This window comes from Rahnella rivi (assembly GCF_019049655.1).
Lineage (GTDB): Bacteria > Pseudomonadota > Gammaproteobacteria > Enterobacterales > Enterobacteriaceae > Rahnella > Rahnella rivi.
Window position 1 is genome coordinate 1 of record NZ_JAFMOX010000058.1, and the last position, 115,343, is coordinate 115,343.

A 115,343-nucleotide genomic window follows, 5' to 3' on the forward strand; every position below is an offset into this window, starting at 1 on the left:
CACCCAGAGAGCAAGCTCTCCTGTGCTACCGCTCGACTTGCATGTGTTAGGCCTGCCGCCAGCGTTCAATCTGAGCCATGATCAAACTCTTCAATTAAAAGTTCGATTTGCTTAAACAAGTTAAGCGGTGCTCAAAAATTAACTTTCGTAATAATTCAACTAAATGAATTACTGCTTGGTCACTCTTTAAGACTTGATATTTTTTTGCCACCGAGGTGGCTGATATCGTCTTGTGAGTGCCCACACAGATTGTCTGATAAATTGTTAAAGAGCAGTGAGTTACGCGCTTTCGCTTGCTAACTCGAGGTGGCGTATATTACGCTTTCCTCATTCAGTGTCAACCGTTTATTTCATCCGGTCATCACTGTTTTTAATCTTTCCGACCCGGTTACTTCGTGATGTTGTTCACGTTGTTCCCTGTCGATGGAGCGGCATTATAGGGAGTTCGATTTGAATGGCAAGCGAATAAATACAGTTTTATTTCGTTTGCCGTTTTTTTATCCAAAGACCCTTATTTCTGCGCTTTTGCTATAAAGGAAGGCAATGCAGCAAGGCTTTCCAATACAGCGTCTGCTGCACTTTCACTTTCTGGTGTAACGGGCTTGCCGGTACGAACCAAAATCTTAGTGCCCACGCCTGCAGCAGCGGCTGCCTGCATATCCTCAAGCTTGTCTCCAATCATATAAGAAGAAGCCATATCGATATTCAGCTCTTCCCGGGCAGTTAAGAACATCCCAGGTAATGGCTTACGGCAGTCGCAAACCTGCGTAAACTCTTTAACGGAACCTTCCGGGTGATGCGGGCAGAAATAGATCCCATCAAGGTCGACACCGCGGTCGGCCAGTGACCAGTCCATCCACTCCGTCAGTGTCATAAACTGTTCTTCAGTGAACTTGCCGCGTGCAATACCCGATTGATTAGTGACGAGTACGAGCAAGAAGCCCATTTCCTTAAGTTTAAGACACGCATCGATGACACCGTCGATAAACTGGAAGTCATCGATTTCATGAACATAGCCGTGATCGACATTCAACGTGCCATCACGGTCGAGAAAGATTGCTGAAACAGGTTGTGCCACGAATTTGCTCCTGATGGCTGATTAACGGCGCCAGTATCGCATGTTTTACGGGTCAGTGAGAATGTTAACCTGGTTGACTTAGACGTCTAGACGCCTTAGCATCCACGACATGCTACGGGCTTATCCCCGCAGAGTTAATTTCACCACGTCACGTCAAAAAGACAGAATAAAAAATAATATGATTAAACTTTCAAACATCACCAAGGTTTTCCAGCAGGGTTCGCGCCAAATCGTCGCGCTCTCTGACGTGAGTCTTCACGTCCCTGCAGGACAAATATACGGCGTGATCGGCTCATCTGGCGCCGGTAAAAGCACATTAATCCGCTGCGTCAATTTGCTGGAGCGTCCGACCGAAGGCAAGGTACTGGTCGATGGTCAGGATCTGATGTCCTTCTCAGAGAAAGCACTGACCCGTGCGCGCCGCCAGATTGGCATGATTTTTCAGCACTTTAATCTGTTGTCGTCACGTACCGTTTTTGGCAATGTTGCACTGCCACTGGAACTGGACAATTTGTCTTCAGCGGACATCAAAAAGCGCGTCTCTGAGCTGCTGAGTCTGGTGGGTCTGGAAGATAAGCATGACGCCTACCCGGCCAATCTTTCCGGTGGGCAAAAACAACGTGTCGCCATTGCCCGTGCGCTGGCCAGCAATCCCAAAGTGTTACTGTGTGATGAGGCAACAAGTGCACTGGACCCGGCGACGACCCGCGCCATCCTGGAACTGCTGAAAGACATTAACCGCCGTCTGGGTTTAACCATCCTGCTGATTACCCATGAGATGGATGTCGTGAAACGCATTTGCGACCAGGTTGCAGTGATAAGCGATGGCAAACTGATCGAGCAGGACAAGGTGAGCGAGATGTTCTCCCACCCTAAAACTCCGCTGGCTCAACAATTCATTCAATCAACGCTCCATCTGGATATCCCGGAAGATTACGCGGTACGCATGGTGCCGGAACCTGAAGCTGATCGTGTACCGCTGTTACGGCTGGAATTTACCGGCCAGTCGGTCGACGCACCGCTGCTTTCAGAAGCAGTTCGTCGCTTTGACATTAACAATAATATTATCAGTGCTCAGATGGATTATGCCGGCGGTGTGAAGTTCGGGATTATGCTGACAGAAATGCACGGTTCAGAAGAAAACACTCAGGCGGCGATTCAGTTCCTGCATGAGAATCAGGTGAAAGTAGAGGTACTCGGTTATGTCTGAGGCAATGATGTGGTTAATGGGGCGGGGTATCTGGGAAACGGTCATCATGACACTCACCTCCGGCTTCTTTGGGTTTGTACTCGGGCTACCATTTGGCGTGCTGCTGTATGTCACCCGTCCGGGACAAATAGCTGAGAATAAGAACGTCTATCGCGTGATGTCTGCGCTGGTTAACATTTTCCGTTCTATTCCTTTTATTATCTTGCTGGTCTGGATGATTCCGTTCACTCGTATGATTGTCGGCACCTCGATCGGTTTACAGGCTGCCATTGTTCCGCTGACTGTGGGCGCAGCTCCCTTTATTGCCCGTATGGTTGAGAACGCATTACTGGAAATCCCAAGCGGTCTGGTTGAAGCCTCCCGCGCGATGGGTGCCACGCCAATGCAAATCATCCGTAAAATTCTGTTGCCGGAAGCCTTGCCGGGTCTGGTTAACGCGGCCACTATTACTCTGATCACCCTGGTTGGTTATTCTGCGATGGGCGGTGCTGTGGGTGCCGGTGGTCTGGGACAAATTGGTTATCAGTACGGTTATATCGGTTATGACGCCACTGTCATGAATACGGTATTGGTTCTGTTAGTGGTTTTGGTGTATTTAATTCAATTCTGTGGCGACCGCATCGTAAAAGCAGTCACGCATAAATAACGAAAAAACAGCTGTAAAACATAACCCTGTGTATATTTTTATCCGCTTATTGAGGAAAGGAAATGTCTAATAAATTCAAATCCATTGCCGTTGTTGGCGCGCTTCTGGGATCGCTGGCTTTGGTTGGCTGCGGGCCAAAAGAGCAGGATCCAAACCACATCAAAGTGGGCGTGATTGTCGGTTCTGAGCAGCAGGTTGCTGAAGTGGCACAAAAAGTTGCTAAAGAAAAATACGGTCTGGATGTTGAACTGGTGACATTCAACGATTACGTCCTGCCGAACGAAGCCCTGAGCAAAGGCGATATCGACGTTAATGCCTTCCAGCACAAACCTTACCTTGATCAGCAGATCAAAGACCGCGGCTACAAACTGGTTCCCGTCGGTAACAGCTTTGTCTATCCAATCGCGGGCTATTCCAAAAAAATCAAATCTGTTGATGAACTGAAAGAAGGCGATCAGGTTGCCCTGCCAAATGATCCGACCAACCTTGGCCGTTCATTACTGCTGCTGCAAAAACAAGGTCTGATTAAACTGAAAGACGGCGTTGGCCTGCTGCCGACCGTTCTTGATGTGACTGAGAACCCTAAAAACCTGAAACTGGTTGAACTGGAAGCACCACAGCTGCCACGTTCACTGGATGATGCAAAAATCGCACTGGCCGTTATCAACACGACTTACGCCAGCCAGATTGGTCTGACACCAGAAAAAGACGGTATCTTCGTAGAAGACAAAAACTCACCGTACGTAAACCTGATCGTTGCGCGTGAAGATAACAAAGACGCTGAAAACGTGAAGAAATTCGTTCAGGCTTACCAGTCTGATGAAGTGAACGCTGCGGCGAACAAAATCTTCAACGGCGGCGCTGTCAAAGGCTGGTAAAAACCGGCAGTGATGAATGCCATATTTATCTGCCATTCATCATGTAAAGACTCTTTTCAGAAATAAGTACAAGGCGGGCATATGCCCGCCTTGTTATTTCCTCAATACCTTGCTTCAATAACGCCACATTCATTCCTGTAAACATATTAAAAAGCAGAGGATTTACCATGCGTGCTTTACCTCTCTGTTTGTCGGCACTTTTGCTGGCGGGTTGTTCCCTGACTCAACACACACAGCCAACACCCATTGCACCTGTTGTTAAAGAAGAGCCAAAACCCGTCAAACCAAAACCGGCTCCAGTTCGTCCGGCCCCTGTGAAACTGTATAAAGATGCAGAAGCACTGGTCGGCACACCGTTCCGTGATTTAGGCGAAGTCTCTGGAGAATCTTGCCAGGCGGACCAGAATGATTCGCCTCCGAGCCTGGCCACAGCACGTAAAAGAATGCTGACCCGCGCTTCGTACATGAAGGCAAATGCCGTGTTGTTACATCAGTGCCAAATTCTCGGTGGCGTTCCAGGCTGCTTCCAGCAAGCGATTTGTCAGGGCTCTGCGTTGAACGTCACCTTTAAATGACCTCATTTTCTTTTGAGCAAATAGGGACAATTCATTCGCCCTACAAAGAGAAATTTGCAGTCCCACGCCAGCCTGGTTTGATCCAGGATGGCGGCGGTGAGTTACACCTTCACGCGCCGTATAACCAGCCTGAAGCGGTTCGCGGGCTGGAAGAGTTCAGCCATCTTTGGGTGATGTTTGTGTTTCATCAGACAATGGATGGCGGCTGGCGTCCGACGGTCCGCCCGCCTCGCCTTGGTGGCAATACGCGCACCGGCGTATTTGCGACACGTTCTACCTTTCGTCCGAATCCGCTGGGAATGTCGCTCGTTGAGCTCAAAGGGATCCACTGCCAGGGGCAACATGTCATTTTGCAACTTGGCAGTCTGGATTTGGTGGATGGCACCCCTGTTGTCGATATCAAGCCCTACCTGCCCTTTGCAGAAAGCCATCCTGAAGCCCGTGCGGGATTTGCTCAGCACGCGCCGCAAGCGGATATGCCGGTGGAATTTTCACCGCAGGCTGAAAAGCAGCTGGCAGATAATGTGCGTAAGTATCCCCATCTGCGCCGTTTCATCACTCAGGTTTTGGGCCAGGATCCTCGCCCGGCCTACCGCAAGGGTGAAGCAGCTGAACGGGATTACGCCGTTCGCCTGCTCGAGTTTAATGTCCGCTGGCGGGTTGTGGGCCCGGTGAATCAGGTATTGTCTCTCGGCAACGACTAAATTTCCTCTGCGTCTCTTTTGACAACAGCAACTCGCTGGTAAACTAAACCACTTTTTTACGTTTTGGCTGCCTGTGGCAGCCTGATTGCAATTTGCAGTGCTAACGGAATCAACACATCATGCGTACTACTCAATATCTGCTCTCTACTCTGAAAGAGACGCCAGCCGACGCGGAAGTCATCAGCCATCAGCTGATGCTGCGTGCGGGGATGATCCGCAAACTGGCTTCCGGCCTGTATACCTGGCTGCCAACCGGCCTGCGTGTTCTGCGTAAAGTTGAAAACATCGTGCGCGAAGAAATGAATAACGCGAACGCCATCGAGGTATCGATGCCGGTGGTGCAGCCCGCCGATTTGTGGCAGGAGAGCGGACGTTGGGAACAATACGGCCCGGAATTATTGCGCTTTGTTGACCGTGGCGATCGTCCTTTTGTACTGGGTCCAACCCACGAAGAAGTTATTACCGATCTGATCCGCAATGAAATCAGCTCATACAAACAGTTGCCGCTGAACTTCTTCCAGATCCAGACCAAATTCCGTGACGAAGTTCGTCCGCGCTTTGGCGTGATGCGCTCGCGTGAATTCCTGATGAAAGATGCCTACTCATTCCATACAACGCAGGAATCTCTGCAGGAAACGTATGATGCGATGTACGCAGCCTACAGCAAGATCTTCAACCGTATGGGTCTGGATTTCCGCGCTGTTCTGGCAGATACCGGTTCTATCGGCGGCAGCGCATCTCATGAGTTCCAGGTACTGGCGCAAAGCGGCGAAGATGACGTGGTGTTCTCTGACTCCTCTGATTTTGCAGCCAATATTGAGTTCGCGGAAGCGCTGGCACCCGCTACAGCACGCCAGGCGGCCACGGAAGAAATGCGTATTGTTGAAACGCCAAATGCCAAAACCATCGCTGAACTGACAGAACAGTTCCAGGTTCCGGTTGAGAAAACCGTGAAAACCCTGATGGTTCACGCAACAGCTGAGAGCGGGCACAAACTGATTGCCTTGCTGATCCGCGGCGATCACGAACTGAACGAAATCAAAGCCGAAAAACTGCCACACGTTGCCACACCGCTGACTTTCGCTACCGAAGCTGAAATTCGCGAAATCGTTTCTGCCGGACCGGGTTCACTCGGCCCGGTTAACCTGCCAATGCCTGTGGTCGCAGACCGCACCGTTGCTGCGATGAGTGATTTCAGCGCAGGCGCAAACATCGATGGTAAACATTACTTCGGCATTAACTGGGATCGCGATACCGCGCTGCCAGAAGTGGCTGATCTGCGTAATGTGGTTGCAGGCGATCCAAGCCCGGATGGTCAGGGTACGCTGGTGATTAAACGCGGTATTGAAGTCGGCCATATTTTCCAGCTGGGCACCAAGTATTCAGAAGCGATGAATGCGACCGTTCAGGGCGAAGATGGACGTAATCAGGTGATGACCATGGGATGTTACGGTATCGGTGTGACCCGTGTGGTGGCAGCGGCTATCGAACAGAACCACGACGATCGCGGTATCATCTGGCCAGATGCCATTGCGCCGTTCCAGGTTGCTATCCTGCCAATGAACATGCACAAATCTTTCCGTGTGAAAGATGCGGCAGAAGCGTTATACGCAGAGCTGCGCTCACACGGCATTGATGTGATCCTTGACGATCGTAAAGAGCGTCCGGGCGTCATGTTTGCTGATATGGAACTGATCGGTGTTCCGCATCAGGTGGTGATTGGCGATCGTAATCTGGATGCTGAAGAGCTGGAATACAAAAACCGTCGCACTGGCGAAAAACAAATGATCAAGCAAAGCGACATCGTTGCCTCTCTGCTGAGCCAAATCCCGCGTTAAGGATCTGACGCAGATCGTTCATGCATAAAAATGCCCGCATTGTGCGGGCATTTTCTTTTGCGGAGCAGACTCAAAGGTTGATGCTTAAGGGCAGGCCCTGGTCACATCAAACTTTACGTTTTTATCCGCCACGACCGCCTTGTGCATCTGCCCCTCTTCCATCGACGGCTCCGTCATGAAATGCCCGTCCATCGACACAAACACCAGCTGATTGGGTGACTGCCGTGCGGCAAGATACCCTTCTTCCAGCGATTTGTTGGCTGACATCGGGAACACTTTTCCGGTCGCACAGTCTTTGAAGGAAGCCGCGTCAGCACTGTACTGCATCATGCCAGTCAGCGTCATTGGCGTCTTCGGTAAACTCTGCTGAGTCGGTTTCAGCGTGTAATTGAGCGAAGAAACAATCGGCGCGCCACTCGTATCGAGCATTTCGAGATTTTCATCTTTCGGATGGAAATAGCGTTTTTCACCCTTCGCATCGGTCAGAACCAGTTTATCCGCGGTTCTCGCCCAGTTGCCGTAGCTGGCAAACGTTTGATTGCCGTCTTTGGTGTCCTGATAAACTTCCTGCAAAATGTAAGTACCATCTTGTTGCAGGAACAATGAAGTCTCCAGCCCGCCGCAATCAGCGCAAGGCAGAACACCACTGTAACTTTGCTGCATTGCCTGCAACGGTTTTTCCTGATTATAGGCGGCGGTATGGCAGCCGAACAGTGATAACGCCCCGAGCGCAAGCACCGCTGTAATAATGATTTTTTTCACAGTTACTCCCCTACTGCTTTTTCTTCTTAGTACCGCGATAAAGATTGTCCTGCGGCACGATGTCGGGCTAAAGAACTTTGCCCCGTAATGCTTTGGTCGCCCCTTTGCGCACTTTACTCTCTACCCGACGAATTTTAGACCCGCGGGTCGGCTTGGTTGCACGACGCGGTTTTTCGACCACCATCGCCTGTGCAATCAGGGAACTCAGCCGGGCCACTGCCGCTTCACGGTTTTGTTCCTGGCTCCGGTATTCCTGCGCCTTAATAACAACCCAACCATCAGCCGTCACCGAGTGATGATTAAACGCCAGCAGCCGCTCTTTGTAGTAGTCTGGCAAACTTGATGCCTTAATATCAAAGCGTAAATGTATTGCCGTTGACGTTTTATTGACGTTCTGACCACCGTTACCCTGAGCCCGGATCGCGGTTAATTCTATTTCACTGTCTGGAATTTCCAGTTTACCCGAAAGGATGAACACGCTGATTACCTTGCTTCTTTTACGACAGACTCTTTCCATTCCGAAAAATGAATTTCTAAATTACTCTGAGCATCGGAAAGCCAAATAGTTCCGTCCTGTAAAGTCGCCTGTAAATCCATGGTTCTGCTGCCGAAAGCCGTGAGCTGAGTCAGCATTTCATCGTCAATATAACGGATGCGAAGATTCTCAAAACCTCTGACTTTCCCTTCAATTTGTGACCACCAGACCCTCGCAGCCCGCTCACCATAAGCGTAAAGCACCACTTCACGCGACTGGTTGCACGCCCTTTTCAGACGCTTCTCATCCGGTAAACCTAATTCAACCCACAACTCGATTCCGTTGTGATCATTTTTACGCCAGATTTCTGGTTCATCTTCGGCGCTTAATCCGCGCGTAAAGGTCAGCCGCTCATCGGCATGGTAAATCCACGCGAGCAAACGCAGCATCATACGTTGTTCTGTTTCTGAGGGATGCTGGGCCAGTGTCAGGTTGGCGTCGTGAAAGAAATTGCGATCCATATCAGCGATATTGATCACTGCTTTATAAATAGTTGCTTTTAACGCCATGGGAAACCTCTTGATGATAGACGCACAGTGTACTTGAAAGCGTCACGTCGCGACCAGTTTAACCCCGCAGGTCATCCTGAATAACCGTTTCAGCGCAAACGATAAACCTTTATAGGTTGGCTAATAACTGAGACTCTCCTGTGCTATAGTCGATAAATACTGAGAGCTTATCTTTCTGCGCTTTCCTCAGAGGGATACGCTTTTAAGGGAGAACCTATGCAGCAATACTGTGAGTTGGTACGCCGTAAATATTCAGAGATCGCCAGTGGCGATCTGGGATATGTGCCCGATGCGTTGGGCTGTGTATTGAAAGCATTGGACGAAGTGGCAGCAAACGCTGACCTTCCGTCCTCCGTTAGGGACCAGGCGGCCTATGCCGCCGCTAACTTATTGGTGAGCGATTATGTCAATGAATGATGAGTACCAACCCATCAATTGCGATGACTACGATAATCTCGAGCTCGCCTGCCAGAGTCACCTGGTGTTGACACTGAAGCTGCGCAGCGGAGAAGTCGTTGAGGCGAAGGCCAATGACCTGTTGATGCGTAAGAAAGTTGAATATCTGGTGGCCGAGGTGAACGGCGAGCAGCGCGATCTGCGTCTGGATTATATCGAGAGCTTTAGCCATCCGGAAATTGGCACCGTGGTGGTCAGCGCAGAATAGCGCAACTTTCCACCAGCCAAACTAACGGGCAATCTCAGGATTGCCCGTTTGCATTTCTGATACCCGACTATTTCAGCGGCGTCAGGCTTGCATAGTAAGCTGCCAAATCATTGATGTCCTGCTCCGAAAGTGATGCCGTAAAAGCCTGCATCACCCCCGCTTGCCCGCCGCTGCGTTCGCCTTTCTTATAAGCATGTAACGACAGGGCCAGATAATCCGCATTTTGCCCGGCCAGATTCGGGTAGACAGAATTAGCCGCTTTGCCTTTTGCGCCGTGGCAAGCCGCACAACTTGCCGATTTAGCCTGCCCATCAGCACTGTTTCCCAGCGCGCTATTTTCATTCGCGGCTACAGAAAAACTCACCAGCACCAGCGCCAAAACGCCCGCAACTACACGCATCACCACTCCCACGGGCAGAATTTCCGCCTAACTTGTTGATCTTAAATTTTATTTGGCAGCGGACCAGACGATCCGCCACTGCGCATCATGATTTTCGGCGACCGCCTGACGGGTGATAAACCAGCCCGGTGCGGCGATCAACTGCTCATTATAATAAATGAGAGGAATACGCTCGCGCTGCCAGGGCGGTACGCCTAACTCTGACCACAATTTTTTCGCCTGACGCGCACGGTCACGCCCGACTTTTTCTATATTGCCCTGCGCCTGAAATCTCACCGAGACATTCTCTCCTGCCCGCGGCTGGCGACAATTGAACGTTTCACCCGCCCCGGCAACATTGAGATCGACCGCTAAAAAACCCAGACCGTCCGGCAGGGTTAATGTCTGCGTCGTGTCCCAGTTGAGTATAAGCTCTTTCAGCGGCTGGAATTCGGGCAATAAATAGAGGCGCTGGCGGAAACGGCGAACCGTCGAGATGCCCAACCTTAACTGCGCCTGCGCATCTTCTCGGCTCAGCGCCACTTCATCCCATACTCTTTTCAGCTGTTCCCGGGAAGGCATTTTCGCGCCCTGTCCGGCCAGCCAGCGGCGCAATAAAGCAGAACGTCTGGCCTCAGAAAAGCCGAGCATTCCCTCAACGCAAAGGCTGCCCTGCGCATCTGTTAACGCACTAAGGGACTCACTTAACAGTTCATCGAGCAAGGATTCCTGTTCGGCACACAGTGCCGCGCTGCGTGCGGTGGCCTGTGCAAAGTGCGGCCATCGGTGGTACAGCAACGGAAGGACATCGAGACGCAGGAAGTTACGGTCAAAACGCGCATCCTGATTACTGTCATCCTCGATCCAGCTCAGCTGATTCTGCCGGGCATAATCTTCAAGTTGCTCACGGCTGAGTTCCAGCAGAGGCCTTAACAGCCGGTGCTGAGATGCCATGCTGTCTGCACTCATCGCCGATAAACCGGCGGGGCCGCTGCCGCGCTTTAGCGCCAGCATCAAGGTTTCGCATTGGTCGTTCAGATGCTGCGCCGTGAGCAGAACTTCATCTTCCATCAGATTGTCTGCAAATGCCTGATAACGCGCCGTTCTCGCTGCAGCTTCAATACCGCCATCCTGTGCATTCACCTTCACGTAAATGACTGAAAACGCGATGTGATGCCGGGCGCAAAGCGTCTGGCAATGGGCCACCCAACTGTCGGCCAGCGGGCTTAAGCCATGATGAATATGCAACGCGCGCAGTTGAAGATCCGGCAGGTTTTCGCGCAGCTCTGCCAGTGCGGCCAGGAGCACTGTGGAATCAAGCCCGCCACTGAACGCGACACAAAGCTTTCGCGCACTGCCAATTTTATCCCGCAGATGCTCAGGCAGGGAAAACCTCGCCAGACGTGAATTCATAACGTTACCGGGATTCGTACAGTTCTAACGGCAAGCCGTCGGGGTCGGCGAAAAAGGTAAACTGCTTGCCTGTGTAAGGGTCAATACGTACCGGTTCACAGTTCACGCCAGCCTGAGTCAATGCAGCGATGGCCTTCGCGATATCATCAACGCTGAACGCCAGATGGCGCAACCCGCAGGCTTCCGGGTGGCTCGGACGCGCCGGCGGATGAGGAAAGCTAAACAGTTCGATGGTGTACTGGCCGTTAAGTGCCAGATCGGCTTTCCACGAGTCACGCTCTTCCCGATAAAACTCTTCCACCAGCGTGAAGCCCAGAATGTCGCAATAGAAGCTTTTGCTGGTCTGATAATCGGAACCGATGATCGCGATATGATGAATTTGTCGAAGGTTAAGCATGGATGATGTCCTGTAGATTCCTGGTGTGCACGTTACTCAGCGTATCCGGAGACGTCAATAAAAAGCCCTCATAATGAGGGCTGTCATTACTGCGCGTCGGGGAGCTTCAGCACTTTCACCAGATAGCGACCGTCTTCGGTGAGACGTGCGCCATGAATATCGGTTTCAAAGCCAGGGTAACGTTCCCCTATCGAGCAAAGCATGATCAGGAAATCGAGCACCGCGCGGCTTTCTTCCGTAATCATCTCACCGGGCATCACCACAGGCACTCCAGGCGGATAAGGCAGGATCATGTTAGCCGAGACTTTGCCGATCAGTTCGTCGAGGTCGCATTCCTCCACATGTCCGCGCACCTGATTTTGGAACATTTCATACGGCGTCATTTTCATTTCTGGCAGCGTTTCAAATGCGTCCAGCATCAGGCGCGGCAGATCATGTCGGAGGATAAGCTTGTGGATCCCCTGCGCGAGATCCTGGATCCGCATATGTCGGTAGAAATCCGGATCTTCCGCGTACAGATCGGGGAGCATATTTTTAACGCGCAGATTAAGATCATAACTGCGTTTGAAATCGGTCAGACCACGCATCACGCTCATGGATTTGGTCTTATCGATGCCAATGCTGAACAGGAAAAGTAAATTGTACGGACCGGTTTTTTCGACCACCACGCCGCGCTCATCAAGGAACTTAGCCACCAGCGCCGCCGGGATCCCTTCCTGTTCCAGTTTGCCCATTTCATCCATGCCGGGCGTTAGGATCGTGACCTTGATCGGATCCAGATACATATGATCGGTATCTGCGTTCGCAAAGCCATGCCAGTTATTATCTGGATTGAGCGGCCAGCATTCAGCTTCATCAATATGTTCCGGCTGCCAGATATCGAAGAACCAGCCATCAGTTTCCTCGCGCAGTCGTTGGATCTCTTTGCGAAAATGTAACGCACGCTCAACCGAGCGGTTGATCAGGCGGCGTCCGGGATTTCCGCGCAGCATCGCCGCTGCGGTTTCTGCGGAGGCAACGATACCGTAGTTCGGTGATGTGGTGGTGTGCATCATGTAGGCTTCATTAAAGGTACTTTCGTTGTAATCGCCTTTAATGTGGATCATTGACGCCTGAGAGAACGCGGCCAGTAACTTGTGCGTAGACTGAGTCTCATAGATGACTTTTCCGGGAATTCGCTCACCACTCATCCCGCTTTTCCCTGCGTAAATCGGATGGAAATTGGTATAAGGCACCCAGGCGGAATCAAAATGAATCGACGGCACATCCAGCGTATTTTTGATGTAATCTGTGTTGTACAGCAGCCCATCATAGGTGGAGTTGGTAATGACCGCATGTACCGGCCAGGTCGCATTGTCCGTGAGGGCGATTTTCTCTTCGATACTTTCCCGGGTGAATTCACGCTTGGGAATGCCGCCGAGAATGCCGTAGGCATTACGGTGAGGACGCAAATAGATCGGCACGACATTGGTCATCATCATCAGATGTGCCAGCGATTTATGGCAGTTTCGGTCAATCAGCACCGTGCTGCCCGCTGGCGCGGCGTACATGCCGACAATTTTATTGGCCGTCGAAGTGCCGTTGGTCACGATGTAACTTTGTTCGGAACCAAACGTGCGTGCGATATATTCTTCGGCCTCCAGATGCGGGCCGGTATGATCGAGCAACGATCCCAGTTCGGTCACCGAAATGGATACGTCTGCTTTCAGCGTTTTGGCACCAAAGAAATCATAAAACAGTGTCCCGACCGGGCTTTTCAGAAACGCCGTGCCCGCCATGTGTCCCGGCGTACAAAAGGTGTACTTCCCTTCTTCCACGTATTTAAACAGCGCTTTGGTCAGCGGTGGCGTGATCGTATCGATATATTCGTCCGTGTACTGGCGGATCCTTTTGGCAATATCCTCTGCGGCGGTCAGCGCGTACTCGAAGAAATACAGAACCATCCGCATCTCGTTCACATCAACATCCAGCGTTGAGTGAGTATTGATGAAAGCGTACAAGGGCAGGTATTCGTTCAGTTCATTAATTTCTGTACACAACTCTTCGCTGTGCTCGTCCCAGTCAAAAATCGCCCCGCAAATGCGGGCATTATTTTCGATGAGTTTCAGTAAGTCAGCGCGATCCCGCGGATAAATAACCTGGAACCCGAGAAGCGTCAGGGCGCTATCCAGTTCGCGGATTGGCTCTTCTTTATAGTAAGCCCCTTCCGGGCGCATGACAGCGATGATATTCATCTGACAAATCCTTCTTTTATTGGTATCTCATATATTTATAGAAACACGGTTAGCGCCAGGTGTGTACCCTTTCGCGACTATTTCTGACAGACGGAAGGAAAATTCAGAATCCCGGAACGATGTGGGAGGAATTTGCGGCAATAAAAAAGGCCATGCAGTTGCATGGCCTTTTCATAAGCGGTTGCTGGATCAGCAGTAGCCGTAAGTCATCAGACGCTGATAACGACGGTTACGCAATTCTTCAGTGCTCAGCACATCCAAATCACTCAGGTCAGCTTCCAGCTGGGCGCGCAGTGAGGCCGCCATCGCTTCAACGTTACGATGAGCACCGCCCAGAGGTTCAGGGATCACCGAGTCGATAAGCTTCAGTTCTTTCAAACGTGGTGCAACGATACCCATCGCTTCTGCTGCCAGAGGTGCTTTGTCCGCACTCTTCCACAGAATTGAGGCACAACCTTCCGGTGAGATCACCGAATAGGTGCTGTATTGCAGCATGTTAACTTTATCACCCACGCCGATTGCCAGTGCGCCACCGGAACCACCTTCACCAATAACGGTACAGATGACCGGCACATTCAGACGTGACATCTCACGCAGGTTACGGGCGATCGCTTCAGACTGGCCGCGCTCTTCAGCACCCACGCCTGGGTATGCGCCCGGGGTGTCGATGAAGGTAATGATAGGCAGTTTGAAACGTTCTGCCATTTCCATCAGGCGTAACGCTTTGCGATATCCTTCCGGAGCAGGCATACCGAAGTTACGACGGACTTTCTCTTTTGTTTCACGGCCTTTCTGATGACCTATGATCATCACAGCACGTTCACCCAAACGAGCAATCCCGCCAACGATAGCTTTATCGTCAGCAAATGCACGATCACCAGCCAGTTCATCAAAATCAGTGAAGATATGTTTGATGTAATCCAGCGTATAAGGGCGACGAGGATGGCGTGCCAGTTGGGCAATCTGCCAGGCACCCAGATCAGAGAAAATCTTACGGGTCAGTTCAACGCTTTTCTCGCGCAAGCGTGCAACTTCTTCGTCCAGATTAATATCCAATTTTTCGTCTTGACGGCTGACTGCAGTCAGCGAGTCAATTTTCGCTTCGAGTTCCGCAATCGGCTGTTCAAAATCAAGAAAATTCAGACTCATAGCATTCCTATTTTAGTCAAATTCCAGTTCCACCTGCTCACTACCGACCAGGCCTCGCAAATCCAGCAACAGTTTGTCCGTTGGCGTAACACGCCATGACGCCCCGAATCGAAGCCGGGCTCTTGCGTTTTCTCGTTGGTAATACAGATGCACTGGTATCGTCCCCGATCGATGAGGTTCCAACGATTGGCGGAGACGGTTCAAAAGCTGGTCATCAATTTGCCTGTCAGTCAGCGAGATAGCAAGACCGCGAGCATATTTTTCCCGTGCTTCACTGATGTCCATAATATCGCGGGCCATCATTTTAAGCCCGCCGCTGAAGTCATCAAAGCTGACCTGTCCTGTGGCGATAAGGATACGGTCTTTTTCCAACAAATGCTGGAATTTTTCCAACGCTTCGGTGAACAACATGACTTCCAGACGACCAGAACGGTCGTCTAACGTACAGATCCCAATGCGATTACCGCGTTTGGTGACCATTACCCGTGCAGCGAGAACCAGTCCCACTGCAACCGTCATTTTACCCCGATCCGTCGGGTGCATATCTTTCAAACGCTGGCCGCCGCCATAACGTTCGATTTCTTTCAGATACTGAGTGATCGGATGGCCAGTCAGGTACAACCCCAGCGTTTCGCGTTCACCGTCCAGTACCGTTTGTTCCGGCCAGCGCATGACGTTGGCGTAGGATTTCTCCACCTGTTCCGGCGCTTCCGCCAGAACGCCGAACATATCTACCTGACCGATAGCTTCAGCTTTGGCGTGCTGATCGGCAGCTTTCAGGGCATCCGGCAAAGAGCTCATCAATGCGGCACGGTGCGGACCTAAACGGTCAAACGCACCGGACATGATCAGCTTTTCGAGAATACGTTTGTTGAGTTTTTTCACATCCGCGCGGGCGCACAGATCAAACAGCTCTTTGAAATAACCGCCCTCGTTACGCGCCTCAATGATGGCTTCAATCGGGCCTTCACCTACGCCTTTGATCGCGCCGATGCCGTAAACGATTTCACCTTCTTCATTCACGTGGAAGTGATACTGACCGCTGTTGATATCCGGCGGCAGAATTTTCAGCCCCATACGCCAGCATTCATCCACCAGGCCAACCACTTTCTCGGTGTTATCCATATCGGCAGTCATCACCGCTGCCATAAATTCAGCAGGATAATGCGCTTTCAGCCACAGCGTTTGGTAAGACACCAGCGCATAAGCGGCGGAGTGGGACTTGTTGAACCCATAACCGGCGAATTTCTCTACCAGATCGAAGATTTTAATCGCCAGTTCGCCATCGATACCGCGCGCTTTGGCACCATCTTCAAAACCGCCGCGCTGTTTTGCCATCTCGACCGGGTTTTTCTTACCCATCGCACGACGCAACATGTCCGCACCGCCCAGCGAATAGCCCGCCAGAACCTGCGCAATCTGCATGACCTGTTCCTGATACAAGATGATGCCGTACGTCGGCTCCAGTACCGGTTTCAGAGATTCGTGCTGCCATTGGATATCCGGATAGGACAACTCTTCGCGACCGTGTTTACGGTCAATAAAGTTATCTACCATGCCGGACTGCAACGGCCCCGGGCGGAACAATGCCACCAGCGCGATCATATCTTCGAAGCTGTCGGGCTTCAGGCGTTTGATCAAATCTTTCATGCCGCGGGATTCAAGCTGGAAAACCGCTGTGGTTTCCGAGCGCTGCAGCATGTCGAAACTTTTCTTGTCATCCAGCGGGATCGCGGCGATATCCAGCGGCGGTTCGCCCGCTTTTGCACGACGGGCGTTAATCATGCCCAGCGCCCAGTCGATGATAGTGAGCGTACGCAATCCGAGGAAGTCGAACTTCACCAGACCTGCATATTCCACGTCGTTTTTGTCGAACTGCGTCACCGGGTGATTACCTTCAGCATCGCAATATAACGGCGCAAAATCGGTAATCTTGGTCGGCGCTATCACGACACCGCCGGCGTGTTTACCGGCGTTACGGGTGACACCTTCAAGCTGACGTGCCATGTCGATCAGAGACTTAACTTCTTCATCCGCTTCGTAAATTTCCGGCAATTGCGGTTCTGCGGCAAAGGCTTTTTCCAGCGTCATGCCGGGATCAGGCGGGACCAGTTTGGAAATACGATCAACAAATCCGTAAGGGTGGCCCAGTACGCGGCCTACGTCGCGAATAACGGCTTTGGCAGCCATGGTACCGAAAGTGATAATCTGAGAAACCGCTTCGCGGCCATACATTTCAGCCACATGGTCGATGACCTGATCACGCTTTTCCATGCAAAAATCGACGTCAAAGTCGGGCATGGAAACACGTTCAGGGTTAAGAAAACGTTCGAAAAGCAGATCGAATTCAAGCGGATCCAGATCGGTAATTTTGAGCGCATAGGCCACCAGTGAACCTGCACCGGAACCACGGCCAGGGCCTACCGGTACGTCGTTATCCTTGGACCACTGGATGAACTCCATTACGATCAGGAAGTAACCGGGAAAGCCCATCTGGTTGATAACTTTGAGCTCGATATCCAGACGTTCATCATATTCAGGGCGTCGTTGCGCGCGCACGTCGGGATCCGGAAACAGAAACTCAAGACGTTCTTCCAGCCCGATTTTAGATCTATCGACCAGAAAATCTTCAGTCGTCATCTCTCCGGTCGGAAACTGCGGCAGGAAGTATTCGCCAAGACGAATGGTGACGTTACAACGTTTGGCAATCTCAACGCTGTTTTGCAGAGCTTCCGGGATATCTTCAAACAACTCGCACATTTCATCTTCACTGCGCATGTATTGCTGAGCAGTGTAATTGCGCGGACGCTTGGGATCGTCGAGCGTAAAACCGTCGTGAATAGCCACGCGGATCTCATGGGCGTCAAAATCCGATGCCACCATGAAACGTACGTCGTTCGTTGCCACCACCGGTAAACCGCGTTCGGTTGCCAGCGCGACGGCAGCGTGCAGATAGTTTTCTTCTTCAGCCCGGCCGGTACGGATCAGTTCGAGGTAGTAGCGGTCGGGAAAATATTGCTGATAAAAATCCAGACACAGCTCGACTTGTAAATCGTTACCTCGCATCAGGAATTTACCGACATCCCCCATTTTCGCGCCGGAAATCAGGATCAACCCCTCATTCAGCTCTGCCAGCCACTCGCGATCAACAATCGGCCCCGCCGCGCCATAGCCACGCTGATAGGCGCGGGAAATCAGCAGCGTGAGGTTCTGATATCCCTGATTGTTCATTGCCAGAACGGTCAGCTGCGCCAGTTCGTCGCCAAGGATCTCGCTTTGAATGTTCAGATCGGCACCGATGATCGGTTTCACGCCAGCACCGTGCGCGGCACCGTAGAATTTGACCAGGCCGCACAGGTTGGTGAAGTCAGTGATCCCCAGAGCAGGCATACCGAGTGACGCTGCGCATTTCACCAGCGGACCCACTTTCGCGAGGCCATCCACCATGGAATAGTCGCTATGTACACGCAGATGAATAAAACGAGGTTCGGCCATATCCAGAGTCCAGAAATGAGTGAGTGTAGAGTGTGTATTTCCCGCTAAGGCACGAAAGGAACAAGATGACGCGTTACGCCAATCCGAGTGCGCGCTTCACCGGGGCGAAGCTGCGACGGTGATGCGCAGTCGCACCAAGCCGGGCAAGGCTTTCGAGATGCACCGGCGTCGGATAGCCTTTGTGTTTCGCAAAACCATATTCAGGGAACTGAAGATCCAGTTCAACCATTTCGCGATCGCGGGTGACCTTAGCCAGGATGGATGCGGCACTGATTTCGGCCACTTTGCTGTCCCCTTTCACCACGGCCTGAGAGGCCATCGGAAGAAACGGACAGCGGTTGCCATCAATCAATACCATGTCGGGCGTGATAGCCAACCCGGCAACGGCTCTTTGCATCGCCAGCATGGTGGCGTGCAGAATATTGATTTCATCGATTTCATGCGGTTCAGCGCGGCCAAGACTCCAGGCAAGCGCCTTTTCTTTAATTTCGATATACAGCGCTTCGCGTCGTTTTTCACTGAGTTTTTTTGAATCAGCCAGGCCCTTGATGGGGTTAGCCGGATCGAGAATAACCGCTGCAGTCACCACGGCGCCCACTAACGGGCCACGCCCGACTTCATCCACACCGGCGATACAGACGGCCTGCGGATAGATAAAGATGTCACTCATCGGCGTGCCAGCTCCATCACAGCCTGAGCAGCCTGCTCATCGGCATTCCGGCGAATGCTTTCATGCAATTCCAGGAAGGTACTCTGCAATTCGTGACTTTTCTCACCACCGGCCAGCAACGGCAATAACGCAGCGGAAAGTTTGTCCGGAACGCATTCGGTTTGCAGCAACTCGGTGACGATTTCCCGTCTTGCAAGCAAGTTTGGCAAGGAAACGTACGGCGTTTTTACCAGGCGTTCAGCGAGCCAGAAGGTGAAAGGCTTCATGCGATAGCCGACAACCATCGGGCATTTCGCCAGCATACATTCCAGCGCAGCCGTTCCTGAAGCCAGCAATGCTGCATCGCTGGCAATCATGGCCTCGCGACCTTTGCCGTCCAGCAAATGCGCGGGAAGGTCTGGCGCAATCTCCGCTTTGATACGTTCAAACTGCTCGCGACGTTTTGCATTCACCAGCGGCACAACAATGTGGAGATCCGGGTAAGTCTGTCGCAATTGCAGCGCTGTTTTCAGGAAATCAGCACTGAGCATTTCAACTTCCGCATGACGACTTCCTGGCAGTAACGCCAGACAATGCACATCATCAGGGATCCCCAAAGACAGGCGCGCAGCCTGTTTGTCAGGATGCAGCGGCATGGCATCAGCCATCGTGTGACCGATGAAACGGCAGGGAACGTTGAATTTGTCATAAAACGCTTTTTCGAAAGGCAGAAACGCCAGGACTAAATCGGTGGCTTTTCCTATTTTGAAAACGCGTTTTTGTCGCCAGGCCCAGACAGACGGGCTGACATAATGGATCGTGCGGATACCGCGTTGTTTCAGACGCCCTTCAAGCGTGATGTTAAAATCAGGTGCATCAATGCCCACGAAGACATCCGGCTTAAGTTCGCTGAAACGTTGGGTCAAATCTTTGCGGATTTTCAACAGGCGTGGCAGACGCTCTAACACTTCCACCACGCCCATTACCGCCAGTTCTTCCATTTCGTACCAGGCTTCACACCCTTCCGCCTGCATCAGCGGACCTGCGACGCCGACAAAGCGGGCATCCGGATGGTGCTTTTTCAGGGCTCGAATCAGCCCGGCGCCAAGAATGTCACCGGACGTTTCACCGGCCACCAGGCCAATTGTAAGAACAGGCTTTTGCATTGTTTTCCGTAGGGCAGATCAGCGGATTATGCCGCGCGTTGAGCGGCTGAAGAAATCACTGAAAGGTTTGGCTTTCGGGAATTCAGCCGCAATCGCAGCGATTTCCGGCTGAGCTTCTTCCAGAGTTTTGCCACTGCGATACAGTAATTTATAGGCATTACGAATAGCGTGCAGGTCTGCTTTCTCAAAACCACGTCGCTTAAGCCCTTCGATATTAATACCAAAAGGTGTCGCGTGGTTACCCTGCGCAATCACGAACGGAGGCACATCCTGGGCTACGCCAGAGCATCCGCCAACCATGACGTGCGCACCGATGATGCAGAATTGATGCACTGCGGTCATACCGCCAATGATAGCGAAATCGTCGATCTCTACGTGACCGCCAAGCGTCGCATTATTCGCCAGAATACAGCGATTACCAATGACGCAATCGTGGGCAATATGCGCATTCACCATCAACAGGTTATCGCTACCCACTTTTGTCAGACTACCGCCCTGAACGGTTCCACGATGAATGGTCACGCTCTCACGAATATTGTTGCGATCGCCGACCTCAACGCGTGTTGGTTCACCTGCATATTTCAGATCCTGGTTAATTTCACCAATGGAAACGAACTGGAAAATGCGGTTATCGCGACCAATTTTGGTCACGCCATTAAGAACTACGTGTGATTTAAGCTCAGTACCTTCGCCGATCTCCACCTGGGAACCGACATAACAGAAAGGACCGATATGAACACCAGCACCGATAACGGCACCTTCTTCAACAATAGCGCTTGGATGTATAAAGGCGGTTTTGTCTATCATGTATTAAGACTCCCGGCGACGGGCGCACATCATTGATGCCTCGCAAGCAATCTCACCATCTACTTTCGCGACACCTTTAAAACGAGCAACACCACGACGCTCTTTAATGAATTCAACTTCCAGAATCATCTGGTCACCCGGCAACACCGGACGTTTGAAGCGTGCATCATCAATTGCTGCAAAATAATACAGTTCGCCCGGTTCCAGTTTTCCAACGCTTTTAAACGCAAGAATACCGGTAGCCTGTGCCATGGCTTCCAGAATCAGTACACCTGGAAAAATCGGCTTGCCTGGGAAATGCCCCTGGAAAAACGGTTCATTAAAGGAAACGTTTTTCACTGCGCGCAAAAATTTCCCTTTTTCAAAATCCAACACGCGGTCAACCAACAAGAACGGGTAACGGTGTGGCAGTAAATCCAGTATCTCTTCAATACGCAGAGTATGAGTGTCAGTAGTCAAAATACTCTTCCTGTCTATAAAAACTGATGGCATCAAAAACACGGCCTGCCAGACCCCAAAAAAAGGTCATCAGGCAGGCCGCAAATAGGAACGAATGCCGCAGGTTCACTCACTGAGTGAACACAAAGCAGCACCGTAAATGGTAATTAGTCTTTTTCGATTTTACGCTCGACAGCTTTCAAGCGCTTATTCATCTCGTCAATATTCATTACCAGTGCAGCCGTCTTACGCCAAACTTTATTCGGTTGTAACGGAATACCGGAGGAGTATACCCCAGGTTCAGTGATTGGTCGCATTACCATTCCCATTCCTGTCACAACGGCCTGGTCACAAATCTCCATGTGACCATTGATAACACTGGCTCCGCCAATCTGGCAGTAACGACCAATTTTCAGACTACCGGCCATAATCACACCGCCGGCCACGGCCGTATTGTCTCCAATCACGACGTTGTGTGCAATCTGGCATTGGTTATCAATGATGACACCGTTGCTGATAATCGTGTCATCAAGCGCACCGCGGTCGATGGTGGTACAGGCACCAATCTCAACACGATCGCCGATAATCACGGTGCCAAGTTGTGGGATCTTAATCCAGTTGCCGCGTTCATTCGCGTAACCAAAACCGTCCGCACCGATGACAGTGCCAGACTGAATCAGGCACTGCTCACCAATTTCAACGCGGTGATAAATAGAAACATTGGCCCAGATCCGGGTTCCTGCGCCTATTTTAGCTTCTTTACCGATAAAGCAGCCCGCGCCGACGATAACGTTATCGCCCAACACTACGCCAGATTCGATGACTGCATTTGCGCCAACCGAGACATTCTTACCCAAAGAAGCACTGTCAGAAATTACCGCGCTCGCAGCAATATCCTGTGCCGGTGCCGGGGTGGTATCCAGCAGTTGCGCCATACGCGCATAGGTCAGGTAAGGGTTTTTAACCACTAATGCCGCTGTAGGGCAAAATGGCAGATCCGCTTCCGTCAACACTACGGCACCTGCTTTGCAGGAGGCCAACTGTTCACGGTAGCGGCTGTTTGATAAAAACGTGATTTGCTCAGAGTGTGCGGAATGCATTGAAGCAACGCCGGTGATGGCAATTTCGCCATCACCGTGCAATTGTGCATCCAACTGCTGTGCGAGATCAGCCAGTCGAATTGAAGACATGTTTATTTAACCTGTTTCAGCACATCAGCAGTAATATCTTTGTCATTGCTTGCATACGCGATTGCGTTTGCATCGATAACAACATCATAACCTTCTTTGCTTGCAACAGATTTCACAGCATCCTGGATACGGCTCAGGATTTTGTTACGCTCTTCGCCCTGACGACGACGGTTGTCTTGCTCGAACTGCTGCGCTTTAGCGGAGAACGCTTCACGCTGAGCCATTACGTCTTTTTCAAGTTTAGAACGATCGCTGGCTTTCATGGTCGAGCCATCGCGTTGCAGACGTTGCATTTTAGTTTGCAGATCACGTTCCTGAGATTGCAAATCAGTTGCACGGCTTTTGAACTCGTTTTCGAGTTGTTTGGCCACAGCTTCACGTGCTGGCATCTGTTGGAAAATGCTAGCGACGTTAACGATAGCAATTTTGTCAGCAGCCTGAACGCTAGCTGAAGAAGCCATAACTAAACCGAGGCCTGCGGCATATAACCACTTTTTCACTATAAACTCCTTCCATCACCCGTTTGTGCCATCTGGCACAGTAAATTACACAAAACACCTGACGCAATAACAATACACGGGCCGAAACCCGTGTATCAAATTCAGCATCAGGTCATTGCGATTCTGCTGAATAAGCGCTTTTCAGACAGAGAGTTACCAGGTTTTGCCGATATTAAACTGGAACTGCTCTGCTTTGTCGCCTTCGTATTTCTTAACAGGTTGTGCGTATGAGAAGACCAATGGCCCCAGAGGAGACATCCACTGCAACGCAAGACCGGAAGAAACACGAATATTGCCTGGTTTACTGTAATCAGGAACACCGGCAGCCATAGTCTGCGGCGTGTTTTCCCAACCTGTATCCCAGACAGTACCGCTATCCACGAACAGAGAAGTACGCAATGAGTTAGCGTATTTTTCGCTAACAAACGGAGTTGGAACAATCAGTTCGGCACTCAGTACTGCCATTGCATTACCACCCACCGCATCGTCCGAATTATCAATCGGACAACCGCTGTACGAGGTATTAGCTGTAGTACATTTGTAATAGGCTGCTTTTGGACCAATGGTGTTCGACTGGAAACCACGAACGCTGCTTGAACCACCGGCATAGAAGTTGTCGTAGAACGGCACTTCTTTACCACCAAGACCATCCGCATAACCTGCGCGAGCACGGCCCATCAGCACCCAATCACGATCTTGATTCAGCGGCATGTAGCTGGTTGAATCGAAAGTGATTTTATAATATTCGTTATCGGAACCTGGAACGGTAACTTTGCCGTTCAGGCTGGCTTTAGTCCCTGAAGTCGGGAAGTAGCCACGGTCGAGGTTGTTATAACCCCAGCCAAGGTTCACGAAGAAGTCATCAGCACTGAAATCGGCATCAGCATTATCGCTGGTGGTGACCGCAGGTTTCAGGCCCACAGAGTTCAGATAACGGAACATGGCGATCTGTGGTTCCATATTGGACAGATCGTTGTGTACGTAATCCAGACCCAGACGCAATGAGTTGTTCTCATTGATTGGGAAACCAAGGTTACCGCCAATACCATAACTTCTGTTGGTATAGTCAGACAGATCCGCGTTATCCGCTTTAAAGTCGTTATAGAAGATACGACCACCCAGACTCACACCATCGACGGTGAAGTAAGGGTCAGTGATCGTGAATTCTGCGTAAGTCTGATAATCATTTTTGGTACCGCTGATGCCTACGGAGTTACCCGTACCCAGCCAGTTGTCCTGCTGGACACCAACCTGGAAGCTGACACCACTTTCTGTACCGTAGCCCACACCAAAGTTGAAAGTACCGGTGTTACGTTCTTTCACTTTATAGACCACATCAACCTGATCCGGAGTACCCGGTACACGTTGCGTATCCACATCCACGGTTTCGAAGTAACCCAGACGGTTCAGACGTTCTTTACCTTTGTCGACCAGATCGTTGCCTAACCAGGCACCTTCCATCTGACGCATTTCACGGCGCAGTACGCTGTCTTTACTGGTGTCATTGCCTTCAAAACGGATATGACGCACATAGAAACGGTTACCTGCATCAACGTTGATATGCAGTTTAACGGTCTTATCGGCATCATTGATTTCTGGCTGTGTATTCACCCGTGGGTAGGCATAGCCGTAACGACCCAACATCTGCTTGATGTCGTTTTCCATCTTGGTGACTTTAGCGCCGTTATACAGCTCGCCTTTATCAATTTTAGTCAGGCTTTGCACTTCTGCTGAGTGACCGGCCATGCTGCCAGTCACTTCAACGCCAGAAAGTTTATATTGCTCGCCTTCTGTAATGTTCAGCGTGATGTAAATGCCTTTCTTGTCCGGCGTCAGGCTGACCTGAGTCGAATCAATGTTGAAACGGGCATAGCCGCGATCCAGATAGAAGCTGCGCAGGGTTTCAAGGTCACCCGCCAGTTTCTGTTTCTGATATTTACGATCGCCTACCACGTTCCACCATGGCACTTCATCGCGAAGCTGGAAGTGTGAAATCAGTTCATCAGTACTGAAGGCATGGTTACCTACGATGTTGATCTGCTGAATTTTGGCAGAAACACCTTCGGTGAAGACCAGTTTCAGATCGACACGGTTACGGGGCAAAGGGGTAACAACCGCTTTTACCGACGCACTGTATTTACCGACGCTGTAATAGAAGTCTTCCAGACCTTTCTCGATGCTGCTGATTGTTGTACGGTCAAGCGCTTCGCCAACACGGACGCCAGAGGCCTCCAGGTTTTGTTTCAGCATGTCATCTTTGACCGATTTGTTACCGGAGAAAGTGATGCTGGCAATAGTTGGACGTTCTTTAACCTGAACAATCAGAGAATCGCCATCGCGCAGGACGCGAACGTCCTCAAAGTTGCCAGTGGCAAACAATGCACGAATGGTATTACTGATGTCATCGTCAGTAACCGTATCACCGACGCGAACCGGCATATTGAGTAACGCCGCACCGACGGCAACTCGCTGCAGGCCTTCGAAATGAATATCTTTCACTACGAAACCGTCTGCACCGTATACGGTGGCGCTGCCAAACAGCAGCGACGCTATGAGCAACTTTTTGATCGCCATCGTTGTTATGCGTTCTTCCTAACCTAATCTCCAGCCTTAAAGACGGGAGAAATCATTGAAAAGTGCAAGCCCCATAACCAGGAACAGCAATACTGCACCGACCTGATAGCTGAAGTTTTGAACTCGCTCGGAAACTGGACCACCTTTTAGTTTTTCTATTGCCAGAAAAACCAAGTGTCCACCATCTAATATCGGTAATGGGAACAGGTTTACGATACCGAGATTGACGCTGATAAGCGCCAAAAACGTCAGGTACGACACTAAACCATACTCCGCTGACATCCCTGCGCCCTGTGCTATGGAGATTGGGCCGCTCAGATTGTTCAGCTTTACATCACCGGTAAACAACTTGCCCAGCATGTTTACCGTCAGCTTCATCAGTTGCCAGGTTTTTGCACCGGCCTCATAAAAAGCGACAAACGGACCATATTGGCGAACTGTTTTGTACTCTTCAGGTAACGGTATGACTTTGGGAACCACCCCAGCAAAACCTTGTACGATACCTTTACCTACTGTCCGACTTTCCGGTGTCAGGGTTAACTCAAGAGTCTCACCATTACGCTCAATGTTCAGCGCCATAGGCTTGCCCGGATTATCGCGCACCTGCAACGTAAAATTACGCCAGCCCGACAAAACCTGACCGTCAACTTTAACGATCCGATCGCCCGCTTGCAAACCTGCTTTTTGAGCAGCAGAACCCGCTTGTACTTCAGCTAAAACGGGCTCCACCTGTGGACCACGCGGAATGATACCCAACGCAACCACAGGATCTTGCGTTTCAGGATCAAATGTCCATTCACGCAAATCGACGACTTTTTCAATTACCGTTGATGAACCTAACTCGGCGACCCCGAGCGTCATTTGGCTACTGCCAATTTCACCCATCAACGACAAACGAATTGAATCCCAATCAGGCGTTTCGATACCGCCAATAGACTTTAGTTCCATACCGGGCAAAACTTTGGCTTGCGCAGCAATAGATTGCGGCGTGATTTCAGCCACAACCGGGCGTACCGAGGGAACGCCAATAACGAAGATGACCCAGTAGGCGAAAACAGCAAAAATAAAGTTGGCAATCGGGCCCGCGCTAATAATAGCAGCACGCTGCCACACCGTCTTGCTGTTGAAAGTAAGATGCTTAAGCTCAGGTGGAACCGTCTCAAGACGCTCATCGAGCATTTTGACGTATCCACCGAGGGGGATGATAGCAAGCACATATTCGGTTCCACGGCGATCGGTGCGGCGCCACAGTGCGCGACCAAAACCGACAGAGAAGCGCTCAACACGCACCCCGCAGCGACGAGCAACCCAGAAATGGCCGAACTCGTGCACGGTGATAAGCACCCCCAATGCAACGATAAAGGCGGCCAGGCTCCAGAGTATGTTCATCATATGTCCAACTATTCCTTAGAAAACTTCACCGTCTCAGCGACGGATTAATACACTAACAGCATCAGACAGGCAAATACAGGAACGGCAGCAGTCAGGCTGTCGATGCGATCCAATATTCCACCGTGCCCGGGAATCATATGACCACTGTCTTTGATTCCAGCTTCGCGTTTGAACATGCTCTCCGTCAGATCGCCGAGTACAGAAGCCAGCGCAGCGACTACGGAACAAATGAGTAATACAGACGGCTGAACACTCAACGGTGCATAACGACCAAACAACCAGGCAATCAGAGCACACGTCAGCAGCCCGCCGAAGAAACCTTCCCAGGTTTTTCCGGGAGAGACTTTAGGCGCCAGTTTGTGTTTACCGAACAACTTCCCAAACAGGTAAGCCCCGGAATCTGCGCCCCAGACGAGTAGCATCACATACAACAGCCACCAGGCGCCAGTGTGCGGATTCTCTGCATAGCCATACTGGCGCAGCGCAACCATGCCCCAGAAGAACGGCACAATCGTCAGAACACCGAACAAAACACGCAGCACGCGTGAATTACGCCAGAATGCGGCGGACGCAGGATAGCCCACGACTAACACCAGAGCGACACACCACCAGGCAAGCGCAGCCCATAACGATCCACTCACCTGCGGCAACTGCACGCTGTGATGATAGGCCGGAATGCTCAGTAGCATGACTGCCAGCAGAAAACCACACAGGATAGCCAGCCAGATCCGCTGATTACGTGTTCCCAGACCCGCTAATTGCCCCCACTCCCACGCCGCCAACATGCACACGACCAGCGTGACAATGGCAAAACCTACCGGTGGTAACAAAAAGAGTGCTGCAATAACAATCGGTATTAAAATCAGAGCTGTGATAATGCGATACTTCAGCAAATGTTCTCCCTAGGACGCATTGGCGCCGATAGGTGTAGTCCCTCCAAAGCGGCGCTCGCGTTGTGCAAAAGCATTTAGCGCATCTTCAAAGGTATTTTCATCAAAATCAGGCCAGAGGACATCCGTAAAGTAAAACTCCGCATAGGCAATTTGCCACAGCAAGAAGTTACTGATTCGATGTTCCCCACCGGTTCTGATCACCAAATCGACTGGTGCCAGTTCGCTCATACAGACGGCTGAATCCAGCATGTCTTCTGTTATTTGCTCTGCCCGCAGCGCACCAGCTTCAACCTGACCGGCCAGTGCCTTAACGCCCTGAATAATATCCCATCGTCCGCCATAATTCGCAGCGATGTTTAGCGTAAGACCGTCGTTATTTTGTGTAAGTGTTTCTGAACGACGAATGCGTTCCTGCAGACGAGCACTAAAGCGACTGACATCGCCAATAATCCGCAACCTGACATTGTGTTTATGCAGGCTTTTAACTTCACTGTCGAGTGCACGAACAAACAGTTCCATTAACGCGGCGACTTCCTGAGCCGGGCGATTCCAGTTTTCACTACTAAAGGCATAAAGCGTAAGAGCATCTAAATGATGGTTGGCAGCAAAACTCACGGCTTTACGCACTGATTTTACGCCCGCTTTATGACCAAAGACCCTCATTTTACCCTGACGTTTTGCCCAACGACCGTTGCCGTCCATAATAATGGCAACATGGCGCGGCTGAGCGCAAGACGTATCAGACATCTGTTGATTTTCGAGGGACATAACGCGTACTCATTTCCTTTTATCAGAACACGACGGCTTTTTAGCTGGCGTTGTACATCAAACGCTGGCGCTGTAACACGCGCAAAAAAGCCGTGTCTCCCTTGCGGGCACGGCTACACTGACAGCTTACCGATTCCACTTACGGGATCCAGGCACTAAAAACCTGAATCCACTGTCAGCGTGGCGCAGACTATACCATTTCAATGTGATGCTAACAAACTGCTGCATAAGCACTAAAATTAGCGTCAGACCGCAAATGTGCGAAGTTTCTGCCTGGCTAAAGCCCGCGATTGCCTGTCGATATCCAGAACTTCATCCACCGAGCCCGGCTCAGCACTTACCAGCTGTTCCATGACATCCCGGTTGACCGATGCAATATCAGTGAAACGGATCTCGCCGTTTAGGAATGCAGCAACAGAAATTTCATTGGCGGCGTTCAACGCAGTTGTCGCTGCCTGACCGGTATTACTGGCTTCGATAGCCAGTTGCAGACAAGGGTAGCGTGTATAATCCGGCTCAGAGAAGGTCAGTGCCCCCATCTTGCAGAAATCCAACGCTTCCACTCCTGCAGCAACCCGTCGAGGATAAGCCATTGCATGTGCGATAGGCGTGCGCATATCCGGAGAGCCCAGTTGTGCCAGCACACTGCCATCGCGATAACGCACCATCGAGTGGATGACCGATTGAGGATGGATGATCACTTCCATCTCTGCAGCCGACGCATTAAACAGCCAGCGGGCCTCGATGTACTCCAGCCCCTTATTCATCATGGTGGCGGAGTCGACTGAAATTTTGCGCCCCATAGACCAGTTCGGATGCGCGCAGGCCTGATCCGGCGTCACATCATTAAATTGGTTCAAAGGTAGCTCGCGGAACGGTCCACCTGACCCCGTCAGAATAATGCGGGAGATGCCGTTTTCTTCGAGTGAAGCATAGCCAAGTTGCTGCTGCACAGCTTCAGGCAAACTTTGGAAAATCGCATTATGTTCACTGTCGATAGGAAGGAGTTGAGACTGGCTCTGCCGGACGGCATCCATGAAAATACGACCACAGGTGACCAGCGACTCTTTGTTCGCCAGAAGGACCTGCTTACCGGCACGCACTGCGGCGAGCGTCGGCAAAAGCCCTGCGGCTCCGACAATGGCTGACATGACCTGATCAACATCATCCAGCGCGGCCAGTTCGATTGCCGCCTTTTCGCCAGAAAGCACTTCAGTGGTGACGCCATGTTCAGTCAGGATGTTGCGCAGTGCGCGGGCTGACGGTTCATCGGCCATTGACGCATAGGCTGGACGAAACTCCAGACATTGCTGCGCCATCACGTCCACATTACATCCTGCTACCAGGGCTTTCACCGCAAAGGCGTCGGGATTAGACCGGACAACGGAAAGCGTGCTGGTGCCGACAGAACCTGTCGAACCAAGAATAGTCATTTGTTTCATGAAAATGCCCGGGATAACGCCATTAATTCAGAATAGTGCACAGTCTGAAACCTCTTATCCGGCTTGTCCATGAGATTGTGGAAACAGATAAAAGATCTGAGGCCTGTAAAAAATAAAGCGCCGCATTTGCGACGCTTTATCGGAGAAAACGAGCGAGTCTGATTAGAACTCCATCAACTCGGTTTCTTTCTCACTCAACGCAACGTCGATTTTCTTGATGAAGATATCAGTCAGTTTCTGGATATCGTCCTGGGAACGACGATCTTCATCCTCACTGATTTCTTTATCTTTCAGAAGCGCTTTGGTTTTGTCGTTAGCGTCACGGCGGACGTTTCGCACAGAAACACGGCCCTGCTCTGCTTCACCACGCACGACTTTGATCAGGTCTTTACGACGCTCTTCGGTCAGTGCTGGCAATGGAACGCGGATAGTCGCGCCCGCAGAAGAAGGGTTCAGACCCAAATCAGATGTCATGATCGCCTTTTCAACAGCAGCGCTGATAGAACGGTCAAAGACGGAGATAGCAAGGGTACGGGAATCTTCAACCGTTACCTGAGCCAACTGGCGCAGTGGCGTTGCAGAACCGTAGTATTCGACCATGATGCCGTCAAGAATACCCGGAGAAGCGCGACCGGTACGAATTTTGCTGATATGGGTTTTGAATGCTTCTACGCATTTGTCCATACGAATTTCAGCGTCTTTTTTAATGTCGTTAATCACGATGTGAACCCTTGAGAGCTGGTTACCTGGCAGACCATACTCAGTATAGTCCGTGAATACTTATGCCAGCACAGGCTGGCTGAACACAATGTTCAATGGCGAAGGATCACTCAGCGTTAGAAATCAGCGTCCCTTCATTTTCACCCATCACCACGCGGCGCAGTGCGCCAGGTTTGTTCATGTTGAATACACGAATTGGCAGATTGTGATCGCGGGCTAACGTAAACGCCGCCAGATCCATCACTTTCAATTCCTGCTCCAGCACTTCCTGATAGGTCAATGTCTCATACAGCGTTGCTTCCGGGTTTTTGACCGGATCAGCAGAATATACGCCGTCGACTTTGGTGGCTTTTAATACCACATCGGCTTCGATTTCGATACCACGCAGGCACGCTGCAGAATCGGTGGTAAAGAATGGATTGCCTGTCCCCGCGGAGAAAATCACCACGCGGTTATGACGCAGCAGGCTGATGGCTTCAGCCCAGCTGTAATTATCACAAACACCGTTCAAAGGAATTGCAGACATCAGACGCGCGTTAACATAAGCACGGTGTAATGCATCACGCATTGCCAGGCCGTTCATGACAGTCGCCAGCATACCCATATGGTCGCCTACAACACGGTTCATGCCCGCCTGCGCCAGACCCGCGCCACGGAATAAGTTACCGCCGCCGATCACAACGCCTACCTGAATGCCGAGTTCGACCAGCTCTTTCACTTCCTGAGCCATACGATCTAATACACTCGCGTCGATACCAAAACCTTCACTGCCCTGCAGGGCTTCGCCACTGAGTTTGAGCAGGATACGCTGATAAACGGGTTTCGCATTGGTAGCCATGGTGTCTGTCCTAGAAGCAATGTGTCTTAATGAGAATTCAATCTTTACATCATAGCGTTGTTACCGGATGTTCTACAGTACATCGCACAATGTCATTGGAATTTGGGGCTGGATAAAACGGAACCGCCAACATGCAGCGGTTCCGTTTTATTGTGCATCAGGTACTGATTAAGACTGTTTGGTCATCGCTGCAACTTCAGCAGCAAAGTCAGTCTCAACTTTCTCAATGCCTTCACCCACTTCGAAGCGGATGAAGTTGATAACGTCGGCGTTATGCTCTTTCAGCATCTGACCAACAGTTTTGCTTGGGTCGATAACGAAAGGCTGGCCAGTCAGAGAAACTTCGCCGGTGAATTTCTTCATGCGGCCTTCAACCATTTTCTCTGCGATTTCTTTTGGCTTGCCAGACTGCATCGCGATGTCCAGCTGAACCTGGTACTCTTTTTCTACCACTTCAGCAGACACGTCTTCTGGTTTAACGAATTCTGGTTTGCTTGCTGCAACGTGCATAGCCAGCTGTTTAACCAGATCTTCGTCAGCGCCTTTAGCAGAAACCAGAACACCGATACGAGCACCGTGCAGGTAGCTACCCAACACATCGCCTTCCAGAGAAGAAACGCGACGAATGTTGATGTTCTCACCGATTTTAGCAACCAGCTGAATACGCTCTTCTTCGAACTGTGTTTTCAACACTTCAACGTCAGTGATTTTGCCTGCAACAGCAGCATCCAACACTTTGTCAGCAAATGCCTGGAAACCGGCATCTTTAGCAACGAAGTCAGTCTGGCAGTTAACTTCCAGAATCACACCGTAGTTGCCTTCGATTTTGGTTTTGATCACGCCGTCAGCAGCTACGTTGCCTGCTTTTTTCGCCGCTTTGATCGCGCCAGATTTACGCATGTTTTCAATTGACAGCTCGATGTCGCCGTTAGCTTCAACCAGAGCTTTCTTACAATCCATCATGCCAGCGCCAGTACGTTCGCGCAGTTCTTTTACCAGGGCAGCGGTAATATCAGCCATTGTATTTTCCTCGATTATCTCAGTGCAAAAAGGCTTTTTGCGGTGAGATATTTCTCGCATTTAAGATAAGCAAAGGGGGCCAATAAAGGCCCCCTAACCAACATATTTCAATACCTGGTTAATAAGGGCTCTGCTGAGCTTGCCTTATTATTCAGCTTCTACGAAGCTTTCTTCTGCCTGAACAGCCAGATCTTGCGAACGGCCTTCACGGACAGTGGCAGCAACAGCGCTCAGGTACAGATTTACTGCACGGATTGCGTCATCGTTACCAGGGATAACAAAGTCAACGCCATCCGGATCGGAGTTGGTATCAACAATGGAGAATACCGGGATACCCAGGTTGTTAGCTTCTTTGATAGCGATGTGTTCGTGATCAGCGTCAACAACGAACAGTGCGTCAGGAAGACCACCCATATCCTTGATACCACCCAGGCTGTTTTCCAGCTTAGCCAGTTCGCGAGTACGCATCAGCGCCTCTTTCTTGGTCAGCTTCTCGAAAGTGCCGTCCTGAGACTGAATTTCCAGGTCTTTCAAACGTTTGATGGACTGACGAACAGTTTTCCAGTTAGTCAGCATGCCGCCCAACCAGCGATGGTTCACGAAGAACTGGTCGCAGTTGTGAGCAGCGTCTTTTACCGCTTCGCTTGCTGCGCGTTTAGTACCAACGAACAGGATCTTGCCTTTACGGGCAGAGATCTTCTGCAACTCAGCCAGAGCTTCGTTGAACATTGGAACAGTTTTCTCAAGGTTGATGATGTGAACCTTGTTACGAGCGCCGAAGATGAATGGCTTCATTTTCGGGTTCCAGTAACGGGTTTGGTGACCGAAGTGAACACCGGCCTTGAGCATGTCGCGCATGGAAACAGTTGCCATGATAAAACCTCTATTAAGTAGTTGGGGTTATGCCTCCACGTATCCCATACAACCGACCCTGCAGAACGAATTCCCAAGGCACCCCGGCGTATGTGTCGATACGTGTGTGTTATTACTTACGTTAATAAGTACACATATGAGTGAATTTGGCTTTAATCCCCCGGAGTCTGGGACCCAGAGCGGATTGCCGGCGCGTTTTATACCACAAATATCGGTCGGACAGCAACTTTTGTTCAGCGGGCTCCGCACCGGGAAATGATAGTTTGGCAGCTAATATCAGGGCTGATACCATAAGCCACAGCTAATTATTGACGACAACGGTGTAGAAATACAGCACACCGGATGTACAAACCTGCAGGATGACTCATGGCCATTTCAATCAAAACCCCTGAAGATATCGAAAAAATGCGCGTCGCTGGCCGTCTGGCTGCCGAAGTGCTTGAAATCATCGAGCCTTACGTCATACCAGGCGTCAGCACCGGTGAATTGGATCGCATTTGCTCCGATCACATCATAAACAAACAGCATGCCATTTCTGCCTGCCTCGACTATCACGGCTTCCCTAAGTCGGTGTGTATCTCGATTAACGAAGTTGTTTGTCACGGTATCCCGAGTGACGACAAAATCCTGAAAGACGGCGATATCGTCAACATCGACGTCACGGTGATTAAAGAGGGTTTCCACGGCGATACTTCGAAGATGTTCATCGTGGGGAAACCGACCATTCTCGGTGAGCGCCTTTGCCGCGTAACGCAGGAGAGCCTGTATCTGGCGCTGCGTCTGATCAAGCCGGGCATCCGTTTGCGGACGTTAGGCAAAGAGATTCAGAAATTCGTGGAAGCTGAAAAATTCTCCGTAGTGCGTGAATATTGTGGTCACGGTATTGGCGAAGGCTTCCACGAAGAACCTCAGGTTCTGCACTACGATGCCGACGACAGCGGCGTAGTGTTGCAAGCCGGTATGGCTTTTACCGTTGAGCCGATGGTTAACGCCGGTGATTTCCGCATCCGCACCATGAAAGATGGCTGGACAGTAAAAACTAAAGATCGCAGCTTGTCGGCTCAGTACGAGCATACTATTGTGGTGACTGATAACGGTTGTGAAATTATGACGCTGCGTAAGGATGACACCATCCCGGCTATCCTGACGCACGACTAACAGTGACCCGCTCGGCGCAGAGGGTATAAATCTGTCAATCAAACCGGCGAAAGCCGGTTTTTTTTATCTTAAACGTGTAGGAATGGGCTGCGCTTCTATGACTGAAAACTTCTCTGCTGAAAAGAGCCTGCAACCAGAATTAATGCAGAACCCCCCTTGCTCCTGCCCGCCACAGCCCGTTTCCCCCTCCGTTTATCCGGACGACGAGTTAAACCGTCAGAGCCTCAAACAACATATGGAACAGTTTCAGGGCTGGCTGGCGGACGCCTTTAATGCCGGGCTGCGCGCCGAGGAACTGGTGGATGCGCGAGCGCATTACATCGACCAGCTCCTGCAACGCCTGTGGACATTCTACGGTTTCGATAATATCCCGGAGACGGCGATGGTTGCCGTTGGCGGTTATGGCCGCGGAGAACTGCATCCGCTGTCCGATATCGACGTGCTGGTACTGAGCCAAAAGCGCCTCAACGATGAGCAGGCGCAGCGCATCGGTGAGCTGATCACCCTGTTGTGGGATCTGAAACTGGAAGTCGGTCACAGCGTCCGCACGCTGGAAGAATGCCTGCTGGAAGGGCTTGCGGACCTTACCGTCGCAACAAACCTGATTGAATCACGCCTCATTTGCGGAGATGTTGCGCTGTTTCTCAGTATGCAAAAACACATTTTCAGTGATGGTTTCTGGCCTTCCCCCAACTTCTTTCGTGCCAAAATTGAAGAACAAAACGAGCGCCATTTGCGCTATCACGGCACCAGCTACAATCTGGAACCGGATATCAAAAGCAGCCCGGGCGGCCTGCGCGATATCCATACCATTCTGTGGGTCGCACGCCGTCACTTCGGCGCAACGTCGCTGGATGAAATGGTTGCTTTTGGATTTCTGACGAAGGCCGAACGCAACGAGCTGCTGGAGTGCCAGAGTTTCCTGTGGCGTATCCGCTTTGCCCTGCACCTGGTGTTGCCGCGTTACGATAACCGCCTGCTTTTCGACAGACAGCTTAACGTCGCTCAGCTCCTGCAATATCAGGGCGAAGGCAATCAGCCTGTCGAACGGATGATGAAAGATTTCTATCGCATGACCCGCCGGGTGGGCGAGCTGAATCAAATGTTACTGCAGCTGTTCGATGAAGCGATTCTCGCGATAGGCCCGAACGAGAAACCGCGCCCGCTGGATGAGCATTTCCAGCTGCGAGGGGATCTGATCGATCTGCGCGACGACTCTTTGTTTGAACGCCAGCCGGAAACGATCATCGGTATGTTCCATCTGATGGTCCGTCATCGCGAAATCAAAGGGATTTACTCCACCACCGTGCGCCTTTTGCGCCATGCACGTCGTCATCTGAAAGAACCGCTTTGTATGATCCCTCAGGCGCGGGAAATGTTTATGTCGATCCTTCGCCATCCAGGCGCTGTCTCGCGCGCACTGGTGCCGATGCACCGGCACAGCGTGTTGTGGGCGTACATGCCGCAGTGGGGACAAATTGTCGGCCAGATGCAGTTCGATTTGTTCCATGCCTACACGGTGGATGAACATACGATCCGCGTTCTGCAGAAAATCGAAAGCTTTGCGCATGAAGAAACTCGCCCTAAACATCCTTTGTGCGTGGAATTGTATCCGCGCCTTCCGCAGCCCGAATTGCTGCTGATGGCCGCGCTTTTCCACGATATCGCTAAAGGTCGCGGTGGCGATCACTCGATTCTTGGCGCGCAGGATGTGCTGGAATTCGCTGAGCTGCACGGGCTGAACTCGCGGGAAACGCAACTGGTTTCGTGGCTGGTTCGCTGTCATTTGTTGATGTCCGTCACGGCGCAGCGCCGTGATATTCAGGATCCCAACGAGATCCAGCAGTTCGCAGCAGAAATGCAAACCGAGGTCCGTCTCCGTTATCTGGTGAGCCTGACCGTTGCCGATATCTGCGCCACCAATGAAACGTTGTGGAACAGCTGGAAGCAGAGCCTGATACGCGAACTGTATTTCGCCACCGAAAAACAATTGCGGCGGGGAATGCAAAATACACCGGATCTGCGGGAACGCGTGCGCCATCACCGCCTGCAGGCGCTGGCCTTGTTGCGTATGGACAATATTGATGAAGAAGCCTTGCACCGGATCTGGAGTCGCTGTCGTGCGGATTACTTCCTGCGCCATTCTCCCAATCAGCTGGCGTGGCATGCCCGGCACCTGCTGGAACATGATTCCACTAAACCGCTGGTGCTGGTCAGCCGTCAGGCTACCCGCGGCGGAACAGAAATCTTTATCTGGAGCCCGGACCGTCCATATCTGTTCGCAACCGTTGCCGGAGAGCTGGATCGACGCAATCTGAGCATTCACGACGCACAGATTTTCACCAACCGCGATGGCATGGCAATGGATACCTTTATTGTGCTCGAGCCTGACGGCAGCCCGCTTGCACAGGATCGCCACGAGGCGATCCGCTATGCGCTGGAACAGTCAATGACACAGGCATATCAGCCGCCGCGGGCAAGACGCCCGTCGCCAAAACTTCGCCATTTCAGTGTGCAGACCGACGTCAGTTTTCTGCCGACGCACACCGATCGCCGCACATATATGGAACTGGTGGCGCTGGATCAACCCGGCCTGCTGGCCCGTGTCGGCGAAGTTTTCTCTGATTTAGGTTTATCGCTGCACGGTGCAAGAATTTCGACCATCGGCGAACGGGTGGAAGACTTATTTATTTTGGCGAACTCAGAACGTCGTGCCCTTGATAAGCCGACGCGCAAGGAAATCACACGCCGATTAACCGAGGCACTCAACCCAGCCGACAAAATGTGATACAAGTACGGTTGTCTATTTAACATCACTTCAGGAAAGAGAACAGGATGCAGCAACTACAAACCGTTATTGAACAAGCCTTCGAGCGCCGTGCAGACATTACCCCGGCAAACGTAGACAGCGTAACGCGCGACGCCATCACTCAGGTCATTAACAAAATCGACAGCGGCGAACTGCGCGTGGCTGAAAAGATTAATGGCGAATGGGTAACGCATCAGTGGCTGAAGAAAGCGGTACTGCTCTCTTTCAGAATCAATGACAACCAGGTGATGGAAGGCGGTGAAAGCCGTTACTTCGACAAAGTCCCTATGAAATTCGCCGATTATGATGAAGCGCGTTTCCAGCGTGAAGGTTTCCGCGTAGTGCCGCCAGCCGCGGTGCGCAAAGGCGCGTTCATCGCACGCAATACTGTGCTGATGCCGTCTTACGTCAACATTGGCGCTTATGTAGATGAAGGCACCATGGTAGATACCTGGGCGACCGTCGGTTCTTGTGCGCAGATCGGTAAAAATGTTCACCTTTCCGGCGGCGTCGGCATCGGTGGCGTTCTGGAGCCTCTGCAGGCTAACCCGACCATTATCGAAGATAACTGCTTTATCGGTGCCCGTTCAGAGATCGTTGAAGGCGTGATCGTTGAAGAAGGCTCCGTGATTTCGATGGGCGTTTACATCGGCCAGAGCACCAAAATTTACGACCGCGAAACCGGCGAAGTGCATTACGGCCGCGTGCCAGCAGGCTCTGTTATCGTCTCCGGTAACCTGCCTTCTAAAGATGGCAGCTACAGCCTGTACTGCGCAGTCATCGTGAAGAAAGTCGATGCTAAAACGCTGGGCAAAACCGGTCTGAATGAGTTATTACGTAACATCGACTAAACTGAGAAATAGCGGGTTAAGTTTTGTGTTTACAACGATACCCGCTATTTTTTTATCTTGTTGATAGCAAATTGTGTCATTAATCAACGATTCGAACCGCCGTTCGGTTCATCATGATGTTTAAATATTCTCCTAACCGAAGGTAGCGCTATGTATGACAATCTGAAAAGCCTGGGCATTAATAATCCCGACGATATTGATCGTTACAGCCTGCGTCAGGAGGCTAATAATGACATCCTGAAGATTTATTTCCGCCGTGATAAAGGTGAATTCTTCGCTAAAAGCGTGAAATTTAAATATCCGCGCCAGCGTAAAACCATCGTTGCCGATAATGCAGGGCAGGGTTATAAAGAAATTCATGAAATCAGCCCGAATCTGCGTTATGTCATTGATGAGTTAGATCAAATCTGTCAGCGCGACCAGGTGGAAGTTGACCTGAAACGTAAAATTTTGGATGATTTACGTCATCTGGAATCCGTGGTGGCCAATAAAATTACCGAGATTGAATCCGATCTGGAAAAACTGACCAGCGGTCGTTAACGCGGTTAATGTCTGGCATTATTTCGCCATTCAGAAATGCAAAAGGTCAGGTGAATTACCTGACCTTTTTAATATATGCAGAAGTGCGCCTTATTTCAGCAGCGACGCCCACTTCTCTACCCATGGAATAGCCACCGTTTCCGGCTCCGGATTTTCCATGGCATCAATTTCCAGCAAATCGCCAATACGCGCAGCGCCCTGCTCCTGCAATAAATCATCCAGCTTATGCCCGCCGCCGCAAAAATGATCGTAACTGCTGTCACCCAGCGCAATCAGACCGTAACGCAGCTCAGGCTGGTATCCGACAGTATCCCGGATGGCCACATACAGCGGCGCAATGCTGTCAGGCAAATCGCCCTGCCCGGTCGTCGACGTCACAACCAGAACGAAATGATGACGATAGTACTGCCAGGCTTCCAGCGATCCTTCCTCGAACAGCTTTACCTCATGCCCCTGACTTTTGAGCACGGTTTCCGCTTCTTCCGCAACCAGCAACGCATTGCCGTACACCGTACCGACAAAAATTCCGACTTCTGCCATGGCTTCACTCCTGTGTCATTCGACGATTTCGTCCGTAGAACTTAAATTTGTTCACTATCCTGACCGCAAGCGGGGGTAACTTCAACCCTTTCAAGTTCAGGGATTTTTCCCTGCCAGCCGAACTGTTCGACCACACTTTGCCAGCGGTTATCCCAGCGAGCCTGTAAAGACAGCAGCTCACCCGTAACCGGATGCGGCAGCGTCATGTGGCTGGCGTGCAGCATCAAACCGGAACAACCGAAATGCTCCGTCATGCCACGGTTTTGCTTCAAATCGCCATGCGCGCTGTCCCCGATAATAGGATGGCGCAGATGCGACATATGCCGACGCAACTGATGCTTACGGCCTGTCTCGGGTTTGAGCTCTACCAGGCTGTAGCGGGCAGTATCGTAACGGCCAATGGCGACCGGCATCTCAGCCTGCGCCACCACGCGATAATGGCTGACGGCTGACTGCGGCGCTTTATCGGGGTTAGCAAATTTATCAGCAATTTTGTCCAGCTCTTCGGTCAGTGCGTAATCGACCGTTCCGTCCTCGCTGACATAACCGCGAACCACCGCGTGATACACCTTATTCATCTGGTGATTCTCAAGCTGCTGGGACAGCAACCTTGCCACGTCGCTCGATAACGCCATCAGCAAAACGCCTGAGGTCGGTTTATCCAGCCGGTGAACGGTAAACACATGCTGACCAATCTGATCACGCAATGTCTGCATCACAAACACTGTTTCATGTTGGTCAAGCCAACTGCGATGAACCAGCATGCCCGCAGGTTTATTCACTGCGACCAGATGTTCGTCCTGATACAAAATTTCCAGCATGTCAGTCTTCTATATTCAGCAAGTCATCGAGGCGCTGCAACTGACTCAACAACAGGGTTGCTTCAGGCATCGCCACTTCAAAATAAGGAGTGATAGCAAAGCGGGTTGGCATTGGCGATCCGGCAGCCAGTAACGCATACATACGGGGAACCAGCACCCATTGCAGCCACTGTTCAGCAGACATCGTATCGACCGAGAACGGTTCTTTACTCTCAAAAGCTTCCGCATCAGGAGGCGTGGCGTGCCAGAGTTTATCGTCACGCATTACCTGTTCAATATCTTCTAAAATCTGACGAACCTGTTTTTCTGTATTCATGAGTCGCTCTCTTCATTCATGGCCCCGGCCAGCGTCCGTTCGGGGGCGCAAAGCATAACATTGAAGACCTTTTGCCCCAACTTTCTGCATCCGGCTGCGTCAATCCCTGCAACCATAAGATTTTCGTGGTAGCGAAAGATGCCCGATACGGGCAAACTACCGCCACTTTTTTCTCTCAAGATGTGTATCCATGTCTGCTCAACACACTCAAAAAGCACACGCAACACCCGCAAAAGCCATGCTGGCCTCAGTAACAGGCTATGCCATGGACGGCTTTGATCTGCTCATCCTCGGCTTCATGCTCCCGGCAATTTCCAGCGAATTTGGTCTGACGGCCTCCCAAAGCGGTTCACTGGTGACCTGGACGCTGATTGGCGCCGTGCTCGGTGGCGTAATTTTCGGGCCGATCAGCGATCGTTTTGGCCGCATACGCGTCCTGACCTTTACGATACTGATGTTCTCAGTATTTACCGGTTTATGCGCCTTCGCACAGGGTTACTGGGATTTACTGATTTATCGCACACTGGCCGGTATAGGACTTGGCGGTGAGTTTGGAATTGGCATGGCGTTGATTGCCGAAGCCTGGCCGGCAGAAAAACGTAACCGGGCATCGGCCTACGTCGGTATGGGTTGGCAGCTCGGTGTACTGCTCGCGGCATTCCTCACTCCGCTGCTGCTCGGCATCATTGGCTGGCGCGGAATGTTTCTGGTCGGCCTGCTGCCAGCGTTGGCCTCCTTCCTTATCCGCCGCACCATGGGCGAACCTGAAGCCTTTGTCAAAAGTACGTCAACTGATAACGACGGTTCATTATTCAGCCGCATCAAATTGCTGTTCCGCGATAAGGCCACGACCAAAGCCAGCATCGGTATTTTCATTCTGTGCTCGGTGCAAAATTTTGGTTATTACGGCCTGATGATCTGGATGCCGAGTTATCTGTCCAAAAACTTTGGCTTCTCGCTGACTAAATCCGGTTTGTGGACGGCGGTAACCGTTATCGGCATGACCTTCGGCATCTGGCTGTTTGGCGTATTGTCTGACCGCTTCCCGCGCTGGAAAATTTTCCTGATATATCAGGTGGGTGCCGTAATCATGGTCGTCTGTTACGCGCAGTTATCCGATCCAACACTGATGTTGTTTGCAGGCGCGCTTATGGGCATGTTCGTCAATGGCATGATTGGGGGATACGGCGGATTAATTTCAGACCTCTATCCGGTTCGCGTCAGGGCGACGGCACAAAATCTGTTGTTCAACATGGGGCGCGGCGTGGGAGGTTTTGGTCCGCTGGTGATCGGTATGCTGGTCGCGCAGGTGTCCTTCACAGCCGCCATTACGTTACTGGCGGCTATCTACCTGCTGGATATCTTCGCAACGCTGTTCCTGCTGCCGAAAAAGCAGGGTCAGGATGATGTTCTGGGCGCGATTGGCTAACCTTTGTCGCTAAGAGGCGCGCCGTGAACTTCGGGGCGCCGTTCAGTGTGTAGCAAAATCTCAGGGTTCAGACAAAAAGTTGGGGGCACTGTTTACACAGTGCCCCCGGTTCGTTTTATAGCAATCCAGCTACCTAAGTGCTCCCTGCTCAATCCCTGAAAACTTTTCCTGCGGTTATCCTAACCGGCTGTCCTTTGCATCGTCCAACTTTCATCCTGACGGTTTATCCTAAGTCATCCCGACTTGCATCCTGGTCATCTGTGACCCGCTCAGCTTCCTTTGTGAGCTCTCTTCTCCGTCCTGGAGGTGTCCCTGGTTTCTTCCTGAAACATCCTGGCATAATCCGATGCCGTCCTGACTCTTCCTGAGCCGTCCCCTGCTTTATGAATCAGCCATCATCCTGATGTTCCGATTCATGCTTCCTTTCTGCCCGACTAGAATCGTTGATTTTGCCCTCTCAGGCAATAAGGGCTGTAAGCCAAAAGAGAAACGGGTAAGCCATCTCACAGGCATGAAAACACTTAACTCATTCATTAAAAAGAAATTTAACAAGATTAACGGCGAGAGGATAAGTCAAATTAGCGAGATCTCTTACAGTCTTTGTGAGAGATCTCTCACACGCATGTGAGCCATTTAAGCTCTGCTGGAAAATGTTTTTCTGAATAACGGCATCAGGCGGGATAAACAGGGGTCAGCATTGTAAGGAATTCAGATAGCGATGGCGAGAGTATCGTTCTTTTTTTGCTGCCGAACTGCTCCAGAATAACATTCCCCGTCACATTACACAGCGATACGAGATCCAACTCAGAATCCGTCGTCGCCAGAAACACGCTCGGCGTCAGCTTAAGGCGCTTTTGCGTCACCAGATGGCCTATCAGATTTTCCTGCAAACGGGTGAAATCCTCCGGGCTCCAGACCTGTAACAGCGTCAGCGTATTGCCCTGCCATTGCGCTGTCATATCACCAGCAAACTGCGTGGTATAAAACACGTGCGCTTCATGGCGTAGCTGCAACTCCATCGCCCGTTCAACGTTTTGCAGCGTGTCATCGGGGCTGAAAATCTGAGTCAGCCAAAACACCTTGTCTTCATCGGTTTTCACGATACAAGGTGATTCCACACCCAATAATGCTTCACTTGATGGCGGCATCCCGGTTTCCCGCTGCCAGAGATCGACATAACGCTGAGTAAATTCACGCAATGCTACAGAAACTTCAGACTCCATAATTCTCTCATCTTCAGGTAAGGCTGGGTTAAACTAGTCACTATTCCCTATTGTACCGATCTCTTAGCAAGGTGACAGCATGTCCTCTTATCAGGATAACCCCGCACTGGCGCAACTGACGCTGGGCAAAAGCACGGCCTACGTCGATCACTACGACGCCTCCTTATTACAAGCCGTTCCCCGCAGTATGAACCGCGAACCCCTGGGTTTATTTCCGGATAATCTGCCTTTTCATGGCGCAGATATCTGGACGCTGTATGAGCTGTCCTGGCTCAATGCAAAAGGATTACCTCAGGTCGCTGTGGGTGAAATCAGCCTGAAGGCCGACAGTCAAAATCTGATCGAATCCAAAAGCTTTAAACTTTACCTCAACAGCTTCAACCAGACCGTATTCCCGGACTGGAACACATTACAGGAAACATTAACACGTGATTTAAGCGCATGCGCTGAAGGTGAGGTGACGGTAAGCCTCAGTCGCTTGTCAGAAATAGAAGGGTCGCCCGTCGGACATTTCGCAGGCGATTGCATCGACGATCAGGATATTGAAATCGACAGCTACGAATTCAATGCCGGTTATCTTGCAGATGCTGCGGGCGAAGAGTTCGTCGAAGAGTCACTGGTCAGCCATCTGCTCAAATCAAACTGTCTGATCACCCATCAGCCCGACTGGGGTTCAGTACAGGTCCAATACCGTGGCCCGAAAATCGACCGCGAAGCCCTGCTGCGCTACCTGGTGTCATTCCGTCATCACAACGAATTTCACGAACAATGCGTGGAGCGAATTTTTAACGACATTCTGCATTTTTGTCAGCCAGAGAAGCTCGCGGTGTATGCCCGTTACACCCGCCGCGGCGGTCTGGACATCAATCCATGGCGATCTAACTTCCCGTTTGAACCGGTAACAGCAAGACTCGTCAGGCAATAATGCGAGGCATTGCTCAAGATTTGCGCTAACGCTCTGTGAGTATTGGTAAAAGCCTGATGACAAGGTTACTGTTAAATCAGAAAGAGATTACGGGGCAAAACAGTACCGGTAATCCTTTCTGCTAACAGACAATTGTTTTTGTTTGCTCACGCTTTGCGACGCAAAAAACATGATCCGAAAAATCATGCATCGCGCCCGGCAGGCAGAAAGAATCACTGCACCCTTAGGTGTCAAGGAGCAACTTTGATTACTCACATCAGCCCGCTGGGCTCAATGGATTTGTTGTCGCAGTTGGAAGTCGACATGCTCAAGCGCACGGCGAGCAGCGACTTATATCGTCTTTTCAGAAATTGCTCACTGGCCGTACTCAACAGCGGCAGCCAGACCGACAGCAGCAAAGAACTCCTCGAACGTTACGAAAGTTTTGATATCAATGTGCTGCGCAGAGAGCGCGGCGTAAAACTTGAGCTGGTAAACCCGCCGGAAGATGCCTTTGTCGATGGCCGGATTATCCGCTCATTACAGGCCAACCTGTTCGCTGTTTTGCGTGACATCCTGTTTGTGAATGCGCAAATCTCTAATAACCCGCGCTTTGAGAACTTCAACGACAACGATTCCGCACACCTGACCAATATGGTGTTCTCCATCTTACGTAATGCCCGCGCACTCCATCTGGATGAAGATCCGAACATGGTAGTGTGCTGGGGCGGGCACTCAATCAATGAGATTGAATACCAGTATGCCCGCAACGTCGGCAGCCAGCTTGGTTTACGTGAACTGAACATCTGCACCGGCTGCGGTCCCGGGGCAATGGAAGCGCCGATGAAAGGTGCGGCCGTCGGCCACGCGCAGCAACGTTACAAAGCCGGTCGCTTTATCGGAATGACCGAACCGTCGATCATTGCCGCAGAACCGCCTAATCCACTGGTCAATGAACTGATCATCATGCCGGATATCGAAAAACGGCTGGAAGCTTTCGTGCGTATTGCCCACGGTATTATCATCTTCCCTGGCGGCGTCGGCACGGCGGAAGAACTGCTCTATTTACTGGGCATATTGATGGATCCGCAAAACAGCGATCAGGTGTTACCGCTGATTCTGACCGGCCCGAAAGAGAGTGCAGACTACTTCCACGTACTGGATGCGTTCATCAAAGAAACGCTGGGCGAAGAAGCCTCTAAGTTCTATACCATCATTGTTGACGATCCGACCGAAGTGGCTCGCCAGATGAAACGGGCTATGCCGCTGGTCAAGGAAAACCGTCGTAACAGCGGTGATGCTTACAGCTTTAACTGGTCGATTCGTATTGCACCCGATTTACAGCATCCGTTTGAACCAAGCCATGAAAATATGGCTAACCTGAATCTTTATCCAAACCAACCCCCACAGGAGCTGGCCGCTGCACTGCGCCGCGCCTTCTCCGGGATTGTGGCCGGTAACGTCAAAGAGTTTGGCATCCACGCCATTGAACAGTACGGGCGCTTTAAGCTGCATGGTGATCCGGCACTGATGAAAAAAATGGACAGTTTGTTGCAAGGTTTTGTCGCTCAGCACCGCATGAAATTACCGGGCAGCGCGTACATTCCGTGCTACGAGATTTGTGCATAGAAATGGATACCCAAACACCTTCGGATGCCCGGCACATGTCGCGGTAAGTTTGAAGAATAAGGGTTTTTCAGGGCGACGCGATGTCGCCCTGATTATTATGGAGTTTGTCGATGGCAATACATCTGCTGATTATTGATGCCCTGAATCTTATCCGCCGCATTCATGCGGTTCAGGGTTCGCCCTGCCTGATTACCTGTCAGAATGCGATCGCGCAGCTGATTCAGCATACCCGCCCGACGCACGCTGTAGCCGTTTTCGATGAAGACGATCGCGCTGACAGCTGGCGTCATCAGTGCCTGCCAGATTACAAAGCAGGACGCTCACCGATGCCGGACAATTTGTTTGCAGAAATGCCCAGTCTGAAGGCCGGTTTTGAAGCTCACGGGATCGCCTGCTGGCATTCAGCCGGCAACGAAGCCGATGATCTCGCGGCGACGCTGACGGAAAAAGTCGCCTCCGGCGGTCATCAGGTCACCATCGTCTCAACGGATAAAGGGTATTGCCAGTTGCTGGCCCCCAACGTTCAGATCCGCGATTATTTCCAAAAACGCTGGCTTGACTTGCCGTTTGTGCAGGAAACATTCGGCGTATTACCGCACCAGCTTACCGACTACTGGGGGCTGGCGGGGATCAGCAGCAGTAAAATCCCTGGCGTACCCGGTATTGGCCCAAAAACGGCCGTGACTCTGCTGGCTCAGGCCGGTTCACTGGACGCGCTGTATGACAATCTCAGTGCGGTGCCGGAAAAGTGGCAGTCAAAATTGCGGGAGCATCGGGATCTGGCATACGCCTGCAAACGGGTGTCTGCGCTGCAAACCGATATCGCTCTCGACGGGAATTTACAGCAGTTGCGCTTGCCGTAAGTCTGCCAAAGAAAAAAGGCGCTTCCCGAAGAAAGCGCCTTTTCGCATCATATCAAACGCCATTCAGCGTAAATCAACGATCGCGTTCATCACGACGGCCGCCGATGGCTGACCAGAAGCGGCGAATATGCACCGTTACCTCTTCCCGGTCATGGTAGAGCTGTTTGGCGAAGATCTCCGCATTAATGCCATTTTCCTTCAGGCGTTCATCAATTCGCGCGAGGATGTTAGACACTTCTTCGTAACGCTTTTTCATCGGCAATTTCAGGTTGAAAATCGTCTCGCGGCACCAGCCGTTAACCAGCCAGTCGCACATCAGCGCAGCCACTTTCGCCGGTTTTTCTACCATGTCACACACCAGCCAGTAGTTTTTGGTACTGGTGGACTTGTAGCGGAAGCCGTCTTCACGCAAGTGAATAACCTGACCGGTTTCCATCAAGCTTGGCGCCATCGGGCCGTTATCAATGGCGGTAACCATCATGCTGCGTTGTACCAGCTGATAGGTCCAGCCGCCCGGGCAGGCACCCAAATCTACCGCATACATCCCGCTCGCCAGACGCTCTTCCCATTCATCAGCAGGAATGAACACATGGAATGCTTCTTCCAGCTTCAACGTGGAACGGCTTGGTGCTTCTGACGGAAACTTAAGACGCGGGATCCCCATGTAATACGGGGAATTGTTATTACTGTAGGAATAACCAACGTAGCAGCAACCTGATGCGATGAAGAAGACGTGCACGACAGGGCGCAGCGGATTTTCACGTTTTCCCAGCACGCGGCGTTCGCGCATCGCGGTACGTAATGGCACTGTCAGTTTGCGACAGAACTTGGTGAGTTCTTTACTTTCATTGGTATCCGGCACTTCTACACGCAGTTCACCACCGTTGGTCACCACGTTTTGTACCATGCCCACGATCGGCGAAACGCGATCTTCCGGCGGCAGATCTTTCAGCAATTCGCCGACGACGATCAGCTGACGAGCAAAGATCAGTTCGCGGAATGGCAGCTCTTTCGCCAGACGATCAGCATCATCAGGCTGATAGCATTCAAACAACACATACCCGCTGTTCTCTTTTACGCGGGCAAAACCGAAGATTTCCATCTTCGCAGCTTTGTCTGTGATTTCTGCTGCGCATTCTTTTTCAAAACCCTGACGGCAGTAGAGGGCAACTTTATTCATGGCGTTCGGCCTTTTTCTTCAGACGCAATGCGCCTATCAACATCAAAATCCAACCGACCAGAAACAAGGTACCGCCAATCGGAGTCACAAAAGCAAATAAACGGAGGTGCGACAGCGCCAGACAGTAAAGGCTGCCGCTGAATAACACGGTTCCCAGCGCCAGGAAGGCACTGCTCCAGTAGAACCACACATTACGCTGACGCTGCATGGCAACGCCTAAAATCATCACCGCCAGCGTGTGAATACTTTGGTAGGTCAGCCCGGTGTGGATCCAGGCCATTTCGGCCTCTCCCAGCGACTGGCTCAGTACGTGCGCGCCAAAAGCACCAAACGCCACGTAGATAAAACCGCTTATCGCGGCAAAAATCAGCATTGAACGACTGGTCATTATACGTTACCCGTTATCGTTTTTTAATGATGAAAACGTCTACTCATCCGTCTCATCAGTACGTTCATGGTCATCGGTTTCTGTATTTCAGGTTCAGGCCTGATCAAACCGAAAGCGCAGTTTTTCCTGCTCACTGGCGGCGCGCGCGAGGATCCACTGACGAAAGGCGGCTATTTTACCCAGTTCTGCCTGACTGTCATGACAAACCAGATAAAAAGCGTTTTTACTGACTAAAACTTCATTAAAAGGACATACCAGACGGCCAGCTTCAATCTCGGTTTGCGCCATCACGTTATTCACCAGTGCAATCCCCTGCCCGTGAACCGCGGCCTGAACAACCATCGCACTGTGGCTGAAAATCGGCCCCTGCTGAACATTCACCTGCTGCAGGCCAAGCTGCTTGGTGTAGGCCAGCCAGTCACGGCGCGAGGCATCATGCAGTAACGTGTGATGGCCGAGATCTGCCGGTTCTTTCAGCAAATTATCGCCCATCAATAAGGAAGGAGAACAAACGGGAATTAAATACTCGGCGTATAAACGCTCGGCACGCAACCCCGGCCAGTTACCTCGGCCATGGAAAATCGCCACGTCCACATCATCGGACAATTTGTCCTCTTCGCGGTCTACGGCCTGAATGCGTACATCGATACCCGGATAAGCTGAGTTAAAGCCAGACAATCTTGGCACCAGCCATTGAATCGCAAAGCTTGGCGGCAAACTGACGGTCAGTGCGCCTTTTGCACTGCGGGCCTGAAGTTTGCGTGTCGCTTCGTTAAGAGACGAGAATATCTCTTTAATATCGAGGTAATAGCTCTGCCCTTCTTCGGTCAGTAACAAAGAGCGATTTCGGCGACGAAACAGTTTTAGCCCCAAAAAGTCCTCAAGTGACTTGATCTGGTGGCTAACAGCAGCCTGTGTGACAAACAATTCCTCCGCCGCTTTAGTAAAACTAAGGTGACGCGCTGCGGCGTCAAACACGCGCAGTGAATTCAGAGGGGGTAAACGTTTTGACATAAATAAGAGACTTCTTATGTGGCGGTCAGCGGAACCCCTGTCAGGGGGTTCAGATATTAGTTTTTTTAATCCGAGACATTATAATTTGTCCGTTGAGGATGTACAGGCAAAAACCTATAGTGGCGCCACTTCCTGAGCCGGAACGAAAAGTAGATTGGTATGAGGATGCTGAAATACTTTTGGCTTGTGGTTGTGATGTTGTGTTTGCAATTGTCCGGCAATCCGGACACGTAGCTTGAATGCTACAAACTTTTCACTTCCTGTACATTACCCTGTCTGTCCAAAGTGATTTTTTAGCACCGCATTTTGCGGTGCTTTTTTTTGCCCGAATTTTGGGATGCCTGCCAATGAGCGCCCTTCATATGTGACAAAACCGGCTACGTCGCATACGTATCCGGTTTTGTCGTGAGGCGCAGTGAGGTTACCCGAAGGTGGTGTCACGCAAGGGATTATTTCCCTTCGGCCATTTCTTTCACTTCAGATTTATTGATCTGCTGCTTGTTGCCATACGCATCGGTATAACTGATCATACCGGTATCACTGTCAGTGCTTGGTTTGCCTTCAGCAACGATTGTACGGCCATCGTTGGTGTGCATCACGTAGTTGCTTGAACAGGCGGCAAGTGTTGTGGTCAGCAGTGCGGCTGAAATTACGGCGACGATCTTTTTCATTGTAGACTCCTTGCAGATTAAAATGCTTTCAATTCCCGGGAAGCCCCCAGGCTAATTTGTCTAGTGTTCGTAATTCAGCATAACAAACCTCTGATATATTTCCAGGTAACCATTCCTAAAATGAATAGGTGGTTTGCATTAGCTCAAAGTTTGTACTCTTTACCCTGAAGCCGAAGGATATAACCTCGCATGACCGACTTTAACGCCGCTGATTTTCGGCGACACTTCCCCGCCCTGTCGCAGGGGCAGTGCTACCTCGACAGTGCAGCCACGGCGCTCAAACCGCAGGCCGTGATTGACGCCACTGTGAATTTTTATTCACAGGAGGGGGCGACTGTCCACCGCAGTCAGCACCGTGCGGCACAAACGCTGACCGAAGCCTACGAACAGGCGCGCGTACAGGTGGCTGACTGGATCCATGCGCCATGCGCAGAGAACATTATCTGGACACGCGGCACCACCGAGTCAGTCAATCTTGTCGCGCAAAGCTATCTGCGCCCGCGGTTGCAGGCCGGAGATGAGATTATTGTCAGTCAGGCCGAGCATCACGCGAATCTGATCCCCTGGCTGATGCTGGCAGAACAGTGTCAGGCGCAGGTAATCACGTTGCCGGTAGACGAGCGCGGTATGGCAGATATCAGCCAGCTTCCCGCCCTGCTGAATACCCGCACGCGTCTGCTGGCGATCACACAAATGTCGAACGTCACCGGCGGTATGCCCGATCTTTCACTCGCCATTAAACTGGCACACGCCAACGGCACGCCGGTTCTGGTGGATGGCGCACAGGGCGTTGTGCATTGCCCGCCGGACGTACAGCAACTTGATATCGACTTCTATGCTTTTTCCGGCCACAAGCTGTATGGCCCGACGGGGATTGGCGTGTTGTACGGTAAAACAGAATTGCTCGACAGCATGGCGCCCTGGCACGGCGGCGGAAAAATGCTGACCCACGCGACAATGACCGGCTTTACGCCGCAGACGGTGCCCCATCGCTTTGAAGCAGGTACCCCCAACATTGCCGGCGTGATCGGCATGGCCGCTGCGCTGACATGGCTGAAAACCCAAGGTGTGCAGGCTGGCGAGAAACATGCGCAAAACCTGGCGGCAATGGCGGAAAAACAGTTGTCGCAGATTGAAGGTTTTCGCAGTTTCCGCGCACAGGACGCTTCGCTGCTTGCATTTGATATTGCCGGCGTACATCACAGCGACCTGGTCACCTTACTCGCGGAACAAGGCATTGCGCTGCGCGCCGGGCAACACTGTGCGCAGCCACTGATGGACGCTCTGGGCGTCAAAGGAACCCTGCGCGCATCATTCGCGCCCTATAATAATGAAGAAGATGTCGCACGCCTGGTCGGGGCGGTAAAATATGCGATGAGCCTGCTGGCTGATTAATCACATTTCTGAGACATACGCTTTTTAAGGATCACAATGCTCGCGCCACACCCTTTTGGACAGGAAATTACCGAAGCTTCGCTGACAGAAAAATTTGCTTCATTTCGTCAGTGGGAGGACCGCTATCGCCAGTTAATTCTGCTGGCGAAATCTCTGCCACCGCTGGAGGCATCATTGAAGGTACCGGAGAATGAGCTGTCGGGATGTGAAAATAGGGTCTGGCTGGGAGCGGAAAAATCAGAAAATGGAACAATGCATTTTTACGGGGACAGCGAGGGACGGATCGTCAAAGGTTTGCTGGCAGTGCTGCTGACCGCTGTAGAAGGCAAAACGCCAGACGAGATCCTGAGTCGGGATCCGCTGGCGTTATTCGATGTGCTGGGCCTGAGGGAGCAACTGAGCACCAGCCGCTCCAGCGGGCTGAACGCGCTGGCTGAAGGTGTTTTACATCTCGCCCGTCAGGCAGCCTGAGCCTGACGCTGCTGTTTTGCCATCATCTTCTTAAGAACATGAGAAACCGCGACAAAACCAAACGTGGCGGTGACCATCGTCGCCGCACCAAAACCTGAAGCGCAGTCCATACGTTTCGGGCCTTCTGCCGTCGCGCGCGATGCGCAGACTGAACCATCCGCCTGCGGGTACATCAGCGGTTCGCTAGAAAATACACAGTCAATCCCAAGCTTACCTTTACTGTTCTTCACCACGTTGAAATCGTTTTTCAGGCGCTCACGCAGTTTGGCTGCCAGCGGATCCTGTATGGTTTTCGCCAGATCCACGACGGCGATCTGCGTCGGATCGATTTGTCCGCCCGCCCCGCCGGTGGTCACGACCGGGATCTTAAAACGACGACAGTATGCCAGCAGCGCGGCTTTTGGCCGCACGCTGTCGATGGCATCAATCACGTAGCTAAATCCCTTGTTGAGCATTTCAGCAACATTGTCCGGCGTAATAAAATCATCGATACAGGTCACTTTGCATTCCGGATTTATCGCCAGAATGCGCAGGGCCATTACTTCGGTTTTCGCCTGCCCGACATTTTCCCGCAGAGCGTGGATCTGCCTGTTGGTATTGGTCACGCACACATCATCCATATCAATGAGCGTAATGGCGCCAATTCCCGTACGGGCCAACGCTTCGGCAGCCCAGGAACCCACTCCGCCGATACCAATCACGCAGACATGTGCCTGTGAGAACAACGCCAGTGCCTGCTGACCATAAAGACGAGCAGTGCCGCCAAAGCGTTGCTGGTAGGCGTCGGAATATGTTGCTGTCATGACCTTCTGAACCTCAATACGTGTCGAAACTTAATTTGGCTGAGCATAGGCTGTGAACAGCGGTTTGCCATTTTGCGCTGATTTTAACACCCAGACGCGGCCATAGTGGTTATAAAATCCTGCTGAGTGTCCGGCATCAGTACCAATTCCCTGATACATATCGAAATGTTGCCCTTTAATGGCACCGCCGACGTCCAGCGCAACCATCAGACGCATATGGTATTTACCGGTGAACTTACCTTTATCATTCAGCTCCGGCACCTCCGCCAGCAGCGTGGTTCCTGCCGGGATCAGCGAGCGGTCAGAAGCCACGGAAGCTTTGGCAATCAGCGGCACGCCACTTGCGCCACGAACAGGGGCAAAAGGTTCAGGTTTAAAGAATACAAATGAGGGGTTCTGTTCCAGCAACTCACGGACTTCAGCGGCACTGTGCGTATCTGCCCACTGGCGGATCGCCTGCATCGACATATTCTCACGCGCGACTTCGCCACGATCGATCAGCACCTTACCGATACTGCGGTAAGCGTGACCATTTTTCCCGGCATAACCAAAGAACATGTACGGACGCCCGTCGCCGTAATCCACATAGCCGCTGCCCTGCACTTCCATCATGAAGTTATCCATCAGGGAGTTAGTCCAGGCCACTACGTAATTTTCACTCAGTGCACCTGAGTAAATCGAGGCGCGATCAGGCAGACGCCCACGTTTAGGCGGCATACGGTATAACGGATACTGGAATTCACCCTGACGCGTGTAACGCGCCTGTACCACCGGCGTATAATAGCCGGTCAGTTGCACGTTACCGAAGTTATCAGCCCCTTCCATCTGATAAGCGCTGATGCCGTACTGGCTCAGGTTGCGGGTATCAGCACCTGAACGCAGCCATTGCTGGACGGCCTGGAAAGTGGGGTTATTTCTGCCATATAAGGAAGAAGAGGCAATTTGTACCGCGGCGACCTGATTGGAGTAATCCAGGGCATTGACGGGTTTGCCTGTCGCATTCGGCTCATTGACGTATTCAAGCGCGTTATCCAGCCGCCCGTCTTTATACTGCTGACCCCGGTCGGTCGGGCGCGAGGAACAACCTGCAAGCACCGCAACAACCAAACCACCCAGCAGAAATTTACTCCAACGTCCTTTCATTATTGCCGCGCTCTCTTACTTTCATGGGAATTGACTGGCGAAACGATAACAAACGGCCTATCAGAAAGGAATTGCAATAGCCGAAAAAAGTGCCCTCGGCCAAATTGGGAAGCAATAGAGGAATTTATGCCTAAAAAGTCAGCAACCAGGTGGTTTATTTGAATAAATCCAAATAAAGGGTTGCGCGAAATCTCATGGGGAGTATAGTTCGCCTCCATCGGACGCGGGGTGGAGCAGCCTGGTAGCTCGTCGGGCTCATAACCCGAAGGTCGTCGGTTCAAATCCGGCCCCCGCAACCAATTCGATTCGCAGGCAATAAAATGCCCGATTGAATTGAACGATGAAGTAAAGAAGTAAGAAGTGCTACGGACGCGGGGTGGAGCAGCCTGGTAGCTCGTCGGGCTCATAACCCGAAGGTCGTCGGTTCAAATCCGGCCCCCGCAACCAATTCGAGACTTATGCTTATTACGCTGAGTTCGAATAATGTGAAGAAGTAAATGCAGTATTAAGTAGTGACGGACGCGGGGTGGAGCAGCCTGGTAGCTCGTCGGGCTCATAACCCGAAGGTCGTCGGTTCAAATCCGGCCCCCGCAACCAACTACTAAAATAATCAGTAAGACGTAAACATCAGGCACCTTAACGGGTGTTTTTTTGTATCTGAAGATTGAGTTAACAGCGCACCAGCCCCGAGATTTTCCCTCGCATTATCCTTAATATCCAATTCATTGCAGGCACTCAGCCATTGGCGAAATGCGCCTTAATCCCCGCCAGTATTGATTCTGCAACCTGCTGTTGAAAATGCGCGGTTCGCAGTTTTTTCTCTTCATTGATGTTACTGATGAACGCAGTTTCCACCAAAATCGACGGAATATCCGGCGCTTTCAGTACCGCAAACCCGGCCTGATCCACTTTGTTTTTATGCAGCGGATTAATCTTGCCCATCCGTGTCAGCACTTCTTTGCCAAATTTCAGGCTGTCGTTGATTGTCGCAGTCTGCACCAAATCGAACATCGTATGGTCGAGATACTTATCGCCACTTTTACTGACACCCCCTATCTGATCGGATTCATTCTGAGTCTGCGCCAGAAAACGTGCAGCTGAGCTGGTCGCGCCCTTGGTCGACAGAGCAAAAACGGATGAACCTTTGGCGGCACGGCTGGTAAAAGCATCAGCATGGATGGAAATAAACAAATCAGCCCGCAACTTTCGCGCCTTGGCGACCCGCACTTTCAGCGGAATAAACACGTCTTCATTCCGGGTCATGTAGGCTTTCATGTTCTTTTCGCGGGCGATCAGTTTTTGTAAACGACGCGCGATCTGTAAGACAACGTCTTTTTCACGGGTCTTATACTTGCCGATTGCGCCGGGGTCTTCACCGCCATGACCGGGATCCAACATAATGACCAGAGGGCGGCTGTGCCCTGCCTGCCCGTCTTTCGCCGTTTCCGGCGGCAATGTTCTGGCCACGTCCCCGCGGTTGTAATCTTCCAGTAATGCCAGCAGCGGATCATCTTCAGCGCTGACCGCCCCCTCTTCAGGGTACAAATCAACCACCAGACGATTGTGGAACTCTGCGACCGGTTTGAGTGTAAACACATGGGGATTGATGGGGCGCCTGAGCTCAAGCACCATGCGTACCGTTTGGGCATCAAACTGCCCTACCCGCGCCTGGCGAATGTACGGGTCGGTTTGCTGAACTTTTTCGCCCAAACCTTTGAGCACGCTATTCAGTTGTACACCTTCAATATCCACAACCACACGCGCAGGTGAACTCAGCAGAAACTGCTTATACTTCAGAGGAGTGCTGGATTCCAGAGTGATGCGGGTGTACGTCGAGGAAGGCCATATGCGCACGGCGATAACCTGTGAACTGGCGGCAAACCCCACTTTACTCACACTGAGCATCCAGGAAGCCGCTACGGTCTGAAGAAGTCGTCGTCTTCCGGGGTTGTGGTTATCGTCAGTCATGCAATCTCAAACAGGTTACAAAAATCAAAAGTGATGATAAAAAACTCAGTTTGGGAATTTTAACTAATCCTTCCTTGCATGTCATTCCTTAACATTATTTTTATAAATCAATTTGTTGAGTGTTTGTAATCGTTGTTAATAGAAAAACAGAGATTTCTTACTTGCCACACAGCCCTAAAAGAATAAAAATACAAAAATTACGAATAAAAATTCAAATGAGGTTTTGCCGTGAAGGAACGTAGCACTGAATTGGTCCAGGGATTTCGCCACTCCGTTCCCTACATAAATGCTCACCGTGGCAAAACATTCGTTGTCATGCTCGGTGGTGAAGCCATTGAACATGAGAACTTCAGCAACATCGTCAATGATATCGGGCTGTTACACAGCTTAGGTATCCGGCTGGTGGTGGTGTATGGTGCCCGTCCGCAAATCGATGAGAATCTGGCAGAGCATCACTGCGAGCCGATTTATCATAAAAATATCCGTGTTACCGATGCCCGTACACTCGAGCTGGTGAAGCAGGCTGCGGGGTTATTACAGCTGGATATCACCGCCCGCCTGTCGATGAGCCTGAATAATACTCCGCTGCAGGGTGCGCACATCAATGTTGTTTCCGGTAACTTTATTATCGCGCAACCCCTGGGCGTAGATGACGGTATCGACTATTGCCACAGTGGCCGTATCCGTCGCATCGATGAAGAGGCCGTTCACCGCCAGCTCGACAGCAATGCCATCGTGCTGATGGGGCCGGTAGCCGTATCCGTTACCGGAGAAAGTTTTAACCTGACGTCTGAAGAAGTGGCGACGCAACTGGCCATCAAGCTGAAAGCCGAAAAGATGATCGGTTTCTGCTCGTCGCAGGGCGTGATTAATGAGGAAGGGAATATCATTTCTGAGTTGTTCCCGAACGATGCGCAGCAACGCATTGATAAGATGGAAGCCAGCGGCGATTACCTTTCGGGAACAGTGCGTTTCCTGCGTGGCGCGGTGAAAGCCTGCCGCAGCGGTGTGCGTCGCAGCCACCTGATCAGCTATCAGGAAGACGGTGCGCTGATTCAGGAACTGTTCTCGCGTGACGGTATCGGTACCCAAATTGTGATGGAGAGTGCGGAGCAGGTGCGCCGTGCAACGATCAACGATATCGGCGGGATCCTCGAGCTTATCCGCCCGCTTGAACAACAGGGTATTTTGGTTCGTCGCTCCCGCGAGCAGCTGGAGATGGAAATCGATAAATTCACGATTATCGAAAGGGATAACCTGACCATTGCCTGTGCGGCGCTGTATCCGTTCCACGATGAAGGTATCGGGGAAATGGCCTGCGTGGCAGTTCATCCTGATTACCGCAGTTCTTCACGCGGTGAAATGTTGTTACAGCGTGTGGCCAGTCAGGCAAAACAAATGGGGCTTAACCGCCTGTTCGTGCTGACGACCCGCAGCATTCACTGGTTCCAGGAACGCGGGTTCAAACCGGCTGAAGTTGATGTTCTGCCGATTCAAAAGCAGGAAATGTACAACTATCAGCGCCGGTCGAAGATCTTAATTTCCGAACTGTAAGCGCTCTGGTGCACATACTATAAAGGGCGCAAATGCGCCCTTTATAGTTTTCCTGCTCACTAATCTCACATTAATGTGAAGTCTGAGATTTCAGGGTTTGCTGCAGCGTCGAGGTGTCGGCATAGGTTTTGAATCCTTCCGGCGCCGCATACTGTGGGGTCTTGCTGTCATTGCCGGAAACTTGCGACAACATCGCCAGTCCGTCCTGTTTAATCACTGCCTGATGGAAGTAGTCCGCCAGCTGCGTCTGCGTCAGCCCCGCAATGACACGAATGACGTTGGTGCGCGTATCAAACTGCGCATTCCCCCGGCTGAAATCATTGCCCAGGCGGTCTGACTCTTCATCCAGCGTTTGCGGACGCTGCTGCATTTCATTCACCAGACCCTGTTTGTACTGAACAAACTCGGCATCTTTCATTTCCCGCAAACGCTTCTCAGCCTGTGGGTAAAAGGCTAGGTACCGCTGATACAAATAGTCCGGTTGCTTACTGTTACTTTGCAGCAGGAAACCAATACCCCACTGTTTGCCAACAGGAATGGGGAAGGCGAACACCGCGTAACCCAGTTGCTCCTGGGTGCGCAGCTGGCTATAGAACCATGGCTGGATGATTTGCCCGAGCAATGCGCTGTAGCCCATGCTCTGAATTTCATCATAACCTGTTGGCACATATACGGCGGCCAGCGCCGAGTCAGAACTGCTGCCCGTCCGCTGAATATTGGCTTTCAACGGCTCCGTGACGACGGCCTGCGTTCCACGCCACCACTGTGTGCCGTGCGCCCCCAGCTTCTGCATAATCTGCAGGGACATGGCTTTTACCTGATCCCCGGTCATATTGCCCACCACCATGATCTCAACGGCGGCGTGGTGAATAAGTTGCTCACGGTAAGCGTTCACATCTTCCAGTGTGATACCCGCAACCAGTTTCTCCCGTTCTGAACGTTCGGTGTAAGGTACCCGCGACAATAACTGAACCGGCTGCAGCGCCAGTTCGAAAGCTTTACCTTTATCCGCCGATGCCAGACGTTCCAGATACCACGATTTCGCCTGATCCAGCTGTTCCTGCGTCGGTTTAAAATCAGGGTAACTCTCCACCAGCGTAGCCAGCAGATCTGGCAGACATTCGGTGAAACCGCTGGCGGTAAACTGCAGTCCATTATCCGGCGACGTCCCAAAACTCAGCCCGCCGATAGAAGCCTGATAACTCAGCTGATCAAATGCCACACCGGTCAGATAGTCAGTCAGACCGTAAAGTACCTGGTTTTTCGCCGTACTTAACGCCTGCTCATTGCGAAAAGAAACCGTCACATTGGCTTTGGGCTCATCGGCAAAGTAGCGGCTTGGCATATAGAAAACGCGCAGGCCTTTATCTTCAATCAGAAGTTCAGGTTTGGTGGCCGTGGCGTTTTTAGTCACCAGCGCCAGCGAGTCGGGAATATAAGGGTTCAGCTCAGGCAGAGAAAGTTTGATGTCCTTCCCCAGCGCTTTCCATTGTTCATAGGTTTGCGGTGGGACTTTATCAACCTGATAAGGCGCATTCACAAAATAGGCAACTTTGTTGTGCGGCTCGTTGGGACTGATAATCCAGTAACGCGCATTCTGTGGGGTCATTTCATCCAGACGCGATTCAATCGCTTTAGGATCATATTGATCCGTCAGATATGGCGAATCCAGAACGTGTTCAACCGGTACGCGCAGCATGGTATCCACCAGCCATTCAACGTAGTCCATATCCCGCGTCAGCGCGGGATACCGGAAATCAAGCGCCATCACATGCGCGATTTCATCAAAATAGCTTTTGTTAATGCCCTGCCCGCGCATCTCCTGGAGATAACTGAAAATGGCGGCAATCACTCTGTCGCGCTCAGCCAGACCTTTGTCCGTCAGGGATACCGAAATGTTAAATACGCCCTGATTGCGGTTAACCATCGGGTCTGCCCCCGCACTGATACCGTCGGAGTAACCTTGCTTTTGTAACCAGTCAGATAATGTATTCAGGCTGCGGTTTCCGATCAGATAGCTGATATAGGTATCTGTCTTACTGCGAAACGCTGCGCTGTTGTTATCAATGGCAAACTCTACGCGCAATTCTTTGCGGGGCTGTGCCGGAACAAAATGGATATATTCACCTTTTTGCTCGTCCGTTAATGTGGGAACGGTAATCGGTGGTACTGCAGCATGATGATTGGCAATACTCCCGAAGGTATTCCCGGCCAGCTCAGCCAGCTCCGGCAACGGCTTATTACTATAAATCACACCGACCATCAGATTCGCCGAATAGTAACGGTGATAAAATTCCGTCAGTTTCTCGTGCAGATTGCTGCCTGGTTTGTCTTTCAGAGTATCCAGATTCCCGCCGGAATAACGGGAGCCGGGATGCGCGGGATTTAGGGTTTCAGCCCGCACCTGGGCCATACGCATTCCATCGCGCGAGCGCGCCATGGTCAGCTCAGCATTCACCGCGTTACGCTCGCGATCGCCGTTGGCAGGATCCAGTGAAGGTTCACCAATAGCATCGGCAAGGCGATCTACCGCTTCCGGCAGGGCATCATTTTCAACTTCCAGATAAAAGGCTGTGCGGTAGGAAGCCGTGCTGCCATTGTGGCTGCCGCCGTGTTTTTTGAGGAATTCAGAAAGGCTTTCAGGCTGAGGATATTTTTTTGAGCCCATCAGCAACATGTGTTCGGTGTAGTGAGCCAGACCTAACTGTGAATCCGGGTCTTCCAGCGAGCCTACGGGGATAGCCAGAGCGGCAAGTGACTTGGGCGCCTCAGGATCAGAAACCAGCAAAACCGTCATATCATTGGCCAGCTTTATCGCCTGATACTGACGCGGGTCGTTCTGACTTTTATTGATAGCTTGTGCATAAGGCTGCCAACCGGCAGCGCTTGAAACAACAGGGGCCCAAAAGGTCAATAACAACAGTAACCCTGAAATTCGGGTAACCTGTTTTAACATTGCCACTCTCCCTCAATCAAATAAACATGCCACGTGGGCAAAAATAACGGTTCACCAACTGATGAACCTCAACCTGCTGTTTTATGCCGTTGAGTCTGATAAGACCCCGCGGATGCAGGATAGTTGTCACAATCTCAGTACCGTGATGTGCATTCTGGCGTAATGTCACAGTTTGCGACCTGTCGCGATATTACACGCCCGGTTAATTCCTCGGTCTTAAACCACTCTATGCAGTTGGGCTGCTATTGCAAGCGGCTTGGCGGTATTTTTCCTGCTTAGCCGGCGGGGTTCCCCGTGCCAGGCTCACAAAGTAAACGTTGTAAACGTGCCTGATAATGTGTGGGAGTCAGGATCACCACGTTAATCCGCTGGCAGCGTTGCCCCACGGGAAAGACCGACAACTGATACTCCCAGCCTTTAATTTGCGGTTCAGTCACGTTTCCGGTGGCCGAATAGGCTTCTAACTGTGAGTGAGCCTCCGACCACGCCTGCTGCACCTGCCACTGACGCATAAAGCCATGACTCAGTGACTGAAAATAATTAAGCAATCCCAGAACAGATACCGAAAGCAGCAGCGCGGCGATCAGCGCTTCCGGCAGGCTAAACCCCTGCTGATTCTTCTCAGCCTTATTCATTGCAAAACTGCTCATCAGCTTCCGGGCAGAAATCCAGCCAGCCTTGTCTGAGAGGTGAAAAAGCCAGTGAACCGTCCGCTTGTTTTTGCATGCTGACCTGTTGATAAAGCCTCACAGGTTCCCCACCTTGGGCCAATACACCTTCCCCGCGAATCACAAAAACGTCAATTCTCAGCGAAGGGCGTACACATGCCCGCCCGGATCCGGCGCCAACAACGACTGCCGGGACGTCCTGACATTGCCACTTAGCATCATTGAACGCCTTCCAGGGCTGGCTGACTCCCCAGCTTAATGACGATGCGGCATTTTCCCAGGCGATCACATAACGGTGCTGGTTTGAGGTCAGCGCCAGTCCGGCGGAAAGCTGTTGCTGTAAAGCATTAAGGGCAATGATCCCCAACCCCATCATCACCATGATGCTTAAAATCATGGCACTGCCCTGCTGGCGATCAGGATGATTTTTCGCTGTGTTCTTTTCCAATGAGTTCACAGAGAATGCCCTGCAATCTGAGCGTCAACCTGCCGGTGAATAAGCGGGTTTTTACTCCAGTGGGCGTCAATTTGCAGAGAAAACAAGTTTCCTGAATGCAGACCAGAACTTTCAGTTACAACAAATTTCGTGACGGTGACTTCCGCCGGATCGAGTAATTTCTCCCACCCTGAACTGCCGCACGACTCTGTGCCACGCTGCATTTCAATCCCTCCCTGTCGCAGGCGATAACCAAAATACTCTGATTCCGCGGTGCCCGGTTTCTCCCAGCGCCCGTTGCGATTCAGATCATAGATGACAATGATGCAGGAACCCGCGGGCTCACCGGACGCATTGCCGATGATGACTGTTTTGCCCTGACAGATACCATTACAAAACCCGGCGCGCCGCACATCTTTTTCGATGGTAAAAGCGGTCTGATGCAGTAACTCCTCAAGCTGATAATGTCTCCCCAGGCTTTGGCTGCGCTGGCGCATCAGCGGATAAATTTGCGCGGCACTGAGCATAAGCATACTGCCGACACCCATCGCCATCATCACTTCCGGCAGGGTGAATCCGTTGGCACGATGATGAATCACTGGCACACACCGATGCCCAGTACAGGCTGATTCTCGCTGCAGATACGCAGCCGCCCTCTGGCTGAGAGCACCACGCGCAAACTTCCGGCGGTATTTTTTAACGTCAGATGCCCTGCCAGTGCGGCATTACGCAGCCCGTAAAAGCCCATCGATTTATCGGTAAAATCGAGCAATTCTATATCCGCTTCGCCGACAGCAAATACTCTGCCACTGGCCGCATGGCAGTCGGCCGGGCGCAGCCCTGCGCCCACGCAACCGGCGGTTCCACCGATGGCCCACAACACGGCGGAGCGATTGTAATTATTGGCTTCGGCCTGCAGGCCATAGAGATATAAACGTAACTGCTGAGCCTGTTGCTCAAGCTTTAACGCCTGCTGGTAACCTCGCCAGCTGTGCAATCCCCAAAGAGTGCACATTGCCACCAGCGCAACGACGACCATCATTTCTATCAGCGACATTCCCTGCTCCCCTGAACGTTCGTTTTTTTTCATGCGGTCAGGGTAAGCATTTAAATTTTCGGTGCCACAGGCAAAAAACCTTTCTCCGCGATGCCTTCAGAAGAAAATGTGCAACAAAGCACCCTAAACAAAAATGTTGAGGGGCGTCTCGCAGAAACAATAGTCAGGGCGAAATAGCGGTGGGAATCGTCAGAAAAAAGCGTAGAAAGTGGCGCAACAGAAAGGCGGTACGTCAGAGGGATCGCTGCCTGACGCGGGGTCAGGCAGCAGACGATCAGATAGCGACAGGTGCTTTGATTGCAGGATGCGGGTCGTATCCTTCGATTTCGAAATCGTCGAAGTTGTAATCAAACAGGGAGGCAGGTTTGCGTTTAATAATCAGTGTTGGCATTGCGCGAGGTTCACGGCTCAGTTGCAGATGCGTCTGTTCCATGTGGTTGTTGTAGAGATGGGTGTCACCACCGGTCCAGACAAAATCACCCACTTCGAGATCGCACTGTTGCGCCATCATATGTACCAGCAGCGCATAGCTGGCGATGTTAAACGGCAGGCCGAGGAAGATATCGCAAGAGCGCTGATACAGCTGGCAGGACAATTTACCGTTCGCCACGTAAAACTGGAAGAAGGCATGGCAAGGCGCCAGCGCCATCTGATCCAGCTCGCCCACATTCCACGCCGATACGATGATACGACGGGAATCAGGGTCGCTTTTCAGCTGATTGATAACATTCGTCAACTGGTCAATCTGCTTACCGTCGGCTGCGCCCCAGGCGCGCCACTGTTTGCCATATACCGGGCCGAGATCGCCGTTTTCATCGGCCCATTCGTCCCAAATGCTGACGTTGTTTTCACGCAGATAGGCGATATTCGTTTCACCTTTCAGGAACCACAGGAGTTCATGAATGATTGAGCGCAAATGACAGCGTTTGGTGGTGACCAGCGGAAAACCTTCCTGCAAGTTGAAACGCATCTGATGACCGAAAATCGACAATGTGCCAGTACCCGTACGGTCGGCTTTAGGTGTGCCTTCATCGAGCACTTTCTGCATTAAATCCAGATACTGTTTCATGTTACCTCACGACAATTGTTTCTGCGGACGACGATATGCCCAGACCATCATAATCAGGCCGATGGCCACCATCGGGATGGACAGAACCTGTCCCATGCTGATGACGCCGTCGAACAACCCAAGCTGTGCATCCGGCTGGCGGAAGTACTCAACGATAATGCGGAATAAGCCATAACCGATCAGGAATAAACCTGATACCGCACCTATCGGGCGTGATTTGCGGATAAAGACATTCAGGATGATAAACAGCACGACACCTTCGAGCAGCAATTCATACAGCTGAGAAGGATGACGCGGCAGCACACCGTACTGGTTCAGCAGCGGCTGCCATTTAGGATCCGCAGCGGCAATGGCGATATCTTCCTGACGGGAACCCGGGAAAAGCATTGCCCATGGCACATCGGTGGTCACACGCCCCCACAGCTCGCCGTTGATAAAGTTGCCAAGGCGACCGGCACCAAGACCAAACGGGATCAGTGGCGCGATGAAATCTGCAACCTGGAAGAAATTACGTTTGGTGCGGCGGGCGAAGACCAGCATCACAACGATCACACCAAGCAGACCGCCGTGGAAGGACATACCGCCGTCCCACACTTTGAACAGATAGAGCGGATTGTCGAGGAACAGAGGCAAATTGTAGAAGAATACGTAGCCAATACGGCCGCCAAGGAATACGCCAAGGAAACCGGCATACAGCAGATTTTCAACTTCGTCTTTTGTCCAGCCACTGCCCGGTTTGTTCGCACGGCGCACGGCCAGCCACATTGCGAAGACAAACCCGACCAGATACATCAGTCCGTACCAGTGAAGGGATACCGGTCCGATAGAGAAAATCACCGGATCAAACTGGGGAAACGCCAGATAGCTGTTGCTCATCTATCACCACAAATTGTTTATTGTTTTAGCCCGGTTAGGGGTCAGCAGGAGGCGAATAGTAGCATAAGCCGGAGGTTTTCCGTGGCTACGCCGGGGGAAAAGTTCTGTAAAAAATCGTCTCAGTTTGCCCGGCCTGAGATGCGGGCTTAAACGACGCGACAGGAAATGCCGCGCCCGAAGGTTATTTACCGCCGCGAATCAGTCCGCCTAAACCGCGTCTTTCCATAAATGCCGCCGTCATGTGGCGTACATCCGTGGTGAAATGGGCCTGTAAAACCCGGCCAGCCAGTTCTTCGGCATCCGCTAAATCGATGCGGCGCAGCAAGTATTTCACACGAGCGACACTGCGCCCGTTCATGCTGAGATTACGGTAACCCATGCCGGTCAGCAGCAAGGCGCCCATCGGATCACCGGCCATTTCACCACACAGGCTGACGTCGAGCCCGATAGCTTCTGCACTGGTGATGATTTGCCTGAGCACACGAAGCATCGCCGGATGCAGGCTGTCATAGAGCCCTGCAACGCGGGTGTTGTTGCGATCGACGGCCAGCAGGTATTGCGTTAAATCGTTAGTGCCGACAGAGATAAACTCCACTCTTCCGGCCAGCGCAGGCAACATAAAGATCATCGACGGCACTTCGATCATCACGCCGATACGCGTGCGTGGCAGTTCGTAGCCGAGTTGCTCCTGCACTTCACGACCGGCGCGATCGATAAGCCTGCGCGCTTCATCAATTTCTTCCAGGCTGGTGACCATGGGCAGCAAAATACCAAGATTACCGGTCGCCGCATTGGCTCGCAGCATCGCGCGAACCTGGATCAGGAAGATTTCAGGTTGATCGAGCGTAATGCGAATACCACGCCAGCCCAGACACGGATTTTCTTCGCTGATCGGCATATAGGGCAGCTGTTTATCGGAGCCGATATCCAGCGTTCGCAGCGTCACAGGCTTTTGCGGGAACAGCTGCAACATGCCCTGATACTGCGCCACCTGCTCCTCTTCAGAAGGGAAACCGCTTTGCAGCATGAAAGGAATTTCGGTGCGGTAAAGCCCGACGCCGTCAACGCGGCTGCCAAACAACTTTTCATGATCGGCGCTCAGACCGGCATTGAGCATCACATGCACTCTTTCGCCACTTTTCAGCGCCGCGGGCTGGTCAACGTCGTCTTCCGCACGCTGGCTCAGTTCCATTTCTTCGCTGATAAGCCGCTTATACTCTGCGACCAGTACCGGTTCAGGGTCGATCAGCAGTTCGCCGCGATAGCCATCGACAATCAGCTGACGCTGGCTAAGCAGCGCAGGCTGAATATCTGCGCCCATAATGGTCGGCACGCCCATTGCGCGCACCAGAATGGCGGCATGAGAGTTGGCCGCACCGTCGCGAACCACTACGCCAGCCAACCGGTCCTGAGGGACTTCGGCTAACAGTGTGGCGGTCAGTTCATCGGCCACCAGAATGAAGCGTTCAGGCCACTGAGTATTGCCCTGAATTGAATCGTCGAGATGGAAAACCAGACGCTGCCCGAGCGCGCGTAAATCACTGCCGCGTTCCCGCAGGTAGGTATCCTGCAGGCTGGCAAACTGCGCCGCAAACTCCTCAACCACCTTTTTTACTGCCCATTCGGCCACTGCGCCCTGATCGATCTGAGCAAACAGTTCACGTTTCAGGCGGGCATCATTGAGCAGGTGGGAGTAGAGATCGAAAATTGCGGCACTTTCTTTTTGTGCGCTGGCGGTAAAGCGTTTACTGAAACGGCGGAACTCGGCACCGGCATCTTCCAGCGCGCGGGTCAGCCGCTCACGTTCACGTACCGTATCCAGCGTGGATGCCATATAGACATGTTCGAGAGAAGGCTGCGAACTGTCCTGCCAGCCGATACCAATCGCCACACCCGGCGAAGCCGCCAGCGCACGCACGCGCGTCTGGCGAAAACGGCCATAAAGCACATTCAGCTGTGCCTGCGAAAGGATCGCCGCCAGCTGGGTTGCCAGTGTGACTAAAAATGACTCTTCACTTTCATCGAACTGGCGGTGCTCACGCTGTTGAATAACCAGCACGCCCAACAGCTGTCGACGGTGAATGATCGGCACACCTAAAAAGGATCGGAAAAGATCTTCTTTTACGGCGGGAATATATTTAAAGCTTGGATGACTCTGTGCGTCGGCAAGGTTGATAGGTTCAGCCAGGCGGCCAACCAGACCCACGATCCCCTGATCAAACGCAAGCGTGACCGTGCGCCCGCGAGGTTTTTTCAAACCTCGCGTCGCCATCAGGTAATAACAACGCCGGTCGTTATCTGCGAGATAAACAGAACACACTTCAGTGTCCATCGCCAGGCAGGTTTCATTGACCAGAACGTCCAGCGCATCATTCAGGCTGGCCGCCATTGCTACCTTTTCAACAATTTCTCGCAAACGCGTGAGCATCTCTTCGCGACTTAGCCTCTTTTACGACGATAAGCGGGCGATGTCTTGGGAAGGGAGATTTCCTGCATCGGCATAATGGTTGTCGAAAACTCTTTCATCACACGACGATAAACATCGCGTTTGAATGACACCACCTGACGAACCGGATACCAGAAACTCACCCAACGCCAGCCATCAAATTCAGGCGTGCTGCTGCGCTGCATATTGATATCAGCATCGTTACACATCAGTTGCAGCAAGAACCATTTTTGCTTTTGGCCGATACAAACCGGCTTTGTGTCCCAACGCACCAAACGTTTTGGCAATTTATATCGTAACCAGTTGCGGGTCGAAGCCAGAATACGCACATCTTTACGGCTCAGACCTACTTCTTCAAACAGCTCGCGGTACATTGCCTGCTCAGCGGTTTCACCGGGGTTAATGCCACCCTGAGGAAACTGCCAGGAGTGCTGACCGTATCGTCTGGCCCATAACACCTGACCCTGCTTGTCACAGATTACGATACCAACATTCGGGCGGTAGCCATCATCATCGATCACCGGACTACCTCAATAGCTTAAAATCATAGATGTTGTGATTGTTTCACACTACCAACAGGCGGTAAACCACTGGTTAGCGCTGATCCGCACGAATAAAAATGGGATAACTTTCACTTAACAGCAAAGTTATAAACAGATTCTGTTCGACACCCGCGATTTTATTCACTTTTTCTGTGGATAGATGTGTGCAGAACTTAAGAGTAAGCAGGGTAAAACTCTCGTGAACTTATCCCCAGCCTCAAAATTAACATTTATAAAATCGTTAATAAGCATGGAGTTATAGAGTAAAAACGAGGTTATCACGGGACTAAAAAAGTGAGACAAGTCACATTCGAACATGATCTGGCGAAAGATCCACCAATGACGTTTTTATCCACAGCGATCGTCTAAAAGTTGACGTTACCTGCTCTGAAATTGGATAAAACCCGGTCCGTCAAGCCTGTAAATCGAACCAGTGATCGAATTTACCCAGGGTTATCCAAGAAATCTGTGGATAAGTAGGGGGAAGATCCTGTTCATTGTCGCCTTCAACAGGTGGTCAACCTGAAAACGGCTTGTGACAAACCGGTCAGAAGGGTAAAAAAAATCAAATTAAATCATGCTATTATTCGGCCATCCCACGGGTATAACTTTTTATGCACTGCATTACGCAGGGTGAGTATAAAATTTAACCTAATTTCATGAGTGTTGTTTTTTATGTCTATTCCTTTACCTGCAACTGAACCGCCACGTCACGAAGATGCGTTGCTGCATCGCGCGCAGTCGCTCGCCGGGCATACGCTGGGTGAGCTGGCAGCCCGTGCCGGATTGCCGATACCGGCAAACCTTAAGCGTGAAAAAGGCTGGGTGGGTATGCTGCTGGAAGTGTATCTCGGCGCGAGTGCCGGCAGTAAGCCGGAGCAGGATTTTGCTGATATCGGCATTGAGCTGAAAACGATCCCCATTGATTCTCAGGGAAAGCCGCTGGAAACCACGTTTGTCTGCGTTGCCCCTCTGACCGGCAACAGCGGTGTGACCTGGGAGAGCAGCCACGTCCGCCACAAACTGGCGCGGGTATTGTGGATCCCGGTGGAAGGGGAACGTCAGATCCCGCTGGCCGAACGCCACATTGGCGCGCCTCTGCTGTGGCAACCCACGCAGGAAGAAGATGAGCAACTGCGTCAGGACTGGGAAGAGTTAATGGATTTGATCGTGCTGGGCAAAGCCGAAAGCATCACGGCGCGCCACGGAGAATTCCTGCAACTGCGCCCGAAAGCGGCAAACAGCAAAGCGTTAACCGAGGCCATCGGTGAATTTGGCCAGCCCATTATGACGCTGCCACGCGGCTTTTATCTGAAGAAACGTTTTACCGCAGCGCTGCTGGCGCATCATTTTCAGCTCTGAATCATCATTTTAAAAATACCGGCACCTTTTATGTCACTTTTAAAAGCCTTTGCTACGCTAGAATGTGATTCTGTCTGGAGTGTATGAAGTTCGGCTTTGTCACACTTCACGTTCACTACTACGTCGCGTACATAAAAGGAATGACAACAATGATGAAGAAAGCGTTGATGATGACCAGTGCTGCTCTGCTGGTATTCGGGCTTGCAGGCTGCGCCAGTGACTATGTAATTTCCACCAAGGACGGCAGCATGATCCTGACCGACGGCAAACCGGAGCTGGATAAATCCACCGGTCTGCTGAGTTATACCGATGAGCAAGGCAACGAACGTCAGATCAATAACGACAATGTCAGCCAGGTCATGAAGCGTTAAGCACATTCTGTTCCCCGCAATACAAAGAGCCAGTTTTTGCTGGCTCTTTTGCCGTCAGCCCCTTTCCGCCCGCGTTACCGGCACTCTCTGCTACTTCCCCCTTCTGCCAGCCTTGTATATAGTCAGTTAAGGCATTTTTTTTCTCCGCCTGACATTCTCAGAAGAAAGGAAGACCGGCAATGCAATATCACCGTATACCCCACAGTTCTTTAGAAGTGAGCTTACTGGGTCTTGGCACCATGACTTTTGGTGAACAAAACAGCGAAGCCGACGCCCATCAGCAACTCGATTACGCCGTCGCCGCGGGCATCAATCTGATTGATACCGCAGAGATGTACCCTGTTCCGCCACGCCCGGAAACGCAGGGTCTGACGGAAAGCTATATCGGCAGCTGGCTGAAAGCCCGTGGTAACCGCGAAAAAATCATTCTGGCGAGCAAAGTCTCCGGCCCTTCCCGCGGCAGCGACAACGCGATCCGCCCGGCGCAGATGCTGGATCGTAAAAATATCCGCGCAGCGCTGGATGCCAGCCTGAAACGTCTGAACACTGATTATCTCGATCTCTACCAGTTGCACTGGCCACAGCGTCAGGCCAATTTCTTTGGCAAACTCGGTTATCAGTACACCGAAGAGCAGTCTCCGGTCACGTTGCTGGAAACGCTCGAAGCGCTGAATGAACAGGTTCGCGCCGGTAAAATCCGCTACATCGGGGTTTCCAACGAAACGCCATGGGGTGTGATGCGTTATCTGCAACTGGCGGAAAAACACGATCTGCCGCGTATTGTTTCCATTCAAAACCCGTACAGCCTGCTGAACCGCAGTTTCGAAATCGGTCTGGCGGAAATCAGCCAGTACGAAGGGGTGGAGCTGCTGGCGTATTCCAGCCTGGCGTTCGGCACCCTGAGCGGGAAATACCTTAACGGCGCAAAACCGGCCAACGCGCGTAATACGTTGTTCAGCCGTTTCACCCGTTACTCTTCACCGCAGGCCGAAGGCGCGGTGGCGGAATACGTGGCGCTGGCCAAAAAACACAATCTGGATCCTTCTCAGATGGCACTGGCCTTTGTGCGTCAGCAACCTTTTGTTGCCAGCACCCTGCTGGGCGCCACCACGCTGGAACAGCTGAAGATCAATATCGACAGCCAGGAGTTAACGCTGGATGCCGACATCATGGGCGAACTGGAAAATATCCATAAGCGCTTCACGATCCCTGCACCGTAACGCCGGATCTCAGCCATTAAAAAAGGGCGCTCAGCGCCCTTTTGTTTTTTGAGATGACAAACAAGCCTCAGGCGTGACGTCGTTTTTGCATAATCTGCCAGACCCACAGCGCGGTGATCGCCAGCGCGAAGACCACACCGAAACCAATACCGATCGCCACCACCGGCGCTCCTGCCATCACCACCAGCGAATACAGGCCGAGCATCAATAACATGGCGGTATTTTCGCCCAGATTTTGCACCGCAATGGCATTACCGGCACCGACGGAAGCCTTACCGCGATGCTGCAACAACGCATTCAATGGCACCACAAAGAAGCCACCGAGAACACCGACCACGATCAGCACGATGTAAGAACTCAGCATACTGGTTTGCAGTGCAAAGACGACCACGGCAACACCGATCGCCACGCCCGCAGGCAGACAGCGTTTCACCGTTTCCAGGCGAATCAATTTCGCGGCCGCACCGGCACCAAACACAATCCCGATCGCCACCATCGCGTTGAGCAGCGTCGGCGTTTTATTATCGGTAATGCCCAGCGCCACCGGCACCCACAGCACCAGCAGGAAGCGCAGCGTCACGCCCGCGCCCCAAAACAGACTGGTTCCCACCAGCGAGAAACGGGTTTCACCGTCGCGCCACAACGTGGTGCAGGCAGCGAAAAATGTCCGCGTCATTTTTACCGGATGCCAGGACTGCCCGGCGCGTGCAGGCGTCAGTTTCGGGATAAACCAGTTCGCCGCCACTGCCGCGCCATAGGCCAGCACACAAATTCCCAGCGCCGCCAGGATATTCCAGTCCGCCAGCGCACCGCCCGCCACAGAGCCCAGTAAGATAGCGGCGATGGTAGACGCCTCCATCAGACCGTTGGCTTTTACCAGCTGTTCGCCACTGGCGATTTCACCCAGAATGCCGTACTTGGCCGGCGAATACGCGGCGGCCCCAATACCGACCAGCGTATAGCCGAGGAAAGGATTCAGACCGGCACAGATAACCGCCGCGCCACCCAGTTTCAGCAGGTTAGCCACCATCATTACCCGCCCTTTGGAGAAGCTGTCGGCGAACTGCCCGACAAATGGCGCGAGAATGATGTAGGTGGCGACGAAGGCCATCTGTAAAACAGGCTGGCTCCAGTCGGGATAAAGTTGCTGTTTGATCAACGCCAGCGCGGCAAACAACAACGCGTTATCGCCAAAAGCAGATAAGAACTGCGCCACGATCACCGCCGTCATGCTTTTGGACATCAGCGGCGAGGCCGCCGCTAAAGGTTTACTCATGCCTCAGTCTCCGGTTTTTCTGCCATTTCGCGCAGGGTGACAAAATCAGGTTTACCGCTGCCGAGTAGCGGCAGGGCTTTTACCACACGAATATCACGCGGCACGGTAAGTTCCGGCAGCCCCAGTTCACGGGCAGCCTTACTCAGCGCATCACGACGTAATTGTGGGTCGGTGGTGAACAGCACCAGCGCCTCGCCTTTACTGCTGTCACTGCGCGACGTCGCGGCGTGTTGCGCATCCGCAGACGCCTTGATCGCCAGCTGTTCCACGCTTTCCAGTGAAACCATTTCGCCTGCCAGTTTGGCGAAGCGTTTTACGCGCCCACGAATGGCGCAGAAGCCTTTTTCATCCAGCGTGACGATATCACCGGTGTCATACCAGCCGGCCTGCATTTCACCTTCGGCATTTTCAGCCTGCGGGGTTTCCAGTACGCCCGGATTTTCAACGCGCAGATAGCCTTTCATGATGTTAGGGCCGCGCAGTTGCAGCCGTCCGCCCTCTTCAATGCCCGGCACGTTAATCAGGCGCGCGTCCATTCCCGGTAAAATCTTCCCGACAGTGTTCACTCTAGTCGCCATCGGCACGTTAATCGCCACCACCGGCGCACACTCGGTCACGCCGTAGCCTTCCAGAATGCGGATACCAAATTTGTCCTGCCAGATTTCCTTAGTGCTTTCCGCCAGTTTCTCCGCGCCCGCCACCACGTAACGCAGGCGTGCAAAATCATAAGGATGGGCAAAGCGGGCGTAGTTGCCGAGGAAGGTCGACGTACCAAACAGCACGGTGCAGTTCTGGTCGTAAACCAGTTCCGGCACAATGCGGTAATGCAGCGGGCTGGGATAAAGGAACACGCGGGCACCGGTCAGCAGCGGTGTTAACAGACCGACAGTCAGGCCAAATGCGTGGAACAACGGCAGCGACGACATAAAGCGGTCACGCGGCGTAAAGTCTGCCACGGTACGGATTTGCTCGACGTTCGCCAGCAGGCTGGCGTGTGAATGCACCACGCCTTTCGGGTTGCCTTCCGAGCCGGACGTGAACAACACCAGCGCGGCATCATCGGCTTTTTGCGGCAGCATGGCGCGGCGTGGGAAAATCAGATGGAACAGGATCCACAGCTTATCTTGCGTGGTGACCGTATCTTTTAAATCTTCCAGATACACCCAGTTCGCTTGCGGCACATTCTCGGGAAGATGCGTCAGTTTGCCTTTTTCCAGAAACTGACGGGAGGTGACGATGGTTTTGATCTGCGCCGCTTTCATTGCGCTTTGCAGGCCTTTCGCCCCGGCGGTGTAGTTAAGCAGCGCCGGAATACGGTTGCGCACAGAGGCACCGAACAGCGCCGCCGCCATGATGGTGGCATTCGGCAGCAGCATGCCGACGTGTTCCCCTTCGCGGGTGAAACGTTGCAGGATCCGGCTGACGCCGAGGGATTTTTTCAGCAGCCCCTGATAGGTATCTTCTTTAAACGCGATATCAGCGATGCAGGGTTTGCGGCGGCCATAACGGGTTTGCGCGGACAGCAGCGCTTCATACAGCGTTTCCGGTTCGCGGGTGGCCATGCGCGCCTGCATCATGATCTTATGCAATTGCTCTCCGGCCAGCACGCGGCGGTCACGTGAACGCGGCGCATCCGGCATCGGGATAGTCTGCGGCGGTAACACGTTGATGGTGATTTTCGGGAACCAGCGAATCTTAAAGCTGCCGAACAGACGACCAAACGGCGTGTATTCTGCGCCATCAATACGCACAGGGATCACCGTCGCCTGAGACTTCGCCGCCACAAAGGCCGCGCCGTCGTAAATTTTCATCAATGATCCGGTGACCGTAATACGCCCTTCCGGGAAAACCACCACCGGACGCCCCTTCTCGACCTGGCGGATCAGATGCTTGATCGCCATCGGTTTGGTCGGGTCGAGCGGCATAAAGTCAACGTACGGCTTCAGCCAGCGCATATACCAGGTGTCGGTAATATTGGAATAGACGGCGAAAACCGGCTTCACCGGCAGGAAAAGCACCAGCAGCATGCCATCAATAAAAGAAACATGGTTGGGGGTGAGCAATAAACGCGGGTAATCAAATGAGGATGTGGCCGGCGTCACAGTGACCCGAAACGCGATGCGGAACAGCCATCTGAACGCAGCGAAAAGAAAGTTATACATGTGTGCCATCTCCTTATGTGTCATCCCTGATCCTGAAAGAAAAAGGTTGGGGAAACAGCATACTATAAGCCGCAGAATAATGACGACAGTCAGCAGTGAGTTTAGGAGGAGGATGAGTAAGTGGGGACCGGAGGCAAAAAAAAACCTACGCATCTGCGTAGGTTGGTGCAAATCTAATCGGTATCAACATGCAGAGCACGTTGATGATTCACCAATCAATACCTCTGGGACGTTCAATCTAGCTGGTTTGTGGTAATCACAGCCAGCGGGCAATCGAAACATAATTCCGCAAAGTGTAACGAGTGGTGAAAATGTCCCCGGTTTTAATCATTTAGTGCGCACTGCGTGACTTCCACCAGACAACTCATGGCATTCGGACCCTGCGTAAGACGTGAAGTGCCGATATCCAGCGTCAGCACATTCGGGTTACCCGCCTGTTCGGTCTCCTGCCATTTGCCGCCAAAACCGGGGTTAAACCAGGCGCCCGTCGACATCAGCACCACACCGCGCGTTATGCCATCGTTAAACGTCACTCCGGCCAGACAACTGCCGCGGGCATTATGCACTTTTACGCGATCGCCCTCATTGAGCTGGCGGCTGACGGCATCCTCCGGGTGCATAAACAGCGTTTCTTTACCGGCCGTTTTGTTGGACTGTGCCAGCGGAGACTGATCGAGCTGGCTGTGCAGACGATCTTTCGGCTGAATGGAAATCAGGTGCAGCGGCCACTCTTTGGCTGTTTCAGCGCCCAGCCATTCTACCGGCGGCTGCCATTCAGGGTGTGGCGCGAAATCTGCGTAACCGTAACCGGCGATCGTTTCCGAGAACAGTTCGATTTTTCCGCTGTGCGTGCCGAGGGGATTTGCACGCGGACTTTTGCGGAACTCCTCGAAGAAAACAAAATCTTTTTCCGGCATAGGCAGTTCGACAAAACCGCGCTCCCAGAACGTTTCAAAGTCCGGCCATTCCACGCCGGTGCCTTTTTGCGCTTCGCCGCATTGACGGTAAATATGGCGCAGCCACTGATCTTCATTACGCCCCTGCGTAAACTGTTCGCGATAACCGAGTCGGTCAGCGATGTCTGCAAAAATATCAAAATCGTTACGCGCCTGATGCTGAGGCGCAATCGCCTGATGCATCGCCAGCACGAAGCGGTCCCTCGAAGAACCGCCGATATCGTTGCGCTCAAGCGACGTCGTGGCAGGCAGCACGATGTCCGCCATCTGCGCGGCAGGCGTCCAGACGTTATCCTGCACGATAATGGTGTCCGGTTTCTGCCAGCCTTCGACCAGCCGGTTAAGCTGCTGATGATGGTGGAACGGATTTCCGCCCGCCCAGTGCACCAGATGGATATCAGGATAATGCTGCGTTTCGCCCTGAAATTCATACGGTTGCCCCGGATTGAGCAACATGTCGCTGATACGGGCGACCGGGATCGACAGGCCGGACGGATTTGGCCCTGCGCTGACCGCTGGCCCCGGCGTGTCATAACGCGGATTCCCGACGCTGTTCATCGAACCGTGACCAAACGAGAAACCGCCGCCCGGTAAACCCACCTGGCCGAGCATCGCGGAAATGGCGATCATCATCCAGTAAGGTTGCTCACCGCGATGAGCACGCTGCACGGAATACGAACAGGTAATAAAGCTGCGCACACCAATCAACTCATCGGCCAGACGCGCAATGCGCTCCGCCGGAATACCGGTAATGTGGCTCGCCCACGCCGGGTCTTTCGCGATGCCGTCCGAATCGCCGCGCAGATAGGCGGCAAGTTGCGGATAACCGACGCAGTGACTGGCGAGAAACGCATCGTCCTGCGCCTCTTTGCGCTGAATTTCAAACGCGATCGCCATCATCAGCGCCGCATCGGTATTAGGGCGGATCGGGATCCACTCAGCATTGAGGAACGCCGGGCAATCGTCGCGCATCGGGCTGATATTAATGACGCGGGTGCCCTTCTTCGCCAGCTGCTCCAGCGCCGGTTTCAGCGTATGTTCTACTGCGCCACCTGACGCCACCTGCGCGTTTTTCAGCGCAAGGCCCCCGAAGGCCAGCAGGATTTCTGCGTGTTCAACCACGCTCGGCCAGGAAGTCACCCGGCCGGTCAGCGGTGTAAAAGTGCCGATGACATAAGGCAGGAAAAACTGCGCCGAGCCCCAGCTGTAGTTGCCAAGCTGATCCACGCCACCGCCGCCGGTGAAATAAAAACGACGCACCAGCGATCGGGCATGATGCAGACGCCCGGCGGAGGACCAGCCGTAAGAGCCGTTGAAAATGCCGGAAGCGCCATAGCGGTCGCGAACACGCCGGTTTTCTTCCGCCACCAGATCCAACGCCAGATCCCAGTCCACTTCGACAAAATCTTCCCGGCCACGCAGCGAGCGATCGCTGTTTTCGCGTTTTTGCAGCCACGAGCGGCGCACAGCCGGTTTACGGATACGCTTGTCGGAATAAACCAGCGGCACAATAGAATCCAGTAAAGGCGAGGGATCGGCATCCGCTTTATAAGGTTCACAGCGGATCAAGCGGCCATCTTCCACCACGGCGGTGTACGCGCCCCAGTGAGCCAGTTGCGGATAGCGTTTTATCGACATAATTTCTATTTTTCTCAGCGCAGATGAATGACCTTAAAAATACCATTCAGGACGCTGGCAGTTCAAAGAACAAATAATCTTAATAAAATGCATTTCCGCCCTATCGCACTGGGATTTCCGTTAATCACCACGATCTTTTTCTATTACATCGCCCTTACATCTAAAAGTTGCGATCAGCCTCCTTGCAGCGACCGGTCTTTTCCGCAAAACTGGTCAGTGTAAACGATTACCCTCACGGAATAGCGGAAGTGTTATGGCAACGATTAAGGATGTAGCAAAACTGGCAGGCGTATCGGTTGCGACCGTTTCACGCGTGATTAACCATTCTCCGAAAGCCAGCGAAAGCTCGCGGGATGCGGTTCAGAGCGCCATGCAACACCTGCAATATCATCCGAATGCCAATGCGCGCGCCCTGGCTCAACAGGCGACCGAAACATTGGGGCTTATCGTGGCAGACGTTTCTGACCCGTTCTTCGGCGCGATGGTCAAAGCGGTGGAACAGGTGGCCTACGCCACCGGCAATTTTCTGCTGATTGGTAACGGTTATCACAACGTCGAAAAAGAGCGTCAGGCCATTGAACAGTTGATCCGCCACCGCTGTGCCGCGTTAGTGGTGCACGCCAAAATGCTGCCTGAAGATGAACTGACCAGCCTGATGCAACAAATCCCCGGTATGGTGCTGATTAACCGTACGCTGCAGGGCTTCGAGCAGCGCTGTATTGCCCTTGATGACCGTTACGGTTCCTGGCTGGCAACCCGCCATCTGATTCAGGCCGGGCATAAACGCATTGCGATTTTGTGTTCTGACCACGGCATTTCCGACGCCAGCGATCGCCTGCAGGGCTATATCGACGCCCTGACGGAGAATAATATTCCGGTGGATGACAAGCTGATCGCCTACGCCGAACCCGATGAAATCGGCGGTGAAAAAGCCATGGCGGATTTACTCGGTTTGGGAAAAGGATTTACCGCGGTGACCTGCTATAACGATTCGATGGCCGCCGGCGCATTATCGGTGTTAAGCGATAACAGCATTGATGTACCGGGAGAAATTTCACTGATTGGGTTTGATGATGTGCTGATTTCACGCTATCTGCGTCCGCGTCTGACTACCGTGCGTTATCCGGTGGTGGCGATGGCGAATCAGGCGGCGCAGCTGGCGTTAGCGCTGGCCAATGGCTTGCCGTTACCGGAAACCACCCACATGTTCAGCCCGACGCTGGTGCGCCGACACTCGGTGAGCAACCCGGCAGGCAACTAAAGAAATTGGCGAAACAGATGCACCGGTTTATCAGGATAATCCAGCGCATCGCCAATATACTGCCAGCCAAAACGCTCGTAATAGCCGGTAAATTCAGCGTACAAGTACACCTCACGAAAGCCGCTGCGGCGGCTCTGTTCCAGAACGAATGCCTGCAACTGTTGCCCCAGCCCCTGTGAGCGGAACTCCTCATCGACGTACAGCGCCGCCAGCCACGGGGTCAGATCCTGGCGGCTGATCAGATCACAGCGCCACAGCCCCACCGTTCCCGCCAGTGTCTCGCCTGCCAGCGCAATATACGTTTGCGGCAGATCCGCGCCGCTCAGGCTGCTTTGCACTACGCTTGCAAAAAAATCCCGACTGTTCTCGCTGCCGAAAGCCTGCCATAACCAGTCCGTCACCTGTTCTTTGAATTCAGGCCGGTCGCTGAGGTTAATGATCTTCATGGCACTCAAACCATTTTACCCTGAAAAATCGGCACGGATTCAAACAGATAACCGTCAAACTCTGGCGCATCGACATCCGACAATTCCATCAGCGTATTTTTCACGTTTTCCATGTGCTGCCACATCGCCTGGTACGAGCCCATCACGTCGCGACGTCGCAGTGCCGCCAAAATATTCTGATGATCAGCCAGCCACTTCAGGCGATAACCGCGCGTGGCGATGTGGCTGTGTAACTGTTTCCACAACGGGCTGGAGTCACGGTGCATCCAGATATTTTTGACGGAATCGAGCAACATCTGATTTTGCGTCGCCCCGGCAATCAGCAGGTGAAACAGCCGGTCATTGTCGCCGCTCTCATCGTTGGCAACGATTGCGGTTTGCTCCTGCTCCAGCGTACGGCGCAGATTTTCGATATCAGATTTGGTCGCCATTTTGGCGGCAAACGCGGCGATATTGCTTTCGAGCAACTGCCGCGCCTGCAGGATTTCAAAGGGGCCGATCTGCCCCTGATACATCAGTTCGTCTTCGCCTTCTTCCTGAGAAGGAATGCGGATCACGTACACGCCGGAACCCTGACGGATATCCACCGTGCCTTCCAGTTCCAGCATCAGTAAGGCTTCGCGCACAATCGTCCGGCTGACGCCGTAGGTTTCCGCCATGTTGCGTTCCGGCGGCAGGCGGGATCCCACAGCAAAATGCCCTTGCTTGATTTGCTCGCGCAGGTCATGCCCGATTTCCTGATACTGCTTTCTGTCCTGCGAAACCACACCCTTTTCCACACAATCACCCTGATGCATAAACCAAAAAAGACCGGATGTTACTGTATCAGAGATAACGCCTGATCCAGCACTTTTGCACCGTTTAACGTGCCGTAAGCCACCATGTCGATCACTGCAATCGGGATACCCTGTTCGTCGGTCAGCTTCTTATTTTCCGCCAGTTTGAATCTCACCTGCGGCCCTAACAACACCACCTGAATATCCCGGCCATAGGCTTCCAGCTCATCTCGCAGATTATTTTCCGGGATGGCGTAGATTTTAAATTCCAGGCCACGGGCCGCGGCTTCTTTTTCCATTTTGGTGACCACAAGCGAGGTAGACATGCCTGCTGAACACGCTAATACGATACGTTTCATAGTATTTCCTTAGGTTATTTATCTTCGTCATCCAGCGTCAAAGACAACACGCCATTGTCACTGAGGGATTTAAACCAGCGGGATGATTTTTTCTGATGGCGGTTACGGTTGTCATCAAGATCAATTTCAATCAACCCGTAGCGATTTTTAAACGCATTCATCGGCGAGACGTTATCGGTAAATGCCCACAGCATATATCCCTGACAATTTGCGCCGTCTTCCCGCGCTTTTAACGTCCAGTAAAGATGCTCGGCGATAAATTCGATCCGATAATCGTCCTGAATTTCGCCGGAAATTGCGTCGCGGAACTGCCCTTCGTTTTCGATACCCATGCCGTTTTCAGCCACAAACCACGAAATATTGCCGTATTCGGTTTTAATGCGCATCGCCATGTCATACACCACGCGCGGATAAATTTCCCAGCCACGGGATTTATTCATCCTCCGGCCCGGCAATTCAAAATGCTCGTAATAATACGCCGGATGGAATGGCGTCTCTTTATTCCATTCGCGGGAAGGGGCTTTTACCCGGTGCGGGTAATACAAATTAATCCCCACTTCATCGACGGTGTTATTGCGAATTACCGTCAGCTCAGCTTGTGAATAATCAAAATGCACGCCGTGCTTTTCCAGTAAATCCAGCAGTTCCTGCGGGTATTCCCCTTTAATCATCGGATCTAAAAATACGCGGTTATAAAATAAATCGTATATTCGTGCCGCCTGCTGGTCGTGCGCCGCGGTTGAACGGGCGTAAGTCACTTCCGGATTTAAAATCACCCCGACGGTGCCTGAGGCGTTATACCCTTTGCGGTAAAACAGCTCGACCACTTTGGCGGTCGCCAGCACTTTGTGGTGATTCCACTGCATCCATTTTGCGGTGTTTTGCTCGAACGGCCAGCGGATTGCGTCCAGATACACGCGGGTCTGCACCACCACCGGTTCATTAAACGTAAACCAGCGGCTGACTTTGTGGGCATAACGCTCAAATACCTTTTCCGCATACAACACAAACAGTTCGACAACTTTCTTTGAGCTCCATCCGTCATATTTTTCAATCAGATACGCCGGAAGTTCGTAGTGTTCCAGGCACAGCATGGGCTCGATACCGTTGCGTTTCATCTCATCGAGCAGGTCGTCGATGTAAGCGGCGTACGCTTCATCGACGGTGCCCAGCTCATAGTCGGTGAGAAAGCGCGACCAGTTGATCGAGGTGCGGTAGTGGCTCAGCCCGCTGGCTTTCATCAGCGCCACGTCTTCTTTATAACGGTTGATGAAATCCGTGGCTTTCGCCGGGCCGTAGCCGTTATGCCAGACGTGACGGCTGTTTTTGTACCAGAGATCCAGATACGAATCCTGCCCGTCTTTCTTGCCGCTCCAGCCCTCGGTCTGCCACGCGGAAGCCGCGGCGCCGAGGATAAATCCTTCAGGAATGGCGATGGTAACCTTGCTCATAACAGTCCTCTTTGTCCGGATGAATTGACTCAGGCCGTCGCCGCCTGTTTTTGCTGCATCGCTTCAAGCTGTGCCTGTTCGGCGCGGCGGGAAGCCACTTTCACGAACGGCAGATAAATCAGCACCGACACCACAATGCAGCCGGCCTGCGTGATCACAGCCCCCATCGAACCCGCGGTAGAAAGCCAGGCGTTGATGATAGGCGGCGTGGTCCACGGCACCATGACAACCGCGCGTCCGGCAAAACCGAGGCTGGTGGCAAAATAACCGATGGTCCCGGTGATGAGCGGCGTGATGATGAACGGGATCGCCAGAATCGGGTTCAGCATGATGGGCATACCGAAAATTACCGGTTCATTGATGTTAAAGACGCTTGGCCCGAGTGACAGCTTGGAGATTTCGCGCATCTCTTTACGACGCGTGGCGAGCATGACGGCCAGCAACAAACCGATGGTGCAACCGGAACCCCCGATGCTCATGTACACATCCCAGAACGGCATGGTGATGATGTTCGGCACTTCATGACCCTGCTCGAAGGCCGTCATGTTGACCATGATCGCGCCCAGCAGCAGGGGTTCGCGGATAGGCTTGATCATCTGATTGCCGTGAATACCGATCACCCAGAACAGTTGCGCCACAAACATCAGCAGCAGAATGCCCGGCAGGCTTTGCATCACCGACTCCAGCGGACGCTGGATCACCTGATACACCGCATCGTACAAATACATGCCGGTGACCTGATGGAACACAAAACCGAAGGTGGCAATGATCACCACGGTAATAATGGCCGGAATTAATGCGGAGAATGACGCCGAGACATTCGGCGGCACGCTTTCCGGCATCTTAATTCGCAGGCCGCTGTAGCTTTCGAGCTTGGAATAAATTTCTACCGAGAGGATGGCAATAAACATGCCGAGGAACAGACTTTTCGTATCGGAGAATTGTTTAGCCAGCACATCTTTCACTTCCTGCATCTGACCATTGACCATCATATCGACAGTGGTCGGCGTCACGGCAATAAAACAAATGACCGCCAGCAGGCCGGGAAATAATGATCGCGAGCCGTTAATTCTTCCTAATTCAATACCGATCAGGAAGACGGCACCAATGGTCAGGAAACTCAGCGTGGCGTAGTTAATGCTGCTCATAATCGGTTTGAGCGTCGCCAGCCATGACAACATTTCAAAGTGAGCCAATCCGTTTTTCGGATCCATCACCATGTTAGAAATTAATACGGAGAATGCCCCTACAATAATAACGGGCATTAATGTGATAAAAGCAGCTTTGATAGCCATAATGTATCTGTAGCTATTAAAGGTATTGGCGAATCCCCCGAGAGAATCGATAAAACGGTCTTTAAATGACATGACACCACCTCTTTTAATTTTGTTTCACGCTTTGCAGGTGTTTGTTTCGCATTGACCTTTTATGCATCTGAAAGAAAAGGTGTCGCGCGAAGTAGAGCCAGATTCCGTTTCTGAGAGTGATCCTGTCGGCCACATGTCGGCGTTATTTCATCAATAATGCGAAATGTGGCATGCCAAAAAATAGCTGAATGAGAATTAATTTCTGTGACATTGTTCTCACATGTGAATATTGGAATTCCAATATGATGAATTCACCCTTTTCTGGTATACCAATTTGGAGTTTTCGATGGAATTCGATCTGGAACAAACGGTGATGGAGTTATTGATCAACGCCGGAGAAGCACGATCTAACGCGATGATGGCGATTCAGCACGCACGTAAAAAAGAGTGGGAACAGGCTGATGCCATGCTGAAAGCCTCAGACGATGCGGCGCGTATCGCGCACAAAGTGCAGACGCAGCTGATTGGTCTGGATGAAGGCGTGGGCAAAATTCCGGTGAACCTGATCATGGTGCATTCGCAGGATCACCTGATGACCGCCATGCTGTGCCGTGAACTGGCCGAAGAGATCGTGTTACTGCGAAAAGAGATGTTTGATAAATAATGAGTTTATTACTCAGGAATTCCCCTGAATCCTTTGAGTGGCATCAGGGCGGCAACGCAATGAAACTCCGGTCACATACACAAGAATGTGACCGGGGTTCGTGAAAGGCAGCCAACGCAGAGTCAGCGCGAGGGATGACGGAGATTACAGTTCTAAAGCGATCAGCTCTTCTACCGTCTGACGACGACGAATCAACCGCGGTACGCCATGTTCAAACAACACTTCCGGCAGCAGCGGGCGGGTGTTGTAGTTGGATGACATGGATGCGCCGTACGCCCCGGTGTCGTGGAACACCAGATAATCACCGATTTGCACCGCCGGTAACGGGAAGGTTTCGACTCCGCCGCCTGCCTGCTGGGTGAACACGTCGCCGGATTCACACAACGGCCCGGCGATCACAGCATCAGTCTGCGGCTGTCCGCTCACATCGCGACCATCTGCCGGTAACAGCGAAATATGGTGATAGCTGCCGTACATCGCCGGGCGCATCAGGTCGTTAAAGCCTGCGTCGCACAGCACAAAGTGACGGCTGCCCATGTCTTTCACTGCGCGGATTTGCGCCACCAGCACGCCGGATTCCGCCACCAGGAAACGCCCCGGTTCGATTTCCAGTTTAACGTCATGCCCAAGATGCGCGGCGATTTGCTCACGCGCACGGTTCCACAGGCCATAGTAGTGGCCGGTATCAATGGATTCTTCTTCAAAATGATACGGGATCGACAGACCGCCACCGGCTGAAATCGCTTCAATATCTTGTCCGGTTTCAATCACCTGACTGACCATCGCATCGCACACCTGCTCCAGATGACCGTAATCCACACCGGAACCGATATGCATATGAATACCCACCAGTTTCAGGCCGTACCGGCTGATTTCTGCCATTGCCTGTGGCAAATCGGCATACCAGATCCCGTGTTTGCTGTTTTCGCCGCCGGTATTGGTTTTCTGGCTGTGACCGTGACCGAAGCCCGGATTCACGCGCAGCCACACCGGATGCCCGGCTTTGTGCTGACCAATCTGGCTGAGCATGTCGATGGAACCGGCGTTCACCGGAATATCCAGCGCCGTCACGCGCTCCAGCGTCGGCTGATCCAGCACGTCGGCGGTAAAGACAATCTCACTGTCTTCACGGCCCGGAATAAAACCGGCCACCAGCGCACGTTCAATTTCACCCAGTGAAACGGAATCGACTTTCACGCCCTGCTCGCGCATCAGACGCAAAATATGAATATTGGAACAGGCTTTTTGCGCAAAACGGATGACGTCGAACTGACGCAACTGCGCGATGCGCGCTTTGATGATCTCAGCGTCATACGCCCACACAGGGCAGCCAAATTGTTGCGGCAGAGCCAGTAAATTCGCGGCATTAAGCGCGGTAGACAGGTCGTTCAGGGCGCGTGGCATAAGATTTTCCGTCAGGTGAATTCAGTCATATTTCCCTCAGTATGCCGCGTGACTGACCGGCGATAAAATATCTATTTCAGGCCAGTCTATTCATTTATGATATGGGCTGTTCCTTCGCTCACCGGATAAACCCATGCCTGCGATTTCCCTGCGCCATATCGAAATTTTTCATGCGGTCATGACCACCGGCAATCTGACCGAAGCCGCCGCGTTGCTCAATACCTCGCAGCCGACGGTCAGCCGCGAACTCGCGCGCTGCGAAAAGCTGCTGAATTTGCAATTGTTCGAGCGGTTGCGTGGGCGTTTATACCCGACGGTGCAAGGGTTGCGGTTGTTTGAGGAAGTGCAGCGATCGTATTACGGGCTGGACAGGATCGTCAGCGCGGCGGAAGGCATCCGCCAGTTTGAGCAGGCGCAACTCTCGATCGCCTGCCTGCCGGTGTTCAGCCAGTCGCTGCTGCCTGCGGTGTGTAAGCCGTTTCTCGACCGCTACCCCGACGTGAGTTTCAACATCGTGCCACAGGAATCGCCGCTGCTGGAAGAGTGGCTGTCGGCGCAGCGTCATGATTTAGGACTGACGGAAAACATCCAGACGCCCGCCGGAACCGAGCGCCAGACGCTGCTCACGCTGAACGAAGTGTGCGTACTACCGGCCGGGCATCCGCTGGCGGAAAAATCACGGCTGACACCCCAGGATTTCAGCGGCCTGAATTTTATCAGCCTGTCGGCCACCGACAGTTACCGCCATCTGCTCGACACTTTATTTACGGAACAACAGGTTTCGCGGCGGCTGGTGATGGAAACTCACAGCGCCGCGTCGGTGTGCAGCATGGTGCGTGAAGGCGCGGGCGTTTCCATCGTTAACCCGCTGACTGCGCTGGATTATTCTGCTAAAAACAGCGAAAACGGCGTCGTATTACGGGAGTTCAGCATCGCTGTGCCGTTTACCGTCAGCCTGATCCGCCCGCTGCACCGCCCCGCTTCCGCGCTGGTCACCACGTTTATTGAACACTGCCATCAGCAGGCACAACGTTTTGCCGGACGCCTTGAGGCCGCGCTGATGCGCTGACTTGTAAATGATAATCATTATCCATAACATGCGGGCAGCATCCCGCTATGGAAAATGAGGATCACCATGAACAAGTTTTTACTTCTGGCCATTCTGGCTCTGACCGCCTGCTCCACCGCCCCGCGCCACACCGCCAAACCGCTGACGGCGCCGGGCGGCATCATCACTGATTTGCACACCGGCGCAACCCTTTCTCCGTCTGAGTTGCTCAGCAGACTGGCTGCCCAACCCCGCGTTATCGTCGGTGAAAAGCACGACAACCCGACACATCATCAGATTGAAAACTGGCTGGTACAAAGCCTGCCGGCAGTGCGTCCGCAAGGCAGCGTGCTGATGGAAATGCTGACGCCGGATCAGCAGCCGAAAGTGGATCAGGTGAAGGCCTGGCTGCAAACCGGGCCGGACGCCCGCCCTGCGCATGTCGCAGAACTGATTAACTGGCAAAAAAGCTGGGACTGGTCGATGTACGGCGATGTGGTGATGAGCGCCATGAAAGCGCCGTATCCGCTGCTTTCTGCCAATCTGGATCGCAGTGAAATCATGGCGTTCTATGAAAATCCGCAGTTCCCGGCCGGTACCCGTTCGGCGGATCATGCGGTACGAAACGCCATCAGCGACACCATCCGTACCTCTCATCAGCAAAATATCGGCGCAGAACAGCTGCACGCCATGCTGGCGATCCAGCAGCAGCGCGACCGTCGCATGGCCCAGCGGCTTCTTGCCGCGCCCGCCCCGGCTTTGCTGATCGCTGGCGGTTATCACGCAGGCAAAAGTATCGGCGTGCCGGTGCATGTCAAAGATCTCGATGCGGCGGCGTCCGTCACTGTACTTCTTCTGGCGGAAACGGGCGTGACGGTCGATAAATCTCAGGCCGATTTCGTGTGGATAACCCCGGCAGCAGCCGCTAAACCCGCCGCGAAATGACCCTTAAGTTATTGTGCTCACTGAATTAAAAATGTGGAGACTGTGAAAGTTTCTTGTAAAGAGCCATTACAAATGATTACTATTATCAAATAATATTGAATCTCATTATCATTTTAATGGACTAAATGACCACTCACTTTCTTACCGGTACACCGGTCGCTGCGGCGTTTGTTTTGCGCCCTCAGCGCCGCATTATCGGGCTGATATTGTCCCTGACAGCACACGGCGCGCTGGCCGCCTGGTTATTGTGGTCAGCGCCCGTGCCGCCGCCGTATGAGCTGCCGCCACCCGCCGTGATGGTGACGCTTTCTGCCAGCGTCGAAAATAATCAAACCACCAAACCGCTGCCCGTCGGCCTTCAGCAGGCGGTGGATTCGGCTGCGTCCAGCAAGCAGGAAACAACGCCGCAGTTGCAGAAAAACATCACGCCGCCGGTAAATGAAAGCGCGGAAATCAAACTGGTTCAGCAACGTGAAAAACCGCAAGAACAGCCCAAACGCCGCAAACCGGTACAAAAAACGCAGGAACGCCAGCAGGATCCCACCCGCGCTTCCGCCGCCAGCGCGGCTGCCCCGCCGGTCACGGCGGCGGTTTCCGATAAAATTGCCGCACCGATGAACAGCGATTCCTCACAGACCCGCGACGCCAAAGTGACCTGGGAAACACGGGTGAAAGTGCAGCTTAACCGCCTGAAAAAATATCCGCCGGACGCCATTTCGCGCCACCGCACCGGCGTCGCGCTGGTGGCTTTTGTCGTCGATCAGCGCGGCGAAGTGATCAGCAGCCGGTTAGTGAAATCATCCGGCACGATGTCGATGGACGCCGAAGCGCTGGCGGTTTTACAGCGCGCCAGCCCGCTGCCGCAACCGCCGGGCGAGATGCTGAAAGCCGGTCAGGTACCGGTGACGATGCCACTGGAATTTACCCTGAGCGGCGCAAACAGCCGCAAGTCTTAACGGAATACTATGACTCTTTCACGATTGATGACGCTGCTGACGGCGGGAACGCTCTTTGTCTGCACCACCCCCTTAGCGCAGCCCGTGCCGCCGGTTGCTGAAAAGCATCCGCATATTTTGCAAATGGCCGGTGAAAGCCGGACGGACGATTATTACTGGCTGCGCGATGACAGCCGCCAGAACCCGAAAGTCTTGAATTATCTGCGTGCCGAAAATCAGTACAGCGCCCGGATGATGTCCGGCTGGGCAGCATTAACGGAAACCTTGTATCAGGAAATGCGCGCCCGTCAGGGGGAGCACACCGAATCTGTGCCGTATGAACTGCACGGTTATCGTTATCAGCAGCGTTATCTGCCCGGCAAAGATTATGCGCAATATTTGCGTCAGCCGGTCAGCGGCAATGCGGTCTGGCAGACGCTGGTGGACGCCAGCCAGCGCGCCGCCGGGCACAGGTATTATCAGTTTGGCGGGCTGGAAATCAGCACCGACAATCTGCAGATGGCCGTCGCGGAAGACACCCAGGGACGCCGCCAGTACAGCATCAGTCTGCGCAATCTTAATACCGGCGTCTGGCAAAATGATGTGCTGCAAAACACCTCGGGAAATATGCAGTGGTCGGCGGACGGTCAGTATCTGTTTTATATCCGCAATCATCCGCAAACGCTGATGCCGTATCAGGTTTTCCGTCATAAGACGGGCACGCAGGTTTCTCAGGATGCGCTGGTGTATGAAGAAAAGGACGGCGGTTTTTACCTCGGCCTTTCGCGCACGGCCTCAGACGATTATCTGATGATCGTCAGCAGCGGTAATACATCTTCCGACGTGCGGCTGATCCCGGCCGGTGAGCCGCTGGCTGCGCCGCAGCTATTCGCAGCGCGTCGTCCGGGCGTGGAATATTATCTGGACCATTATCGCGGTCAGTTTTACATCCGCTCCAGTCTGCACAGTCCGCATTTTGGATTGTATGCAACGCCGTCTGCAGGCTCGCCCTGGCAGACACTGGTCGCGCCGGATGATCAGCGGGATCTGGAAAACTTTGCCCTGTTCCGCCATCAGCTGGTGCTGCAAGTCCGCAGTCAGGGGCGCGTTCAGCTGGAAATGATCGGCTGGAAAACCGGACAGACGCGCAACGTGACGTTTGACGAAGACAGTTACATGGCATGGCTCGGTTCAAATCCCACGCCGGACACCGACAAATTGCGCTACGGCTATTCCTCCATGACCACCCCGACGCGGATTTATGAATGGGACATGTCCACCGGCACCCGCACGCTGTTGCAGCAGAAACCGGTGGAAGGCGTGGACCCGGCACATTACGCCAGCCAGCGGGTGATGATCACCGCGCGCGACGGCGTACAGGTGCCGGTTTCGCTGGTGTACCGCAAATCGCTGTTCCGCAAAGGCCATAATCCGCTACTGGCTTACGGCTATGGCGCGTACGGCATGAGTATGGATCCGGCGTTTGGCGCCAGCCGCATCAGTCTGTTAGACCGTGGTTTTGTCTTTGCCCTGATCCACGTGCGCGGCGGCGGTGAACTCGGTCAGCAATGGTATCAGCAGGGTAAGCTGAAAAATAAAGCCAATACTTTCAATGATTTTATCGACGCAACTCAGGCGCTGGCGCAACAAGGCTTCGGCCAGCCGGGACATTTATATGCCATGGGTGGCAGCGCGGGCGGCCTGCTGATGGGTGCGGTCATCAATCAGCAACCGGGCTTGTTTCACGCCGTGGTCGCGCAGGTGCCGTTTGTCGATGTGCTGACCACAATGTCAGATCCGACGCTGCCGCTGACCGAAGGCGAATATGAGGAATGGGGAAATCCGGCTGAGCCTGCCGCGTATCAGCGCATTAAATCTTACAGCCCGTATGACAACGTGCATGCGGCGGCGTATCCCAACCTGCTGGTTACCGGTGGATTATTCGATTCGCAGGTGCCGTACTGGGAACCGGCCAAATGGGTCGCGCGTTTACGTACCATGAATCAGGGATCGTCAGTGATTTTACTGACCACTGAGATGGCGGCCGGTCATGGCGGAAAATCAGGTCGCCTTAACCGGCTTAGAAATACCGCGCAGGAATACAGTTTCATTATTCAGATGGACCAAAATAATAATAACCGCAATACCCATTGGTAATTAATTAGAAAGCAACGCTGAGCAATAACAATTAGAAAATAAAGCCTTCTGAGGGAATATGAAAAATAACATTTTAACCGGCATGCTCAGTGCCGGTTTAGTGCTGGCTGCACCGCTGGCATTTGCTGACACCACAGAAACAGAAAGTAATAAAGAATCGGTCACTTTCAGTCCGCTGAAAGTCTCGGCGGATAAACTCAGCAGTGAACATGAAGCGATGGCGAAACCCGGCGCATTCAGCTCACGCGGGGAAAATACCAATCTGCAATCCACGGATTCGGTATTACGCAGTATGCCGGGCACGTTCACGCAAATTGACCCCAGCCAGGGCACGGTAGACGTCAATATTCGTGGCATGTCCGGCTTTGGTCGCGTCAACACCATGATCGACGGCGTGACGCAAAACTTCTACGGTTCTTCGGTGCCGGGCGGTATTTCGCATGGCTCCACCAGCAGCGCATCGGGCGCGTTAATCGACCCGAACTTTCTGGTGGGCATTGATGTCTCGCGCGGCACCAGCGCCGGTTCGGCGGGCGTCAATGCCCTGGCGGGCAGTGCTAACCTGCGCACCATCGGCGTGGACGATGTGATTTTTTCCGGCAACCCGTTTGGCATCCGCACCCGTTTCTCGGCGGGCAATAACGGCATTGGCGAAAGCGGCATGGTCGCCGTCGCCGGTAAAACCGATGCGTTCACCGACACCGGCAGTTTCGGGATTATGACGGCGATCAGCGGCAGCGCCATCGACGCCCAGTTTAAAAATGGCGACGGCCAGAGCAGCAGCGATTTCGGCTACGAAAAAAGTTATCGCCAGAATCCGAAATCCCAGTTAGTTAAAGTGGATATTAAGCCCGATGAATTTAACAGTTTAGAATTATCCGGCAGACATTACGGGAATAAATTTACCCAGCGTGATATCACCAGCGATGACTTCTATGTGAAATATCATTACGCGCCGTTCTCCGAGCTGATTGATTTTAATTTAATGCTCAGCACCAGCCGCGGAAATCAGAAATACAATAACAACACCTTGTATACATTTTATAATACGGATGCCAGCAATCAGTCAGATGCTGTCGATATCAATAATACCTCACGCTTTTCGTTTGCCGGAGTCGATACCGCCTGGAGTTACGGCAGTAAAATCATGCGCAATAAGTATGATAAAAATATCAACAGCAATGCCTGGTCTGAAGATAATCCCGACGCCGGCCAGCAGTCGATTGAGAACAATACCTTTCAGCCTTCCGGCAAGCAGGACGTTTACAGCCTGTACACCGGGCTGGAGCTGAAAAAAGGCATCTGGAAAGGTAACGTTGATCTCAATTACAGCTATTACGATCTCCGCGGTTACAAACCGGCGTGCGATCCGCGCGTCACCTGCTTCCCGCAGGGCGGTCAGAATATCAGCCTGACCGAAGACGGCTTTAACCCGTCGGTGATGCTCTCGGCGGAAATCCGTCCGTGGTTCGAACCCTTCGTCAGTTACAGCAAATCCATGCGCGGCCCGAACGTGCAGGAAGTGTTTTTCTCTAACTCCGGCGGCGCCTCGATGAACCCGTTCCTCAAAGGCGAACGTGCGGAAACGTATCAGATCGGTTTTAACTCCACGGCGGGTAACCTGTTGTTTGAAGAGGATTCCTTCCGCCTGAAAGCCCTGTATTACACCAGTAAAATCAAGAATTACATCTACAGTGATTCCTTTATGGTGTGCCGCAACGGGCGTAAATGCAGCATCGGCGAGAATCTGCAAAACGACTGGGAAGACCAGAGCGAAGACTATTCCGACAACATGTACATTTACGTCAATTCCCTGTCACCGGTGCGTACGCACGGCGTGGAAATTGAGGCGGAATATGATACCGGTTGGGCCTTCACCCGGCTCTCTTTCAGCAAGGAACACACCAACCAGCCCACGTCGATTGCCACCGGTTCGTTTGGCGTCGGCAACATCAATGAATTGCCGGAGATGTTTTTCACCGTCGATACTGGCGTGCGCTTCCTTGATGAAAGCCTGACCGTCGGAACACTGGTGAAATACACCGGCAAAACCCGCCGCACCTCGCCGGATCAGAATTTCAATGAGACGACCGGTGCGCTGGAAAATGAAGAGATGCCCAACATTCCGACCATTATCGACCTTTACAGCACGTACGAATTTAACCGTAATCTGATGCTGAAATTCTCCGTGCAGAACCTGATGGATAAGGATTATTCAGAAGCACTGAATAAACTGAATTCGATGTATGGCCAGAACGATCCGGGCACGGCGGTGAATACGGCGCGCGGCAGAACTTATCTGGTGGGCGGCGAAGTCCGTTTCTGATAAGCCACTGACCGGTCAAAGCAGAAATAAAAAAGGCCACGCAGGCGTCATTGTGCGTGGCCTTTCCACTCGTCATTGGCTGATATTCGTTTGCTGAATTACGCCGCTGCTTTCACCGCTTTCTTCGCCGCACGACGGAAAGTGATCACGCACAGCACGAAGCCGATTGCGCCCAGTCCACCCGCCGCCAGAGGCACGGTGCTCAGCCCCATTCCGCGTTCAATGACCGCACCGCCAACCCACGCCCCCAGCGCGTTTCCGACGTTAAACGCCGCAATGTTCAGCGTGGAAACCAGATTCGGCGCGTTTTTGCCGTACGTCACCACGTTAACCTGCAACGCAGGCACCGCAGCAAAGTTCACCATCGCCCAGATAAACAGCGTAATTTCCGCCGCCACCAGATGAACGCTGGTGAAGCTGAACAGCACGGAGAACACCGCGATCAGCAGGAAAGTGGTGGTCAGCGAAACACCCAGACGCCAGTCCGCCAGGCGCCCGCCCACCACGTTACCGATGGTCAGACCGAGGCCGATCAGCAGCAGCGTCCAGCTGACGCCGTGCTCAGAGACGCCGGTAATTTCAGTCAGGATCGGCGCGATATAGGTAAACAGCGCGAACATTGCCGCCGCAAAGAAAATGGTGATCGACAGCGACAGCCATAACCCCAGGCTGCCCAGCGCACGGATTTCCTTACGCAGATCGGTCGGTTCTTCTTCTTTCTTATCCGGCAGATTTTTATACAGCGCGAACAGTGACGCCACGCCAATCACCGCGACGACCCAGAACGTTGAGCGCCAGCCGAACACTTGTCCGAGGGCGGTACCGAGCGGAACGCCCAGCACGTTAGCCAGCGTCAGGCCGGTGAACATCAGCGCAACGGCCGAAGCACGGCGGTTAGGCGCGACCAGACTGGCTGCCACCACGGCACCAATCCCGAAGAATGCGCCATGACACAGCGCCGTGATCACACGCGCCAGCATCAGGAAACCGTAGCTGTAGGACAGCGCGCACATCACGTTGCCAATAATAAAGATGCTCATCAGCAACAGCAGGGTGTTCTTACGCGGCAGTTTTGCAGTCAGCACGGCCATGATTGGCGCGCCTATGGCAACGCCCAGCGCATATCCACTGATCAGCCAACCGGCAGAAGGAATACTGACATGCAGATCACCCGCCACATTGGGGAGCAGCCCCATAATGACGAATTCAGTGGTACCGATGGCAAACGCGCTGAGCGCCAGTGCCAGGAGTGCGACAGGCATAAAAACTCCGGAAATTTTTTAGTGATGAGTAAAGGCGCCGGTATGACACCGGACTGGCTTAAATACCACGTTGATCACACTTTTGACCAGACGCAGTCTGTGCCCTTACTGCCTGAAAAATGGCCGGAACCCTGATTAATCTTTACATAACAATACATTGCAGATAATGCACGGGCAGCGAAAAAGGAACCGATTCCAGCATTTATCTTCCCTGGCTGGCTCCGTTTTTTTCATCGGTCAGCGACAGCCAGCGCGGATGGCCTTTAAACCACTCCACCAGAAAATCGAGCAGCGCACGCAACGCGGAGGGCATTTGCCTGCGTGAGGTGTAAATGGCATAAATCCCCATTTCCTGCGGCTGCCATTCCGGCAGCAGTAACACCAGCTGGCCAGCGGCGATAAGCGGTGCCGCCGAGTAATAAGGCTGCATCACGATGCCCGCCCCTTCCACCGCGCCGGTCAGCAGCACCAGCGATTCATTGGCGCTCAGATTGCCGCTGACCGGCACCGAGATTTTTTCCCCCTGATGCTCAAACTGCCACAGACTTTTGCCAAACCAGGTGTAGGTCAGGCAATTGTGAACCGCCAGATCCTGCGGATGCTGCGGTGTGCCCTGCGCGGCCAGATACGCCGGAGACGCGCACACCACCGACGGACAGAGCGCCAGTGGCCGGGCGATCAGATTGGGATCGAGATCGTTGGTGATACGCAGTGCCAGATCGATACGATCTTCGACCAGATTGATCGCCCGGCTTTCCAGCTGAAGATCGATGCTCACCTGCGGATGCCGGCGTAAAAATTCGCTGACCGCAATCACCACCGCCCCTTGCCCGAAAGACTGCGAACAACTCAGGCGTAGCAAACCGCGCAGCGCTTCATTGCCGGTATCGGCCACGCTGCCCATTTCCGCCGCCACCGACAGCATCTTCCGGCAGCGCGCCAGCGTGTTTTCCCCTGCATCGGTCAGGCTGAGTTTACGGGTGGAACGGTGCAGCAGGCGCGCCCCCGACCACTTCTCCATTTCCGAAAGATAGCGGGTCACCATCGCCCGCGACATATTCAGCGATTCGGCAGCACTGACCATGCTCCCGCGTTCCACGATGGCAACAAACACTTGTGCAGCGGTAATTCTGTCCATGATTCGTCCGGTTTATGCAACAAACAGTTGCACATTATCCGGTTTTTCCCGCGGATTATGCAACGTACAGTAGATACTTACTGAATGTGATTATTTACGTCTCTGAGGAAAACCCATGCAACTGAAACATCTGACGCTGATCGCCGCCCTTATCGGCAGCTCCCTTTCCGCTCACGCCGCCAGCGCGCTGAAAATGGACGTGTACAACCCTGGTGAAAAAAGTATTTTCCCGGTGTCGTCTGAAATCATCACCGGCGAAAAAGACGCGGTGTTGATCGACGCCCAGTTCCAGCGCAATGACGCAGAGAAGCTGGTAGAGATGATCAAAGCCACCGGCAAAACACTGACCACCGTGTATATCAGCCAGTCCGATCCGGATTTCTACTTCGGGCTGGACGTGATCCATGCGGCGTTCCCGCAGGCCAAAATCATCGCCACGCAGGCGACCATCGATCAGATCAACGCCAGCAAAGACGGCAAAGTCGCTTTCTGGGGGCCGCAGCTTAAAGAAAACGCGCCAAAATCTGTCGTGGTTCCCGAGCCGCTGAAAGGCACTACGTTTGAACTGGAAGGCCATAAATTTGAAGTTCAGGGCGTGGACAAAGAACGGACGTTTGTCTGGATCCCTTCGCTGAAAGCAGTGGTTGGCGGCGTACTGGTGAATGGTGACAACATGCACATCTGGACGGCGGATACCCAGACGGCGAAATCCCGTAAGCAGTGGGTGGAAGCCCTCGATGAAATCGCCGCCCTGAAGCCGCAAATCGTCGTGCCGGGGCATTTCCTGCCAGGCGCAGCGCACACCGTGGAAGCCGTGAAATTTACCCGCGATTACCTGCTGACGCTGGAAAAGGAATTACCTAAAGCCAAAGATTCTGCCGCGCTTATCGCTGCGATGAAAAAACATTATCCACAGCTGAAAGATGATTCGTCATTACAGCTGAGTGCGAAAGTATTGAAAGGTGAAATGAAGTGGCCTTAATATCTATAAACATTGAATAATTAATATCCCCTGTTCTTCAAAAGCGATCCTGAAGATAACCGCTTCGGTCCCTATGTGGTGGACCCTCAGGCATAGCAAAGAGGCGATTTGCTCCTCCCCTGCAAAGGGGAGGCGTTAAAAAAGCGCCTCAGATCTGCCCGTACACCTTCTCAGATCTACGGCGTCACCCGCACAAACTCTCCTTCGGCCCGGACGTTATGGCCGAAACCGCAATCCCCGGTGGTATGCAGTTTGACGTTTTCTTGCCCGAACGCCATATCGACATCGCAATTGCCGTCGCCGGCGGCCGCATCGTCGGTTTCATGATAAACCGCGTGATTATCCTTAATGGCAGTGACCACGGAGAATTCACCGATATTCGGGCCGTAGTACAACGACATCTGCCCCATGTACTGGCCGGAGAAATCGATTCTGAACTGTGCTTCTTCCGCTTTTACGTCCACCAGATTCCAGCTGCCATAACCGGCATATTGCCAGTATTCGCCCGCCGCGCTTTCAGGTTGCGGCAGCGCATCCAGTTTGGGCTGAATCTGACTGAGGTTGTACTGTGATTTTTTGTCAGCGGGCGCCAGCATCAGCCAGGCTTTGGCTTTGCGATAATTCCCCTGCCGGATATAGGTCAGCGCAATATTGTTATACGCCGTCGCAATCTGATCCTGCGGCTTCTGGCAGAACTCGCTCCAGGCGACCTGATTGCGGAAAATGTCCCGCGCTTTCGCGAATTCACCCTGCTGATACGCGACTTTCCCGGCAGAGGCGTAAATCCCCGCCTTCACGCAATCAGCATTAATGTCCGGTTCATCAATCTGAGCAAGCGCCTGAACGCTGGTAAAACATCCTGCCACCAGCAGAAAATTCACTGCGACTTTCATCAAACATCCTTCTACTTTTGTGGTCTACAGAGCTTCGTGCTGGAAAAACATCCTTACAAGTGCTTTATTGCCCTATCGCGCTAAGGCACTCATTCTGGGATGATTAGGCTTCACAACATATCGAACATACATGGCAATTATGACTAAAAAACCTGGGAAATCGGCGCAATGGGGCGCCGTCTGGCAGTTGATTAAGCCGTACTGGCGCTCAGAAGAAAAGTGGCGTGCCTGGGGCATGTTAACCACTATCATCATTCTTTCACTTGCAGGCGTTTACATCAGCGTTCAGTTCAACGAATGGAACCGCGTGTTTTATGACGCCCTGCAAAACAGAAACTATCCGGTTTTCAAAGCCCAGCTGTTTAAATTCACCTGGCTTGCGTTACTCAGTATCGTCATTGCGGTCTACCGGATCTATCTGACGCAAGGCCTGCAAATGAACTGGCGGCGCTGGATGACCGAAGAGTATATGGATAAGTGGCTGGCCAATCACGCCTATTATTACACGGAGTACCAGCATCAGGTGGATAACCCCGATCAGCGTATTTCAGATGATCTGAATGCCCTGACCAGCGGCACCCTTTCTCTGGTCCTCGGGTTGTTGTCGAGCGTTGTGACGTTGTTCTCTTTCGTCTTTATTCTTTGGTCCATCAGTGGCACGCTCCACTTTGCCATCGCCTCGCATGAATTCACCATTCCTGGCTACATGGTCTGGTTTGCGATTTTGTATGCAGCCGTCGGTTCCGCCCTCATCTGGTATGTGGGTAAACCTCTGGTGCGTTTAGGCTTTAATCAGGAATGGTTTGAGGCAAACTTCCGTTTCGGGCTGATCCGTATTCGCGAAAACAGTGACGCTATCGCGCTGTATCACGGCGAAAAAAATGAACACGATCAGCTCACCGGCAAATTTGATTCGATCAAAACCAACTGGTGGTCGATCATGCGCGTAACCCGTCGCCTGAACATTGCCTCCAATTTCTATGCCCAGTTTGCCAACATCTTCCCGATTCTGGTGGCATCGCCGCGCTATTTCTCCGGTGCGATCCAGATGGGTGCGCTGATGCAGATTGCCTCCGCGTTCGGCCAGGTTCAGGACGCCTTATCCTGGTTCATCAACGCCTTTGACAACCTGGCGAGCTGGAAAGCCACGGTAAACCGTCTTGCCGGTTTCAACGCAGCGATTGATCAGGTGAATGCCCAGCCGCGCGGGATCAAGGTCGGTGAAAGCACGCAACATGCGCTGCAACTCGACAATCTGACGCTGAATCTGCCGGATGGCAATCCGCTGTTCTGCAACGTTTCTGCCGCAATGCAACCCGGTGAACGCGTGCTGATTGCCGGGCCGTCCGGCTGCGGTAAATCGACACTGCTTCGCGCCATCGCCGGTATCTGGCCTTACGGTTCCGGCAATATTGCGCTGGCGCAGGGCAAGCGTTATCTGTTCCTGCCGCAGCGCAGTTATATTCCGATTGGGACGCTGAGGGATGCGCTGAGTTATCCGGATGCCAGCCGCGAATATTCGGATGAGCGTCTGCAACAGGTCCTCACGCAGTGCCGCCTGCCGCATCTGGCCACGGTCGATCATCTTGATGATTATGCTAACTGGAGCCAGCGCCTGTCGCCGGGTGAGCAACAGCGTCTTTCGTTTACCCGCGCCCTGCTGATCAAACCGGATACGCTGTTCCTTGATGAAGCCACCAGCGCGATGGATGAAGAAACCGAACATCAGGTTTACGCCTTGCTGCTGAGCGAACTGCCGGAAACCTCGGTGGTCAGCGTCGCGCACCGCAATACGGTCGCGAAATATCATCAGCACTGCTGGCGGTTTAAAAAACAGGAAAACGGTCCGTGCGGATTCACGTCCAGCGCCCTGTTACCTGAATAATTGATCCGTCACGCCTGACGTCTCAAGGTATCTGAACGCATAAAGGTTGCTGATAACAGCAACCTTTTTTTGCTTTCATAACCCCGTTTAGCGCACAAAACCAGCAACGCGGTTTGTTCAAATGTATACCCCGCTATACAATTATTATTACCAACTTTTCTTACGTGTCCGGGGGTTTGATGAAAATTGATAAGAATTCGTTCACGCCGCTTTATTTGCAAATTGAGCAGCAACTGACCGAAAAAATCAGCGCAGGCGATATCAAACCTGGTGACCCGATCCCGACGGAAGCCGCGCTGTGTGAGATCTACGGCGTGTCGCGAATGACGGCGCGTAAAGCGGTGGATTATCTGGTGCGTCAGGGAAGAGTGGCGCGTTTTCGCGGGCGCGGCACCTTTGTGGTCGAGCCGCCACAACAGCAGAAAATCATTCTGCCCCTCGACCGGCATCTCACCGCCAGCGAAGTGGCGCAGGAAAATAACCAACAGATTGAAAATCAGGTGCTGGAATTTCGCCGCATTCCCGCAAGCGAAGAGGTGGCCCGCGAGCTGAACGTGCCTTCAGGCACCGACGTGTATTTCATGATCCGTCTGCGCCTGCTGGGGGACGAACCCTTTGTGTATGAGCAGTGCTGGATGCTGTGCGACCGCTTCCCGGACATCACCCGTGCCGCCATGACCTCGTCGAAATATGCCTATATCCGCTCGAAAGGCTTTCAGCCTTCAGGCAGCACCAAGCATATTTCCGCCGAATTGCCCTCCAACGAGATCCGCCTCGCGCTGAACCTGTCACGTGATCAGCCCGTCCTGCACTCGCACGCCGTGGTGTCCTTCACCGACGGCTCACTGTTTGAAGTCTCCGACGTGTACTACAACCAGAAAAACTACAGCTTCAGCGTCCATGCCAAAGTCAAAATTTAAGCGATGCCGGACAGCTCGGCTTTCACCAGATTCGCGACCTGTTCGACCTGCGGCCCGTAAATCACATGTATGTCGGTATCGGTGATCCGCTTCACCCCTGCCGCACCGGTTTTCATCAATGTGCCATCCTGTACCTGCGACATATCCTTCACTTTCACCCGCAAACGGGTGAAACAGCAATCGACCGCGGTAATATTCCCTTCACCGCCCAGCCCGATAATAATGTTTTTGGTTTTTTCACCTGTGCCCTGAGCCGGTTTCGCCCGTTCCTCCGCGTCGTTTTCATCTTCACGCCCCGGCGTTTTCACCTGCATCCGTAAGATGACCCAACGGAAGCTGAAGTAATAAAGCGGCGCATAGATCATCCCGAGGATCAGCGGATACCACCAGTGGGTCCGGCTGCCGCCGAGCACGCCGAAGATCAGAAAATCGATCGCCCCGCCCTGTACGTTACCAATCATCACATGCAGCATTTGCATCAGCACGAATGACAGGCCGGTCAGCACCGCGTGCAGGACATACAGCACCGGCGAGACGAAAATAAAACAGAATTCCAGCGGTTCGGTGATGCCGGTGGTAAACGACGCCAGTCCGCCTGCCAGCATCAGCGCTTTCACCCGGCCTTTATGTTCCGGGCGGGCGCAGTGATACATCGCCAGCGCTGCTGCCGGTAACCCGAACATCATCACCGGAATTTTGCCCTGCGCCAGGAACCGCGTCGCCTGCTGCGTGACCGCGTCAGAAATCATCCCCGGATTTGCCAGCGCGGCGTTGAAGATATTCAGCGCACCGACGATGCTTTGATTATCCACCGTGGTCACCCCGCCGATCGGCGTAAAGCGCACGGTTTCGTTGATGATGTGATGGAGGCCGGTCGGGATCAGCAAGCGTTCAGAGGTGGCATAGATAAAGGTGCCGGCTTCGCCGGTACGCCCGATGAGCTCCCCAACCCACTGGATCCCTTGCGCTATCGTCGGCCAGATAAGCGACATCAGCACACCGACGATCGGCAGCACCAGAATAGTGACGATCGGCACAAAACGTCGTCCGCCGAAGAAGGCGATCGCCGTCGGCAACACGATGGTATAAAAGCGGTTATGCAGCCACATGGTGATTAAGCCGACCAGCACCCCGCCCAGCACGCTCATGTTGTAAGTAAAAATCCCCAGCGTGTTGGTGAATTCGGCAGCGTAGATCATTGCATCGGTTTCTGTCATTCCTCTGGCGGTCAGCTTCGCGATGCTGATAGTTTCCGGTGTGATATTTTGCGCCAGCAGACTGTAATTAACCCCCACGTGCAACCCGACAAAGCCGATCACTGCGGAAAAGGCCGCCGTGGCCTTCTCTGCATTGGCCAGTCCCATCGCGGTTGCGACGGCAAAGAACAGCGGCAGGTTTGCAAACAGCGCCCCCGATACCTGCCGGATAAACCCGATCACCAGCTGCAATGTTTTCATCTGGGTGAAAGTTTCACCGGTCACCGACGGGTTCTGCAACGCCGCGGCCAGCCCGAGAAAAATCCCGGCGGCGGCGATCACCGAGATAGGCGTCATCAGGGCTTTACCCAGATCGTGGATCTTGCTGCCAAGTTTCATCATCTGTATCCCCTCTGTTCACTGGCGAAAAAATGCGCTTTCATTGAGTTAAGTCATAGAATGTATAGTTGTATAGACATAGAGGCCAGCTTTATGAAAGGGATCACAGTTTTACGGGGAGAGGACAACGGTTGTAAATCTGTTTGTTATTTAAGAAGGCTCGCCGGAGCTGCTCTTATGAGTCCCCCGTCTGCCTTTGTGCTCGTCAAAATCTCATCCTGATTATTTTGCGCCCGCCGTCACTCTTCGTAAGTCGCTCTTTATGTTAAAATTGTTAAAACATTGAGACATTTTTAAGCGCATGACCTTTGCCGCGCGGCTTCCGTGCGGGTTGATGAAGTACATTTTAAGGAAACAATATGGGTATCACTCGTCGTGATTTTTTAAACGGTGTGGCGATCACAGTCACTGCCGGAATGACTCCGTTTGAGGCGCTGAAGGCGTCGCCGCAAACGGCGGCTCAGACGTTGTATTACCCGCCTTCCCTGACCGGGTTACGCGGAAATCATCAGGGTTCTTACGAGGCGGCGCACATTCTTGGGCGCGAAGGCAAAAAGGTCGATCCGTCCAGTTTACCGGTGGAAGATGAATTCGATCTGGTCGTCGTCGGTGCCGGGATCAGCGGTCTGGCGGCCGCCTGTTTCTGGCAGGAAAAACACGGAAAGCAGCAGCGTATTTTGTTGCTGGATAACCATGATGATTTTGGCGGGCACGCCAAGCGTAATGAATTCCATGTTGAAGACAAAACCCTGCTCGGCTATGGCGGCAGTGAATCCTTCCAGTCGCCACGCACCAATTTCAGCCCGGTGGCGATGGGTCTGCTGAAAACGCTCAATGTCGATATTGAAACCATGGCGAAAGACTTCGACACCACGTTTTACCCGGATCTGCATCTCAGCCGTGGCGTGTACTTTGACCGTAAAAACTTCGGCGTCGACAAAATTGTCAGCGGTGACCCTGGCCGGGCGGTGGCCGATGACATTCCGCCAGATCGCCTCAACGGGCGCGATATCCGCGATTTCATCAGCGATTTTCCGCTGCCCGAATCCGACCGTGCGGCCCTGATCGCCCTGCATACCGACCCCAAAGATTATCTGCAGGGGATGAGTCAGGAAGAGAAAGTCGCGTGGGTGGACGGCCACAGCTACACGCAGTTCCTGCACGAGAAAGTCGGGCTGAGCGAAATGGCGATCCGCTATTTTCAACAGCGCACCAATGATTTTCAGGCGGTGGGCATTGATGCCACCTCGTGCAGTGATGCCCGCATCTGCGCCCTGCCGGGGCTGGAAAATATGGGATTGCCGCCGCTGGATGCCGAATCGCTGGAAGATCTCGATCAGCCGTACATTTTCCATTTCCCGGACGGTAACGCCGGGTTAGCGCGCCTGATGGTCCGTCATCTGATCCCACAGGTCGCGCCGGGCAATACCATGGAAGATATCGTGCTGGCGAAATTCGATTACAGCCAGCTGGATCGCGACGGGCAACCGGTGCGCCTGCGTCTGAACAGCACCGGTATGCACGTCGCCAACGTTGAGCATGAAGGCAAACCGGCGGTGGACGTGACCTACATGACCGGCTCGCAGCTGCACCGCGTCCGTGCCGGTCAGGCGGTGATGGCCGGGTACAATATGATGATCCCGTATCTGGTCCCGGAAATTGCCGACGCGCAAAAAGCCGCGCTGAAAGAGAATGTTAAAGCGCCGCTGGTGTACACCAAAGTGGTGATCCGCAACTGGCAGCCGTTTATCAAACTGGGCGTCCACGAAATTTACTCCCCCGGCGCGCCATACAGCCGCGTGAAGCTCGATTACCCGGTGGACATGGGCGGATATCAGCATCCGCGCGATCCGAATCAGCCCATTGGCCTGCACATGGTGTATGTGCCCACTCTGCCCGGCAGCGGCCTCAGCCCGCGCGAGCAGTCACGCAAAGGTCGTGCGTTGTTACTCGGCACCTCCTTCGACGCGCACGAAAAAATGATCCGCGATCAGTTACAGGGCATGTTGGGTGAAGCCGGTTTTGACCATCAGCGCGACATCATGGCGATCACCGTTAACCGCTGGTCGCACGGCTATTCCTACTTCCTCAGCGGAATGTTCGATGACGAAGAACAGTCGCAGAAAACCATCCAGCTCGCCCGTCAGCCGGTCGGGCGTATCACCATTGCCAACTCAGATTCCGACTGGAGCCCGTACGCCAACTCGGCGGTGGACCAGGCGTGGCGCGCAGTGAACGAACTGACGGCGATGAAAAAGGTGAATGCATGAAACAGCTGATGATTTTCGCCACGCTGATGGCAACGGCGGGCTCTGCCATGGCGATGTCCGAGGGAGAATATGTTGCTAAATCAGCCGATTGCGCGGCCTGCCACACCTCGTCACAGGGCGCAGATCTCGCCGGTGGCGTGCGTTTCGCGACGCCGCTGGGAGAGATTTACTCAACCAATATCACCCCGGATGTGAAAAATGGCATCGGCGGCTACAGCTTTGAAGCGTTCGACAAAGCGATGCGCGAGGGGATTGCCAATGACGGTCACCCGCTGTACCCGGCAATGCCGTACACCTCTTACGTCAAAATGAGCGACAAGGATATGCGCGCGCTGTATGACTACCTGATGAAAGAGGTGAAGCCGCAGGCGGTTGCCAATCGCGATAACGACATCAGCTGGCCGATGTCGATCCGCTGGCCGCTACACGTATGGAACAGCATTTTTCTGGAGGAAGGCGAATATAAACCTCAGGCCGATCAGAGCGCGCAATGGAACCGGGGCGCGTATCTGGTACAGGGCGCCGGACACTGCGGAGCCTGTCACACGCCGCGCGGCTGGGCGCAGCAGGAAAAAGCCGTCGATCAGCAGAGCACCGCGTTTCTCAGCGGCGGCGAACTGGATGGCTGGTCCGCCCCTTCATTGCGCGGCCTGAAGATCAGCCAGCCGGAGCTGGTGACCTTGCTGAAAACCGGTCGCAACGCGCATGACGCCGTCAGCGGGCCGATGGGCGAGGTGATCACCAACAGCACACAGTTTATGACGGAGGAAGATCTCAACAGCATGGCGGTGTATTTGCTGAGCCTGAAGTCAGATGCGCAGGAGAAACCGGGGAAACTGGCGGCAGTCACTTCCGGCGGGCAGCAGACGTTTATGCGTTATTGCTCGACCTGTCACGGCGTGAAGGGCGACGGGAATGCCTCTGCTATTCCGGCGCTGGCGGGCAATCTGACGGTAAACGCTGATAATCCGCAAACCCTGCTGCGTGTGATTTTGAACGGCGGCCAGACGCCGGTTACCGCCGCGCACATGTCCAACACCATGCCAGGCTACGGCTGGACGCTGACCGACCAGCAGACCGCAGAGTTAACCAACACCCTGCGCGCCAGCTGGGGAAATCAGGCCCGCGAAGTGACCGCCGGTGATGTGGCTAAGGCGCGAAAAGCTGGGAAGTAACTGGAAAAGCTCCTTCCTTCTGAAGGAAGGAGCTTTTTAGCGCATTCGTCTATCTGTTTTTCATCCACACAGGTTACGCTTATTCATTGTCATGCCCACATCACCGTTTTCCGGGTCTTTAATAAGAGAACGTCTCTGCTCAGAAACCTGATAAATCAGCCTGTGATGCAGAGATCATTCAAACGCTCCTATTTCCCCACATCCCCGTTCCATCCACCGCCCAGGGCGGCGATCAGCTTCACGCTGGTGACCATCTGCGTGCTGACCAGTGATAAAACGCTTTGCTGCTGAGTCAGGCTGGTGTTTTCGGTGCTGGCGACGTCGAGATAATCGATCATCCCGGCTTCATACTGGTTGTAGGTGACGCGGGCGGATTCTTTGGCGGAATCGGCGGCGTTCTGGCGGGCAATCAGTTCGTTATCCAGCGTATGCAGTTCCACCAGATAATCTTCCACTTCCTGCATCGCGGTTAACACACTCTGGCGATAACCGGCCACGTCGGCGTCATACGCGGCTTCGGCCTGGGCAACTTTGCCACGGGTGGAACCGAAATCCAGCACGGTCTGGCTCAGTTCAGGGCCCAAAGACCAGACGCGGTTTGGCAGGGAGAACAGGTTGTGGAACGCGGAGCTGGCAAACCCGCCGCTGGCGCTTAACGTCAGATCCGGGTAATACGCGGCGGTGGCGACACCGACCGCGGCATTGGACGAGGCCATGGTGCGCTCGGCGGCGGCAATATCCGGGCGGCGTTGCAACAGTTGCGAAGGCAGCGCATCAGGCACCTGCGGCAGCGTCAGTTTGACGTCGCGCGCGGCGAGGCTGAACTGCGCAGGCGGTTTTCCGATCAGCACGGCGATGGCGTGTTCCAGCTGGGCACGTTGCCATTGCAGGTCGAGCGCCGAGGCTTTGGTACTTTCCAGCTGCGTTTGCGCCTGTGCCAGCGTGGCCCGTGAGGTGTTGCCACCGGCATATTGATTCTCAATCACCGTCAGGTAACGCTGATAGGCGTCGATGCTGCGCTGGTACAGCGCGATTTGCTGATCCATCACGCGCAGCTGGAAGTAATCCTGCGCCAGTTCGGACTGCGCGCTGAGCGTGGCATCGGCCAGATCGGCCTTGCTGGCCTGCGCGCTGGCATCCTGTTCTTCCGCTGAGCGGCGCAGCTTGCCCCACAAATCCAGTTCCCAGCTGGCACTCAGTTCTGCCGACTGTTTTTTGGTGACGGACGAAGAGGTCCCGCTGCGCGTGCTGCCTGCGCTGGCGTCTACCGACGGATAGAGATCTGAACGCGCCTGGGTGACTAACGCCTGCGCCTGACGGTACTGCGCAGCGTACTGCGCCACGTTCTGGTTGGAAATCTGCACCTGACTCAGTAATGACGACAGCTCAGGATCCTGATAGACCGTCCACCAGTCGCCTTTGCTCTGGTTATCTTTCGGGATCGCCGCCGTCCAGCCTTTGGCTTCTTTAAACGCCGTGGGCATCGCAACGTCTGGCCGCTGGTAATCCGGCCCGACGGTACAGGCGCTGACAAGTATCGCCAGCGCCAGTGGAACAAGACGGAACGCCATAGAACGTGGTTTTTGCAGAGTCATCAGATTCGCTTCAGGGTTATTCGTTTTAACGTTAAGGGAGTGATGTTCAGTCATGTGAACGGGCCTCCGGCGGCGTTGTGTGCGGGCGCAGGCGGGCCCATAAACGGTGCGTGGCGCGACTGGCGCGATCCATATACAGATAGACCACCGGCGTGGTGAATAACGTCAGGATCTGGCTCAGTGCCAGCCCGCCCGCGATCGCCAGCCCCAGCGGGCTGCGCAGATCGGCATCACCGCCGCTGCCGAGCGCCAGTGGCAGCGCCCCGAAGAACGCGGCCAGCGTGGTCATCAGGATCGGGCGAAAACGCATCAGACAGGCCTGAGTGATCGCCTGCTGCGGCGTGAGGCCGAGCCGTCGTTCGGCGTCGAGGGCAAAGTCGATCATCATGATCGCATTCTTCTTCACAATGCCGATCAACAGCAGGATCCCGATCAGGGCGATCACCGTCAGTTGCGTGCCGGTCATCAGCATCAGCAGCAGCGCCCCCAGCCCGGCAGACGGCAGCGTGGAGAGAATGGTCAGCGGGTGAATATAGCTTTCATACAGCACGCCGAGCACGATATACACGGCGGCCAGCGCGGCGAGGATCAGCCACGGCATCGATTTACTCAGGGCTTCAAATGCCTGCGCGGTACCGGCATAACTGCCCTGAATGGTGTCCGGTAAACCGATTTTCGCCATCGCGGTTTTCAGCGCGGCCTGTGCCTGTTCCAGCGCGTAACCATCGGCCAGATTGAAGGCGATGGTGGTGGTCGCCGTTTGCCCCTGATGCGCCACCGACAGCGGCGCGTTGGCACCGCTGAAAGAGGTAAACGCCGAAAGCGGGATCTGCTTACCGGCATCGGTCACCACATACAGCTGATTAAGCACATCGGGATTGCCGGTGTAATCCGAGGTCAGATTCATCACCACGTGATACTGGTTCAGCGTTTTGTAGATCGTCGCGATCTGCCGCTGGCTGAAGGCATTATTGAGCAGCGTGTCGATCATTTTAACGTTCACGCCGAGCTGCGTGGCGCGATCGCGATCGATGTTAAGCATCACTTCCTGCCCGCCGGTCTGCGAATCGGAATCCACGCCGGTCAGCTCCGGTAAAGCGGCCAGCGCGGCTTTCACTTTCGGCGCCCACTCGCGCAACAGGGAAAGATCGTCCGCCTGTAAGCTGTACTGATATTGGGCATTCGCGCTGCGCCCGCCGATATGCAAATCCTGTGCAGCCATCAGGAACAGCTGCGAGCCCGGCACTTTGGCCGTCGCCATCATCAGACGGTTGGCGACCTGATTGGCGTTGGCGGTGCGTTTGTCGAAATCCTTCAGGCGCACGAAGAAAGTCGCGGTATTGCGCGATCCAAATCCGCCGCTGCCCGCCGAGCTCATCACCGCCTCGACCGCCGGATCGTCCTGAATGATCTTGCTGTATTTCAGCACCTGCGGCTGGATCGACTGGAACGACGTGTTCTGATCCGCACGCAGCATCCCCATCAGCATGCCGGTGTCCTGATCCGGGAAGAAGCCCTTTTCCACCACGGTGTAGAGATAAAAGTTGAGCAGCACGGTCAGGAACAGCCCGACCAGCGTGATCAGCTGATGGCGCATTATCCAGCCGAGCGCTGCCGAATAGGCAGCCAGCAAGTTATTCAGCCCGCGTTCGATCATGCGGTAAATACGTGGCTGACGTTTTTCCACCGGCGGTTTACGTTTCAGGAAACGTGCGCACAGCATAGGCGTCAGGCTGAGCGACACCAGCATGGAGATAATCAGCGACACGCTGAGCGTCACCGCGAATTCGCGGAACAGACGCCCGACGATGCTGCCCATCAGCAGGATCGGAATAAAGACGGCGATAAGCGACAGCGTCATCGACAGCACGGTGAAACTGACTTCCTGCGCGCCTTTGATCGCCGCACGCACCGGCCCCATGCCTTCTTCGATGTGCCGCGTGATGTTTTCGAGTACCACGATGGCGTCATCGACCACAAAACCGGTGGCGATAATCAGCGCCATCAGCGAGAGGTTATCCAGGCTGTAGCCGAGCAAATACATCACCGCGCAGGTGCCGATCAACGAAACCGGCAGCGCCAGCGCGGGGATCAACACCGCGCGCCAGTTACGCAGGAACACAAACACCACCGCGATCACCAGCAGCGTGGCTTCCAGCAGGGTCATTTCAGTATCACGCAAAGAGGCCGACACGTTCGGCGAGCGGTCGAGCGCCAGGTTGAGCTGCACATCGCCCGGCAGACTTTCTTTCATCAGCGGCAGTGCCGCTTTAATCGCCTCGATGGTTTCCAGCATGTTGGCGCCAGCCTGACGGGTCACACCAATCATCACCGACGGCGTGCTGTTGTAATAGCCGACGTTGTATTTGTCTTCCACCGAATCGTAAACGTTGGCCACGTCGCTGAGACGGATCGCCGCCCCGTTGATGTAGGTGATGATCAGCGTTTTATACTGCGCCGCGGTGCTTTGCTGGCCGTTGCCTTCAATCATCCACGACTGGTTCGAGCCTTGCAGTAAGCCCTTGGGCAGGTTACTGGTGCTGTTGGCGATCGCCGAACGGATGGTGTCGAGAGAAATGCCGTAGGAGGTGACGGCTTCCGGGCGTAAATCAATGCGCACGCCCGGCAATGCGGAGCCGACCAGAGAAACCTGCCCGACGCCGTTCACCTGCGCGATTTTCTGTTGCAGCTGGCTGGAAGCGATGTCATAGAGTTCGCCTTTGCTGCGGGTAGCAGACGTCAGCGCCAGCATGATGATCGGCGCATCCGACGGGTTAGCTTTACGGTAGGTCGGCAGCGACGGCATGCTGCTTGGCAGCAGCGCACGGGACGCGTTGATCGCTGCCTGCACGTCGCGCGCCGCGCCGTTGATGTCGCGATCTAAATCGAATTGCAGGATGACGCTGGTGGAGCTTTGCGAGCTGCGCGAGGTCATTTCGCTCACCCCGGCGATTTGCCCGAGCGCCCTTTCCAGCGGCGTGGCGACGGTTGCCGCCATGGTTTCAGGGCTGGCCCCCGGCAGGCTGGCGCTGACCAGAATGGTCGGGAAATCCACCTGCGGCAGCGGTGCGACCGGCAGCAAACGGTAACCGAGCAAACCGAGCAGCAGGACAGCCAGCGTCAGAAGCAGGGTCGCCACCGGACGCAAAATGAAGAAACGCGAGATGTTCATCAGTGCTCCGTCCGCTGCGCAGCCCGACGGTGGCGCGGATTAAAGCGGTGCGACAGATTATCGAACATCAGATAAATCACCGGCGTGGAGAACAGCGTCAGGATCTGGCTGAAGATCAGCCCCCCGACGATCACCAGCCCCAGCGGCTGGCGCAGTTCAGCGCCGGATCCGCTCGCCAGCATCAGCGGCAATGCACCGAGCAGCGCCGCCATGGTGGTCATCATGATCGGTCTAAAACGCAGTAAACAGGCCTGGTGGATCGCCTCACGCGGCGATAATCCCTGCTTGTTCTCCGCCTCCAGCGCAAAGTCGATCATCATAATGGCGTTCTTTTTCACGATGCCGATCAACAGGATCACCCCGATCAGTGCGATCAGGCTGAACTCCGTCCCGGCAAAGATCAGTGACAGCAGCGCGCCCACCGCCGCTGAAGGCAGCGTGGAGAGAATGGTCACCGGATGAATAAAACTCTCATACAGAATGCCGAGCACCACGTACATGGTCATCAGCGCGGCGAGGATCAGCCACAGCGTATTGCCGGTGGCGCTTTCAAACGAGGCTGCCGCCCCCTGATAGCGCAACGTAATACTGTCTGGCATGGCGATATCCGCCACGGTGGTTTTGATTGCCTGTTGCGCCTGCTCCAGCGAATAGCCGTCATTGAGGTTAAACGACACGGTCACCGCCGGGAACTGATTCAGGCGTGCCTGCAACAGCGCGCCGGTGCGCATGTGGATTTTGGCGATCGACGTCAGTTTGACCATGCCGTTGGTTGAACTGCTGGTGCTGGTGGAGGTGGTTGAACTGCCGGACGCCGTGGTCGTTGAGGACGCGGCGTTGCTGTTGGTGGTCGCCGTGCTTCCCGCCGAGGTGCTGACGTTGCTCGCCAGATAGATGTCATCAAACGAGGCCGGAGACTGCTGGAACTGCGGCGCCACTTCAAGCACCACGCGGTACTGGTTCGCCTGGGTAAAGATGGTAGACACCAGACGCTGGCCGAACGCGTTGTACAACGCGGTATCGACGTCCGACGCGGTGATACCGTAACGGGCGGCGGCATCGCGATCCAGCTCGACGTAGGCGATCTGCCCCTGATTTTGCAGGTTGCTGACCGCGTCGCTGAACTCCGGTTGCTGACTGAGTTTTTCCAGCAGTTTCGGCGTCCATTCCACCAGATTTTCGCTGTCGGAATCATCCAGCGTGAACTGGTACTGGCTCGGCGTCACCTGATCGTCAACCGTCAGATCCTGCGAGGCTTGCAGATACAGATCGATGCCCGGCACACCGGCGGTTTCCTGCCGCAGACGCGCGATAATCGCTGGCGCACGTTCGCTGCGCTGGTCAAAAGATTTCAGGCTGATCTGCAAACGACCACTGTTCAGGCTGGTGTTATTGCCGTCCACGCCAATGGTGGATGCAACGCTTTCCACGTCCGGATCTTTCAAAATGGCGGCAGCGAGCAGTTGCTGACGACGCCCCATTTCACTGAAGGAAACATCCTGCGATGCCTGGGTGATGCCCTGGATCATCCCGGTGTCCTGCGACGGGAAGAAGCCTTTCGGCACAATCACATACAGCAGCGCGGTGAACACCAACGTGGCGGCGGCGACCAGTAACGTGATCCGCTGGTGATTGAGCACCACGATCAGCATCCGGTCATAACCGGCGATCATTTTGTCGAAGAACTCACCGCCTTTACGGTAGAACTTGCTCTGTTTTTCTTCCGGCGTGTGGCGCAGCAAATAGGCGCACAGCATCGGGGTGAGCGTCAGCGAAACGACCATCGACACCAATATCGACACCGCCAGAGTAATGGCAAACTCGCGGAATAAACGCCCGACCACGTCGCCCATAAACAGCAGCGGGATAAGCACGGCGATCAGCGAGAACGTCAGGGAAATAATGGTGAAACCGATTTGCTTCGAGCCTTTCAGCGCCGCCTGCATCGGGGTTTCCCCCTCTTCCAGCCGCCGCGAAATGTTTTCCACCACCACAATGGCGTCATCAATAACAAAGCCGGTGGCGATGGTCAGCGCCATCAGCGAAAGGTTGTTCAGACTGAAACCACACAAATACATCACGCCGAACGTGCCGATAAGCGACAGCGGCACCGCCACGCTTGGGATCAGCGTCGCCGCGACGTTGCGCAGGAACAGGAAAGTGACCATCACCACCAGCGCGATCGACAGCAGCAGCTCGAACTGCACGTCACTTATCGAGGCGCGAATGGTCTGGGTACGGTCTGAGAGAATACTGACTTTGACTGATTCCGGCAGCGCGGCCTGCAACTTCGGCAACTGGGCCTTAATGGCATCCACCACCTGGATCACATTGGCACCCGGCTGGCGCTGAACGCTGATAATGATCGCCGGTTCTTTATTGGCCCACGCCGACAGGTACTGGTTTTCCGGGGCTTCGGACAGCGTGGCGATATCACGTAACCGCAGCGCTGCGCCGTTTTCGTAAGTGACAATCAGGTTGGCGTATTCCGCCGCCGTACGCAGCTGATCGTTGGCATCAATGGTGATCGAGTGATGCGGGCCGTCGAAACCGCCTTTCGATCCGTTGACGTTACTGTTGCCGATCAGCGTGTTAATGGTTTCGAGCGTCAGATTGTGCGCGGCCAGCTTGCGCGGATCGACCTGAACGCGGATCGCAGGCTGATGTCCGCCCGCCAGCGTCACCATGCCGACGCCGGAGATTTGCGACAATTTCAGCGCCACGCGGGTGTTCACCAGATCCTGCACTTTGGTCAGCGGCAGTGATTCGGAGGTCACGGCCAGCGTCAGCACGGCGGCATCCGCCGGGTTAACCTTTTTATAGGTTGGCGGATTCGGTAAATCATTTGGCAGCAGGCTGTCGGCGGCGTTGATCGCGGCCTGCACTTCCTGCTCGGCGACGTCGAGCGACAGATCCAGTGAGAATTTCAGCGTGATGATCGACGAGCCGCTGGCGCTGGTGGAATACATCTGGCTTAAGCCGGCCATCTGCCCGAGCTGACGCTCCAGCGGCGCGGTAATGCCGGACGCCATCACATCCGGGCTGGCGCCCGGATAGAGCGTGGTGACCTGAATGGTCGGGTAATCAACCTGCGGCAGCGCGGAGGTCGAGAGCATGTTGTAGGCAAAAATGCCCGACAACAGCACGGCGACCATCAGCAGAATGGTAGCGACAGGCCGCTGGATAAAGAGGCGTGAAGGATTCATTTCGGCCCGCTGTCTTTACCGGTCGTGGCTTTATCAACGCCTGCGCCCTGTTCACGCGCTTTCGACGAACCGGCGGCGGCGGCGTCTTCGGTATTGGCGGTCACAATTTGCACTTTCGCGCCGTTGGTCAGGCGGTCAATCCCGGTGGTGACCACCTGCTCGCCCGGCTTCACGCCGGATAAAATGGCGACCTGATTGTCACCAAAGTCCGGGCCGGATTTCACAGCGCGCCGTTCGATGGTGTTATCTGCTTTGATCACGTAAACGAAATCGCCGTCGCTGCTCAGTTGCACCGCCGCCGCAGGAACCACCGTGGCGTCTTTGAGCGTGGACACCTGCAGGCGGGCGTTCACAAACTGGTTCGGATACAGTTTTTCATCCGCATTGTTAAACAGCGCTTTCAGCTTAATGCTGCCGGTGCTGGAATCAATTTCGTTACTGATAAATTGCAGTTTGCCCTGATCCAGCACCTCGCTGCCGTCCTGATTGAAGGCCGTGGTCGGCAACTGATTGCCGCCGCGTAAGGCTTTGAGCAGGGTTTGCAGATTGCTCTGCGGCACGCTGAACGTGACGGCAATCGGCTGAGTCTGGGTGATCGTCACAATGCCGGTGGTGGAACTGCTGGTGACCATGTTGCCCGGATCGACCAGACGCAAGCCCACGTGGCCGCTGACCGGCGCGGTGATTTTGGCAAATTCGAGGTTCAGTTTGGCGGCGTCAATTTGCGCCTGATCGGCTTTCATCGCCCCGGCGTACTGCCCGGCGGTGGCAATCTGGCTTTCCAGATCCTGACGGGCTAACGAGTCCTGCGCATAGAGTTTGCGGTAACGCGCCAGCGTCAGCTCGGCACTTCTCGACAGCGCCTGATTTTGCGCCAGCGAGCCCTGATACTGCTCGAGGGTCGCCTGATAGCTGCGCGGATCAATCTGCGCCAGCAACTGCCCCTGCTCCACTTTTTGCCCTTCGGTGAAATACACCTTCATCAGCTGACCATCGACCCGGCTGGTGACCGTCACCGTGGCGTTCGCCACCACCGTACCCAGCGCACGTAAATAGACCGGCACATCCGCCTGGGTGGCTTTTCCCGCCTGCACCGGCGTGTCCATGCCCATCATCATCTGGCCGCGCATGGCGCGCATACCGCCCCGCCCCGCGCCTTTTTTCCCGGCCGAATCAGAGGAGCCCTGATGGAAAGCAAAGAACCAGACCAGGATCGCCGCAACGATGATGGCAATGATAACCCACACAAATGTGCGTTTTTTGGAACGAGATGAGGCAGTCGGCAGCATAAATTTCTTGATTTCGCAGTATTGATGAGGAGAAAACAGCTGAAAAATGACCTTCAACCAGAGTTTTTTATTATTCGTCAAAAAGCCATTATCCCTGAAAAACGCGGTTGGCTGTTTTTAGGACAACGTAAAGATTTTGTGAGTAATTAAGAATGAGTATTTCAATCAACCGGATGAATCATACCTGCTAATTTATCCTTTTGAGGCAGGTAATGTTAAGGACTAAATGAGAATGAATGTTGAAGAAGACGACAGAAAATTATCAGGAACTGTCAGCGAGGGCCGGAATTTTGTCAGGAAAACGCCGGTTTGGCCCAAAAAACACCTCCTCATATCCCCCGAAGGGTTTAAAAAACCAGAGCTAAATCCTGAAAATTGCATCTATTGATAATTTATATTGTTTGAGCTACGCCCCCCTTGATATGGTTAATTTTCTGGTTGTTATTCATCTTCATACTCATGGCTGGAGCTCATGCATACTAAATTTCAATCCAGACCGGTTATCGGTGTCACACTCGACAGCGAGGAAGCCGGTGGTTACGCCGATTTCCCGTGGTACGCCCTGCGCCAGAACTACATGGAGAGTCTGGCAGCGCTGGGCGCAGTGCCGCTGGCCTTGCCACATCACGCCGATCTGGCGGATGAATATCTCGCGCTTTGCGACGGGATTGTCGTCACCGGCGGCGCGTTTGATGTTCCCCCTGAGCTGTTCAACGAACAGCAAACCAGCGATCAGGTGCGCCTGAAACCGGCCCGCACCCGGTTCGAACAAGCTATCGTGAAAGGCGCCATGCAGCGCAATCTGCCCCTTCTGGGCATCTGCGGCGGTCAGCAACTGCTGGCAGTATTAACCGGCGGCACGCTGCATCAGCACATTCCCGACGCACTCCCCGACGCCCTTGAACACAGCACCACCGTGGACACCGAAAATGCCGGTGGCAAAAAGCGCGCCCGTCATCCGGTGCAGATCGCCGAAGGGTCGCTGCTGAGCCGCTGTGTTGAAAGCACGCATTATGAAGTCAACAGCTCGCATCACCAGGCCGTGAAATCCGTCGGGCCAGGCTGCATCGTCAACGCGTACGCGCCGGACGGGGTGATCGAAGGCATTGAATGCGAAGGCTATGATTTCTGTCTCGGCGTGCAGTGGCACCCTGAATATCAGCAACATCAGCAGGATACACAATTGCTGAAGGCGCTGGTGTCGGCGGCCTCGCGCTATAAACACTCCATGCGCAGTTCTGCACGGGCAATGACCGACGCCATGACGCGCAAAGGTAAAGAAGAGGCATGAATCAGGCGGTGCTGAAAGCGCAGACTCTGCAGAGGCTGCGTGACCTGAATATTGACCCGCAGGTGATCGCGCACCGCACGCTGCCCTATTTCGAAGAGGTAAGTGAGCACTTACTGGTGGACGCAGAAATGAATGCGGACACCGGTAAGGTTTACCGCCTGATCGCCCCCGCCGCTCAGGCATGGCGCGCCATGCAACAGCAGGCAGCCGCTGACGGCGTGGGCATTTATCTGGTCTCGGCGTACCGCAGCCTGGCGTATCAGGCAGAGCTGATCCGCGCCAAACAGCAAGCCGGAATACCCCCGCAAGATTTCTTCACGTCTCTGGCACCGCCCGGATGCAGCGAGCATCACACCGGCCGCGCCGTGGACATCAACACGCCCGGCTGCGACGAAGTGACCGGCGTGTTTGGCGAAACCGGCGCGTTTGTCTGGTTACAGGCCAATGCCGCCCGCTTCGGTTTTGTGATGTCCTTCCCGCTGAATAATCCGTGGGGATTCATCTGCGAACCCTGGCACTGGTGCTGGCACCCTTGATGGCGCTGTTTTACGTCGTCAGGTGATCTGCCTCTCACTTTCCGCCATGAAAATTGTCCCTCAAACATTTATCTGTTAGGCCAGTTTTCTGTTCCATTTTTAGAACAAATAAAACACACTATGCGTTCAAAAGGCTTCCTGTTGCAGAGAGCCTGGTCTTTACACCTTCTAATAAGTTATCAATTTCAATGCAATCAGATACCGTTTCGCGCAGGACAGCATGGCTTCGCGTTGTGATGCTGGCGATCGCCGCCTTTATCTTCAATACCACCGAATTTGTGCCGGTCGGATTACTTTCCGACATCGCCGCCAGTTTCAATATGAAGACGGCGCAGGTCGGCCTGATGCTCACCATCTACGCCTGGGTGGTGGCGCTGATGTCGCTGCCGCTGATGCTGCTGACCCGGCAGGTTGAGCGTAAACGCTTGCTGATCTTTATATTTAGCCTGTTTATCGTCAGCCACGTGTTATCGGTGGTGGCCTGGGATTTCTGGAGCCTCGTCGCCTCCCGCGTCGGTATCGCCCTTTCCCACGCGATTTTCTGGTCGATTACCGCCTCGCTGGCCATTCGCGTCGCCCCTCCGGGTAAAAAAACCCAGGCGCTCAGTATGTTA

The 115,343-nt window shown here is 53.3% G+C and carries 101 protein-coding genes, 3 tRNA genes and 1 rRNA gene (1 of these 105 running past the window's edge); 41 read left to right on the forward strand and 64 right to left on the reverse strand.

Annotated elements, in window-relative coordinates; all coding sequences use genetic code 11:
• A 16S ribosomal RNA gene (locus J1779_RS11225) occupies positions 1-97 on the reverse strand; the annotation flags it as partial.
• Positions 98-511: 414 nt separating this feature from the next.
• Entirely contained in the window at positions 512-1,078 is a 567-nt protein-coding gene (gmhB, locus tag J1779_RS11230) for a D-glycero-beta-D-manno-heptose 1,7-bisphosphate 7-phosphatase (RefSeq protein WP_136377186.1), read from the reverse strand.
• A 178-nt stretch (positions 1,079-1,256) separates the two neighbouring features.
• On the opposite strand from gmhB, the gene metN reads away from it, so the two are divergent.
• The 3 genes from metN (at position 1,257) to J1779_RS11245 (ending at position 3,812) form a co-directional block, all read left to right on the forward strand.
• A complete protein-coding gene (gene metN / locus J1779_RS11235) occupies positions 1,257-2,288 on the forward strand; it encodes a methionine ABC transporter ATP-binding protein MetN (protein WP_056781684.1) in 1,032 nt (343 codons plus the stop codon).
• Positions 2,281-2,934 (forward strand): methionine ABC transporter permease MetI, encoded by a 654-nt coding sequence (locus J1779_RS11240; RefSeq protein WP_015696115.1) that lies wholly within the window; start codon positions 2,281-2,283, stop codon positions 2,932-2,934. Before metN ends, J1779_RS11240 begins: the two co-directional genes overlap by 8 nt.
• 62 nt (positions 2,935-2,996) lie before the next feature.
• Positions 2,997-3,812, forward strand: coding sequence for a MetQ/NlpA family lipoprotein (locus tag J1779_RS11245; protein ID WP_056781686.1), 816 nt, complete (start codon positions 2,997-2,999; stop codon positions 3,810-3,812).
• Positions 3,813-3,837: 25 nt separating this feature from the next.
• Here J1779_RS11245 and J1779_RS11250 read toward each other — a convergent pair whose 3' ends face one another.
• Positions 3,838-3,981 (reverse strand): hypothetical protein, encoded by a 144-nt coding sequence (locus J1779_RS11250; protein WP_156362057.1) that lies wholly within the window; start codon positions 3,979-3,981, stop codon positions 3,838-3,840.
• Between J1779_RS11250 and rcsF the strand changes: the two genes are divergently transcribed.
• The 3 genes from rcsF (at position 3,980) to proS (ending at position 6,929) form a co-directional block, all read left to right on the forward strand.
• Positions 3,980-4,387, forward strand: a complete 408-nt coding sequence (rcsF, locus tag J1779_RS11255; protein WP_056781689.1) for an Rcs stress response system protein RcsF — start codon at positions 3,980-3,982, stop codon at positions 4,385-4,387. The genes J1779_RS11250 and rcsF overlap by 2 nt on opposite strands.
• Positions 4,384-5,091 (forward strand): tRNA (N6-threonylcarbamoyladenosine(37)-N6)-methyltransferase TrmO, encoded by a 708-nt coding sequence (gene tsaA / locus J1779_RS11260; RefSeq protein ID WP_217203809.1) that lies wholly within the window; start codon positions 4,384-4,386, stop codon positions 5,089-5,091. Before rcsF ends, tsaA begins: the two co-directional genes overlap by 4 nt.
• Before the next feature lie 119 nt (positions 5,092-5,210).
• Entirely contained in the window at positions 5,211-6,929 is a 1,719-nt protein-coding gene (proS, locus tag J1779_RS11265; RefSeq protein ID WP_217203810.1) for a proline--tRNA ligase, read from the forward strand.
• Between the two features lie 84 nt (positions 6,930-7,013).
• Here the strand turns inward: proS and nlpE are convergent, their stop codons facing one another.
• From nlpE to J1779_RS11280, 3 genes are all read right to left on the reverse strand, one after another.
• Positions 7,014-7,691, reverse strand: a complete 678-nt coding sequence (gene nlpE, locus J1779_RS11270) for an envelope stress response activation lipoprotein NlpE (protein ID WP_122097569.1) — start codon at positions 7,689-7,691, stop codon at positions 7,014-7,016.
• A 67-nt stretch (positions 7,692-7,758) separates the two neighbouring features.
• Positions 7,759-8,208 (reverse strand): alternative ribosome rescue aminoacyl-tRNA hydrolase ArfB, encoded by a 450-nt coding sequence (arfB, locus tag J1779_RS11275; RefSeq protein WP_221298277.1) that lies wholly within the window; start codon positions 8,206-8,208, stop codon positions 7,759-7,761.
• On the reverse strand, positions 8,175-8,735 hold the full coding sequence (locus J1779_RS11280) for a YaeQ family protein (RefSeq protein ID WP_056781698.1): 561 nt from the start codon (positions 8,733-8,735) through the stop codon (positions 8,175-8,177). The genes arfB and J1779_RS11280 overlap by 34 nt, the downstream gene beginning before the upstream one ends.
• A 216-nt stretch (positions 8,736-8,951) precedes the next feature.
• Here J1779_RS11280 and J1779_RS11285 point away from each other — a divergent pair, with 216 nt between their 5' ends.
• Entirely contained in the window at positions 8,952-9,152 is a 201-nt protein-coding gene (locus J1779_RS11285; RefSeq protein ID WP_056781700.1) for a YaeP family protein, read from the forward strand.
• Positions 9,139-9,399: a Rho-binding antiterminator gene (rof, locus tag J1779_RS11290; RefSeq protein ID WP_056781703.1), complete on the forward strand. Its 261-nt coding sequence runs from the start codon at positions 9,139-9,141 to the stop codon at positions 9,397-9,399. Before J1779_RS11285 ends, rof begins: the two co-directional genes overlap by 14 nt.
• Positions 9,400-9,466: 67 nt before the next feature.
• Here rof and J1779_RS11295 read toward each other — a convergent pair whose 3' ends face one another.
• The 21 genes from J1779_RS11295 to rpsB form a co-directional block, all read right to left on the reverse strand.
• Positions 9,467-9,799, reverse strand: a complete 333-nt coding sequence (locus tag J1779_RS11295; RefSeq protein WP_217203811.1) for a c-type cytochrome — start codon at positions 9,797-9,799, stop codon at positions 9,467-9,469.
• A 48-nt stretch (positions 9,800-9,847) separates the two neighbouring features.
• Positions 9,848-11,191 carry a tRNA lysidine(34) synthetase TilS gene (gene tilS, locus J1779_RS11300; protein WP_217203812.1) on the reverse strand — a complete coding sequence of 448 codons (1,344 nt, stop codon included), beginning with the start codon at positions 11,189-11,191 and terminating at the stop codon, positions 9,848-9,850.
• A gap of 4 nt (positions 11,192-11,195) precedes the next feature.
• Positions 11,196-11,588 (reverse strand): VOC family protein, encoded by a 393-nt coding sequence (locus tag J1779_RS11305; protein WP_217203813.1) that lies wholly within the window; start codon positions 11,586-11,588, stop codon positions 11,196-11,198.
• 86 nt (positions 11,589-11,674) lie between these two features.
• A complete protein-coding gene (locus tag J1779_RS11310) occupies positions 11,675-13,822 on the reverse strand; it encodes a lysine decarboxylase LdcC (protein WP_217203814.1) in 2,148 nt (715 codons plus the stop codon).
• A gap of 189 nt (positions 13,823-14,011) precedes the next feature.
• Entirely contained in the window at positions 14,012-14,971 is a 960-nt protein-coding gene (accA, locus tag J1779_RS11315; RefSeq protein WP_056781713.1) for an acetyl-CoA carboxylase carboxyl transferase subunit alpha, read from the reverse strand.
• A 12-nt stretch (positions 14,972-14,983) separates the two neighbouring features.
• A complete protein-coding gene (gene dnaE / locus J1779_RS11320; RefSeq protein ID WP_056781716.1) occupies positions 14,984-18,466 on the reverse strand; it encodes a DNA polymerase III subunit alpha in 3,483 nt (1,160 codons plus the stop codon).
• A 73-nt stretch (positions 18,467-18,539) separates the two neighbouring features.
• Entirely contained in the window at positions 18,540-19,136 is a 597-nt protein-coding gene (gene rnhB, locus J1779_RS11325; protein ID WP_217203815.1) for a ribonuclease HII, read from the reverse strand.
• A complete protein-coding gene (gene lpxB / locus J1779_RS11330) occupies positions 19,133-20,281 on the reverse strand; it encodes a lipid-A-disaccharide synthase (protein WP_056781722.1) in 1,149 nt (382 codons plus the stop codon). The genes rnhB and lpxB overlap by 4 nt, the downstream gene beginning before the upstream one ends.
• Positions 20,282-20,299: 18 nt before the next feature.
• Positions 20,300-21,088, reverse strand: a complete 789-nt coding sequence (gene lpxA / locus J1779_RS11335; protein ID WP_056781724.1) for an acyl-ACP--UDP-N-acetylglucosamine O-acyltransferase — start codon at positions 21,086-21,088, stop codon at positions 20,300-20,302.
• Between the two features lie 3 nt (positions 21,089-21,091).
• Entirely contained in the window at positions 21,092-21,547 is a 456-nt protein-coding gene (gene fabZ / locus J1779_RS11340; protein ID WP_034792780.1) for a 3-hydroxyacyl-ACP dehydratase FabZ, read from the reverse strand.
• 146 nt (positions 21,548-21,693) lie between these two features.
• Entirely contained in the window at positions 21,694-22,716 is a 1,023-nt protein-coding gene (gene lpxD, locus J1779_RS11345; RefSeq protein ID WP_056781726.1) for a UDP-3-O-(3-hydroxymyristoyl)glucosamine N-acyltransferase, read from the reverse strand.
• Positions 22,717-22,718: 2 nt separating this feature from the next.
• Positions 22,719-23,216 (reverse strand): molecular chaperone Skp, encoded by a 498-nt coding sequence (skp, locus tag J1779_RS11350; RefSeq protein ID WP_056781728.1) that lies wholly within the window; start codon positions 23,214-23,216, stop codon positions 22,719-22,721.
• A 153-nt stretch (positions 23,217-23,369) separates the two neighbouring features.
• Positions 23,370-25,790, reverse strand: coding sequence for an outer membrane protein assembly factor BamA (bamA, locus tag J1779_RS11355; RefSeq protein WP_056781730.1), 2,421 nt, complete (start codon positions 25,788-25,790; stop codon positions 23,370-23,372).
• Positions 25,791-25,826: 36 nt separating this feature from the next.
• Complete coding sequence (gene rseP / locus J1779_RS11360) at positions 25,827-27,182, reverse strand: sigma E protease regulator RseP (protein ID WP_122096990.1); 1,356 nt, start codon at positions 27,180-27,182, stop codon at positions 25,827-25,829.
• A 44-nt stretch (positions 27,183-27,226) separates the two neighbouring features.
• Positions 27,227-28,075: a phosphatidate cytidylyltransferase gene (cdsA, locus tag J1779_RS11365; protein WP_056781733.1), complete on the reverse strand. Its 849-nt coding sequence runs from the start codon at positions 28,073-28,075 to the stop codon at positions 27,227-27,229.
• Between the two features lie 9 nt (positions 28,076-28,084).
• Entirely contained in the window at positions 28,085-28,843 is a 759-nt protein-coding gene (gene ispU / locus J1779_RS11370; protein ID WP_056781735.1) for a (2E,6E)-farnesyl-diphosphate-specific ditrans,polycis-undecaprenyl-diphosphate synthase, read from the reverse strand.
• 245 nt (positions 28,844-29,088) lie between these two features.
• Positions 29,089-30,285 (reverse strand): 1-deoxy-D-xylulose-5-phosphate reductoisomerase, encoded by a 1,197-nt coding sequence (gene ispC, locus J1779_RS11375; RefSeq protein ID WP_217203816.1) that lies wholly within the window; start codon positions 30,283-30,285, stop codon positions 29,089-29,091.
• 162 nt (positions 30,286-30,447) lie between these two features.
• On the reverse strand, positions 30,448-31,005 hold the full coding sequence (gene frr / locus J1779_RS11380) for a ribosome recycling factor (protein WP_056781740.1): 558 nt from the start codon (positions 31,003-31,005) through the stop codon (positions 30,448-30,450).
• Positions 31,006-31,111: 106 nt separating this feature from the next.
• Positions 31,112-31,843, reverse strand: a complete 732-nt coding sequence (gene pyrH / locus J1779_RS11385) for a UMP kinase (RefSeq protein ID WP_056781743.1) — start codon at positions 31,841-31,843, stop codon at positions 31,112-31,114.
• 168 nt (positions 31,844-32,011) lie between these two features.
• Positions 32,012-32,863 carry a translation elongation factor Ts gene (gene tsf, locus J1779_RS11390; protein ID WP_056781746.1) on the reverse strand — a complete coding sequence of 284 codons (852 nt, stop codon included), beginning with the start codon at positions 32,861-32,863 and terminating at the stop codon, positions 32,012-32,014.
• Between the two features lie 147 nt (positions 32,864-33,010).
• On the reverse strand, positions 33,011-33,736 hold the full coding sequence (gene rpsB / locus J1779_RS11395) for a 30S ribosomal protein S2 (protein WP_056781750.1): 726 nt from the start codon (positions 33,734-33,736) through the stop codon (positions 33,011-33,013).
• Between the two features lie 366 nt (positions 33,737-34,102).
• Here rpsB and map point away from each other — a divergent pair, with 366 nt between their 5' ends.
• The 4 genes from map (at position 34,103) to J1779_RS11415 (ending at position 39,094) form a co-directional block, all read left to right on the forward strand.
• Positions 34,103-34,894 (forward strand): type I methionyl aminopeptidase, encoded by a 792-nt coding sequence (gene map / locus J1779_RS11400; RefSeq protein ID WP_217203817.1) that lies wholly within the window; start codon positions 34,103-34,105, stop codon positions 34,892-34,894.
• Between the two features lie 142 nt (positions 34,895-35,036).
• Positions 35,037-37,682: a bifunctional uridylyltransferase/uridylyl-removing protein GlnD gene (glnD, locus tag J1779_RS11405; protein ID WP_414071810.1), complete on the forward strand. Its 2,646-nt coding sequence runs from the start codon at positions 35,037-35,039 to the stop codon at positions 37,680-37,682.
• A 47-nt stretch (positions 37,683-37,729) separates the two neighbouring features.
• Positions 37,730-38,554 carry a 2,3,4,5-tetrahydropyridine-2,6-dicarboxylate N-succinyltransferase gene (dapD, locus tag J1779_RS11410; protein ID WP_217203818.1) on the forward strand — a complete coding sequence of 275 codons (825 nt, stop codon included), beginning with the start codon at positions 37,730-37,732 and terminating at the stop codon, positions 38,552-38,554.
• A 150-nt stretch (positions 38,555-38,704) separates the two neighbouring features.
• On the forward strand, positions 38,705-39,094 hold the full coding sequence (locus tag J1779_RS11415; RefSeq protein WP_056781756.1) for a DUF3461 family protein: 390 nt from the start codon (positions 38,705-38,707) through the stop codon (positions 39,092-39,094).
• Between the two features lie 90 nt (positions 39,095-39,184).
• On the opposite strand, the gene J1779_RS11420 is transcribed toward J1779_RS11415, so the two are convergent.
• The 3 genes from J1779_RS11420 to J1779_RS11430 are packed head-to-tail and all read right to left on the reverse strand — an operon-like array spanning position 39,185 to position 40,771.
• Positions 39,185-39,634 (reverse strand): flavodoxin, encoded by a 450-nt coding sequence (locus J1779_RS11420; protein WP_056781758.1) that lies wholly within the window; start codon positions 39,632-39,634, stop codon positions 39,185-39,187.
• A gap of 41 nt (positions 39,635-39,675) precedes the next feature.
• Positions 39,676-40,455, reverse strand: a complete 780-nt coding sequence (gene truC, locus J1779_RS11425) for a tRNA pseudouridine(65) synthase TruC (protein ID WP_122096993.1) — start codon at positions 40,453-40,455, stop codon at positions 39,676-39,678.
• A gap of 1 nt (position 40,456) precedes the next feature.
• Complete coding sequence (locus tag J1779_RS11430) at positions 40,457-40,771, reverse strand: YqcC family protein (protein WP_056781763.1); 315 nt, start codon at positions 40,769-40,771, stop codon at positions 40,457-40,459.
• Between the two features lie 190 nt (positions 40,772-40,961).
• Here J1779_RS11430 and J1779_RS11435 point away from each other — a divergent pair, with 190 nt between their 5' ends.
• Positions 40,962-42,200 (forward strand): MFS transporter, encoded by a 1,239-nt coding sequence (locus J1779_RS11435; RefSeq protein ID WP_217203819.1) that lies wholly within the window; start codon positions 40,962-40,964, stop codon positions 42,198-42,200.
• 671 nt (positions 42,201-42,871) lie between these two features.
• Here J1779_RS11435 and syd read toward each other — a convergent pair.
• Complete coding sequence (gene syd / locus J1779_RS11440) at positions 42,872-43,423, reverse strand: SecY-interacting protein (protein ID WP_056781767.1); 552 nt, start codon at positions 43,421-43,423, stop codon at positions 42,872-42,874.
• A 79-nt stretch (positions 43,424-43,502) separates the two neighbouring features.
• Between syd and queF the strand changes: the two genes are divergently transcribed.
• The 3 genes from queF (at position 43,503) to xni (ending at position 46,819) form a co-directional block, all read left to right on the forward strand.
• On the forward strand, positions 43,503-44,348 hold the full coding sequence (gene queF, locus J1779_RS11445) for an NADPH-dependent 7-cyano-7-deazaguanine reductase QueF (protein WP_217203820.1): 846 nt from the start codon (positions 43,503-43,505) through the stop codon (positions 44,346-44,348).
• A gap of 243 nt (positions 44,349-44,591) precedes the next feature.
• A complete protein-coding gene (ppnN, locus tag J1779_RS11450) occupies positions 44,592-45,956 on the forward strand; it encodes a nucleotide 5'-monophosphate nucleosidase PpnN (RefSeq protein ID WP_122096996.1) in 1,365 nt (454 codons plus the stop codon).
• A gap of 110 nt (positions 45,957-46,066) precedes the next feature.
• Positions 46,067-46,819 (forward strand): flap endonuclease Xni, encoded by a 753-nt coding sequence (gene xni / locus J1779_RS11455; RefSeq protein WP_122096997.1) that lies wholly within the window; start codon positions 46,067-46,069, stop codon positions 46,817-46,819.
• A 73-nt stretch (positions 46,820-46,892) separates the two neighbouring features.
• Here the strand turns inward: xni and rlmM are convergent, their stop codons facing one another.
• The 4 genes from rlmM to J1779_RS11475 form a co-directional block, all read right to left on the reverse strand.
• Complete coding sequence (gene rlmM / locus J1779_RS11460; protein ID WP_056781775.1) at positions 46,893-47,999, reverse strand: 23S rRNA (cytidine(2498)-2'-O)-methyltransferase RlmM; 1,107 nt, start codon at positions 47,997-47,999, stop codon at positions 46,893-46,895.
• Positions 47,992-48,387, reverse strand: a complete 396-nt coding sequence (locus J1779_RS11465) for a DUF423 domain-containing protein (RefSeq protein WP_056781778.1) — start codon at positions 48,385-48,387, stop codon at positions 47,992-47,994. Before J1779_RS11465 ends, rlmM begins: the two co-directional genes overlap by 8 nt.
• Positions 48,388-48,480: 93 nt before the next feature.
• The gene (locus tag J1779_RS11470) at positions 48,481-49,401 is read right to left on the reverse strand and encodes a transcriptional regulator GcvA (protein ID WP_056781779.1); all 921 of its coding nucleotides are present in this window, start codon (positions 49,399-49,401) and stop codon (positions 48,481-48,483) included.
• Positions 49,402-49,850: 449 nt separating this feature from the next.
• A complete protein-coding gene (locus J1779_RS11475; protein WP_056781782.1) occupies positions 49,851-50,072 on the reverse strand; it encodes a YgdI/YgdR family lipoprotein in 222 nt (73 codons plus the stop codon).
• 189 nt (positions 50,073-50,261) lie between these two features.
• Here J1779_RS11475 and csdA point away from each other — a divergent pair, with 189 nt between their 5' ends.
• Entirely contained in the window at positions 50,262-51,467 is a 1,206-nt protein-coding gene (gene csdA, locus J1779_RS11480; protein WP_217203821.1) for a cysteine desulfurase CsdA, read from the forward strand.
• A 36-nt stretch (positions 51,468-51,503) separates the two neighbouring features.
• Positions 51,504-51,938 carry a cysteine desulfurase sulfur acceptor subunit CsdE gene (gene csdE, locus J1779_RS11485; RefSeq protein WP_056781786.1) on the forward strand — a complete coding sequence of 145 codons (435 nt, stop codon included), beginning with the start codon at positions 51,504-51,506 and terminating at the stop codon, positions 51,936-51,938.
• Here csdE and tcdA read toward each other — a convergent pair.
• Both tcdA and mltA read right to left on the reverse strand, forming a co-directional pair.
• A complete protein-coding gene (gene tcdA, locus J1779_RS11490) occupies positions 51,926-52,741 on the reverse strand; it encodes a tRNA cyclic N6-threonylcarbamoyladenosine(37) synthase TcdA (protein ID WP_217203822.1) in 816 nt (271 codons plus the stop codon). The genes csdE and tcdA overlap by 13 nt on opposite strands.
• Before the next feature lie 30 nt (positions 52,742-52,771).
• Complete coding sequence (gene mltA / locus J1779_RS11495; RefSeq protein ID WP_056781790.1) at positions 52,772-53,884, reverse strand: murein transglycosylase A; 1,113 nt, start codon at positions 53,882-53,884, stop codon at positions 52,772-52,774.
• 222 nt (positions 53,885-54,106) lie between these two features.
• On the opposite strand from mltA, the gene J1779_RS11500 reads away from it, so the two are divergent.
• From J1779_RS11500 to J1779_RS11510, 3 genes are all read left to right on the forward strand, one after another.
• Positions 54,107-54,183: transfer RNA gene (locus J1779_RS11500), tRNA-Met, on the forward strand.
• A 71-nt stretch (positions 54,184-54,254) separates the two neighbouring features.
• A tRNA-Met gene (locus J1779_RS11505) sits at positions 54,255-54,331 on the forward strand.
• A gap of 73 nt (positions 54,332-54,404) precedes the next feature.
• Positions 54,405-54,481 (forward strand) — tRNA-Met (locus J1779_RS11510).
• A gap of 138 nt (positions 54,482-54,619) precedes the next feature.
• Here the strand turns inward: J1779_RS11510 and amiC are convergent.
• A complete protein-coding gene (gene amiC / locus J1779_RS11515; RefSeq protein ID WP_056781791.1) occupies positions 54,620-55,852 on the reverse strand; it encodes an N-acetylmuramoyl-L-alanine amidase AmiC in 1,233 nt (410 codons plus the stop codon).
• Between the two features lie 228 nt (positions 55,853-56,080).
• Between amiC and argA the strand changes: the two genes are divergently transcribed.
• Positions 56,081-57,406 carry an amino-acid N-acetyltransferase gene (argA, locus tag J1779_RS11520; protein ID WP_056781792.1) on the forward strand — a complete coding sequence of 442 codons (1,326 nt, stop codon included), beginning with the start codon at positions 56,081-56,083 and terminating at the stop codon, positions 57,404-57,406.
• A 70-nt stretch (positions 57,407-57,476) separates the two neighbouring features.
• Here argA and ptrA read toward each other — a convergent pair whose 3' ends face one another.
• The 9 genes from ptrA to rppH form a co-directional block, all read right to left on the reverse strand.
• Positions 57,477-60,362 (reverse strand): pitrilysin, encoded by a 2,886-nt coding sequence (gene ptrA, locus J1779_RS11525; RefSeq protein WP_217203823.1) that lies wholly within the window; start codon positions 60,360-60,362, stop codon positions 57,477-57,479.
• A 275-nt stretch (positions 60,363-60,637) separates the two neighbouring features.
• Positions 60,638-61,012 carry a prepilin-type N-terminal cleavage/methylation domain-containing protein gene (locus J1779_RS11530; protein ID WP_238485140.1) on the reverse strand — a complete coding sequence of 125 codons (375 nt, stop codon included), beginning with the start codon at positions 61,010-61,012 and terminating at the stop codon, positions 60,638-60,640.
• The gene (locus J1779_RS11535; protein ID WP_217203824.1) at positions 60,990-61,427 is read right to left on the reverse strand and encodes a YgdB family protein; all 438 of its coding nucleotides are present in this window, start codon (positions 61,425-61,427) and stop codon (positions 60,990-60,992) included. The genes J1779_RS11530 and J1779_RS11535 overlap by 23 nt, the downstream gene beginning before the upstream one ends.
• Before the next feature lie 56 nt (positions 61,428-61,483).
• Positions 61,484-62,023: a prepilin peptidase-dependent protein gene (locus tag J1779_RS11540; RefSeq protein WP_156362063.1), complete on the reverse strand. Its 540-nt coding sequence runs from the start codon at positions 62,021-62,023 to the stop codon at positions 61,484-61,486.
• Between the two features lie 38 nt (positions 62,024-62,061).
• Positions 62,062-62,556: a prepilin peptidase-dependent protein gene (locus J1779_RS11545; protein ID WP_122097002.1), complete on the reverse strand. Its 495-nt coding sequence runs from the start codon at positions 62,554-62,556 to the stop codon at positions 62,062-62,064.
• Between the two features lie 241 nt (positions 62,557-62,797).
• Entirely contained in the window at positions 62,798-63,592 is a 795-nt protein-coding gene (gene thyA / locus J1779_RS11550) for a thymidylate synthase (protein ID WP_056781802.1), read from the reverse strand.
• Between the two features lie 6 nt (positions 63,593-63,598).
• Positions 63,599-64,468 (reverse strand): prolipoprotein diacylglyceryl transferase, encoded by an 870-nt coding sequence (gene lgt, locus J1779_RS11555; protein ID WP_217203825.1) that lies wholly within the window; start codon positions 64,466-64,468, stop codon positions 63,599-63,601.
• Between the two features lie 181 nt (positions 64,469-64,649).
• Positions 64,650-66,896, reverse strand: coding sequence for a phosphoenolpyruvate--protein phosphotransferase (gene ptsP, locus J1779_RS11560; RefSeq protein ID WP_056781807.1), 2,247 nt, complete (start codon positions 66,894-66,896; stop codon positions 64,650-64,652).
• Positions 66,897-66,907: 11 nt separating this feature from the next.
• Positions 66,908-67,435, reverse strand: a complete 528-nt coding sequence (gene rppH / locus J1779_RS11565; protein WP_056781808.1) for an RNA pyrophosphohydrolase — start codon at positions 67,433-67,435, stop codon at positions 66,908-66,910.
• A gap of 696 nt (positions 67,436-68,131) precedes the next feature.
• Between rppH and mutH the strand changes: the two genes are divergently transcribed.
• The 3 genes from mutH to J1779_RS11580 all read left to right on the forward strand — a co-directional run bounded on the left by mutH (position 68,132) and on the right by J1779_RS11580 (position 70,409).
• Positions 68,132-68,818 (forward strand): DNA mismatch repair endonuclease MutH, encoded by a 687-nt coding sequence (mutH, locus tag J1779_RS11570; RefSeq protein WP_217203826.1) that lies wholly within the window; start codon positions 68,132-68,134, stop codon positions 68,816-68,818.
• Between the two features lie 152 nt (positions 68,819-68,970).
• A complete protein-coding gene (locus tag J1779_RS11575; protein WP_056782032.1) occupies positions 68,971-69,189 on the forward strand; it encodes a YgdI/YgdR family lipoprotein in 219 nt (72 codons plus the stop codon).
• 179 nt (positions 69,190-69,368) lie between these two features.
• Entirely contained in the window at positions 69,369-70,409 is a 1,041-nt protein-coding gene (locus J1779_RS11580; protein WP_056781813.1) for an NADP(H)-dependent aldo-keto reductase, read from the forward strand.
• Positions 70,410-70,476: 67 nt separating this feature from the next.
• On the opposite strand, the gene lplT is transcribed toward J1779_RS11580, so the two are convergent.
• The 3 genes from lplT to J1779_RS11595 all read right to left on the reverse strand — a co-directional run bounded on the left by lplT (position 70,477) and on the right by J1779_RS11595 (position 76,441).
• The gene (gene lplT / locus J1779_RS11585) at positions 70,477-71,685 is read right to left on the reverse strand and encodes a lysophospholipid transporter LplT (protein ID WP_217203827.1); all 1,209 of its coding nucleotides are present in this window, start codon (positions 71,683-71,685) and stop codon (positions 70,477-70,479) included.
• A complete protein-coding gene (aas, locus tag J1779_RS11590) occupies positions 71,682-73,847 on the reverse strand; it encodes a bifunctional acyl-ACP--phospholipid O-acyltransferase/long-chain-fatty-acid--ACP ligase (RefSeq protein ID WP_217203828.1) in 2,166 nt (721 codons plus the stop codon). The genes lplT and aas overlap by 4 nt, the downstream gene beginning before the upstream one ends.
• Before the next feature lie 323 nt (positions 73,848-74,170).
• Positions 74,171-76,441 (reverse strand): molybdopterin-dependent oxidoreductase, encoded by a 2,271-nt coding sequence (locus J1779_RS11595; RefSeq protein WP_217203829.1) that lies wholly within the window; start codon positions 76,439-76,441, stop codon positions 74,171-74,173.
• A gap of 253 nt (positions 76,442-76,694) precedes the next feature.
• Here J1779_RS11595 and galR point away from each other — a divergent pair, with 253 nt between their 5' ends.
• Positions 76,695-77,702 (forward strand): HTH-type transcriptional regulator GalR, encoded by a 1,008-nt coding sequence (galR, locus tag J1779_RS11600; protein WP_217203830.1) that lies wholly within the window; start codon positions 76,695-76,697, stop codon positions 77,700-77,702.
• Here the strand turns inward: galR and J1779_RS11605 are convergent.
• The 5 genes from J1779_RS11605 to J1779_RS11625 are packed head-to-tail and all read right to left on the reverse strand — an operon-like array spanning position 77,699 to position 82,101.
• Positions 77,699-78,148, reverse strand: a complete 450-nt coding sequence (locus J1779_RS11605; protein ID WP_217203831.1) for a GNAT family N-acetyltransferase — start codon at positions 78,146-78,148, stop codon at positions 77,699-77,701. The two genes, galR and J1779_RS11605, sit on opposite strands and share 4 nt — an antisense overlap.
• Positions 78,149-78,153: 5 nt before the next feature.
• Positions 78,154-78,927 (reverse strand): FCD domain-containing protein, encoded by a 774-nt coding sequence (locus J1779_RS11610; protein WP_056781826.1) that lies wholly within the window; start codon positions 78,925-78,927, stop codon positions 78,154-78,156.
• Between the two features lie 38 nt (positions 78,928-78,965).
• Positions 78,966-79,283, reverse strand: a complete 318-nt coding sequence (locus J1779_RS11615) for a PTS sugar transporter subunit IIB (protein WP_056781828.1) — start codon at positions 79,281-79,283, stop codon at positions 78,966-78,968.
• Between the two features lie 14 nt (positions 79,284-79,297).
• On the reverse strand, positions 79,298-80,734 hold the full coding sequence (locus J1779_RS11620; RefSeq protein WP_056781831.1) for a glycoside hydrolase family 1 protein: 1,437 nt from the start codon (positions 80,732-80,734) through the stop codon (positions 79,298-79,300).
• 29 nt (positions 80,735-80,763) lie between these two features.
• Entirely contained in the window at positions 80,764-82,101 is a 1,338-nt protein-coding gene (locus J1779_RS11625) for a PTS sugar transporter subunit IIC (protein WP_056781833.1), read from the reverse strand.
• A gap of 286 nt (positions 82,102-82,387) precedes the next feature.
• Here J1779_RS11625 and J1779_RS11630 point away from each other — a divergent pair, with 286 nt between their 5' ends.
• On the forward strand, positions 82,388-82,705 hold the full coding sequence (locus J1779_RS11630; protein WP_056781835.1) for a PTS lactose/cellobiose transporter subunit IIA: 318 nt from the start codon (positions 82,388-82,390) through the stop codon (positions 82,703-82,705).
• Between the two features lie 144 nt (positions 82,706-82,849).
• On the opposite strand, the gene lysA is transcribed toward J1779_RS11630, so the two are convergent.
• Complete coding sequence (gene lysA, locus J1779_RS11635; RefSeq protein ID WP_217203832.1) at positions 82,850-84,109, reverse strand: diaminopimelate decarboxylase; 1,260 nt, start codon at positions 84,107-84,109, stop codon at positions 82,850-82,852.
• Positions 84,110-84,242: 133 nt separating this feature from the next.
• Between lysA and J1779_RS11640 the strand changes: the two genes are divergently transcribed.
• The 5 genes from J1779_RS11640 (at position 84,243) to J1779_RS11660 (ending at position 91,520) form a co-directional block, all read left to right on the forward strand.
• On the forward strand, positions 84,243-85,178 hold the full coding sequence (locus J1779_RS11640) for a LysR family transcriptional regulator (RefSeq protein ID WP_122097014.1): 936 nt from the start codon (positions 84,243-84,245) through the stop codon (positions 85,176-85,178).
• Positions 85,179-85,244: 66 nt separating this feature from the next.
• Entirely contained in the window at positions 85,245-86,102 is an 858-nt protein-coding gene (locus J1779_RS11645) for a ChaN family lipoprotein (protein ID WP_217203833.1), read from the forward strand.
• Between the two features lie 125 nt (positions 86,103-86,227).
• Positions 86,228-87,058: a TonB family protein gene (locus J1779_RS11650; protein WP_217203834.1), complete on the forward strand. Its 831-nt coding sequence runs from the start codon at positions 86,228-86,230 to the stop codon at positions 87,056-87,058.
• A 27-nt stretch (positions 87,059-87,085) separates the two neighbouring features.
• Positions 87,086-89,194 carry a S9 family peptidase gene (locus J1779_RS11655; RefSeq protein ID WP_238485145.1) on the forward strand — a complete coding sequence of 703 codons (2,109 nt, stop codon included), beginning with the start codon at positions 87,086-87,088 and terminating at the stop codon, positions 89,192-89,194.
• A gap of 58 nt (positions 89,195-89,252) precedes the next feature.
• Positions 89,253-91,520, forward strand: a complete 2,268-nt coding sequence (locus J1779_RS11660; RefSeq protein WP_217203836.1) for a TonB-dependent receptor domain-containing protein — start codon at positions 89,253-89,255, stop codon at positions 91,518-91,520.
• A gap of 98 nt (positions 91,521-91,618) precedes the next feature.
• Here the strand turns inward: J1779_RS11660 and J1779_RS11665 are convergent, their stop codons facing one another.
• Positions 91,619-92,782 carry an MFS transporter gene (locus tag J1779_RS11665; protein ID WP_056781849.1) on the reverse strand — a complete coding sequence of 388 codons (1,164 nt, stop codon included), beginning with the start codon at positions 92,780-92,782 and terminating at the stop codon, positions 91,619-91,621.
• Positions 92,783-92,984: 202 nt separating this feature from the next.
• On the reverse strand, positions 92,985-93,920 hold the full coding sequence (locus tag J1779_RS11670) for a LysR family transcriptional regulator (RefSeq protein ID WP_217203837.1): 936 nt from the start codon (positions 93,918-93,920) through the stop codon (positions 92,985-92,987).
• A 115-nt stretch (positions 93,921-94,035) separates the two neighbouring features.
• On the opposite strand from J1779_RS11670, the gene J1779_RS11675 reads away from it, so the two are divergent.
• Entirely contained in the window at positions 94,036-94,902 is an 867-nt protein-coding gene (locus J1779_RS11675) for an MBL fold metallo-hydrolase (protein ID WP_122097021.1), read from the forward strand.
• 176 nt (positions 94,903-95,078) lie between these two features.
• On the opposite strand, the gene J1779_RS11680 is transcribed toward J1779_RS11675, so the two are convergent.
• On the reverse strand, positions 95,079-95,795 hold the full coding sequence (locus J1779_RS11680; RefSeq protein WP_056781864.1) for a tetratricopeptide repeat protein: 717 nt from the start codon (positions 95,793-95,795) through the stop codon (positions 95,079-95,081).
• Between the two features lie 130 nt (positions 95,796-95,925).
• Between J1779_RS11680 and J1779_RS11685 the strand changes: the two genes are divergently transcribed.
• Together J1779_RS11685 and J1779_RS11690 are read left to right on the forward strand one after the other, a co-directional pair.
• Positions 95,926-97,680, forward strand: a complete 1,755-nt coding sequence (locus J1779_RS11685; RefSeq protein WP_217203838.1) for an ABC transporter ATP-binding protein/permease — start codon at positions 95,926-95,928, stop codon at positions 97,678-97,680.
• Positions 97,681-97,859: 179 nt separating this feature from the next.
• Positions 97,860-98,600 carry a GntR family transcriptional regulator gene (locus tag J1779_RS11690; RefSeq protein WP_056781868.1) on the forward strand — a complete coding sequence of 247 codons (741 nt, stop codon included), beginning with the start codon at positions 97,860-97,862 and terminating at the stop codon, positions 98,598-98,600.
• On the opposite strand, the gene J1779_RS11695 is transcribed toward J1779_RS11690, so the two are convergent.
• Entirely contained in the window at positions 98,597-100,198 is a 1,602-nt protein-coding gene (locus J1779_RS11695) for a PTS transporter subunit EIIC (protein WP_217203839.1), read from the reverse strand. The genes J1779_RS11690 and J1779_RS11695 overlap by 4 nt on opposite strands.
• 356 nt (positions 100,199-100,554) lie before the next feature.
• On the opposite strand from J1779_RS11695, the gene J1779_RS11700 reads away from it, so the two are divergent.
• Entirely contained in the window at positions 100,555-102,465 is a 1,911-nt protein-coding gene (locus J1779_RS11700) for an NAD(P)-binding protein (RefSeq protein WP_217203840.1), read from the forward strand.
• The gene (locus J1779_RS11705; RefSeq protein WP_217203841.1) at positions 102,462-103,640 is read left to right on the forward strand and encodes a cytochrome c; all 1,179 of its coding nucleotides are present in this window, start codon (positions 102,462-102,464) and stop codon (positions 103,638-103,640) included. The genes J1779_RS11700 and J1779_RS11705 overlap by 4 nt, the downstream gene beginning before the upstream one ends.
• 188 nt (positions 103,641-103,828) lie before the next feature.
• Here the strand turns inward: J1779_RS11705 and J1779_RS11710 are convergent, their stop codons facing one another.
• From J1779_RS11710 to J1779_RS11725, 4 genes are all read right to left on the reverse strand, one after another.
• Positions 103,829-105,211 (reverse strand): efflux transporter outer membrane subunit, encoded by a 1,383-nt coding sequence (locus J1779_RS11710; protein ID WP_217203870.1) that lies wholly within the window; start codon positions 105,209-105,211, stop codon positions 103,829-103,831.
• A gap of 70 nt (positions 105,212-105,281) precedes the next feature.
• Positions 105,282-108,407 (reverse strand): efflux RND transporter permease subunit, encoded by a 3,126-nt coding sequence (locus J1779_RS11715; RefSeq protein WP_056781883.1) that lies wholly within the window; start codon positions 108,405-108,407, stop codon positions 105,282-105,284.
• Complete coding sequence (locus tag J1779_RS11720) at positions 108,407-111,613, reverse strand: efflux RND transporter permease subunit (protein WP_217203842.1); 3,207 nt, start codon at positions 111,611-111,613, stop codon at positions 108,407-108,409. Before J1779_RS11720 ends, J1779_RS11715 begins: the two co-directional genes overlap by 1 nt.
• The gene (locus tag J1779_RS11725; RefSeq protein ID WP_136377505.1) at positions 111,610-112,902 is read right to left on the reverse strand and encodes an MdtA/MuxA family multidrug efflux RND transporter periplasmic adaptor subunit; all 1,293 of its coding nucleotides are present in this window, start codon (positions 112,900-112,902) and stop codon (positions 111,610-111,612) included. Before J1779_RS11725 ends, J1779_RS11720 begins: the two co-directional genes overlap by 4 nt.
• Positions 112,903-113,134: 232 nt before the next feature.
• Here J1779_RS11725 and J1779_RS11730 point away from each other — a divergent pair, with 232 nt between their 5' ends.
• From J1779_RS11730 to J1779_RS11745, 4 genes are all read left to right on the forward strand, one after another.
• On the forward strand, positions 113,135-113,290 hold the full coding sequence (locus J1779_RS11730; protein ID WP_156362058.1) for a hypothetical protein: 156 nt from the start codon (positions 113,135-113,137) through the stop codon (positions 113,288-113,290).
• 84 nt (positions 113,291-113,374) lie between these two features.
• Entirely contained in the window at positions 113,375-114,193 is an 819-nt protein-coding gene (locus J1779_RS11735) for a gamma-glutamyl-gamma-aminobutyrate hydrolase family protein (protein WP_122097027.1), read from the forward strand.
• The gene (locus J1779_RS11740) at positions 114,190-114,729 is read left to right on the forward strand and encodes a M15 family metallopeptidase (protein ID WP_217203843.1); all 540 of its coding nucleotides are present in this window, start codon (positions 114,190-114,192) and stop codon (positions 114,727-114,729) included. Before J1779_RS11735 ends, J1779_RS11740 begins: the two co-directional genes overlap by 4 nt.
• Before the next feature lie 188 nt (positions 114,730-114,917).
• Positions 114,918-115,343, forward strand: the 5' end (the start) of a protein-coding gene (locus tag J1779_RS11745) for a sugar transporter (protein WP_056781892.1). The gene runs 759 nt beyond the window's last position; the window shows 426 of its 1,185 coding nt (coding positions 1-426); the start codon lies at positions 114,918-114,920; its stop codon lies off the right edge, out of view.

What these genes read in the sequence shown, in the direction of transcription:
- J1779_RS11580 (WP_056781813.1), top strand. Translation starts at nt 69,369, where the DNA reads ATGCAATATCACCGTATACCCCACAGTTCTTTAGAAGTGAGCTTACTG.
- J1779_RS11650 (WP_217203834.1), top strand. Translation starts at nt 86,228, where the DNA reads ATGACCACTCACTTTCTTACCGGTACACCGGTCGCTGCGGCGTTTGTT.
- J1779_RS11540 (WP_156362063.1), bottom strand. Translation starts at nt 62,023, where the DNA reads ATGATGGCGATGGGTGTCGGCAGTATGCTTATGCTCAGTGCCGCGCAA.
- J1779_RS11630 (WP_056781835.1), top strand. Translation starts at nt 82,388, where the DNA reads ATGGAATTCGATCTGGAACAAACGGTGATGGAGTTATTGATCAACGCC.
- J1779_RS11250 (WP_156362057.1), bottom strand. Translation starts at nt 3,981, where the DNA reads ATGGTAAATCCTCTGCTTTTTAATATGTTTACAGGAATGAATGTGGCG.
- mutH (WP_217203826.1), top strand. Translation starts at nt 68,132, where the DNA reads ATGTCTATTCCTTTACCTGCAACTGAACCGCCACGTCACGAAGATGCG.
- J1779_RS11695 (WP_217203839.1), bottom strand. Translation starts at nt 100,198, where the DNA reads ATGATGAAACTTGGCAGCAAGATCCACGATCTGGGTAAAGCCCTGATG.
- rcsF (WP_056781689.1), top strand. Translation starts at nt 3,980, where the DNA reads ATGCGTGCTTTACCTCTCTGTTTGTCGGCACTTTTGCTGGCGGGTTGT.
- tsaA (WP_217203809.1), top strand. Translation starts at nt 4,384, where the DNA reads ATGACCTCATTTTCTTTTGAGCAAATAGGGACAATTCATTCGCCCTAC.
- J1779_RS11640 (WP_122097014.1), top strand. Translation starts at nt 84,243, where the DNA reads ATGCCTGCGATTTCCCTGCGCCATATCGAAATTTTTCATGCGGTCATG.
- J1779_RS11660 (WP_217203836.1), top strand. Translation starts at nt 89,253, where the DNA reads ATGAAAAATAACATTTTAACCGGCATGCTCAGTGCCGGTTTAGTGCTG.
- J1779_RS11715 (WP_056781883.1), bottom strand. Translation starts at nt 108,407, where the DNA reads ATGAACATCTCGCGTTTCTTCATTTTGCGTCCGGTGGCGACCCTGCTT.
- ptrA (WP_217203823.1), bottom strand. Translation starts at nt 60,362, where the DNA reads ATGTTAAAACAGGTTACCCGAATTTCAGGGTTACTGTTGTTATTGACC.
- J1779_RS11545 (WP_122097002.1), bottom strand. Translation starts at nt 62,556, where the DNA reads ATGAAAAAAAACGAACGTTCAGGGGAGCAGGGAATGTCGCTGATAGAA.
- lpxA (WP_056781724.1), bottom strand. Translation starts at nt 21,088, where the DNA reads ATGATAGACAAAACCGCCTTTATACATCCAAGCGCTATTGTTGAAGAA.
- J1779_RS11530 (WP_238485140.1), bottom strand. Translation starts at nt 61,012, where the DNA reads ATGAGCAGTTTTGCAATGAATAAGGCTGAGAAGAATCAGCAGGGGTTT.
- accA (WP_056781713.1), bottom strand. Translation starts at nt 14,971, where the DNA reads ATGAGTCTGAATTTTCTTGATTTTGAACAGCCGATTGCGGAACTCGAA.
- J1779_RS11470 (WP_056781779.1), bottom strand. Translation starts at nt 49,401, where the DNA reads ATGTCAAAACGTTTACCCCCTCTGAATTCACTGCGCGTGTTTGACGCC.
- J1779_RS11285 (WP_056781700.1), top strand. Translation starts at nt 8,952, where the DNA reads ATGCAGCAATACTGTGAGTTGGTACGCCGTAAATATTCAGAGATCGCC.
- J1779_RS11710 (WP_217203870.1), bottom strand. Translation starts at nt 105,211, where the DNA reads ATGGCGTTCCGTCTTGTTCCACTGGCGCTGGCGATACTTGTCAGCGCC.
- lpxD (WP_056781726.1), bottom strand. Translation starts at nt 22,716, where the DNA reads ATGTCTTCAATTCGACTGGCTGATCTCGCACAGCAGTTGGATGCACAA.
- glnD (WP_414071810.1), top strand. Translation starts at nt 35,037, where the DNA reads ATGCAGAACCCCCCTTGCTCCTGCCCGCCACAGCCCGTTTCCCCCTCC.
- J1779_RS11685 (WP_217203838.1), top strand. Translation starts at nt 95,926, where the DNA reads ATGGCAATTATGACTAAAAAACCTGGGAAATCGGCGCAATGGGGCGCC.
- J1779_RS11435 (WP_217203819.1), top strand. Translation starts at nt 40,962, where the DNA reads ATGTCTGCTCAACACACTCAAAAAGCACACGCAACACCCGCAAAAGCC.
- galR (WP_217203830.1), top strand. Translation starts at nt 76,695, where the DNA reads ATGGCAACGATTAAGGATGTAGCAAAACTGGCAGGCGTATCGGTTGCG.
- lplT (WP_217203827.1), bottom strand. Translation starts at nt 71,685, where the DNA reads ATGAGTAAACCTTTAGCGGCGGCCTCGCCGCTGATGTCCAAAAGCATG.
- J1779_RS11645 (WP_217203833.1), top strand. Translation starts at nt 85,245, where the DNA reads ATGAACAAGTTTTTACTTCTGGCCATTCTGGCTCTGACCGCCTGCTCC.
- lpxB (WP_056781722.1), bottom strand. Translation starts at nt 20,281, where the DNA reads ATGCAAAAGCCTGTTCTTACAATTGGCCTGGTGGCCGGTGAAACGTCC.
- ptsP (WP_056781807.1), bottom strand. Translation starts at nt 66,896, where the DNA reads ATGCTCACGCGTTTGCGAGAAATTGTTGAAAAGGTAGCAATGGCGGCC.
- bamA (WP_056781730.1), bottom strand. Translation starts at nt 25,790, where the DNA reads ATGGCGATCAAAAAGTTGCTCATAGCGTCGCTGCTGTTTGGCAGCGCC.
- tsf (WP_056781746.1), bottom strand. Translation starts at nt 32,863, where the DNA reads ATGGCTGATATTACCGCTGCCCTGGTAAAAGAACTGCGCGAACGTACT.
- J1779_RS11280 (WP_056781698.1), bottom strand. Translation starts at nt 8,735, where the DNA reads ATGGCGTTAAAAGCAACTATTTATAAAGCAGTGATCAATATCGCTGAT.
- J1779_RS11730 (WP_156362058.1), top strand. Translation starts at nt 113,135, where the DNA reads ATGAATGTTGAAGAAGACGACAGAAAATTATCAGGAACTGTCAGCGAG.
- csdE (WP_056781786.1), top strand. Translation starts at nt 51,504, where the DNA reads ATGCTCGCGCCACACCCTTTTGGACAGGAAATTACCGAAGCTTCGCTG.
- rof (WP_056781703.1), top strand. Translation starts at nt 9,139, where the DNA reads ATGTCAATGAATGATGAGTACCAACCCATCAATTGCGATGACTACGAT.
- J1779_RS11705 (WP_217203841.1), top strand. Translation starts at nt 102,462, where the DNA reads ATGAAACAGCTGATGATTTTCGCCACGCTGATGGCAACGGCGGGCTCT.
- J1779_RS11620 (WP_056781831.1), bottom strand. Translation starts at nt 80,734, where the DNA reads ATGAGCAAGGTTACCATCGCCATTCCTGAAGGATTTATCCTCGGCGCC.
- proS (WP_217203810.1), top strand. Translation starts at nt 5,211, where the DNA reads ATGCGTACTACTCAATATCTGCTCTCTACTCTGAAAGAGACGCCAGCC.
- lysA (WP_217203832.1), bottom strand. Translation starts at nt 84,109, where the DNA reads ATGCCACGCGCCCTGAACGACCTGTCTACCGCGCTTAATGCCGCGAAT.
- J1779_RS11625 (WP_056781833.1), bottom strand. Translation starts at nt 82,101, where the DNA reads ATGTCATTTAAAGACCGTTTTATCGATTCTCTCGGGGGATTCGCCAAT.
- J1779_RS11245 (WP_056781686.1), top strand. Translation starts at nt 2,997, where the DNA reads ATGTCTAATAAATTCAAATCCATTGCCGTTGTTGGCGCGCTTCTGGGA.
- J1779_RS11655 (WP_238485145.1), top strand. Translation starts at nt 87,086, where the DNA reads ATGACGCTGCTGACGGCGGGAACGCTCTTTGTCTGCACCACCCCCTTA.
- truC (WP_122096993.1), bottom strand. Translation starts at nt 40,455, where the DNA reads ATGCTGGAAATTTTGTATCAGGACGAACATCTGGTCGCAGTGAATAAA.
- rpsB (WP_056781750.1), bottom strand. Translation starts at nt 33,736, where the DNA reads ATGGCAACTGTTTCCATGCGCGACATGCTCAAGGCCGGTGTTCACTTC.
- J1779_RS11240 (WP_015696115.1), top strand. Translation starts at nt 2,281, where the DNA reads ATGTCTGAGGCAATGATGTGGTTAATGGGGCGGGGTATCTGGGAAACG.
- J1779_RS11720 (WP_217203842.1), bottom strand. Translation starts at nt 111,613, where the DNA reads ATGAATCCTTCACGCCTCTTTATCCAGCGGCCTGTCGCTACCATTCTG.
- J1779_RS11415 (WP_056781756.1), top strand. Translation starts at nt 38,705, where the DNA reads ATGTATGACAATCTGAAAAGCCTGGGCATTAATAATCCCGACGATATT.
- J1779_RS11420 (WP_056781758.1), bottom strand. Translation starts at nt 39,634, where the DNA reads ATGGCAGAAGTCGGAATTTTTGTCGGTACGGTGTACGGCAATGCGTTG.
- pyrH (WP_056781743.1), bottom strand. Translation starts at nt 31,843, where the DNA reads ATGGCTACCAATGCGAAACCCGTTTATCAGCGTATCCTGCTCAAACTC.
- ispC (WP_217203816.1), bottom strand. Translation starts at nt 30,285, where the DNA reads ATGAAACAAATGACTATTCTTGGTTCGACAGGTTCTGTCGGCACCAGC.
- lgt (WP_217203825.1), bottom strand. Translation starts at nt 64,468, where the DNA reads ATGAGCAACAGCTATCTGGCGTTTCCCCAGTTTGATCCGGTGATTTTC.
- queF (WP_217203820.1), top strand. Translation starts at nt 43,503, where the DNA reads ATGTCCTCTTATCAGGATAACCCCGCACTGGCGCAACTGACGCTGGGC.
- J1779_RS11680 (WP_056781864.1), bottom strand. Translation starts at nt 95,795, where the DNA reads ATGAAAGTCGCAGTGAATTTTCTGCTGGTGGCAGGATGTTTTACCAGC.
- J1779_RS11310 (WP_217203814.1), bottom strand. Translation starts at nt 13,822, where the DNA reads ATGAATATCATCGCTGTCATGCGCCCGGAAGGGGCTTACTATAAAGAA.
- rseP (WP_122096990.1), bottom strand. Translation starts at nt 27,182, where the DNA reads ATGATGAACATACTCTGGAGCCTGGCCGCCTTTATCGTTGCATTGGGG.
- mltA (WP_056781790.1), bottom strand. Translation starts at nt 53,884, where the DNA reads ATGAAAGGACGTTGGAGTAAATTTCTGCTGGGTGGTTTGGTTGTTGCG.
- J1779_RS11295 (WP_217203811.1), bottom strand. Translation starts at nt 9,799, where the DNA reads ATGCGTGTAGTTGCGGGCGTTTTGGCGCTGGTGCTGGTGAGTTTTTCT.
- J1779_RS11465 (WP_056781778.1), bottom strand. Translation starts at nt 48,387, where the DNA reads ATGACCAGTCGTTCAATGCTGATTTTTGCCGCGATAAGCGGTTTTATC.
- ispU (WP_056781735.1), bottom strand. Translation starts at nt 28,843, where the DNA reads ATGTCCCTCGAAAATCAACAGATGTCTGATACGTCTTGCGCTCAGCCG.
- J1779_RS11670 (WP_217203837.1), bottom strand. Translation starts at nt 93,920, where the DNA reads ATGGACAGAATTACCGCTGCACAAGTGTTTGTTGCCATCGTGGAACGC.
- J1779_RS11675 (WP_122097021.1), top strand. Translation starts at nt 94,036, where the DNA reads ATGCAACTGAAACATCTGACGCTGATCGCCGCCCTTATCGGCAGCTCC.
- map (WP_217203817.1), top strand. Translation starts at nt 34,103, where the DNA reads ATGGCCATTTCAATCAAAACCCCTGAAGATATCGAAAAAATGCGCGTC.
- tcdA (WP_217203822.1), bottom strand. Translation starts at nt 52,741, where the DNA reads ATGACAGCAACATATTCCGACGCCTACCAGCAACGCTTTGGCGGCACT.
- xni (WP_122096997.1), top strand. Translation starts at nt 46,067, where the DNA reads ATGGCAATACATCTGCTGATTATTGATGCCCTGAATCTTATCCGCCGC.
- J1779_RS11430 (WP_056781763.1), bottom strand. Translation starts at nt 40,771, where the DNA reads ATGAATACAGAAAAACAGGTTCGTCAGATTTTAGAAGATATTGAACAG.
- J1779_RS11605 (WP_217203831.1), bottom strand. Translation starts at nt 78,148, where the DNA reads ATGAAGATCATTAACCTCAGCGACCGGCCTGAATTCAAAGAACAGGTG.
- arfB (WP_221298277.1), bottom strand. Translation starts at nt 8,208, where the DNA reads ATGGAAAGAGTCTGTCGTAAAAGAAGCAAGGTAATCAGCGTGTTCATC.
- J1779_RS11735 (WP_122097027.1), top strand. Translation starts at nt 113,375, where the DNA reads ATGCATACTAAATTTCAATCCAGACCGGTTATCGGTGTCACACTCGAC.
- J1779_RS11475 (WP_056781782.1), bottom strand. Translation starts at nt 50,072, where the DNA reads ATGAAAAAGATCGTCGCCGTAATTTCAGCCGCACTGCTGACCACAACA.
- csdA (WP_217203821.1), top strand. Translation starts at nt 50,262, where the DNA reads ATGACCGACTTTAACGCCGCTGATTTTCGGCGACACTTCCCCGCCCTG.
- dnaE (WP_056781716.1), bottom strand. Translation starts at nt 18,466, where the DNA reads ATGGCCGAACCTCGTTTTATTCATCTGCGTGTACATAGCGACTATTCC.
- rlmM (WP_056781775.1), bottom strand. Translation starts at nt 47,999, where the DNA reads ATGAATAAAGTTGCCCTCTACTGCCGTCAGGGTTTTGAAAAAGAATGC.
- J1779_RS11665 (WP_056781849.1), bottom strand. Translation starts at nt 92,782, where the DNA reads ATGCCTGTCGCACTCCTGGCACTGGCGCTCAGCGCGTTTGCCATCGGT.
- J1779_RS11305 (WP_217203813.1), bottom strand. Translation starts at nt 11,588, where the DNA reads ATGCTTAACCTTCGACAAATTCATCATATCGCGATCATCGGTTCCGAT.
- aas (WP_217203828.1), bottom strand. Translation starts at nt 73,847, where the DNA reads ATGTATAACTTTCTTTTCGCTGCGTTCAGATGGCTGTTCCGCATCGCG.
- amiC (WP_056781791.1), bottom strand. Translation starts at nt 55,852, where the DNA reads ATGACTGACGATAACCACAACCCCGGAAGACGACGACTTCTTCAGACC.
- syd (WP_056781767.1), bottom strand. Translation starts at nt 43,423, where the DNA reads ATGGAGTCTGAAGTTTCTGTAGCATTGCGTGAATTTACTCAGCGTTAT.
- J1779_RS11575 (WP_056782032.1), top strand. Translation starts at nt 68,971, where the DNA reads ATGAAGAAAGCGTTGATGATGACCAGTGCTGCTCTGCTGGTATTCGGG.
- rnhB (WP_217203815.1), bottom strand. Translation starts at nt 19,136, where the DNA reads ATGAGTGACATCTTTATCTATCCGCAGGCCGTCTGTATCGCCGGTGTG.
- J1779_RS11725 (WP_136377505.1), bottom strand. Translation starts at nt 112,902, where the DNA reads ATGCTGCCGACTGCCTCATCTCGTTCCAAAAAACGCACATTTGTGTGG.
- J1779_RS11535 (WP_217203824.1), bottom strand. Translation starts at nt 61,427, where the DNA reads ATGATTTTAAGCATCATGGTGATGATGGGGTTGGGGATCATTGCCCTT.
- tilS (WP_217203812.1), bottom strand. Translation starts at nt 11,191, where the DNA reads ATGAATTCACGTCTGGCGAGGTTTTCCCTGCCTGAGCATCTGCGGGAT.
- dapD (WP_217203818.1), top strand. Translation starts at nt 37,730, where the DNA reads ATGCAGCAACTACAAACCGTTATTGAACAAGCCTTCGAGCGCCGTGCA.
- thyA (WP_056781802.1), bottom strand. Translation starts at nt 63,592, where the DNA reads ATGAAACAGTATCTGGATTTAATGCAGAAAGTGCTCGATGAAGGCACA.
- J1779_RS11700 (WP_217203840.1), top strand. Translation starts at nt 100,555, where the DNA reads ATGGGTATCACTCGTCGTGATTTTTTAAACGGTGTGGCGATCACAGTC.
- J1779_RS11690 (WP_056781868.1), top strand. Translation starts at nt 97,860, where the DNA reads ATGAAAATTGATAAGAATTCGTTCACGCCGCTTTATTTGCAAATTGAG.
- J1779_RS11615 (WP_056781828.1), bottom strand. Translation starts at nt 79,283, where the DNA reads ATGAAACGTATCGTATTAGCGTGTTCAGCAGGCATGTCTACCTCGCTT.
- J1779_RS11740 (WP_217203843.1), top strand. Translation starts at nt 114,190, where the DNA reads ATGAATCAGGCGGTGCTGAAAGCGCAGACTCTGCAGAGGCTGCGTGAC.
- metN (WP_056781684.1), top strand. Translation starts at nt 1,257, where the DNA reads ATGATTAAACTTTCAAACATCACCAAGGTTTTCCAGCAGGGTTCGCGC.
- J1779_RS11595 (WP_217203829.1), bottom strand. Translation starts at nt 76,441, where the DNA reads ATGTCGATAAAACGCTATCCGCAACTGGCTCACTGGGGCGCGTACACC.